This is a genomic window from Kaistia geumhonensis, from assembly GCF_030815145.1.
In the GTDB taxonomy this organism is placed as follows: Bacteria; Pseudomonadota; Alphaproteobacteria; order Rhizobiales; family Kaistiaceae; genus Kaistia; species Kaistia geumhonensis.
In genome coordinates this window covers 3,997,434-4,108,219 of the sequence record NZ_JAUSWJ010000001.1, presented here as the reverse complement: position 1 = coordinate 4,108,219, position 110,786 = coordinate 3,997,434, and the positions used below count along the sequence as shown (strand labels likewise).

The following is a 110,786-nucleotide window of genomic DNA, read 5'->3' as shown; positions in this document are numbered from 1 at the left end:
GACGGCGCGCTTTCCTGCGATCACCGCGCCGCACAAGGAAGACATCTGCTACGCGACGACCAACCGCCAGGAAGCGGTGAAGCGGATCGCGGCCTCGGTCGATGCGATGATCGTGGTCGGCGCGCCGAATTCGTCCAACTCGCAGCGTCTGCGCGAGGTCGCCGAGCGCGAAGGCTGCCCCGTCTCCGTGCTCATCCAGCGCGCCGCCGAGATCGACTGGACCGTGCTCGGCACCCTCCGGCGCGTCGGCGTGACGGCCGGCGCCTCGGCGCCGGAAGTGCTGGTCGAGGAGGTGATCGACGCCTTCGCCGCCCGCTATGCCGTGATCGTCGAGGTCGTGCAGACGGCCGAGGAGACGATCGCCTTCAACCTGCCGCGCGAACTGCGCCCCGCCGCCGCTGCCTGACCGGAATCATGGCCGTCTACACAGAGATCTCCGACGACGAGATCGACCGCTTCGTCGCGAGCTACGACATCGGCACGGTGGTGTCGCTGAAGGGCATCGCCGAGGGCGTCGAGAACTCGAACTTCCTCCTCGTGACCGAGAAGGGTCCGCATATCCTCACGCTCTACGAAAAGCGGGTGGATCCGAACGACCTCCCCTTCTTCATCGGACTGATGGAGCATCTCGCGCGGCGCGGCCTCACCTGCCCGCAGCCGGTGCGCAACCGCGCCGGCGAGGCGCTCGGCGAGGTCTCGGGCCGTCCTGCCGCGATCGTCACCTTCCTGGACGGCATGTGGATCCGCCGGCCGCGCGTCGAGCATTGCGCAGCCGTCGGCGCCGCCCTGGCCGATCTCCACATCGCGGGCGAGGGCTTTTCGCTCACCCGCCGCAATGCGCTGTCGGTGCCGGGCTGGCGGCCGCTCTTCGAGCGGTCGAGAGAGCGGGCCGAGACCGTGACGCCCGGCCTCGTCGCGCTCATCGCCGACGAACTCGACATCCTCGAGAAGAGCTGGCCGACCGACCTGCCCGCCGGCGTCATCCATGCCGACCTCTTCCCGGACAATGTCTTCTTCCTGCGCGGGAAGCTCTCGGGCCTGATCGACTTCTATTTCGCCTGCAACGACTTCTTCGCCTATGACGTGGCGATCTGCCTCAACGCCTGGTGCTTCGAGGCGGACGGCGCGCTGAACGTCACCAAGGCACGCGCCCTTCTCGGCGCCTATGAGAAGACACGCCCCTTCTCCACGGCCGAACGCGCGGCGCTGCCGCTGCTCGCCCGCGGCTCGGCGCTGCGCTTCCTGCTGACGCGGCTCTATGACTGGCTCAACGTCCCGCCCGGCGCGCTCGTCGCGCCGAAGGATCCGCTCGAATATCTGAAGAAGCTCCGCTTCCACCAGTCGGTCGCCGATGTCCGCGCCTATGGGATCGAACCATGACCGACGAACAACGTGTCCAGATCTGGACGGACGGCGCCTGTTCCGGCAATCCCGGACCCGGCGGCTGGGGCGCAGTGCTGCTCTACAACGGCACGGAGAAGGAACTCTCCGGCGGCGCCGCCGAAACGACGAACAACCGCATGGAGCTGACGGCCGCCATCGAGGCACTGAACGCGTTGAAACGCCCCTGCGCCATCGATCTCCACACCGATTCCCAATATGTGAAGGGCGGCATCACCGGCTGGATCTTCGGCTGGAAGAAGAACGGCTGGAAGACGGCCGACAGGAAGCCGGTCAAGAATGTCGACCTCTGGCAGCAGCTCGACGCCGCGCTGCAGCGTCACGACGTGAAGTGGCACTGGGTGCGCGGCCATGCCGGCAACGAGGCGAACGAGAAGGCCGACCTCCTCGCCCGCCAGGGCATGGCACCCTACAAGCCGCAGCGCCGCAGCGCTGCCGCCCCCTGACGCTCAGAGCAGCCCGAGGATCGCCGCGGCGCCCGAGACGCTGACGCCCGGCGCCTCCTCGATATTCAGCGCCTTCACGACACCGTCCTCGACGATCATCGCATAGCGCTTCGAGCGGACGCCGAGGCCGGCGGCGCCGAGATCGATGTCGAGCCCGACCGCCTTGGTGAACAGTCCCGCGCCATCGGCAAGGAAGAGGATCTTGCCGTCCGCGCCGGTCGCCTTCTCCCAGGCGCCCATCACATGGTGGTCGTTGACGGCGACGACCGCGATCTCGTCGACGCCCTTGTCGCGGATGGCGTCCGCCTGCTCCAGATAGCCCGGAAGGTGATTGGCGTGGCAGGTCGGCGTGAAGGCGCCGGGGACGGCGAAGAGCACGACCTTGCGGCCCGCGAAGATGTCGGCCGTCGATTTCTCGACGACGCCGTCGGCGGTCTTGATGCGGAAAACGGCGTCGGGAAGGCGCTCGCCAACCGAGATCGTCATGCTTGGCTCCTGGTTTGGGAATCTCTCGTGCTGAGACCGGCGAGCCTAGAGACTTTCAGGGCTGGCCGGAAGGTGGCGGCTCATTCGGCGAGCGGCGTTGCGGTGCCGTCTGCGCCGAGCCTGAAGGCGCGCGTCGCTGCCTCTCCCGCCGAGGTCATGGTGAGCCGAAGCACGGCGCCGTCGAGCGGCGTCGTCGCCGTCTTGCGGTCGACCGCGATCCTGTAGCGCGCCGGGCCGGCGCTGGCCGTCTCGGCCTCGGGCGGCGCCGGATACCAGTCCGGCGGCATCTCGACAAAGAGGGCGGTGGCGGCCGGATCCGGCGTCGCGACCTCGACCTCGAACTCCGGCGCCTTGTCGCTGCCGCCGACCCGCCGGAGCGTCGTCACCTCGAAGGCGCCGGCTCGTCCCGGCCCCGGCAGCGCCGCGTGCGCTGCGGTGATCGCCGCCATCGCGCCATCATCGGGCGCGCCGGGCGCAACATCGAGGGTGGCGGCGAGATCGATCGGCACGCAGACATCGGCGCAAATGCCGAGATTGGCCGTGAGCTCGAGCCGCACCGGCTTCGACGGATCGCTGTCGGCGAAGCTGACCGGCAGCACGACGCGGTCGTGATAGACATTCGAGACCGAGAAGCCGTCGTCGCTGCGCTCCGGAGCCGGAAAGGCGACAGACGCCCCTCCGGCATTCCTAGATCCCGAGAAGTCGAAGCGGGGCGGGATGCCGGCGTCGCCCGGCGTCCGCCAATAGGTCTTCCAGCCGGGATCGAGCACGATCTCGATCGCCGCCTGCAGCGGCGCGCCGGGCGCGGGCTGCGCCGCCAGGAGGCGGATGGCGACGTGATCGGTCGATGCCCAGTCGCCGCTCGCCGCATGTCCGGCGACGGGCTGGAGGACCAGGATCGAGCAGGCGATGATGGAACGGAGCGGCGTCACGGCGATTTCGAAGTGCGGGACGGAGACTGCGCTGCTCTAGCCCTCCGCGCACCGCCGCGCCAGCCGTCGGTCATCACGTCTTGGTGCGCCGCTGCGAACTGGCGAGAGGGTGGCGCGCTTTCAATTTGACCTCGGGGTGCTAGAGTCGAACCATGGTGAGGAACAACCGCATGGATGATCGCGAGCAGGGCTATCTCGACGGACAATTCCTCGTCGCCATGCCCGGCATGCTCGACGAGCGCTTCGCCCGGTCGGTGATCTATCTCTGCGCTCACTCGGAAGAAGGCGCGATGGGGATCGTCGTCAATCAGGCGGTTCCGCAGATCCGCTTCTCCGAACTGCTGGTCCAGCTTGATATCATCCCCGAAGGGCCCGAGATCCGCCTGCCGCGAGCGGCGAGCCGGATGATCGTCCAGCGCGGCGGGCCGGTCGAGACCGGGCGCGGCTTCGTCCTGCACAGCGCCGACTATTTCGCCGACAACTCGACCCTCCCCATCGACGAGAACATCTGCCTGACGGCGACGCTCGACGTGTTGAAGGCCATCGCCTCGGGCTCGGGACCGGAAAGCGCCATGCTGGCGCTCGGCTATGCCGGCTGGGGAGCGGGCCAGCTCGAGGAAGAGATCCAGGCGAATGGCTGGCTGTCGCTGAAGGGCGATGCCGACCTCATCTTCGACACCGATCTCGACGGCAAATATGCCCGCGCGCTGGCGTTGATCGGCGTCGATCCGGCAATGCTCTCCGGCGAAGCCGGTCACGCCTGAGGCGGGCCGCGGCGCAACACGCCGCGGGCATAGACGAAGAAAACCGCGAGCAGTGCCAGCGCCAGCCCGTACCACGTGCCGACATATTGCAGGTGGTTGTTGGGGAAATTGACCAGCGTCTCCCCGCCTTGCGGCAGGCCGCCGGGATTGGGCGTCGCGTCGGCATCGATCGAATAGGGCGCGACCTCGGCGGCCGGCAATCCGGCGGCCCGCGCAAAGAGCGCCGGCTCGCGCGCGAACCACTGGTTGTCGGCGCTCATCCCGTCGGAGAAGACGTGCCACGGACGCTCGGGACGGCGCAGCAGGCCGGTGACCGTCACGTGGCCGGCGGGCTGGCCTTCCATGCGTGTGGCGGCATCGCGGCGATCATCCGGCACGAAGCCGCGATTGACATAGACGATCCAGCCGGGATCGGTGCGCAGCGGCGTGAAGACCTGCCAGCCGACGCCGCCGATCGGCCCCTTGGGCGACATTAGCGTCATGTAGAGCAGCGCTTCGCGATCGTTCAGGAACGTCCCCGAGACGGTGACCGGCGTGTAGTCGGCCTCGGCGAGATCGAGCGTCGGCCAGGCCTCCGGGCCTGGCGCGGATACGGGAGGCGCCTTGAGGCGGCTCTCGACATGCGCGATGAGCGCCTCTTTCCAGTAAAGCCGCTGCAACTGCCAGGTACCGAGCGCAACGAGCACTGCGAAGACGACGAGGGTCGCGATCCCCGGAGCGATCAGGCTCTTGATCGGCAAAGCTGCGCGAGCGGGTCTCGAATCGGTCATGACTCGGTCATCGGCCTTTCCGCCGGCCGCCGCGGCGCGGCGCGGCTACTGGAGCCGACCCTGCTCCGCCTTGGTGCGATACTGGATCGCGATCATCAGCCCCTTCAGCGGCCTGAGCATGCCGAAGGACAGGATGAGGATGAGCGGCACCCAGAGCAGGATGTGCACCCAGAATGGCGGCTGGAACGAGAATTCGACGTAGAGCGCCAGGAAGGCGACGATGAAGCCGACGATCAGGATGACGAAGACGGCGGGACCATCGCCCGAATCGATGAAGGTGTAGTCGAGGCCGCAATTGCTGCAGGAGGGCTGGAGCGCGAGGAAGCCCTTGAAGAGCCTTCCTTCGCCGCAGCGCGGGCATCGGCCGCGCAGGCCCGTCTGGCTCGGGGAAAGCGGCGGATAGAGGGCCCGATCGACATATCCGGTCGGCGCCTCGGTGGCGGGCTCGCTCATGGGAGGCTCCGGAAAGGGATGCGCCGCGAAGCTCGGGGCCCGCGGCGCATCGACAACTGCATCAGGCCGCGTGGATCGGCGCGCCCCAGCCACCCCAGATATAGATGGCGAAGAAGAGGAACAGCCAGACCACGTCGACGAAGTGCCAGTACCAGGCGGCCGCCTCGAAGCCGAAATGCTCCTTCGGCGTGAACTGGCCGGCAAGCGCACGCAGCAGGCAGACGATCAGGAAGATCGTGCCGATGAGGACGTGGAAGCCGTGGAAGCCCGTCGCCATGAAGAAGGTGGCGCCGTAGATGTTGCCGCCGAACGAGAAGGCCGCGTGCGAATACTCGATCGCCTGCACGCAGGAGAAGATGATGCCGAGCACCACCGTGCAGACGAGGCCCCATTTCAGGCCCTCGCGGTCGTTCTCGAGCAGGGCGTGATGCGCCCAGGTGATCGTGGTGCCCGAGGTGAGCAGGATCAGCGTGTTGAGCAGCGGCAGGTGCCAGGGATCGAAGACCTCGATGCCCTTCGGCGGCCAGTGACCGCCGGTGAACTCGACGCGGGCCACCTGCTGCGCCTCGTTGGCAAAGAGGCTGGCATCGAAGAAGGCCCAGAACCAGGCGACGAAGAACATCACCTCGGAGGCGATGAACAGGATCATGCCGTAGCGCAGATGCAGCTGCACGACGCGGGTGTGATGACCCTCCTGACCCTCGCGGATCACGTCGACCCACCACGACGCCATCGTGTAGATGACGACGAGCAGGCCCGGCACGATCCACCACAGCGAAGCGCCATGCATGTAGGAAATGCCGCCGATCGCCATGATCAGGGCACCGACAGAGCCGAGGAAGGGCCAGGGGCTCGGATTGACGAGATGATAGTCGTGATGCTTGGCGTGGGCTTCAGCCATCGAGGTGCTCCCCGGTCCTTATCGCAGCTTGGTTTCCGCCGCGTCAGGCCCGATCGATGCGACTGGCGCAGCCGCGGGCTCCACGCTCGGATAGAAGGTATAGGATAGAGTGATGGTGTCGGTGTAGCGGGACTCGCTGTCGCGGTCCATGGCCGGATCGACGAAGAAGGTCACCGGCATCTCGACCTTCTCGCCGGGCTTCAGCGTCTGCGCGTTGAAGCAGAAACAGGCGATCTTGTTGAAATACTGGCCCGAACGGTCGGGCGCGACATTGAAGCTCGCCGTGCCCGTCGAGGTGACGTCCGTGCGGTTCTCGGCGAGAAAGCTGACATGGGCCACCTCGCCGAGGCGGACCTTCATCTCGCGCTGCAGCGGGCGGAACGCCCAGCCGATGCCGTTGGCGACATTCGCATCGAACCGGACCGTCACGACGCGGTCGAGCACGTCGCCCGGCGCGCTTTCGGCGCGCTGCGTCGTGCCGCCATAGCCGGTCACCTGGCAGAACAGGCGGTACAGCGGCACCGAGGCGAAGGCGGCGCCGAGCATGGCCGCGCCGAACACGACGCAGGCCGCAGCCGTCACGCCGAGCGAACGCTGACGCTTCGCAGCCTTGGTCTCCGCCGTGGCCGCCTTGGTATCGTCGAGGGGAGTCTGGTCGGTCATCGCTAGAGCGTCCTGTCCGCGACATGGCCGCCGAGCTTCACGATCGTCACCGCCCAGAACAGGATGACCAGCGCGCCGAGCGCGAGGCCGATCGCGATCGAGCGCGCGCGGCGGCGGCGGATCTGCTCCGGCGTCAGGCGGACGCCGTCCTCCGCCCCCGGCGAAGGGCCGCTGCGTTCGAGATCGGCTACCATGCCAGCCCCGCGAGCATGGCGAGGCGCTCCACGAGCAGCATCGCGAACAGCATGAAGAGATAGAAGATCGAGAAGGCGAAGAGGCGTTTGGCCGGCACCATGGCGGTGTCGGCGTCGCTCATGCGGAAGACACGGACCGCCATGCCGACGAAGACGAGGCCGAGCATCCCTGCGGCGACGCCATAGGCGAGCGAGGCGAAGCCGAGCACCGCCGGCAGCACGCCGATCGGCGCCAGCAGCACGGAATAGATCAGGATCTGGCGCCGCGTCTCGGCGAGGCCCGAGACGACCGGCAGCATGGGAACGCCGGCCCGCGCATAGTCGTCGGACTTGAACAGCGCCAGCGCCCAGAAATGCGGCGGCGTCCACATGAAGATGATGAGGAAGAGAACGATGCTCTCGAGGCTGACACCGCCCGTGACCGACGCCCAGGCGACGACGGGCGGGAAAGCACCGGCGGCGCCCCCGATGACGATGTTCTGCGGCGTCCAGCGCTTCAGCCACATCGTGTAGATGACGACATAGAAGAAGATCGTGAAGGCGAGCAGTCCGCCGGCGACGGGATTGACCAGCACGCTGAGCACGCCGACCGAGAAGGCCGCGAGCGTCAGACCGAAGGCGAGCGCCTCGCCTTCCGTGACGCGCCCTGCCGGGATCGGCCGGCCGCTCGTGCGGCGCATGACGCGGTCGATATCGGCGTCGTACCACATGTTGAGCGCGCCGGACGCGCCGGCCCCGACGGCGATGCAGATGAGCGCCGCGAGACCGATCACCGGATGGATTCCGCCCGGCGCCAGCACGAGGCCGGTCAGGGCGGTGAACACGACGAGCGACATCACCCGCGGCTTCAGGAGCGCAATATAGTCGCCCGGCCCTGCAAGGCTGAGGGCGGCTTCATCGACCCGGTCGAGTTGAACGTCGGACATCAAACCATGTTCATTGAAAGCAGGAGCCGGGCGGACCCGGCTCCATCGCCTCGTGGATGCGCTCAGTGCTTCACGTCACCGATGCGCGGCAGGACTTCCCACTGGTGGAAGGGCGGCGGCGAGGAAAGCTGCCACTCGAGCGTCGTCGCGCCGGGACCCCAGGGATTGTTGGGCGCCGGGACCTTGCGGCGGAACGCGTCGTACACGCCGTAGAGGAACACGAGCACCGCGAAGGCCGAGATGTAGGAGCCGATCGAGGAGACGAAGTTCCAGCCCCAGAAGGCGTTCGGATAGTCCGCATAGCGGCGCGGCATGCCGTCGAGCCCGAGGAAGTGCTGCGGGAAGAAGACGAGGTTCACGCCGATGAAAGTGATCCAGAAGTGCAGCTTGGCGATCTTCTCGTTGTAGAGATAGCCGAACATCTTCGGGAACCAGTAGTACCAGCCGGCGAAGATCGCAAACACGGCGCCCAGCGACAGCACGTAGTGGAAATGAGCCACCACGAAATAGGTGTCCTGGAAGACGCGGTCGAGACCGGCATTGGCGAGCATGACGCCCGTGACGCCGCCGACGGTGAACAGGAAGATGAAGCCGATCGCCCACAGCATGGGCGCGCGAAACTCGATCGAGCCGCCCCACATCGTGGCGATCCAGGAGAAGATCTTGATGCCCGTCGGTACCGCGATGACCATCGTGGCGGCGACGAAATAGGCCTGCGTCTCGAAGGAGAGGCCGGTCGTGTACATGTGGTGCGCCCACACGACGAAGCCGACGACGCCGATGGCGACCATGGCATAGGCCATGCCGATATAGCCGAAGATCGGCTTCTTCGAGAAGGTCGAGATCACATGGCTGATGATGCCGAAGCCCGGCAGGATCAGGATGTACACCTCGGGATGGCCGAAGAACCAGAACAGGTGCTGGAAGAGGATCGGGTCACCGCCGCCATCGGGCTTGAAGAATGTGGTGCCGAAATTGCGGTCCGTCAGCAGCATGGTGATCGCGCCGGCGAGGACGGGCAGCGACAGCAGCAGCAGGAACGCGGTCACGAGCACCGACCAGGCGAAGAGCGGCATCTTGTGCAGCGTCATGCCCGGGGCGCGCATGTTGAAGATGGTGGTGATGAAGTTGATCGCGCCGAGGATCGACGAGGCGCCCGAGATGTGCAGGGCGAGGATCGCGAAATCCATCGCCGGGCCGGGCTGGCCCTCGGGCCCCGAGCCCGAGAAGGGCGGGTAGATCGTCCAGCCGCCGCCGACGCCGTGCTGTCCGGCCGCGCTCGGCATGAACAGCGAGATGACGAGGAGCAGGATCGAGGGCGGCAGCAGCCAGAACGAGATGTTGTTCATGCGCGGGAACGCCATGTCGGGCGCTCCGATCATGATCGGCACGAACCAGTTGCCGAAGCCGCCGATCATCGCCGGCATGACCATGAAGAAGATCATGATCAGGCCGTGGGCGGTCGTAAAGGTGTTGAAGACATAGGGATTGCCGAAGATCTGCAGGCCGGGATTCTGCAGCTCCATGCGGATGCCGACCGACAGCGCGCCACCGATGATGCCCGACATGATCGCGAAGATCAGGTACATCGTGCCGATGTCTTTGTGGTTGGTCGAATAGACCCAGCGACGCCATCCGGTCGGATGGTGGTCATGCGCAGCCTCGGCGGCATGAGTGGCCATGGCCCTGTCCCTTCCTTGCAAGTCCTCGGCTCCCGGCCTTCCGAAGAGGCTGGAGCATTGTTCGTTTCAGCGACGCCGCTCGATCAGCGCGTCGCGACTTCCACGCTCGATCCGGCGGCGGCCACCTTGGCGGCCTCGGCCTTGATGCTCTCGTCGAGCGCCTTGTAGGCACCCGGCAGGTCGGTCTTGGCGGCGGTGACCCAGGCCTGGAACTGTTCGGGCTTCACGACGCGGATGGCGATCGGCATGAAGGCATGGTTGATGCCGCAGAGTTCGGAGCACTGGCCGTAATAGACGCCCTCGCGCTCGGCCAGGAACCAGGTCTCGTTGAGACGGCCGGGAATGGCGTCGATCTTGATGCCGAAGGCCGGCAGGGCGAAGGAGTGGATGACGTCCTGCCCGATGACCTGCATGCGGACCACGGTTCCGACCGGCACCACCATGTCGTTGTCGACGGCGAGCAGGCGCGGCTGCGTGGCCGGATCGGTGATCTGGTCGTCCGAGAGCATGGTCGAATCGAACGCGACGCCCTCGTTGTCCGGATATTCGTAGTTCCAGTACCACTGGATGCCGGTCGCCTTGACGGTCAGCACCTTGGCCGGATCGTAGTCCTTGATGATGCGGCCGGGATCCTGCTGCGCGAAGAGCAGCGAGAAGGACGGCACGGCGATGCCGATGAGGATCAGGATCGGCGCGACCGTCCAGACGACCTCGATCATGGTGTGGTGCGAGGTGCGCGACGCGGTCGGATTGGCCTTCGCGTTGAAGCGGACCATCACATAGATGAGCAGCGCCAGCACCAGCAGCACGACGAGCACCATCGCGATGACGATGCCGATGTTGAATGCGTTGATCCGCTCCATGATCGGCGAAGCCGGCTCCTGAAGCCACATCGCCCAAGGCGTCGGCTGGGCGGCTTGCGCCGGACCCGACATGGCGCCGATGGCCGCCGCGATCGACCCGCCGAGCCCGAGGCCCGATCCGAGACGCGTCATCGCCTTCGTCACGTCGTCACTCCCTCTTCATTCCATCGCAGCCCCGGAGCGAGCGCAGATTCGGCCTCCGTTGCGCCATTTTCAATGACAGTATAGGCCGAAGGCAGCATGCTTCCACGGGCGAATGCGGATTTGCCGTGCATCGCCCGAGACAAACCACATGGACCTTTGCCTCGCAACGGTGGATCGTGAGAAATGATGCGGCAAATCGCGCCCGCGGCCACCTCCCGAAGCGGCTGCGGCGAAGGGCGCGCGCCATGACCGGCGCGGCTCGCAAATGGCTGGATTCCAGGAGATCGACCCCTTGACCATCACCCTTTCCAACAGCCGCGCCAGGGGCAACCGCGCGAAGGAATCCGGTTCCCGCGCGAAGGGCTCGGCCGCGCGCCTCGCGGGCCTCGCCGCCGTGCTCGGGCTCGCGCTCGCGCCGCTCGCGGTCCCGGCCCCGGCACTCGCGCAGGGCGTGTCCAAGGGCATGCATGGCGACTGGGAGACCCGCTGCGACCGGCCGCCGGGCGCCCAGGAGGACATCTGCTCGATGATGCAGTTCGTGACCGCCGAGGACCGCGACAATGTCGGCCTCTCGGTCATCGTCCTGAAGACGGCCGACAAGAAGGCCAAGGTGATGCGCATCCTGGCGCCGCTCGGCGTTCTGCTGCCGTCCGGTCTCGGCCTCAAGATCGACAACAACGAGATGGGCCGCGCAGGCTTCGTCCGCTGCCTTCCGGACGGCTGTCTCGCCGAGGTGATTCTCGACGACAACCTCATCCAGAAGCTCCGGAACGGGAAGATGGCGACCTTCGTGATCTTCCAGACGCCGGAAGAGGGCATCGGCATCCCGATCTCGCTGAACGGCTTCGGCCCCGGCTTCGACGCGCTGCCCTGACGGAGGCCGGCGATGGCGGCGATCACCTCGGCCGATTCCCTGCGGGCGCTCTACGGCGCGCCCTCCCCGCGCTCGCTCGCCAAGCAGCTCGACCATGTCGACGCGCATTGCCGCGCCTTCATCGCGCTGTCGCCTTTCCTCGTCCTGTCGACCCAGGGGCCGGACGGGCTCGGCGACGCGACGCCGCGCGGCGACCATCCGGGATTCGTCGCCGTCGCCGATGAGAAGACGCTGGTCATTCCCGACCGGCCCGGCAATGGCCGCGTCGATTCGCTCTCGAACCTCGTCGAGCGGCCGGGCATCGGTCTTCTCTTCCTGATCCCCGGCTTCGACGAGACGCTGCGCGTCAACGGCACGGCGGTGATCGAGGACGACATGGCGCTCCGGACGGCGCATGCGATCAATGGCCGCCCGCCGCTCACGGTTCTCGTCGTCACGGTGCGCGAAGCCTATCTCCAGTGCGGCAAGGCGTTGATGCGCTCGAAGCTGTGGGCCGAAGAAAGCCGTGTCGAGCGCAGCCGCCTGCCGACCATGGGCGAGATGATCAGGGACCAGACCCGATCCCTCGATCCGCCCGAGACGCAGGACGTCATGCTCGCCCGCTATCGTCAGGCGCTCTACTGAGCTGCCCGCCGCCGGGGATGCGAAAGCCCCTCGCCTTCCCTATCTGACCGGTCTGACCTTTCGCGGCCCCGCCGATTGCGCGCGCCGCCCGACCTCCTGGAGTTTCCCATGGCCGACGAACATCTCTCCATCCTCGCGCGCGCCGGTCTTGATCGGGCGGAAGCCGAGAGTGTCGTGGGCGAGGCGCTCGCCGGTGCCGACGACGGCGAGCTCTATCTCGAATATGCCGAGAGCGAGGGCCTGCTCTTCGACAACGGCCGCCTGTCCAGCGCCAGCTACGATTCGCGGCAGGGCTTCGGCCTTCGGGCCGTCGCCGGCGAGGCGGTCGGCTATGCGCATTCCGGCGAGGTGTCCATCGACGCCATCCGCCGCGCCGGCGAGGCTGTCGCATCGGTGAAGGCTGGCCGGTCCGGCACGCTGGCGGAAGCGCCGGCCGGCACCAACCGCCGCCTCTATACAGACGAGAACCCGCTCGGCAGCCCGAGCTTCGCCGAGAAGGTGCGCCTGCTCGAGGAGATCGATGCCTATGCGCGGGCGAAGGATCCGCGCGTGCGGCAGGTCAGCGCCTCGCTGGCGGGCTCCTGGCAGGTCGTGGAGATCCTGCGGCCGGACGGCACCTTCCGCCGCGACATCCGCCCGCTCGTGCGCATCAACGTCTCGATCGTCGCCGGCGACGGTGACCGGCAGGAGCAGGGCTCCTACGGCATGGGCGGCCGCGAGGCGTTCGGCGCCTTCGTGGCGACCGGATCGTGGCAGCATGCGGCCGACGAGGCCCTGCGCCAGGCGCTGGTCAATCTCGAGGCCATCCCCGCCCCTGCCGGAACCTTCGACGTCGTGCTCGGTCCCGGCTGGCCGGGCGTCATGCTGCACGAGGCGGTCGGCCACGGTCTCGAAGGCGATTTCAACCGCCGCGGCGAAAGCGCCTTTGCCGGGCTGATGGGCCAGCAGGTGGCGGCGAAGGGCGTGACGGTCGTCGACGACGGCACGATCCTCGACCGCCGCGGTTCCCTCTCCTTCGACGACGAGGGCACGCCCACCCAGGCGACGACGCTGATCGAGGACGGCATCCTGGTCGGCTACATGCAGGACCGCCAGAACGCCCGGCTGATGGGCGTCGCGCCGACCGGCAACGGCCGCCGCCAGTCCTACGCCCATGTGCCGATGCCGCGCATGACCAACACGATCATGCTCGGCGGCGCCCATGATCCAGCCGAAATCCTCGGTTCGGTGAAGAACGGCCTCTACATGGTCTCGTTCGGCGGCGGCCAGGTCGACATCACGAGCGGCAAGTTCGTGTTCTCCTCGACCGAGGCGTATATGATCGAGAACGGCCGCATCGGCGCGCCGGTGAAGGGCGCCATGCTGATCGGCAACGGACCGGAGGCGATGCGCCGCGTCTCGATGGTCGGCAACGACATGCAGCTCGATCTCGGCATCGGCACCTGCGGCAAGCGCGGCCAGGGCGTCCCGGTCGGCGTCGGCCAGCCGACGCTCCGGATCGACCAGATCACCGTCGGCGGCACGGCGACCTGACGGAACACGAGATCGGCGGGGCTCCCCCTTGCCGGCGGCGGAACGTCGCACATCTTTCTCAAGCGGAAGCCGAGCCGCGCGCGCGGCTCGCAGAGATGTTCGACGCCGATTGCCCGGAGGCCCCCGATGTTCCGCACCATCGCCCCTTCCCTCTTCAGCTCCGCCCTCGCTGCCCTCCCCTTGGCGCTTCTGGCGCCCATCGCAACTGAAGCCGCGACGCCGATCACCGGCGTCTGGGCGCGCGGCGACGGCAACGCCCATGTCCGCATCGAACCCTGCGGCGCGAATGTCTGTGCGACCAATATCTGGGTGAAGCCGGGCCGGAAGGACGAAGCGGTCGGCGACACGCTCGTCATGATGGTGAAGCCGGAGAGCGAGAAGCGCTATGCCGGCAAGGCCTATGACAAGCGCCGCAAGCTGACCTATTCGATGGAGATCGACGTCAAGCCGAACCTGCTCAGCAGCCGCGGCTGCCTGCTCGCGGGGCTCGCGTGCAAGTCGATCAGCTGGCGGCGGCTCCAGTAGCAGGCCGCCGGCCTTCGCGAACCGGAGGGTCGAACCTCAGGGGTAGAGCCGCTGGCTCTGCCACCCTTCGGCGTCGGTCGACGATCGCGTGAACAACACGCGGTCATGCAGGCGGAAGGCGCCGTCCTTCCAGAACTCGATCTGCTGCGGGCGGATGCGGAAGCCCGACCAGTGCGGCGGGCGCGGAACCTCGCCGATCGGATAGCGCGCCGCGACGAGCGCGACGGCCTTTTCGAGCGCGAAGCGCGATTCGAGCGGGCGCGACTGCTGCGAGGCCCAGGCGCCGAGCCGGCTGTGGCGGGGCCGAGTCGCGAAATAGGCGTCGGCCTCGGCCGCGGTCACCTGTTCGACCGGTCCGCGCACACGCACCTGACGGCGCAGCGACTTCCAGTGGAAGAGCAGCGCCGCCTTGGGCTGTGCGATGAGTTCGCGGCCCTTGGCGCTCTCGCAATTCGTGTAGAAGACGAACCCGTCTCCGTCGAAATCCTTCAGGAGCACCATGCGCACATCGGGAAGACCGTCCTCGTCGACGGTCGCCAGCGCCATGGCGTTAGGGTCATTCGGCTCGCTCTTCTCCGCCTCGAGAAGCCAGGCGGCGAACAGACCGAAGGGATCGCCCGCTTCCGTGAAGTCACTCATTCTTAACCCCGATCCGTCGATGCTTGCGCCACTCCCGCGAGGTGCGTGCGTGCCGCGACTGACGACAGATATAGCGGGTGCCAGCCCGATCGCCAGCCGAACCCTGATCGGGTTCATCGGCCTGCCTAGCGGTGGTCACCTTTGAAGCGGCTCGGATGCGCATTCCTGTGCCTCGCGCTTTCAGGCTGCGGCCTGACGCCGTTCGGCAGCGATGCGCTGGATACGACCACCACCGGCTCGATCGCTCCGGTGCCAGCCACGACGACGGCGACGAGCCCCGTCCCGCCGAGCGCAGCGCCCTCCCCCGTCGTCGCCTCGCTCGACCCGTCCGATTGGGAAGCCATTCGCGCCGTCTCGGCGGAGCGTCTCGCCACGGCCGGCGCCGGTTCGGAGATCGACTGGACCAACCCTGATACCGGCAACAGCGGCACCATCGCCCCGCTCGCCGCGATGCGGCCGCAGGACGGGCTTTCCTGCCGGCCCTTCGTTCTCACCGTCAGCGACGTGCGCGGCGTCCGCCGCTACCAGGCGAGCGCCTGCCGCGGCGAGGGCGGCTGGCAGCTTCACGACGTGACGGCCGACGACAAGGCGCTGCTCTGACGCTGCCGAAAAGCACGGCCGAAACACGCCGCTCGACTGGAATCAATTCCTACGGCTTCTTATATGAAACACCGATCCCGGGTCTTTGGAACGGGACCGAATTCTGCCCGTCAGGGGGTTTTCAATGAGAGATCCATATCAGGTCCTCGGCGTCGCGAAGACGGCGAGCGAGGCCGAAATCAAGAAGGCGTTCCGGAAGCTCGCCAAGGCGTCGCATCCGGACAGCAACCAGGACGACCCGAAGGCCCAGGAGCGCTTCGCCGAGATCAACGCCGCCTATGAGATCGTGGGCGACAAGGAAAAGCGCGGCAAGTTCGATCGCGGCGAGATCGACGCCGAGGGCAAGCCGCGCTTCCAGGGTGGTTTCGAGGATTTCCAGGGCTTCTCGTCGCGGGGTCCGCGCCCCGGTCCGGGCGCGCAGAGCTTCCGCTGGACGAGCCAGGGCGGCGCGGGACAGGGCGCCGGCGACGACGACATCCTCTCGGAGATCCTGTCCGGCTTTTCCAACCGGGCCGGTTTCGGCGCTCGCCGCGGCGGTCCGCGGCCGCAGGCGCCGCGCACGGCCGGCGAGGACGTGCAGGCGACCGTCGCCGTGACGCTTGAGCAGCTGATGCTCGGCGAAAAGGTGCAGGTCGAGCTGCCGACGGGCCGCACGCTGGAAGTCTCGATTCCCGCCGGCACGCGGTCCGGCAAGCAGATTCGCCTGCGCGGTCAGGGCTGGGCATCACCCGACGGCGGCCCGACCGGCGACGCGATGGTGACCGTCGAGTTCGTTCCGCATCCGCTCTTCAAGGTCGAGGGCGACAATCTTCGGATCGAGCTGCCGGTCTCGCTCGACGAGGCGGTTCTCGGCGCCAAGGTGCGCGTGCCGACGCTGGGCGGCCCCGTCACCATGACCGTCCCGGCCGGCTCCAATGGCGGCCGGCTGATGCGGCTGAAGGGCAAGGGACTTCCGACGGCGCTCGGCGGTCACGGTGACCTTCTGGTCGCGCTGAAGCTGATGCTGCCCGACGAGATCGATCCCGATTTCGAGGCGCTGATGCGACGCTGGCGCGAAGCCGGCCACGCATCGGTGCGCGGACCCGAATACGGCGCCTGATTCTCAGGGACGCGGGGCGGCGGCGCGGGCGAGACGATCTCGGATCGCCTCGCCGAGGCCTTCGTGCGGGATCGGCGCGACAGCGATCGTTTCCGAGAGCCCGTCGAGCTCGCGCAGCGCGGCGAAGAGGCGCGCCGCGGCTTCGACGACATCGCCCCGCGCGCTGAGATTGACAACTGCCACCGCGCCGTCGGCACCCCGCGGGAGGTCCGGGCCGAAGGCGATCAGCGCCTCGCCCGGCTCGACGCGGTCGACATCGAGGCGCACGGCGGCGGTGGGAGCATAATGGGAGGCGAGCATGCCGGGCGCGACTGGCGCGGCCTCGGCATGGGTCCGCGCGAGGAGCGGACGCCCCGTCACCGCCTCGATCGCGGACCGGGCGAGGCCGCCGGCCCGAAGCAGCACCACGCGGTCGGCTTCGACCTTCAGGATCGTCGATTCGACGCCGACACGCGTCGGGCCGGCGTCGAGGATGATTCCGACGCGCTCACCGAGGTCCGCCGCGACATGCGCGGCGCTGGTCGGGCTAACATGGCCCGACCGGTTGGCGCTCGGCGCCGCCAGCGGGCCGCCGAATGCTTCGAGCAGCGCATGCGCGACGGGATGGGCCGGCACGCGGATCGCGACGGTGTCGAGACCGGCTGTCGCGAGATCGGAGAGCGGCGCATCCGCGCGCTTCGGCAGAACGAGCGTCAGCGGGCCGGGCCAGAACGCCTCGGCGAGACGGCGCGACAGCGGATCGAACAGCGCGAGCGGATCGGCGGCCGCAAGATCGGCGACATGCGCGATGAGCGGGTTGAATCGCGGCCTGCCCTTGGCGGCATAGATGCGGGCGACGGCCTCGCCGTTTCCGGCATCGGCCGCGAGCCCGTAGACGGTCTCGGTCGGCATGCCGACGAGCCCGCCGGCGACGAGCACCGCGACCGCCTCCGCGATCGCCCCCGGATCGGATGCTGACCTGATCATGCCGTGCGATGCCTCGGTGCCCATCGGCCGCTTGAAGCGGCCGCGGCGGCCGGCGTCAAGGCCGGCGGGGCGACCGGATGCCGCAAAGGGGCGCAAAAGCCGCATTCCGCACCCCGTCCGGATCGTTCGGCCCTCGCTGTGCGTTGGCCGGGCTGGTAGAACCAAGCGGCCGGCGCGGAGCGCTCTCCCCGGCGAGCGCCGAAAGACGAGACGGGAGTCCATGGCGACGCTGCTCATCCATCATCCGATCTTCGCCAGGCACCTCGTCCCCTTCGGCCATCCCGAGCGACCCGAGCGTATCGCTGCTGTCGAGGCGGCGCTGGCGCTGCCCGCCTTCGATGCGCTGCGCCGCGAGGAGGCCGCGATGGCGGACGAGGCGATGATCCTCTCCTGTCACACCCGCGCCCATCTCGACGCCATCCGCCATGCGAGCCCGAGCGAGGGCATGGGCCGGCTCGATGCCGATACCGTCATGTCGCCCAAGACATTCGAGGCGGCCCTCACCGCCGTCGGCGGCGCCTGCCAGGCGGTCGACGCGGTCATGACGGGCGCTGTGGCCAACGCCTTCTGCGCGATGCGCCCGCCCGGCCACCATGCCGAGCCGGAGCGGGCCATGGGCTTCTGCTTCTTCAATCAGGCCGCCATCGCCGCCCGCCACGCGCAGGCGCATCACGGCGCGGGCCGCGTCGCGATCGTCGACTGGGACGTGCATCACGGCAACGGCACGCAGGCGATCTTTTGGGACGACCCTTCGGTGCTCTATTGCTCGACGCACCAGATGCCGCTCTATCCAGGCACCGGCGCGGCGTCGGAGACGGGCGCGCACGGCACCATCGTCAACGCCCCGCTGCCGCCCGGCGCCGATGGTGCCCTGTTCAGGAACGCCTTCGAAACGCGCATCCTCCCCGCCATCGACGCCTTCCGGGCCGATCTCGTCATCATTTCGGCCGGCTTCGACGCTCACCGGCGCGATCCGCTCGGCGGGCTGGAGCTCGACGAGGAGGACTTCGCCTGGGCGACCGACGCGCTGATGGCACGGGCCGACCGCGACTGCGGCGGCCGTATCGTCAGCATCATGGAAGGCGGCTACGACCTCAAAGGCCTCGCCGGATCGGCCGCAGCCCATGTGACGCGGCTGATGACCAGCACCTAGCCGAGCCAGGCCGGGAAGAGCTTTCCGAGCGAGCCGACGATCATTTCCATGGCGATAGCCGCCAGCACGAGCCCCATCAGCCGTCGCGTCAGCGACAGTGTCATCGGCGACATCCAATGGCTGATCAAGGGTGCGGCGAGCATGGCGATGCCGAAGAAGACGAGATAGAGGGCGAGCGTGATCGCATAAACGCCCATGGCGCCCGCCTCGGCAGAGGTTTGCGCGAAGACGATGACCGTTGCCATCGTCCCCGGTCCAAACGCGATCGGAATGCCGAGCGGGTAGACGCCGATGCTGGAGGCCGAGGAGAACTTGGCCTGCTCGTCTGGCGTCCCGGCATGGGAGGGGTGATCCTCGCCATTCAGCATCGTGAGGGCGATCAGCAGGACGATCAGCCCGCCCGCCAGACGGAAATGCGGGATATCGATGCCGAAGACATTGAGCAGCAACCGGCCCACCAGGGCGCAGATCACGCTGCCTATGGTCACGGTCGCGATCATGACGAGCGCCGTTCGCCGGCTGGCGGCGGGAGGCTGGCCTCCCGTCATGGCAAGGAAGACGGGCAGCGTGGTCAGCGGATTCATGATGGCGAACATCGCCGCGAAGAACTTGAAGCCTACAGTCCAGTCCATCGGTCACCGTCTCTCGATTGCACCACGGCGCGAGCATAGCCCCAGGGGAAGCCGCGCATCCACCCGCGCCATGCTTGCCTCCCGCCCGCCAATGATCGAAAAGAGGCGCGTCAGTTGCGGAGAGCCCTCATGACCGAAACGGCCGCCCCGATCGCCAGCCTCACCTTCGAGAAGGCGCTGGCCGAGCTCGAATCGATCGTCGGCCATCTCGAGCGCGGCGATGTTCCGCTCGAGGAGTCGATCCGTATCTACGAGCGCGGCGAGGCTCTGAAGAAGCATTGCGAATCGCTGCTCGCCCAGGCCGAGGCGAAGGTCGAGAAGATCCGCATCGGCGCGTCCGGCCAGGCGGTCGGCACCGAGCCGCTCGACGTCGGCGACTGACGATCCACTGAACGATCCGTCGCCGAACGCGCTTCTTCCCGCAGCGCCCGTCAGCGTCCATCTTCAGCGGACGACGCTGCAACGAAGGATGCCGGAGGCGACATGAGCAATCTGACCGACAAGGACCCGATCTTCGGGGACGCCGCCTCCAGCGACGCCGTCGAGCTCGTCGTCGTGCCGCGAACGGCCGATATCGGCGGCTTCACGGTGCGTCGGGCGCTGCCCACCGCCAAGCGCCGCCTGGTCGGCCCCTTCATCTTCCTCGACCAGATGGGTCCCGGCGAATTCGATCGCGGCAAGGGTCTCGACGTGCGGCCGCATCCGCATATCGGACTGGCGACGGTCACCTATCTCTTCGATGGCGAGATCGTCCACCGCGATTCGACCGGCGTCGAGGCGACCATCCTGCCGGGCGCCGTGAACTGGATGACGGCCGGCCGCGGCATCGCGCACAGCGAGCGGTCGAGCGGCGAGTTCCGCACGCGGCCCGATCATCGCGGCCTCGCCGGGCTTCAGACCTGGGTGGCGCTGCCGAAGACGCATGAGGAGACGGCGCCGGCCTTCCATCACCATGACGCCGCAACGCTCCCGGAAGTGGTCGCCGGCGGCGCGCGGGCGCGGCTGATCCTCGGCGAGGGTTGGGGTGCCGAGTCACCTGTCGCGACCTTCACCGACACGATCTATGCCGAGATCACGCTCGAGGCCGGCAGCAGCATCCCGATCGACGCGATCCATGTCGAGCGCGCGCTCTATCTCTACGAGGGCGAGATCGAAATCGCCGGCGACAGCTTCGAGGCCGGACGGCTTCTCGTGCTGAAGCCGGGCGACCCGATCACGGTACGCGCGCGCACTTCGGCGCGATTCGTCCTCGTCGGCGGCGAGCCGATGGATGGGCCGCGCTATATCTGGTGGAACTTCGTCTCCTCATCGAAGGAGCGCATCGAGAGCGCCAAGGCCGACTGGAAGATGGGCCGCTTCGACAAGGTGTTCGGCGACGAGCAGGAATTCATCCCCCTTCCCGAATGAACGCCGTCTCTAGACGAGCGCGGCGCCCAGCCGGCTTCGCCACGCCGAAAGCCGGTCCTTGAGGATGGCGCGGAGCAGATAGGGCGTCTCGGGCGGCTCGATCCGTTCCAGAACCTCGAAGGCGAGATCGATTTCGCCATTCTTGTCGAAGGCCGCCTGCAGCGCCGCACCGGGGTGGCTGCCGAACCGCAAGCTGAAGAAGATGCGGTTGGCGATCGCCTCGACGTCCGGCGTCTGTCCGACGAAGACGGCGCCGCTCGACCGGCTGCGGATCGCATAGATGCCGGGCGCATCCTTGCGCTTGCGATAGGCGTCGACCGCCGCCTTGCGCCGTTCCCGATCCATGATGAAGCTCCGCCGTCGTCCGATGACCACGGCGGTATATTACCCGGACTTTATCCTGTCAATTTGATCCGGATAAAATCAGGTCTGTTCGGGCGTCGGGGGAGCGGCGGTGACCTGGCCGCCGGTCATCAGAGCGAGCTTCGCCTCGAGCGCGGCGACGCGAGCCGCGAGCGCATCGTTCTCGGCGCGGGCCTTGGCGGCCATCTCGCGCACCACATCGAAATCCTCGCGCTTCACGAAGTCCATCTCGGACATGAAGCGCTCGGCCTGGTGGCGCATGGCGGTCTCGGCCTCGCGGCGCACGCCCTGCGCCATGCCGGCGGCGTCCGTCATCAGCTTGGCGAAATCGTCGAAGAGACGGTTGGGGCGCTCGTCCATGGCAATCCTCCGGATGCGAACCTGTCGCTGTGAAGAGACTATGGGTGGCCGCCCGACCGGTCACAAGAGCCTGAACCGCCATCGCGGCTGCGGCTCTTGACCGCTTCGGGCGGATCAGCGCACCAATGCCGCGGCAGCAAAGGCGAGCGATGCTCTACGTCATCCCCTACCCCACCATCGATCCGGTGCTCATCGCGATCGGTCCCTTCGCGATCCGCTGGTACGCGCTCGCCTATATCGTCGGCATCCTGTTCGGCTGGTGGTATGCGAAGCGGCTGGTTTCCAACGCCCGCCTCTGGGGCAAGGACGGATCGCCGATCACCCCCGTCGATCTCGACGATTTCGTGCTCTGGGCGACGGTGGGCATCATCGTCGGCGGCCGCATCGGCTATGTGCTCTTCTATGATCCCGGCGCTTTCCTCGCCGCGCCGCTGACGATCTTCGAGGTCTGGCATGGCGGCATGTCGTTCCATGGCGGCTTCCTCGGCACGACCATCGCCATGGCGCTGTTCTGCTGGAAGCGCGGCATCCCGTTCCTGTCGCTCATCGACGTCATCGGCCCCAGCGTCACCGTCGGGCTCTGCCTCGGCCGGCTGGCGAACTTCATCAACGGCGAACTCTGGGGCCGTCCCGCCGACGTGCCCTGGGCGATGGTTTTCCCCAATGCGGACGGCCAGCCCCGCCATCCGAGCCAGCTCTACGAGGCGGCGCTGGAAGGCATCGTCCTCTTCCTCGTGCTGCGCATCCTGACGCACAAGCAGCTTCGCCTGCGCCAGCCGGGCTATGTCGCCGCCGTCTTCGCCATGGGCTACGGACTCGCGCGCATCATCTCCGAGTTCTTCCGCGAGCCCGACATCCAGATCGGCTATTTCTCCGGCGGGCTCACCATGGGTATGCTGCTCTCCGTCCCGATGGTGCTCGCCGGCCTCGGCCTTCTCATCTATGTCCGCCGTCGCGACCGTGTCTGAACCGGCGACGCCGCTCGCCCTGCGGCTCGCCGCGCGCATCCGCGCCGATGGCCCGATCACCGTCGCCGATTATATGGCCGCCTGCCTCGGCGATCCGGAGCATGGCTACTACATGCGCCGCGATCCCTTCGGCGCGGCCGGCGACTTCGTCACCGCCCCCGAGATCAGCCAGATGTTCGGCGAACTCGTCGGCCTCTGGGCGGTGGAGACCTGGCGGCGGATGGGCAGCCCGGCGCGGGTCGTGCTCACCGAATTCGGCCCGGGCCGCGGCACGCTGATGGCCGACGCGCTGCGCGCCGCCCGTGTCGCACCCGACTTTCGCGCCGCGGCGACGCTCGTGCTCGTCGAGACCAGCCCGCATCTGCGAACGATCCAGCAGGAGGCCCTCGCGTCGCACGCTCCCGTCTTCGCGAGCGGTTTGGAGGAACTGCCGGACGGCCCGCTCATCGTCATCGCCAACGAGTTCTTCGACGCGCTGCCGATCCGCCAGTATGTGCGGACGGAGCAAGGCTTCGCCGAGCGCATGGTCGGCCTCGTCGATGGTGCCCTCGCTTTCGGCCTGCGTCCGGCTGCCCGTCCGCCTGTCGTCCCGCACGGTCTCCCCATCGGCGCCATCATCGAGACGAGCAGCCCGTCGGTCGCCGTCGTCACGAGCCTCGCCGATCGATTCGCCCATGCGCCCGGTGCGCTGCTCGCCATCGACTACGGCCATGACGGCGGTGTCGGGGATACGCTCCAGGCGTTGCGGCACCACCGCTTCGTCTCGCCGCTCGAAACCCCGGGCGAGGCCGACATCACCGCCCATGTCGATTTCGCCGCGCTCGCCGCCGCCGCGCGCCGGGCCGGCGCCGTAACGTTTCCGCTGACGGATCAGGGCGATTTCCTGCTTCGCCTCGGCCTCCTGGAACGCGCCGGCGCGCTGGGCGCCGGCAAGGATGCGGCGACGCAGGACGCGATCCGCGCCGCGGTTGACCGGCTTGCCGGTCCCGACGCCATGGGAACGCTGTTCAAGGTGCTGGTCGCGGCATCGCCCGGCCTCGTGCCGCCCCCTTTCGACTGAAGGACCGACCCGATGAAGATCACCGCCGACGCGCTGGACCTCCCCGGAATCCGCCACGGCTTCTACACCCGGCAGGGCGGCGTCTCCGACGGCATCTATGCGAGCCTCAACTGCGGCGTCGGCTCGTCCGACGAGCGGACGCGGATCCTCGAGAACCGGGCGCGCGTCGCCCGCGACCTCGGCGTCGCCCCCGACCGCCTCGCGACGCCCTATCAGGTGCATAGCCCGGATGTCGTCGTGGTCGACGAGGTCTGGCCCGCCGGCGAAGGCCCCAGGGCGGATGCGGTCGTGACGGCCCGGCCCGGCCTCGCCGTTGGCGTCGGTACGGCGGACTGCGGTCCGCTGCTCTTCGCCGATGCCGAGGCGCGCGTCGTCGGCGCGGCCCATGCCGGCTGGCGCGGCGCCTTCACCGGCGTTCTGGAAGCAACGCTCGCCGCGATGGAGGGGCTCGGCGCCGATCGCGGGCGCATCACGGTCGTGCTCGGTCCGACCATCTCCGCCGCCTCCTACGAGGTGGGGCCGGAATTCGTCGCCCGCTTCCTGGAGGCCGACACCACCAATCAGCGCTTCTTCGCGCCGTCGGAGCGCGAGAGGCATCGGCAGTTCGATCTTCCGGCCTATCTCGGCCATCGCGCCGCCGCCGCCGGCGCCGGCCGCTTCGTCGATCTCGGCCTCTGCACCTATGCCGATCCGGCCCGCTTTTATTCCTATCGCCGCATGACCCATCAGGGCGAAGCGGACTATGGGCGGCTGCTTCACGCCATCGCACTCGCCGATGAGGAAACGTGATCGGGACAAGTGAGCGGATTTGATCGGATGACCGGCCGAATTCTGGACCGGTCCGGCATTTGCCGCTAGGAAGGGTCCGGGGGCTCCGGTTGCGGACCGGCGGGACGATGGAATGACGGTGAAGGCATATCGGCCGGTCTGGGCCCTCCTTGCCATGGCTGCGCTGGGGCTTTCCGCCTGTGGCAGCGGCGAAGGCATCAGCGGCGCGGCCCAGTCCATGGCCAATGCGGCCATCCCGCCGATCTCCGCGACCCCGCCTTCCGTACCGCTGTCGCAGGCGAAGTTCGCCTTCGCGCCGGTGACGGGCGCCCCCGCGACGGTTCTGACCAACATTTCGGCCGAGCTCGGCAAGGAGGCCTTCGCCCAGCAGGTGAGCCTCGTCCCGGTCGACGATCCGGCGGCGACCTATATCGTGAAGGGCTATCTCTCGGCGGTCGGCGACGCCTCGGGCACCATCGTCGTCTATGTCTGGGACGTTTTCGACCGCAGCGGCAAGCGCGTGCATCGCATTTCCGGCCAGGAAACGGCGCCCGGCGCCGGCGTCGACCCGTGGCGCGGCGTCGACCGGTCGACGGCTATGGATGTCGCGCGGCAGACGATCAGCGCCATCGTCGCCTGGGGACGGAGCGGCCCGGCGAATGCAGGGGCGGTCGCCAGCGCGCCGATCGCGCCCGCCCCGGCGGCCGTCACGGCAACGCCCGTGAGCGCCACCGAGACCCAGACACTGCCGGCCACGACGGCTCTGCCGCCGCTGCCGTCATCCACCATACCGGCGAACTGAACCGCGCCGCGACGCAATCGCGTTTGCAGTGCGGAAGTGGACTTGCTACAACGCCGCCGCTCCGCCCAACGATGCCGCCCCGGAATCGATCGCAACTCGCGAAGCAGGACCAACGGGACCCCACACCTTGAAGCTGGTTGCCGGAAACTCCAACCGGGTGCTCGCCGAGGCGATCGCCACCTATCTCGAGATCCCGCTGGCCAAGTGTCTCGTCAAGCGGTTTGCTGACCAGGAGATCTTCGTTGAGATCCAGGAAAATGTCCGCGGCGAGGACGTGTTCGTCATCCAGTCGACGAGCTATCCGGCCAACGACCACTTGATGGAGCTCCTGATCATCATCGATGCGCTGCGCCGCTCCTCGGCGCGCCGCATCACGGCGGTCCTCCCCTATTTCGGCTATGCGAGGCAGGACCGGAAGGCCGGCCCGCGCACGCCGATCTCGGCCAAGCTCGTCGCCAATCTCATCACCCATGCCGGTGCCGACCGCGTTCTGACGCTCGACCTGCATGCCGGGCAGATCCAAGGTTTCTTCGATATCCCGACCGACAACCTCTTCTCGGTGCCGGTGATCACCCGCGATATCCGCGAGCACTACGAACTGCAGAACATCATGGTCGTGTCGCCGGACGTTGGCGGCGTGGTGCGCGCCCGTGCGCTCGCCAAGCGCATCGACGCTCCGCTGGCCATCGTCGACAAGCGGCGCGAGCGGCCCGGCGAATCCGAGGTCATGAACATCATCGGCAATGTCGAGGGACGCGACTGCATCCTCTTCGACGACATCGTCGATTCGGGCGGCACGCTGTGCAACGCCGCCGAGGCGCTGCTCGCCAAGGGCGCGAAGTCGGTCGTCGCCTACATCACCCATGGCGTTCTCTCGGGCGGCGCCGTCGCGCGCATCGCCTCGTCGATGCTCAAGGAACTGGTGATCACCGATTCGATCCAGCCGACCGAGGCCGTGCAGGGCGCGCCCAATATCCGCGTCACCTCGATCGCGACGCTGATCGGCGAGGCGATCAACCGCACCGCCAGCGAGAAGTCGGTGTCGAGCCTCTTCATCTGAGGCGGACCTTCTTTCCTTGTCCTTCGCCGGCGCCTCGTCTATAAGGCGCGCGGCCGCGCCGACACCCCTGGAGGCACCGCGGCCTTTTTCGTTTGGACAAGGAGAATTCCGATGAGCACTTCCTACGAGCTCACGGCCTCCGTGCGCAACCGCGTGGGCAAGGGGGCCGCCCGGGCGTCGCGTCGCGAAGGCAAGATTCCGGCCGTCATCTATGGCGACAAGCAGCCGCCCCTCGCGATCGAGCTGTCGCACAAGGACGTGTACATGAAGCTGCATGGTGGCGGCTTCCTGACCACCGTGGCCACGATCAATGTCGACGGCCAGAAGATCCGCGTCATTCCGCGTGACTACGCGCTCCACCCCGTGAGCGACCAGCCGATCCACGTCGACTTCCTGCGCGTGACCGTCGGCGCCTCGCTGCACGTCAAGGTTCCGGTCCAGTTCGTGAACGAGGACAAGGCGCCCGGCCTCAAGAATGGCGGCGTGCTGAACATCGTCTCGCACGAACTCGACGTCACGGCGCCGGCCGATGCGATCCCCGATCACATCGTCGTCGACCTGACCGGCCTCGAGATCGGCTCGTCCGTGCATCTGTCCGGCGTCTCGCTGCCGGAAGGCGTCAAGGCGACCGCGGCGGACGACGTGACGCTGGCGACCATCGTCGCCCCGGCGGCGCTGACCTCGGAAGAGGCGGCGGAAGCTGCGGCGGCCGAGGCTCCCAAGGCCTGATCCGGCTGACCGGTTCGGGACGCGCAGCGATGCTCCTCATCGTCGGCCTCGGCAATCCCGGCGGCCAATATGCCCTGAACCGGCACAATATCGGCTTCATGGCGGCGGATGCGATCCACCGCCGCCATGGCTTCGGACCCTGGCGCAGCCGCTTCCATGCGGATGTCGCCGAGGGCACGCTTTCGGGGCGGCGCACGCTGCTCATGAAGCCGCAGACCTATATGAACGAGAGCGGCCGCGCGGTTGCCGAGGCTGCCCGCTTCCTCAAGATCCCGAACGCCGACATCGTCGTTATGCACGACGAACTCGACCTGCCGCCCGGCAAGACGCGGATGAAGGTCGGCGGCGGCCATGGCGGCCATAATGGCCTGCGTTCGATCACCGCCCATCTCGGCGACGACTACCGGCGCCTGCGCCTCGGCATCGGCCACCCCGGCGCCAGGGAACTCGTGGCGGGCTATGTGCTTCACGATTTCGCCAAGGCGGACGGCGCATGGGTGAACCCGCTGCTCGATGCGATCGCCGACAGCGCCAATCTCCTCGCCGACGGCAAGGATTCGACCTTCGCCAACCGTCTGCACCGAGCGACGGAGCCGCCGAAGCCGGCCAAGCCCGAAGCGGGGCCCGATGCCCCCCCTCCCCCGTCGGCCAAGGCCACGTCGTCGTCTGAGCCGAAGCCCGCCGACGGTCCTTTCGCGGCGGGGCTCAAGCGGCTGTTCGGCAAGGGCGACTGATGCTCGCATCGGCAGCGCGCGCCGGCTGCGGCCTTTTCTTCTCGGAGGATCTCGCCCGCGGGCGGGTCGTCGACGACATGAGGATCCTCGAACTGTTCCGAAGCGATACCAATCTCGACACTCTCCTGAACTGAAAGAACACCATGGGCTTCAAATGCGGGATCGTCGGCCTGCCGAATGTCGGCAAGTCGACCTTGTTCAACGCTCTGACCAAGACGGCAGCGGCGCAGGCGGCCAACTATCCCTTCTGCACCATCGAGCCGAACACCGGCGAGGTGGCGGTGCCGGACCCGCGGCTCGACACGCTGGCGCGGGTTGGCAAGTCGCACGAGATCGTGCCGACGCGCCTTACCTTCGTCGACATCGCCGGCCTCGTGCGCGGCGCCTCGAAGGGCGAGGGTCTCGGCAACCAGTTCCTCGCCAATATCCGTGAGGTCGACGCGATCGCGCATGTGCTGCGCTGCTTCGAGGACGGCGACATCACCCATGTCGAGAACCGCATCGACCCGGTCGCCGATGCCGAGACGGTCGAGACGGAGCTGATGCTCGCCGATCTCGACAGCCTCGAGCGGCGCGTCGTCCCGCTCAGGAAGCGGGCGGCCAACGACAAGGAAGCCAAGCATCAGGCCGACCTGATGGACGCCGCCCTCGCTCTGCTCCGCGAGGGCAAGCCGGCCCGCCAGCTCAAGGTCTCCGCCGAGGATCGCGCCGCCTTCGATGCCCTGAATCTCCTGACCTCGAAGCCCGTGCTGTATGTATGCAATGTCGAGGAAGCCTCGGCCGCGACCGGCAATGCCTATTCGAAGCGCGTCGAGGAAATGGCCAAGGCCGAGGGCGCGGGCTGCGTCGTCATCTCGGCGGCGATCGAATCCGAGATCGCCCAGCTCGATGCCGCCGAGCAGAAGGACTTCCTCGAGACGCTCGGCCTCGAAGAGCCGGGCCTCGACCGGCTGATCCGCGCCGGCTACGCCCTGCTCGGTCTCATCACCTATTTCACCGTCGGCCCCAAGGAAGCCCGCGCCTGGACCATTCCGGTCGGAACCCGCGCACCGCAGGCCGCCGGCGTGATCCATACCGATTTCGAGCGCGGCTTCATCCGCGCCCAGACGATCGGCTTCGAGGATTACGTGCGCTACAACGGCGAAGCCGGCGCCAAGGAAGCGGGACGCGCCCGCGACGAAGGCAAGGACTATGTCGTAGCCGATGGCGACGTCATGCTGTTCCGCTTCAACACCTGAGTTCGGCCGTCAGGCCTCGTCGCGATCGCGGCGGGGCCGGCGGCGCTTCAGGGGAGCCTGCCCCCCCTTCGGCTTCTGCGATCGCGAGGCCTCGTCGCGCCGCGGCTCCGGCTGACGTTCCGGAGCAGTCTCGCGAGCGGCAACCTGAACGGTCTTTTCCCGCACCATGCGCGGCGCCGCCTTCGGCTCGGCCGAAGACTCGCGGCTGGCCGCGTCCTGGCGCGACAGCACCGGCGGCAGGTCGATCGGCGCCTCGGGCTCGACGCGATTCGCCAGGAAGGCCGGCAGAGGTGTAGCCTCCTCGTCGGCAACGGGTCTGCGACGCGGCGCGGCAGGCTTCTGCTGACCGGCCCGCGCGCCGTCCTGCGGCACGGCCTCGGGCGTTGCGCCCCCGGGCCGGCGCGTCTCACGGCGGACCGGATCGGGCGCCGCGGAACTGATGAAGTCGCCGTCCTCGATGCGCGCGGCCGGCATGCGCCGCTCTCGCGACGGCGGCGGGTCGGAGGGAGGGTTGGCGGATGCGGGCTGCGAAAGCCGCTTCAGCGCATGCTCGATCGCCGGCTCGTCCGACGCCGCGCGCCGGCGCGAGGCTTCGCGCTTCTCGCGTTCCTGCTGTGCGGGCGTCTCATGCTCCACGACGGCCGGCGGGGAACGCTCGGCGCGGGTCTCGCCGCGAACCTCGTTCGCGGATCCCGCCGACCTCGAGGGCGGAACCCTCGTCTCGGCCGCCCGCGCCTCCGGCTCGCGCCGGTCGGGCTCACGACGATCAGATCTTGCCTCTGCGGCACGCTCGACCCTCGCCCGTGCCTCCGGAGGCGTTGACCGGTCTCTCGCGGAGGCCGGCGTCACGTCCCGCATGCGCTGATGCGGCTCCGACGCCGCGACGTCGGTCGAAGCCGACTTCGGCTGGACCGGCTTGACGTCCCAGGCCCTCGGCTCGACGCGACCCTGATCCGGAGCGAACGGATCGGCCGCATCGTCCTCCTCTTCCTCCTCGGCATCGAAGACGGGCGGGAGGTCCTCGATGATCGTGGCGCTTCGCTCGGGCTGCCTCCGGGCCGGCAGGGGCTCTTCCCGGGGCTCGGGGGCCCGGTGCTCGAGGCGGACAGCGGCGCTTTCCACGATCGGCGCCGGCATGGCCGTGAAGCCGCGCTCGGCGATATCCATGAGGTTCTCGTTGACGCGGAACAGGATGACCACGGCCTCGCAGGCGATGCGCGCCGCGACGATGCCGGCCAGCGTCCCGATGATCGAGACCGAGATCAGCACGAGCCCCGGCACGGGCGCCGTCTCGACCATGGCGATGCCCGAGGACAGGCCCCAGACGCCGAAGAGGACGGCGATCGCCGAAACGAGCCAGAACAGCAGCTCCATCGCGGACGGGGCGACGAAGCGGTCCCATTTGAAGACATCGAAGAACGAATTCATACCGTCATCCCGGCAGGCGCCGCGTCTACCCCACCCCGAGGCTGGGCCGATGCGTCTCGGCGGTCAAGGCGGCAAGTCGCCCGGCCGCCGTCACATTTCCTTCAGGGCCGCCGCTTCCCAAGCCGTGAACCCCGGATCGGCCAGCAGCGTCGCGACATAGTCGGCGGCCGGCGCGCTGAGTTCGGGGCGATAGGTTCGGAAACGGCTCGCCACCGGCGCATACATGGCATCGGCGATCGTAAATGTCCCGAAGAGATAGGGCCCGCCCGCACCGAATCGATTCCGGCAATCGCTGAAGATCGCGTCGATGCGGCGAATATCGGCTTCGACCCCGTCGGCGTCGAGGCCCTCGCCGGGGTGCTCGGCGAAGAGGTCCATCGGCATCGCCATCCGCATCGGACGGAAGCCGGAATGCATTTCCGCCGAAACCGATCGCGCGACGGCACGCGCGGCGGCATCGGCCGGCCAGAGGTGGGGCCAGCTCTCAGCGAGATATTCGCAGATCGCCAGCGAATCCCAGACGGTGACGTCACGGCCGTCGCGGTGGTCGACGAGAACGGGAACCAGCCCTGAGGGGCTGAAGCCGCCGATCGCGGCCCGCGTACCCGGCGCGCGCAGGGCCGTCACCACGGTTTCGAATGAGGCGCCGGTGGCGGCGAGCGCCATGAAGGGGCGCAACGACCAGCTCGACCAGATCCGTGTCCCGACATGGAGCGTGAAATCGGCCATCCTCGCCACCCCTTGCCCGTTCAGTGGCCGTCGAAGGCGATCAGCGTGCGAACCGGCACGTCGAGCGCGCGCAGCTTGTCGGCGCCGCCCAGCGCCGGCAGGTCGACGATGAAGCAGGCTGCCTCGACGACGGCGCCGGTCTGCCGCAGCAGCTTGATCGCCGCCTCGGCCGTGCCGCCGGTGGCGATCAGGTCGTCGACGAGAATCACGCGCTCGCCCTTGGCCACTGCGTCGACATGGATCTCGATCCGGTCGTGCCCGTATTCGAGCGCATAGTCCTCGCCGATGGTTTCCCAGGGCAGCTTGCCCTTCTTGCGGATCGGGACGAAGCCGGCCGAGAGCTGGTGCGCCACCGCCCCGCCGATGATGAAGCCGCGCGCCTCGATGCCGGCCACCTTGTCCACCTTGGAGCCGGCCCAGGGCTGCACGAGGTCGTCGATCGTGCGGCGGAAAGCGCGCGGATTGCCGAGCAGCGTGGTGATGTCGCGGAACATCACGCCCTTGGCGGGATAGTCCGGGATGGTGCGGATGGCGGCGGCGTAGTCGAAAGGTTCTGATGTCATCTCGGCACGTCGAATCGTTCGGGCGCGGCGTGGCCGCGGGCGGTTGAGCCACAGCCTTGCCCGAGCAGCAGCCCGGCGTAAAGCCGCGGCATGTGATCAGCGGGCGAGCACGCGACCGGCGACGGCGTCGAGCCGTGCGAGAAGCGCGGGGTCGCGCGCATCCGGCGCCGTGATGAGGGCGTGATCGAGCGCGCGGTCCGATCCGATCGGGCACGGCTCGTGCTCGGCCGGGAAATCCCGGGCGAGCCGCGCGACCAGCCGCTGCGCCTTGTCGCGGTTCTCGCCGAGCACGCGGATCACCTCGTCGACCGTGACCGCCGCATGGTTCGGATGCCAGCAGTCATAGTCGGTAACCATGGCGATCGTGGCATAGGAGAGCTCCGCCTCGCGGGCGAGCTTCGCCTCGGGCATGTTGGTCATGCCGATGACGTCCGCGTTCCACGACCGGTAGAGATGCGATTCCGCGACGGACGAGAACTGCGGCCCCTCCATCGCCACATAGGTTCCGCCGATATGGTGGGGAATGTCCTCGGCCGCGGCGGCGAGGCGGATGCGCTCGACGAGGCGGGGCGCCACCGGATGTGCCATCGAGACATGCGCGACACAGCCATTGCCGAAGAAGGTGGAGACGCGGCCGACGGTGCGGTCGATGAACTGGTCGACGATGACGAAATCGCCGGGGAAGAGTTCCTGCTTCAGCGAACCGACCGCCGAGACCGAGACGAGGTCGGTCACGCCCGCGCGCTTCAGGGCATCGATATTGGCGCGGTAGTCGATGCCGGAGGGCGCGAGGCGATGTCCGCGTCCATGCCGCGGCAGGAAGACGATCGGCGTCGCGCCGATCCGGCCGAAACTCAGCTGGTCGGAGGGCGTGCCCCAGGGGCTTTCCACCGTCCGCCACTCCGCGTCCTCAAGGCCGGGAAGGTCGTAGAGGCCCGAGCCCCCGATGATGCCGAGCACTGCCTTCGTCATGTCGTGCGTTCCCGCGTCCTGTCCGTCATGGCCATTTCACCTCGGGCGGCATCGAGGAAAGAATGGAATCGACATTGCCGCCGGTCCTCAGCCCGAAGATCGTGCCGCGGTCATAGAGGAGGTTGAACTCGACATAGCGGCCGCGGCGCACGAGCTGCTCCTCGCGGTCCGCCTCCGTCCAGGGCGCGGCGAGATTGGCGCGGACGATCCTCGGATAGATGTCGAGGAAGCTTGCGCCGACATCCCGCGTGAAGGCGAAATCCGCCTCCCAGTCGCCGGAGTGCAACCCGTCATAGAAGATGCCGCCGATGCCGCGCGGCTCGCCCCGGTGCTTCAGGAAGAAATAGGTGTCGCACCACTCCTTGTAGCGGCCGTAATCGGCGACGGCGTGACGCTCGCAGGCCCCGCGCATCGCGGCGTGGAAGGCGATGCTGTCGGCGTCGTCCTGCGTGCGGCGGCGATCGAGCACCGGCGTCAGGTCGGCGCCGCCGCCGAACCACTGCCGCGTCGTGACCACCATGCGCGTGTTCATGTGCACGGCCGGCACGTTGGGGCTCCTCGGATGCACGATCAGCGAGATGCCGCCGGCCCAGAAACGGGGATCCTCGTCGGCGCCTGGGATGTCCTTGGCGAATTCCGGGGCGAAGCTGCCATGCACCGCCGAGACATGCACGCCCGCCTTCTCGAACAGCCGGCCCCGCAGCATCGCCATGGTACCGCCGCCGCCGTCAGTGCCGGTATGGTCGGTTCGCTTCCAGGGCTTGCGCTCGAAACGGCCCGGCGCGCCGGGATAACGATCGTCCGCAGCCTCGCGCTCCAGCGCCTCGAAGGCGGCGGTGATGCGCGTCTGGAGCTCGAGGAACCAGTGGGCGGCGCGGGCCTTCTTCTCGTCGAGCCCGTCGGGCAGGGTCATCGGCTCATCCTCCCTGGTCTTCCATCGTCGCGACGACAGGCGGGCCGCCGAGCTGCCGCAGCACCTCCCCGGCCACCATCGCCACGGTCATGGCGAGATTGATCGACCGCAGCCCGGGGCGCATCGGCACCACGAGGCGCTCGTCGGCGATCGCATGCACCGCGTCCGGGACGCCGGCGCTCTCGCGCCCGAACATCAGGAGATCGCCGGCGGCATAGTCGAAATCGAGATAGGAGCGCTCGGCCCTGGTCGTCAGCAGCAGAAGCCGCCCGCCTCGTTGGCGGCGAATGTCGTCGAATGCCGCGAATGAAGGGTGGCGCGTGAGGGTCGCGCGCTCCAGATAGTCCATGCCGGCCCGCTTCAGCCCGCGATCGGAGAGATCGAAGCCCGCCGGCTCGACGATCTCCACCGGCAGCCCGACACAGGCGGCGAATCGCAGGATCGCGCCGGTATTGTGCGGAATATCGGGCTGGTAGAGGACGATGCTCGGCAAGGAAGGGCCGTTCGGAACGGAAATGGGAGCGCTCGGACGTTGAAGACATCCGGACGCTCAGGACAAGGAAGGCGGCCGGCGCTCCGGACATAACCATGCTGCGCTACTTTGAAAAGCTGATCGACCCCTTCGCCGTCGAGGATGGGACGCCGCCGACCGGCCTCCTCGCCTTCTACCGCTATTTCCTGGCGCCGGTCTGGCCCTATGTGCTGGCGCTGATGGCGGCGGGACTGGCGGTCTCCCTGGCCGAGGTCGCGATCTACGCCTATGTCGGGACCCTCGTCGACATGATGTCGCGCGGCACGCCGGCGACCTTCTTCGCCGAGCATGGCTGGCACCTGGCGCTGATGGCGCTCGTCGTGCTCGTCGTCCGCCCGCTGGTGAACGCGGTGCAGACCGTGCTTTCCAACCAGACGCTGCCGCCCGCCCTCACCGCCCGCATCCGCTGGCTCAACCATCTCCATGTGGTCGGTCAGTCCTATTCGTTCTTCCAGAACGACTTCTCCGGCCGCATCGTCACCAAGATCGTTCAGACCGGCTCCTCGCTGACGCAGAGCATGACGCAGGTCATCGACGCGCTCTGGGTGATCTCCGTCTTCGTCATCAGCGCCTTCGCGATCTTCGCCGATGTCGGCATCGTCATGGCCGTGCCGCTCGTGCTCTGGGTGGCCGCCCTCGTCACGCTCGCCCTCACTTTCGTGCCGCGCGTGCGCAAGCGCGCCGCCGCCGCGTCCGAGGCGCGGTCGCTCCTGACCGGCAAGCTCGCCGACATCTACGGCAACATCCAGACGGTGAAGCTCTTCGCCCGCGACGGGCGCGAGCGCGACACGGCGCGAAGCGCCATCGCCGAGCAGACGGGACGCCTGCTCGACCAGAACCGCCTGCTGACGCGGCTCTCGCTGCTGCTGCAGCTCGCCAATGCCTTCCTGATCGGCGCGACGGGCGCTGCCAGCGTCTGGCTCTGGACGCGCGGCGCGATCAGCCCCGGCGAGACGGCGGTGGCGCTCGGCCTCGTGATGCGGCTCTCGGTGATGTCCGGCCGCGTGATGATGACGCTGACGGGGCTCTTCGACAATGTCGGCACCGTCGAGGACGGCATGCGCACCATCGCGCGGCCGCACGGCCTCGCCGACCGGCCCGACGCCGCCGACCTCGTCGTCTCCAAGGGCGAGATTGTCTTCGAAGACGTGCGCTTCTCCTATGGCGGCGGAACGCCGGTGCTGCGCGGCGTCGACCTCGTGGTGAAGCCCGGCGAGCGCATCGGTCTTGTCGGCCGCTCCGGCGCCGGCAAGACGACCATGGTCAGCCTGCTCTTGCGCCTCTACGACCTCGAGAGCGGCGCGATCCGCATCGACGGGCAGGACATCGCCTCGGTCACGCAGGGCTCGCTGCGCGCCGCCATCGGCGTCGTGACCCAGGATACCGCGCTGCTCAACCGCTCGATCCGCGACAATATCCGCTATGGCCGGCCCGACGCGGACGACGACGCCGTGCGCCAGGCGGCGGCCCGCGCCTCCGCCGACGGCTTCATCGCCCATCTCTCCGATCCGCGCGGCCGCAAGGGCTACGACGCGCATGTCGGCGAACGGGGCGTGAAGCTCTCCGGCGGCCAGCGCCAGCGCATCGCCATCGCCCGCGTGCTGCTCAAGGACGCGCCGATCCTCGTTTTGGACGAGGCGACCTCGGCGCTCGATTCGGAGATCGAGGCAGTGATCCAGGAGCAGCTCGAGGGCCTGATGGCGGGCAAGACCGTGATCGCCATCGCCCACCGCCTCTCCACCATCGCGGCGATGGACCGCCTCGTCGTCATGGACGAAGGCCGGATCGTCGAAACCGGAACCCACCGGGAACTGCTCGAGCGCCAGGGGCTCTATGCCCAGCTCTGGGCCCGCCAGTCCGGCGGCTTCCTCGGCGATCGCGCCGCGCACGAGATCGCGGCGGAGTAGCCGGCGACCGCAGCCGAAGGTAGCGCTGTCTCCCGCCTGCAACAGATCGAACAAATGATCGGCGCCCCCTTGCGCCGCGCTGCGCCTGCGACAAGAGTGCGGTCCTCAGGAGGGCACGCCGATCATGGCGTCGCCCACGCAACCGCTGACGAGGAGGGCTGCATGGAGCATATGCTTTCGCACATTCGGCCCCAGATGCGTCCCGGTGCGGGCTTCCGGGCCCTCTGACTCCATCTTTGGCCGAACCTGACGACCCCCGCCGCGCCTGACGCGGCCGCGTCGTCGTCGCCCGATCCCCACGCCTTTCTCTGCCGTCGACGGCGCCCGTGCGCCCCGACTGCGCTCCCCTTCCTTCTCGCCGCAGACGCACGCCATGTTCCGCAAATTCGAAACGCTCATCGACCCCTTTCGCCCGCATGACGACAGCATGCCGCCGCCGACGCTCATCGCCTTCTATTGGCGCTATTGCCGTCAGGTCTGGCCGTGGCTGGTCGCGCTGATGGTCGTCGGTCTCGTTGTGTCGCTCATCGAGGTCTCGATGATGCGCTACATCGGCTCGATCGTTGACCTCCTGAAGACGACCTCGCCCGAGCAGGTCTTCGTCGACTACGGGCCCACCTTCCTCTGGATGGGCTTCGTCATCGCCGTCGCGGCGCCGATCTCCCATATTCTGCACGATCTCCTGAACCAGCAGGCGATCGCGCCGTCGCTGACCAATCTCGTCCGCTGGCAGACGCATCGCTACGTGCTGCGCCAGTCGGTCACCTTCTTCGCCAACGACTTCGCCGGCCGCATCGCCTCGAAGATCGTCCAGACGGGACCGGCGCTGCGCGAATCGGTGACGCAGCTCATCGACGCGATCTGGTTTGTCGCCATCTTCGCGATCTCGGCGCTGGTCATCTTCGCCGAGGCGGACTGGCGGCTGACGGTGCCGCTGTCGATCTGGATCGTCTGCTACGTGGTGACGCTCGCCTGGTTCGTGCCCCGCATCCGCGACCGGGCGACGGCGATGTCGGAGGTGCGCTCGGCGCTGACCGGCCGCATCGTCGACAGCTACACCAACATCCAGACGGTGAAGCTCTTCGCCCATGCCGACCGCGAGGACGACTACGCGCAGGAGATCCTGAAGGAGCATACCGAGACGTTCCGCAGCGAGACGCGGCTCATCACGGCGATGAACGCGACGGTCTCGTGCCTCAACGGCATCCTGATCGTCTCCACCGGCGCGCTGGCGATCTGGCTCTGGTCGGTGTCGTCGATCTCGCTCGGCGCCATCGCGGTCGCCTCGGGTCTCTCGATCCGCATCTCCAACATGTCCGGCTGGATCATGTGGGTGGCGATCGGGATCTTCGAGCAGATGGGCACGGTGCAGGAAGGTCTCGAGACGATCGCGCGGCCTTATTCGCTGCTCGACAAACCGGCGGCGCCGGTGCTCGCCGTCCCGCGCGGCGAGATCCGCTTCGAGGACGTCACCTTCCACTATGGCAAGAAGGGCGGCATCATCGAGAACCTGTCGATGACCATCGCGCCGGGCGAGAAGGTCGGTCTGGTCGGCCGCTCCGGCGCCGGCAAGTCAACGCTCGTCAACCTCCTGCTGCGCTTCTACGATGTGGAGAAGGGCACGATCCGCATCGACGGGCAGGATATCGCCGGCGCGAAGCAGGAGACGCTTCGCCAGCAGATCGGGCTGGTGACGCAGGACACCTCGCTGCTGCACCGTTCGGTCATCGACAACATCCGCTACGGCAAGCCGGAAGCGACGATGGAGGATGTCGTCGAGGCGGCGCGCAAGGCGCATGCGCTCGACTTCATCGCCCATCTCAGCGATCCGCGTGGCCGCACGGGGTTCGAGGCGCATGTCGGCGAGCGCGGCGTGAAGCTCTCGGGCGGCCAGCGGCAGCGCATCGCCATCGCGCGCGTGCTCCTCAAGGACGCGCCGATCCTCATCCTCGACGAGGCCACCTCGGCGCTCGATTCGGAGGTCGAGGCGGCGATCCAGGAGAGCTTCTTCGAGCTGATGGCCGGCAAGACGGTGATCGCGATCGCGCACCGACTCTCCACCATCGCGGCGATGGACCGGCTAATCGTGCTCGACAAGGGCGCGATCGTGGAGACCGGCAGCCACGAGGAACTGCTCCGCCATGGCGGCCTCTATGCCAGCCTGTGGCGCCGCCAATCCGGCGGCTTCCTCGACGCGGCGTGACGAGAAGACGGGCGGGGCATGTCCCCGCCCGTCCCGCATCAGAGCGTGAAGGCGCGGAATGTCGCGATCTCGGCGGCGATGCCGCGCTGGACGACGAAGCTCTGCCGATCGAATCCGGTCGCCGCATGCATGTCGGCCACCGCCTTCGAGGCGGCTTCGATCGCCGCCGCGTTTTCCCAGGCCGCCAGCGTCGCGATGTTGAAACGCCCCGGCCCGCCGATCCGCTCGAAACCCTGCTCGCCCACCAGCCCGCCCTGACGGCGCAGCACCGCCTGCGTTGCTTCCGCCCGCTCCGCGAAGGCCGCTCGCGCCGCATCGGGCACGCAGAACAGGTCGATGCGATAGATGGCCCCCTCGGGCCAGACGATTCTGGAATTCATGATGGACATCCCTTCCTGAGCACCACACGGCCAGCATGACCCATAAATATGCGTGCGTCACGCATTTAATTGTAAATCGCACTCATTTCGCCCGATGCGAGGCGGCCGTCCGGCGTGCTAAGTGGCTGGCATGGAACGCTCCGAGGACAGGGACGACGGATTGCCGGCTGATCGCGACGGCGCGGTCGCGCGGATCGATGTCGCGCTCGGCCGACTGCGCCGCAGCATGATCCGTCGCGGCCTCGGTCGCCGCGTGCTCGACGAGCTCGGGCTGGCCATCGAGCCCGCCCTTGTCGAGGTGGTCGACGTCATCGACGAAGCGGGTCGCGGCGAGGCGGACGGCGTCTCGGTGGCGACCGTCGCCGAGCGGCTCGTCGTCGACCCCTCGCAGGCCAGCCGCCTGGTCGCCGAGGCCGTCCGGGCCGGGTTCGTCGAGCGGCTCGCCTCTCAGGCGGACGGGCGGCGCAGCCTGCTCGAGCTCACTGATTCCGGGCGCGAGCTGATTGCGGCGACGCGGAAGGCGAAGCGCCGCCTCCTTCGCGGGCAGATGGACGACTGGTCCGATGCCGATGTCGCCGCTTTCGCCGATCTCCTCGCGCGGTTTTCCGCCATCGCGCGGGGTTGAGGCCGGCGGGCACATTCCTGCCTCACGGCTGCCGCGACAATGTGCGCATAGGCCCTGCCGTCTCTGGACATCGGCGGGCGGCGATGGCTAAACAGCTTCAAACGAAATGGGCGTAGCCTACGCCTTGGCTTCGGCTGTCCGGTCGCGCGATTGGACATTTCGCCCTGGGGACCCGGCAGGGATCCGGCAGGGCGGAACGGCCGGGGCGGAGGATTGAGAGGGGAATGATCTTGGCACACAGCGCTGCGACAGAGCCGACCCGACGCGACTTTCTCTTCATCGCGACAGGCGCGGTCGGCGCGGTCGGCGTCGCGGCGACCGTCTGGCCCTTCATCAACCAGATGAATCCCGACGCCTCGGCGCTCGCCCTCGCCTCGTCCGAGGTCGACATCTCGTCGATCAAGGAAGGCGAGTCGGTGACCGTGAAGTGGCGCGGCAAGCCGGTGGTCGTGCGCAACCGCACCGCCAAGGAAGTGGAAGAGGCAAAGGCCGCTGCCCTTTCCGACCTCAAGGACCCGATCGCCCGCAACGCCAATCTTCCGGCCGACGCACCCGCCACCGATGCCAACCGCGCCGCGGAAGGCAAGGAGAACTGGTTCGTCATGGTCAATGTCTGCACCCATCTCGGCTGCATCCCGCTCGGCCAGGAAGGGTCTTTCGGCGGCTGGTTCTGCCCCTGCCACGGCTCGGTCTACGATACCGCGGGCCGCATCCGTCAGGGACCGGCGCCGGAGAACATGGCCATTCCGGTCTATTCATTCATGACCGACACCAAGATCAAGATCGGCTGACGGGAGAAAGACGCAACCATGTCCGGACCTTCGACCTATCAGCCCCAGCATCCTGCGCTGAAGTGGCTCGAGACGCGCCTGCCGATCATCGGCCTGGTGCACTCGTCCTTCATCGTGTTCCCCAACCCGCGGAACCTGAACTACTTCTGGACCTTCGGCGGCATCCTCGCCTTCATGCTGGTCGCGCAGATCGCGACCGGCGTGGTGCTCGCGATGCACTACACGCCGCATGTCACGCTCGCCTTCAACTCGGTCGAAGGCATCATGCGCGACGTGAACTCCGGCTGGATGCTCCGCTACCTGCATGCCAACGGCGCGTCGATGTTCTTCATCGCCGTCTACATCCACATCTTCCGCGGCCTCTATTACGGGTCCTACAAGGCCCCGCGCGAGGTCCTGTGGATCCTCGGCATGATCATCTTCCTGCTCATGATGGCGACCGGCTTCATGGGCTATGTGCTGCCCTGGGGCCAGATGTCCTTCTGGGGCGCTACCGTGATCACCAACCTGTTCGGCGCCATCCCGCTCGTCGGCCAGACGATCGTGACCTGGCTGTGGGGCGGCTTCTCGGTCGACAACCCGACGCTGAACCGCTTCTTCGCCCTGCATTACCTGCTGCCCTTCATCATCGCGGGCGTCGTGGTTCTGCATATCTGGGCGCTGCACATTCCCGGCTCCAACAACCCGACCGGCGTCTCGGTGAAGGACAAGCAGGACACCCTGCCCTTCCATCCCTATTTCACCGTCAAGGATGCGCTCGGCCTCGTCGTCTTCCTGATTTTCTACTGCTACTTCGTCTTCTACGTGCCGAACTATCTCGGCCACGCCGACAACTACATCGAGGCGAATCCGCTGGTGACGCCTGCGCATATCGTGCCGGAATGGTACTTCCTGCCCTTCTACGCGATCCTGCGCTCGATCCCGGACAAGCTGCTCGGCGTCATCGCCATGTTCGGCGCCATCGCGGTGCTGTTCGTGGTGCCGTGGCTCGATACGTCGAAGGTCCGCTCCGCGAATTTCCGCCCGCTCTATCGCCAGTTCTTCTGGATCTGGGCGGTCGCCGCGGTCGGCCTCGGCTATATCGGCGCCATGCCGCCCGAGGGTGGCTACCTGATCGTCGGCCGCATCCTGACGGTCTACTACTTCGCCCACTTCCTGATCATCCTGCCGCTGCTCGGCCTGTTCGAGAAGCCGAGGCCGCTCCCGGCCTCGATCACGGAGGCAGTGCTCGGCGGTGGTGCGCCCGTCACGGCGGGTGCTCCGTCCGGACCGCAGACCAAGTGAGCCGTGGGACAGGAAACGGATCGATGACCATGAAGAGCTTGTCCACGAAGCTTGCCGGCCTCGGCCTCGGCGTGATGCTCGGCATCGGCGCGATCGGCGCCGGCGCGGCGCTCGCCGCCGAGGGTGGCGGCGAGGAAGCCCAGCCGACGCATTTCCCGATCATCAAGCCGACGCTGGAGCCCTGGTCCTTCGCCGGCCTGTTCGGCCGCTTCGACACGGCGCAGCTGCAGCGCGGCTATCAGGTGTACAAGGAGGTCTGCGCCTCCTGTCATTCGATGAGCCTGATGTCGTTCCGCAACCTGGCGCAGGAAGGCGGGCCGCATTTCACCGAGGCACAGGCGCGCAGCGTCGCGGCCAGCTACCAGGTGCAGGACGGCCCGAACGACGCCGGCGACATGTTCGAGCGTCCCGGCCGCCTCTCCGACCGCTTCCCCTCGCCCTTCCCGAACCCGGAGGCGGCCGCCGCCGCCAACAATGGCAAGGCGCCCCCGGACCTGTCGCTGATGGCCAAGGCCCGCGCCGTGGAGCGCGGCTTCCCCTGGTTCATCCTCGACCTGTTCACGCAGTATGAGGAAGGCGGCCCGGACTACATCCACGGCCTCCTGACGGGCTACAAGGAAGCGCCGGCCGGCATGCAGATCCCCCCGGGACTGCACTACAACCCGCATTTCGTCAGCGGCCCGGCCATCGCCATGCCGCCGCCGCTCTCGGACGGTCAGGTCACCTATACCGACGGCACGCCGCAGACGGTCGACCAGTATTCGCGCGACGTGTCGGCCTTCCTGATGTGGACCGCCGAGCCGCATCTCGACGCGCGCAAGCGCGCCGGCTTCCAGGTGATCATCTTCCTGATCGTCTTCGCCGGCCTGCTCTATGTGACCAAGAAGAAGATCTGGTCCAAGGTCGCGCACTAGGTTCGCGCACCGAGGTCGCGCACGGGCGCGCCACACGGACGTTTGACATGCGAAATGGCCGGGCTCGTCCCGGCCATTTTCGTTTCTGGACTGCGCTACTGCTGAGCGGCGACGATCTCCTGCAGGCGCCGGCGGAGCATCGCCGCATCGGGCCTGAAGTCCTCGCGCAGCCACCAGTCCTCGAGATGGCGCAGGATCACGCCGACGGCCGGCCCGCGTCCGATTCCCGCCTCCACCACGTCACGTCCCGAGAGCGGGAAGACCGCCGGCTGGAAAGCCTCGATCGCCGATCGCCGCGCCGCGGCCTCGGCGGCGGGCAGCCGGCCCTCGGCGGCGAGCAGCGCCAGCGCGCCCGTCACCGCCTCGCGCCCGCGCCGGTAGAGCGCCACGCGGTCCGAGGCGGGGCCGCCGCCCATCAGCGCCGGTCGCGCGGCGAGCGCCTCGGTCATGCGGTCGCGCTCGCGATTGGCGAGGCGGAAGCGGCGCACGATGCGGTCGATATCCTCCTGCACGAAGCCGAACAGCGCCGCGAAGCGCAGGGCCGGATCATCCGGCGCGCCCGCGTCCGCGGCGAGCCGCTGAAAGACGCCGACCCGCCCGACGCCGGCGGCGATGAGCGGCAGGATGCCGCTGTCCTGCATCACGGCGAGCGTCGCGGCAGCGCCCGGCGCGATTACCAGACGCCGCATCTCCTGACCGATCCGCTCGGCCGAGAGATCGCCCAGCGCATGGCGGGCGCGGATGGCTGCCGCGAGGCCCTCGGCATCGGGCGCGCCATGACCATAGCGCGCATGGAAGCGGAAGAAGCGGAGCACCCGCAGCCGATCCTCGGCGATGCGCTGGTCGGCCGAGCCGATGAAGCGGACACGCCGCGCGGCGAGATCGTCGAGCCCGCCGACGAGATCGAAGATACGGCCCTGCGCATCGGCGAAGAGCGCGTTCATGGTGAAGTCGCGACGCGCGGCGTCGGCCGCCCAGTCGGTGCCGAACCGTACCACGGCGTGGCGGCCATTCGTCTCGACATCCTCGCGCAGCGTCGTCACCTCGACGACCCGGTGGCGACCGATCACCGTCACGGTGCCGTGCTCGATGCCCGTCGGCACCGATTGAAGCCCCGCCGCGGCCGCGCGCGCCATGACCTCGTCGGGCAGAAGCGTCGTCGCAATGTCGATATCGCCGGAGGCGGGAAGCCCCATCAGCGCGTTGCGCACAGCGCCGCCGACGACGCGCGCCGCGCCGCCCTCGGCCGAGAGGATGCGGAGCACGTCGACGACAAGCGGGTCGGCGAGGAAGTCCGCGCCGGCGAGCCTCGCGTCCGTCATTCGAACCGGCCCGGCACGATCTTCCCGTTCTCCATATGCGCGGGCCGGTAGATGCCGCCCGCTTCATCGGCGGGATAGGCGAGGATGACCAGGAGCGAGGCGAGCATTGCAACGATTCCGACAACGGCGAGCCGCAACCACACGATCATCGGCCAGCGCTCCTCGCCCGGCCTGACGCCGGCCTTGAAGAAGCGCCACGCCGCGTAGAGCGCGAAGGGAAGCAGGAAGAAGAGAAACGTGAAGGCGAGGAACCGAACCATGGTCAGGCAAAGAGCCGTTCATAGAGGCCGCGGATGATCCCGGCCGTGATCCCCCAGATATAGTGCTCGTCATACGGCATTTCGTAAAAGAAATGCCGGGTGCCGTCCCATTCGCGGCTGCCCTGCCGGTGGTTCTCAGGGGTCATGAGGAACGAGAGCGGCACCTCGAAGGCCGACTCGACCTCATCCGGGTTGAGGAGGAGCCGGAACGAGGGCTCGACGCGCGCCACGACCGGCGTGATGTGATAGCCCGTGCCGGCGATATAGGGGCCGAGCCGGCCGAGCGGCTGCACGAGGCGCGGATCGAGGCCGATCTCCTCTTCGGCTTCGCGAAGGGCGGCGGCGGCCGCATCGGCATCCCCGGGGTCGACGGCGCCGCCGGGAAAGGCGATCTGCCCGGCATGCTGGCGCAGCCGCGCCGTGCGCCGCGTCATCAGGACCGTCGGGTGATCGCGGGCGACGATCGGGATCAGCACCGCCGCCGGCCGCGCCCGGAAGCCTCGCGGCGGCTTGAAGTCGGCATTGATGACCGGCTCGCTCGCGCCCCCCTCCGCCTCCGAGACGGGCAGCAGCCGCCGCTTCGCCACGGCAAAGACCCGGTCGGGCAGGAATCGATCGTCGTCGGCCAGGATCGTCATGGCAGCGGTCCGATGACGAAGAATTGACCGGCCGATTCGACGACGAGCCGATCGCCCTTCGCGACCGCATGGCCGGCGAGATCCTCGGCGACCGCGCGCGTCAGCCGCGCCTCGAGGCCGGGCCGAACGGTCACATAGGGCATGAAGGCGCCCTTGTCCGCGTCGTCGATCCTGAGCGGATGCTCGCTGTCGAGCGGCACCTCCTCGCCGAGATTGGTGACGAAGACCAGCACCGGGGGATCGGCAGCCGCACGGAGGTCGACGGCCAGAAACGGCACGTCCACGACCTCGATCACGTATTTTTCCACCGGCGTGACCAGCACATAGCTGCCATCGGCCTCGCGCCGCAGAACGCTGGCGAAGAGCCGGACGAGCCCTTCGCGCAGGATCGGCTCGCCCTCGTGATGCCAGCGGCCCTCGCGGTCGATGCGGATATCGATGGAGCCCGACAGGGGTGGATTCCACAGCGCGACCGGCGCCGGGCGGAAGGGCGGCAGCGAGCCTGCGATCCGTTCGGCGAGGTCCTGCGGCGGACCGCCTTTCGTCGCGGCCTTCGTTTCGCCTTGCTTTGACCTTGCCATGCCTGAGGAAATCCGTGGCCCGGCGACTGGCGCCGCCGGTCCGATCTGCCAAGATGAAGGAGCGGCGCGGCTGAAACATCTCGCCGATCCGTCCCCTGAAACTATATGGGCCGACATGAGCGCGTTCAATCAGACATCCCTCGCCGCGGCCGACCCGCAATCGCTGGTCGCCGAGGCCGATGCCGCGGTGGTGACGATCGGCTCGGCTCGCGCCGCCATCGGCCAGCTCATCTATGGCCAGGAACAGGTGATCGAGCGCGTGCTCGTGACGCTGCTGTCCGGCGGCCACGGCCTCCTCGTCGGCGTGCCCGGCCTTGCCAAGACCAAGCTTGTCGAGACCCTCGGCACCGTGCTCGGGCTCGACGAACGCCGCGTGCAGTTCACGCCGGACCTGATGCCCTCCGACATCCTCGGCTCCGAGGTGATGGACCAGGACGCGGAAGGTCGCCGCGCGTTCCGATTCGTGAAGGGACCGATCTTCGCGCAGCTCCTGATGGCGGACGAGATCAACCGCGCCAGCCCGCGCACGCAGTCCGCGCTGCTGCAGGCGATGCAGGAGTATCACGTCACCATCGCCGGCCAGCGCTACGACCTGCCGGCGCCGTTCCATGTCCTCGCCACGCAGAATCCGCTGGAGCAGGAAGGCACCTACCCGCTCCCCGAGGCGCAGCTCGACCGCTTCATGCTGCAGATCGACGTGCTCTATCCCGACATCGAGGCCGAGCGGCGCATGCTGTTCGAGACGACGGGTTCCGGCGATGCCACCGCGACGCGGGTCATGGATGCCGCCGGGCTTCGCGCGCTCCAGCAGCTGGTGCGCCGCCTTCCGGTGGGCGAGAGCGTCGTCGAGGCGATCCTCGAACTCGTGCGCTCGGCCCGCCCCGGCGCGGCCGGCGATCGCAAGCTGGCCGAAGCCATCGCCTGGGGCCCCGGCCCGCGCGCCAGCCAGGCCCTGATGCTCGCGGTGCGCGCCCGGGCGCTCATCGACGGGCGCTATGCGCCGTCGATCGACGACGTGCTGGCGCTGGCGGAGCCGGTGCTTCAGCATCGCATGAGCCTTTCCTTCGCCGCGCGCGCCGATGGCGAAACGGTGCGGGGGGTGATCGGACGCCTCAAGGCACGGATCGGTTGACGGCGTGACGGAAGCGGCCTCTCCCGCCCCCTCCCCTCCCGGCGCGGATCGCCCCCTCGCCGAGGCGAAGACGCTCGCGGACAGCCTCCCCGGCCTACTGGTCGAGGCACGGCGCATCGCGACCACCGTCCTCGCGGGATGGCACGGACGGCGGCGCGCGGGCCCCGGTGAGACCTTCTGGCAGTTCCGGCCCTTCCTCGCCGGCGAGGCGCCCGGCCGGATCGACTGGCGGCGCTCGGCGCGCGACGATCATCTCTATGTCCGAGAGCGGGAGTGGGAAGCCGCCCATACGATCTGGCTCGCCGCCGATCTGTCGCGCTCCATGGAGTTCCGCTCGCCTCTCGCCACCGCCTCGAAGCGCGACCGCGCCGTGGTTCTGCTGCTGGCGGTCGCCGAGCTTCTGGCCGGCGCCGGCGAGCGCATCGGCCTCATCGGCCTCTCCGACCCGGTGCTGGCGCGAAACGCAGCCGAACGGCTCGCCGAGACGCTGCTGCATCGCGGTCGCGATTCCGTCGGACTGCCCGACACCCGCCGCCTCACGCGCTTCGCCGATCTCGTGATGATCGGCGATCTTCTCGATCCGCTCGGCGAGATCGACGCCAAGCTCGCCGACTGCGCCCGCGCCGGCGCGACCGTGCATCTGATCGAGATCCGCGACCCGGTCGAGGAGACCTTCCCCTATGCCGGCCGGGCCGAGTTCCGCGATCCGGAAAGCGGAACGGTCTATGTCGCCGGCCGCGCCGAGCAGATCGCGGATGATTATCGCCGCCATCTCGCGGCCCGGCGCGATCATCTCGCCTCCACCTGCCGACGCCTCGGCTGGAGCTATCTCGTCCACCGCACCGACCGTCCGGCGACCGAACCTCTGCTGGCCCTCCATGCCCGGCTCTCCGATCGCAGCCTCGCCGGAGGCGCGATCTGATGGGCGGCCTTCCCCTCGCCTTCGCGACACCCCTCGTCCTTTCGGCGCTCGTCCTGCTGCCGGCCATCTGGTGGCTGTTGAAGCTGACGCCGCCGCGCCCGCGCATCGAAACCTTCCCGCCGACGCGCATCCTCGCCGAGATCGTGCCGAAGGACGAGCAGCCGGCGCGCAGCCCCTGGTGGCTCACCGCGCTCCGCCTCCTGCTCGCGGCGCTGATCATCCTGGCGCTGGCGGGACCGGTCTGGCGGCCGGCCGGCGAGACCGCGCCGGGCGACGGCCCGCTGCTCGTCGTGCTCGACAATGACTGGGCGGCGGCGCGCAACTGGCCAGCCCGCGTCGAGACGGCCAAGCGCATCGTCGCACTCGCCGAGCGGAGCGGTCGTCCCGTGACGCTCGTCGCCACGGCTGAGGCGCCGGCGCAGGAATACGCCCCGTCGGATGCCGCCACCGCCATCGCCCGGATCGATGCGCTGCAGCCGCGCCCCTATCCCGCAGATCGCACCGCGATCGCCGCCGCCATGGCTCCCGCCGTCGCCGCGCGGCCGTTCGGCGGCGTCGCCTGGCTCGCGAGCGGGCTCGGCGGCGACGATGCCGAGGCCTTCGCGCGGTTCCTCAACGAGAGCGTGAAGGCGCCGGTCGGCCTCTATGACGGCGACGGGACCACGCTGGAAGGCCTGCTGCCGCCTGCCGCCGGCTCGGACGCGCTGACCCTCTCGGTCGTCCGCAGCGACGGCCGGCTCGTCGACGCCGGCCTGATCGAGGCCCGCGATCTGAAGGGCCGTTCGGTCGGCGTCGCGCCCTTCGCCTTCAAGGCGGGCGAGACCAAGGCCGAGGCGGTCTTCGACCTTCCGACCGAACTGCGCAACGAGATCGTGCGCGTCGAGATCGCCGGCAGCGCCAATGCCGGCGCGGTGCAGCTTCTGGACGACCGCTTCAAGCGCCGCCGCATCGGCATCGTGTCGGGCGGCTCGAACGACAGCAACGCCCAGCCGCTGCTCTCGCCGCGCTACTACCTGACCCGCGCCGTGCAGCCCTTCGCCGACGTCATCAATGCCGGCGACGCCAATGCCGCGACCGCGATCCCGCAGCTCATCGACGGTGGCGCGGCGGTGATCGTGCTGGCCGATATCGGCACGCTGACGCCCGAGATCGAGGAGCGGCTTTCGAAATGGGTCGAGGACGGCGGCACGCTGCTGCGCTTCGCCGGCCCGCGCCTCGCCGCCGCGACGGCGGGCGAGAACACGCTCGTTCCCGTGCGCCTTCGCGAAGGCGGGCGAACCCTTGGCGGAAGCCTGTCCTGGTCGAGCCCGCAGCCGCTGGCCTCCTTTGCGCCGGGCGGCCCCTTCGCCGGCATGGCGGTTCCGGGCGACGTGACGGTCAGCCGGCAGGTGCTCGCCGAGCCCGACGCGAACCTCCAGGCCCGCACCTGGGCGGCGCTCGCCGACGGCACGCCGCTCGTCACCGGCGCCCGGCTCGGCAAGGGTTGGCTGGTGCTCTTCCACGTCACCGCCGATACGAGCTGGTCCAACCTGCCGCTTTCGGGGAGCTTCGTCGACATGCTGCGCCGGATCGCGGCCTTCTCCGCCGTTCCCGCCACCGCGGCGAAGGCCGGCGCCGTCGAGGGCACGGCCGGCGGCGTCATGCTGCCGCCCTGGCGTCTGCTGGACGGTTTCGGCCGCACCGTGACCGCCGATCCGCTGGCGCGCCCGCTGCCGGCCGCGGCCGAGGGCGTCGCGCCGACCCGCGAGCATCCGCCGGGGCTCTACGGCAATGACGACGCCTTCCGCGCCGTGAACCTCCTCGGCGCCGATGCGACGCTGCCGCCCTTCGACGCGAAGCTCGTGAACGGCGCCAGCGTCGCCGCCTATCCGACGACGGCGCCGACCGATCTCTCGCCCTGGCTGCTCGTCGTCGCGCTCGCCTGTCTCGTCGCCGATGCGCTCGCCGTGCTCTGGCTGAATGGCGGCCTGCGCCTTCGCCGCGCGGCACCCGTGGCCGTCCTCGCGCTGGCGCTGATCGCGGCGCTGGCGCCGCGGCCCGCCCATGCCGATGCGGCGTCGGACCAGTTCGCGATGGACGCCGTCAACGCGACGCGGCTCGCCTATGTCGTCACCGGCAACGCGTCGATCGACGAGGTGAGCCGCGAGGGCCTCGCCGGTCTCTCGCGCGAGCTCGCCAATCGCACGGCGCTGGAGCCGAGCGATCCGATCGGCGTCGATGTCGCCAAGGACGATCTTTCCTTTTTCCCGCTGCTCTACTGGCCGATCGATGCGTCCTCGCCGATGCCGAGCTCCGAGACGCTTGCCCGCATCGACGCCTATATGAAGCAGGGCGGCACGATCCTCTTCGACACCCGCGACGAGCTCGACCGGCCGCCCGGCAGCGACGGCTTCGCCGGGACGCCGGAGGCGGAGCGGCTGCGGGCGATGCTCACCGGCCTCGACATCCCGCCGCTCGAGCCGGTGCCGAGCAACCATGTGCTGACCAAGGCCTTCTACCTGCTCGCCGATTATCCCGGCCGCTATTCCGGCAGCCCGCTCTGGGTCGAGACCTCGGCCGTCGATGACGAGGCGGCCGGCGACAGGCCGGTTCGGCCGGGCGACGGCGTTTCCTCGATCCTGATCACCGCCAACGATCTCGCCGGAGCCTGGGCGACCGATCCCGACGGGCGCTTTCTCTATCCCACCGTCCCGCCCGATCCGCGCCAGCGCGAGATGGCCTACCGGACCGGCATCAACATCGTGATGTACACGCTGACGGGCAACTACAAGGCCGACCAGGTGCATGTCCCGGCGCTGCTCGAGAGGCTCGGTCAGTGAACTGGTCGCTCACCTTCGCGCCGCTGCTGCCGCTCTGGCTGATCGCCACGCTCGGCATCCTCGGTCTCGCCGCCATCGCGCCGCTCGTGCTGCGCCGGACGCGCGGCGCCCTTCTGCGGCTTGCCGCGCTGGCCGCGCTCGTCTTCGCCCTTCTCGGCCCGGTGCTCCTCGACGAACAGCGCCAGGCGCTGCCAACAGTGGTCGCGATGGTGGTCGACAAGAGCGCCAGCCAGTCCTTTTCGGACCGCGCGGCCGCGACCGAGCGCATGCGGGAGGCTCTGGCCAGGCGCTTCGGTGATCTGCGCGACATCGAATTGCGCACCGTCGAGGTCGGCCCGACCGCCAACGGCGCGCCGGTCGACGGCACCGAGCTGTTCAAGGCCGTCTCGGCCGAACTCGCCGATGTCGCGCCCGAGCGGATCGGCGCCGTCGTCATGCTCACCGACGGCGAGGTGCACGATGTGCCGGCCAATCCGTCGGAAGTGCTCGGCAGCGCGCCGCTTCACGCGCTCGTCTCGGGGCGCGACGACGAGATCGACCGCCGCCTCGTCATCCGCCAGGCGCCGCGCTTCGGCATCGTCGGCGAGAAGCAGACGATCACCTACAGCGTCGACGACAGCGGACCGGCGCAGTCGGGTCCGGTGAAGGTCACCATCTCGCGCGACGGCGACCCGATCGCCACCGAGATCGTGACGCCCGGCGTCGACAACCGCTTCGAGATCGAGATCGCCCATGCCGGGCAGAACATCTACGAGTTCGAGGCCGAGCCGCTGGCGGACGAGCTGACGACCGTCAACAACCGCGCCGCGGTCGTGATCGACGGCATCCGCGAGAATCTCCGCGTCCTGCTCGTCTCGGGCGAGCCGCATGCCGGCGAGCGCATCTGGCGCAACCTCCTCAAATCCGACGCCTCGGTCGATCTCGTCCATTTCACCATCCTGCGCCCGCCGGAGAAGCAGGACGGCACGCCGATCGACGAATTGTCGCTGATCGCCTTCCCGACGCGCGAGCTGTTCTCGGTCAAGATCAACCAGTTCGACCTGATCATCTTCGATCGCTATGCGCAGCAGGGCGTGCTGCCGATCCTCTACTTCGACAACATCGCGCAATATGTGCGCAATGGCGGCGCGCTGCTCGTCGCCTCGGGGCCGGACTATGCCTCCGAGGCCAGCCTCTACACGACGCCGCTCGCCGATGTCCTGCCCGCCGCACCGACCGGCCGGGTGATCGAGAAGCCCTTCTTCCCCGAGGTCACCGATCTCGGCAAGCGCCACCCCGTGACGCGCGGCCTCGAAGGGGGCGACAGCAGCCCGCCGCACTGGAGCCGCTGGTTCCGCCAGATCGAGACCGACCAGCCGGGCGGCGAGGTCGTGATGAAGGGCGCCGATGGCGAGCCACTGCTCGTGCTGGAGCGCGAGGACAAGGGGCGCGTCGCGCTGCTGCTCTCGGACCAGGTCTGGCTCTGGGCGCGCAATTTCGAGGGTGGCGGCCCGCATGTCGACCTGCTGCGCCGCCTCGCCCACTGGCTGATGAAGGAGCCCGACCTCGAGGAGGAGGCGCTGCGGGCCAGCGCCAAGGGCGCGACGGTCACCATCGAGCGCCAGACCATGCGCGACGCCATCGATCCGGTGACGGTGATCGCGCCGTCGGGCGCCCGCAGCACTGCGACGCTCGCCCCCGACGGGCCGGGTCGTTTCCGCGCCGAGATCCCGGCGAACGAGATCGGCCTCTGGCGGGTCGAGGATGGCGAGCGGCGCGCCTTCGCGCTGGTCGGTCCCGCAAATCCGCGCGAGTTCCAGGATGTGCGCTCGACCTTCGGAAAGCTTCAGCCGGTCATCGACGCCTCGGGCGGCCGCATCGCGCGCATGGAGACGACCGCCGGGACGCCCGACGTGCCGCGCATCGTGCCCGTCCATTCCGGCCGCACCGTTTCCGGCCGCGACTGGATCGGCGTGCGCATGACGGAAGCTTCGCTGCTCACCGGCGTCGAGCGCCTGCCGCTCTTCTCGGGCTTCCTCGGCCTTGCGATCCTTCTCGGCCTCGCAGCCGCCACCTGGTATCGCGAGGGCCGCTGATCAGGCGGCCCGCCGTGCCGCGCCGCCGAGCCCGTCCAGCGCACCGTCCGCGAGCGGACAGACGAGGACGCGGGCCGGATCGGCGGGAGCCGGCAACGTGATCCGGTAGGGCTCCAGCCGCACGAAGCCGAACGGGCCATAATAGGGCTCGTCGCCGACCAGCAGCACGACGGAATGGCCGGCCTCCGCGGCGGCAGCGAGCGCGGTGCGCATCAGCGATTTTCCGGCGCCGCGCCCCTTCCAGCCCTCGACCACCGCCAGCGGTCCGAGCAGGATCGCGGGGCGATCGCCGATGACGATCGGCGTCAGCCGCACCGAGCCGATGAGCTGGAGCCCCGCCGTCGCGACGAAGGAGAGAGCCGGATCGTGGGGAACGCCCTCGCGCAGCAGCGAGGCGGCGCGGGCGAAGCGGCCGGGGCCGAACGAGGCCTCGTGCAGGGCCTCGATGGCATCCGCATGCTCAGGCCGCTCGGCCTGGACGGTGAAACTGTCGATCATCATGGAAGGCTGGCTCACGTCGGAAGGGTGATCGTCCGACGGATGGCCACGCTTCAGGCTTGCGCGGACCGGCGGACGAGAGGACGAGCGGCATCGCGCGACGAGGGGTCGCGGCCGTCGGTTCGTCGTCGCAGGGAGAGCCGCGCGGGCATCGCTCTATCCGTGTTCCAGCCAGATCGGCGCATATCATGCGTTCCGGTCGGGCGTAAAGCGGCAATCACCAGATTGGTTCCCTGGGGACGCCGTCCACGATCTCCGCGAGGCGCCGCCGCGTCGCGGGCGAGATGTCGTCGGGCAGCGCATCGGGCGCGAACAGCCCGACCTCGGCGATCTCGCGGTTCGGATAGGCCGGCGGGTTCGGACGCTCGAAGGCGCGGCTGACATAGACGAGGACATGATCGCGCATGCGGCGGCGATTGTGATAGACGCCGAACAGCGCCGGCTCGTCGCGGAGCACGATCCCGCCCTCCTCCGCGACCTCGCGGACGAGGGCGTCATGAACGGTCTCGCCCCGCTCCACGCCGCCGCCGGGGAGATACCAGCCCGGCATGTAGCTGTGACGCACGAGGAACACCCGATTTCCGCGGTCGAAGCAGGCGCAGCGCACACCGAGCGTCATGCCGCGTGTCAGCGGCGCGATCGAACCGGCGAGCCATGAAATGATGGATGGTATCGGCACCGTCCCGAATCCTCGGTTGTCAGCCGGCATTCGGGGCCAGAATCGCGGCGGCAGCAAGGTGCCGAGTCGCGCAGGGCGCCTTTCGCCCGGGGGCAAAAACCCCTATTGGCTGAGGCGATGTTCGTCCTCGCCCATCTCTCCGATCCCCATCTCGGCCCCTTGCCGCGCGCGCGGGTGCGCGAACTCGCCTCCAAGCGAATGATCGGCTTCGTGAACTGGCGCCGCGGCCGCATGCATGCGCTGGCGGGGCCGGTGCTTTCCGGCCTGCTCGACGATCTGGCGCTGCGGAAGCCGGACCATGTCGCGGTGACGGGCGATCTCGTCAATATCGGCCTGCCGGGCGAGATCATCGCGGCGCGCGACTGGCTGGAGGCTTTCGGCCCGCCGCATGACATCTCGGTCGTGCCCGGCAATCACGATGCCTACGTGCCCGGCGTGCTCGCGAAGGCGCTCGCCGCCTGGCATCCCTATGTGGTCGGGGACGGCACCGCCCATCCCGGCGCGGCGCGCTTTCCCTATGTGCGGCGGCGCGGGCCGGTCGCGCTCATCGGCATGTCGAGCGCACGCGCCTCGGCGCCTTTCATGGCGACCGGCCATGTCGACACCGCGACGCTGCCGGCGCTGCATGACGAACTCGACCGCGCGCGGCGTCAGGGACTGTTCCGCGTCGTCATGATCCACCACCCGCCCTCGCCGAATGCGACGCTCTGGCACAAGCGGCTGGTCGGCTCGGGCCGTGTCCGCGCCGTCATCCGCGATGCGGGCGCCGAACTCGTCATCCATGGCCACACCCATGTCGACAGCCATGTCGAGATCGAGGGGCGCGACGGGCCGGTGCCGGTCATCGGCGTGCCGAGCGCGTCGAATGCTCCCGGCGGCGAGAAGCCGGCCGGGCGCTACAATCTCTTCTCGATCGAGGGGGAGGCAGGCGCCTGGCGCTGCCACATGACCGAGCGCGGCTATGCGGGGCCCGGCGCGGCGATCGGCGTCATCCGCGAGCGTCGCCTGCGCTGACCGTCAGCCGATCTTGAACCAGGCATAGGCGAGGAGCGCCGCGATGCCGACGAGCAGGCCGCCGAGGAACGACACCGCGGCCATGGTCGCGCTGCTGCGCGGCTGGCCGGCCGGCTGGACGCTTCCGTCCCTGACCTTCCGCAGCATCGCCGCCCGGCGCTCGCTCGCCGGCTTCTCGGCCTTCTGCGGCTCGTCGGCGCGCAGGATGCGCTCGGCCAGCCAGTCCGCCTCCAGCGCGCGCTCGCGCTCGATGATGCGCTCGGCCACATATTGCGTCACGCAATCGGCCATGTCGTCGAGATCGGCCGTCTCGAGGATGACGGTGCGCCCGAAGCGGGTATCCTTCACGAACCGATAGGTGCGCCGGTCGCGCGCCATCATGACCAGCGAGGTCATGTCGATCCACAGCCGCGGCTGCGTCCCGCCGGAGATCTGGAAGATGAACTGCTCGTCGCCGTCCGGCACCTCGGCGAAGACGTTGCGCAGTTCGTCGGCCAGCATGTCCAGCCGCGCCCGCTCCGCCTCGCGCAGCTCGACGACGACATCGGTGCGCTCCGATTCCGCGACGCGAGCCTTGCGGATCGCATCGGTGAGGCTGCGCACGTTGGACGTGCCGCTCCGACCGTTGGTTTCGCTCATCAAGCTGCTCCGAATTAAGGCGAAGTCTTTAGACTCCGTTTAGCAAATCTGGTCACATCACGCATCATCCATCCACCGCCCGGCGGCAGAGGAGGTTCATTTCCGACGATGACCGAGTTCACAGGACCCGCCTCGCGCGTTCGCGATGCCGCCGAATCCTTCGGCTTATCCGTGATTCCGAGGATTATGCCCGAGAAGACCCGCACTGCGGAAGAGGCTGCGGCGGCCTGCGGCTGTTCTGTGGGCGAAATCGTCAAGTCGCTCGTCTTTCGCGGCAAGGAGACCGGTGACGGGATCCTCCTGCTCGTCTCCGGCTCGAACCGCGTCGACGAGGCGAAGGTCGGCGCACTCGTCGGGCAGGAGATCGAACGCCCGGACGCGGCCTTTGTTCGCGCGCTGACGGGATTCGCCATCGGCGGCATTCCCCCGCTCGGCCATGCGACGCCGCTGCCGACCTATATCGACCGCGATCTCCTCGTCCATGACACCGTATGGGCGGCAGCCGGCACGCCGAACGCCGTGTTCGCCGTCGATCCGAAGCGCCTCGCCGCGGCAATCGGCGCGACGACCATCGCCATGGGCTGAGGAGCCTTGTCGCCTGGGGCTGAGGAGGCTTGGCCCCCTCTCGTCCAGCGTGACGGCTGTCATATCTCCCGCCCGCCTCTATTGTCATTTCTGAGGCGCTTCTTCCTCGCCACCCGGGTCCATTCCAACATGCATTCCTTCCTGTCGCGCGGTGTGCTCGCCCTGACCCTGGCTTCGATCGCGGCTCTCGTTCAGCCGGCGGCGGGCGAGGCGGCGACGATGCTGCGGCGAGGCCTCGTCGGCCCTGTCGAGACGCTGGACCCGCAAAAGGCGGCGACGGTAGCCGAGACGATGCTGGCGCTCGATCTCTTCGAGGGGCTGGTCCGCCGCGACGGTGAGGGACGCCTCGTTCCGGGCGCGGCAAGCGGCTGGGAGATATCGCCGGACGGGCTCCTCTACAGCTTCACGCTGCGGGAGGGCGCCCGCTGGTCGAATGGCGAGGCGGTGAAGGCGGGCGACTTCGTCGCGTCCTTCCGTCGCCTGTTCGATCCGGCGACGGACGCGACCGAAGACGGGCCGCTGCAGGTCATCGCCAATGCCGGCGCGATCAAGTCGGGCTTCGCCAAGAGCGACACGCTCGGCGTCTCGGCGACCGACGACCGCACGCTGGTGATCCGGCTCGACCGACCGACGCCGACCTTTCTCGACCGCCTCGCCGCTCCCGCCGCCCTGCCGGTCAATGTCTCGGCGAGCCGCAAGCTCGGCAGCGACTTCAGGACCGGCGCCAAGCTGGTGACCAATGGCGCCTATGGCCTGTCGAATAGCGGCAAGGGCGTCTACACCCTCGCCCGCGACGCCAGGCGCAGCGGCGATGCCGCGGCCTCGATCGATACCGTCACCTATCGGCGCTTCGAAACGGCGGCCGACTGCCTCGCCGCCTTCCGCAGCGGCGAAGTCGACATCTGCCCGGATGCCCCCACCGAGGCGCTCGCGGACCTCAAGGCCGAGCTCGGGCCGGCTCTGCGCATCGAGCCCTATGCCGGCACCTATTTCTACGCGATCAACACGACGCGCGCGCCCTTCGATGATGCGCGGGTCCGCCGCGCGCTGTCGCTGGCGATCGATCGCGAGGCGCTCGCGGCTGCGGTCTGGTCGGGCGGCATGCTGCCGGCATCAAGCCTCGTCCCGGCCTCCCTCCTGACGCAGCCGCCCGCATCCGAGGAGCCGATCGAAGCGCGGCGCGAGGAAGCCCGTTCGCTCCTCTCCGCCGCCGGCTTTGGAGCGAAAAAGCCGCTCACGGTGGCGATCCGGACCGGCAGCGGCATCGCCAACGAGGCAACGGCGGCCAAGGTGATCGCCGACTGGAAGGCGGTGGGGGTCGAGGGCCGACTCGACACGAGCCATCCCGACCGCCATTTCGCGGCGCTGCGCGACAAGGCCGATTTCGATGTCGCGAGGGCGGGCTGGATCGCGGACGAGCCCAACGCACTCGACTTTCTGGAGATCCTGCGCAGCGGGGGGCGCTTCAACTATGCCCGCTACGCCAACCCGGCCTTCGACGCGCTGATCGCGGCGGCGGAGAGCGGGACCGACGCCGCCAAACGAGCGACGGACATCGAGAAGGCGCGGCAGATGCTGGAGACGGATGCGGTCGTCATCCCCCTCCTCTCCTATGCCTCGCTGTCGATCGTCTCCCCCAAGGTCGGAGGGTGGGATGCGAACCCGCTCGACCAGCATCCGAGCCGGACGTTGACGATTGTTGACTGAACAAGAAGAAAGCCCCGGCGAACCGGGGCTTTCGTTGAATTTTGTCAGTGACTGCGCCGATCAGCGGCAGGGCACGTAGTTGCGCCGGCCATAGGCGTCGACCCAGTAGCAGCGCTTGCTCGCCGCATCGGCGATGACCGCGCCGCCGATGGCGCCGACACCGGCACCGATCGCCGCGCTCTGGACATTGCCGCCGGCGATGCCGCCAACAGCGGCGCCCGCGAGGCCTCCGACCACGGCGCCGTCACCAGCCGCCGAGCCAGTCGAGCAACCGGCCATCGCCGCACCGGCGAGCGAAACCGCCACGATCAAAAAGGATGCCTTCATCTCGCTACCTCCTGTCGGCCCGGCCCAATGCCGGCGCGTCATTTGTCGGAGGTGAAATGCCGAAGCGGCCGTTCCGTTCCCGAGAGCGTCGGTAGGCCGGGCGTCTGATGCCCGCATCGACGACCAGACGACGGGAATGCTGCGAAAAGCAAGACGGCCCGCAAAGCAAGACGGCCGGGCAAGCCCGGCCGTCCTCATGCTGTCTGGACGTCTGCGCGCGATCAGCGGCAGGACGTGTAGTGCTTCTGGCCGTTCTTATCGACCCAGTAGCACTTGCCGGTGGCATCGGCGATGATCGCGCCGCCGATCGCACCGACGCCGGCGCCGATCGCCGCACCGCCCCAGGTGCCGGTCGCCAGACCGCCAACGGCGGCGCCGGCGAGACCGCCCACCACCGCGCCGTCGCCGGCGCGCGAGCCGGTGGTCGGGGTCGAGCAACCGGCTGCCAGCGCGCCGAGCAGCGCGACGGAAACGAGGATCGTGGCCTTCTTCATTTCGAACTCTCCTTGTGACGCGAGCCGGCATGGCCGGCTCCGGGCCTTCTGGCCGCATCGGAACGCCCAGGCACGGAACGAGCAAACGCAGCGTTCCGCACCGTCCCCCCGCGGGGTCCGGGCTCGAGCGTGAGCCTAGCCGTTCCCTCGCCTGTCGCAAAGAGGCAGGCTGAGCCTCTCCCGCCGGTTGTGACAGGCATCACAGAGGGAATCAGACGATGCCGCTCGAGCTGCCCCCCGTCGCCGGCCGCTCGGCCGTGACGCGGGCGCGGTAGGCCGACGCGCGATAGGCGGCGATCGGATCGATCGCGCCGCCCTTGGCGAGCCGCGCTTTGGCGATGATGGGCGAGACATCGGTGTTGAAGGCGCGCTTCAGCGTCTCGCGCGCCATCAGCACGTCGTTGGCCTCCTGGAATGCCTCGAGCACCGGCCGGTCGACGAGGAGCGCCTGCGCATAGGCGCGCTGGATCTCGATCGCGCTCGCCATCAGGCTCTCGATCGGATCGGTGACGTTGTGCGACTGGTCGATCATGTAGGCCGGATCGAAGGCCTCCGCCTTGCGATACTCGGCGTCCACCAGCTCGTTGAAGACGAGGAACAGCTGGAACGGGTTGATCGAGCCGGCGTCGAGGTCGTCGTCGCCATATTTGGAATCGTTGAAGTGGAATCCCGCGAGCTTCCTGAACTGGATGAGCCGCGCGACGATCATCTCGATATTGACGTTCGGCGCATGATGGCCGAGGTCGACGAGGCAGAAGGCCTTGGGACCGAGTTCCTGAGCGATGAGGTAATTGGTGCCCCAGTCCTGCACGATGGTCGAGTAGAAGGCCGGCTCGTAGAGCTTGTGCTCGGTGAAGACCCGCCAGTCGTCCGGCAGCGCCGCATAGACCGCCTTCATGGCATCGAGATAGCGCTCGAAGGCGCGCGTGAAATTGGACTGGCCGGGGAAGTTCGAGCCGTCGCCGATCCACACGGTCAGCGCCTTCGAGCCCAGCACGCGGCCGATCTCGATCGTCTCGATATTGTGCTCGATCGCCTGCTGGCGGACGGCCTTGTCGGTGTGCGACAGCGAGCCGAACTTATAGCTGAGAGCCTGGTCCTTCGCGTCCGAGAAGGTGTTGGAGTTCATCGCGTCGAAGCCGAGGCCGAGCGCGTCGCCCTTCGCCTTGATCGCCACCGGATCCGCCTTGTCCCACGGGATATGCAGCGAGACGGTCGGCGTTGCGCGAGTCAGCTGCTGGATGACGGCGCAGTCGTCCAGCTTGTCGAAGATGCCGCGCGGCTCGCCCGGGCCGGCAAAGCGTGCGAAACGCGTGCCGCCCGTTCCGACGCCCCAGGAGGGAATGGCGACGCCGAACGACGCAACCTTGCGCGTCACGGCGTCGATGTCGATACCGCGCCGGTCGAGCTGCTCGCCAAGCGCCGAATAGTCGTTGGCGAGCGCCGCCTCGGCGGCCTTGTTGTTCTCGGCGACGATCGCCTCCGAGATCGGTAGATCGGTCATGATGCGGGTCCCCCCGGATATCGGTCGTCCATCGGCGCGCGCCGCGGACCTAGCGGGTGAAGCTGATGGCGTTGCCGGCGTCGACATTGATGATGTTGCCGGTCGATTTCGCTGAGAGATCGGCGGCGAGGAAGAAGGCGGCCTCCGCGATATCCTCCGGGAACACCGAGCGCTTCAGGAGCGAACGGTTGCGGTAGAATTCCTCGAGATCGTCCTCGGTGATCTTGTTCGATTCCGCGCGCTGCTGGCGCCATTCTCCCTGCCAGATCTTGGAGCCGCGCAGCACCGCGTCCGGATTGATCGTGTTGACTCGGATACCGAACGGTGCGCCCTCGAGCGCGAGGCAGCGGGCAAGATGAATCTCCGCCGCCTTGGCCGCGCAATAGGCCGAGGCGCCGGCCGAGGCCGCCAGCCCGTTCTTCGACGCGATGAACACCATCGAGCCGCCGAGCTTCTGCTTCTTCATGATCCGGTAGGCCTCGCGCGAGACGAGGAAATAGCCGGTGGCGAGGATCGAGATGTTGCGATCCCAGACGGCAAGCGTCGTATCCTCGAAGGGCGAGGCCGACGAGATGCCAGCATTCGAGACGAGGATGTCGAGCCCGCCATATTCGACCAGCGAATCGTGGAAGGCCTTCTCGACCGCGCCCTCATCGGTGACATTGGCGAGAACGCCGCGGACATTGTCCTTGCCGAACCGCTTGCCGAAGCCCGCGACCGCCTCGTCGAGCGAGGCCTGATCGATATCGGCGAGAACCACGACGGCGCCCTCTGTCAGATAGCGCGTGGCGATGGCCGAGCCGATACCACCGGCCCCGCCGGTAATGAAGGCTATGCGCCCGGCAAGCGCCTTCGGCTTCGGCATGCGCTGGAGCTTCGCCTCCTCGAGCAGCCAGTACTCGATGTCGAAGGCTTCCTGCTCGGAGAGGCCGACATAGGTCGAAACCGTCGAGGCACCGCGCATCACATTGATCGCGTTGACATAAAACTCACCCGAGATGCGCGCTGTCGCCTTGTCGCGGGCAAAGGTGATCATGCCGACGCCAGGGATCAGATAGACGACAGCGTTCGGATCGCGCATCGCCGGGCTGTCGGGATGCTTGCAGCGCTCGTAATAGGCGGCGTAATCGGCGCGGTAGGCCTCGATCGCGGCGTCGAGGCCCTCGACGACTTCGTCGAGACTGTCGCGGGCCGGGTCATAGTCGAGCACCAGCGGGCGGATCTTGGTCCTGAGGAAATGGTCCGGGCAGGAAGTTCCGAGCGCGGCGAGCGGCTTCAGCTGAGCGGAATTGACGAAGTCGAGCACCGCCTGCTGGTCGTCGAAATGGCCGACCTTCGATTCCGTCTTGCCGATGCGGCCACGGATCTCGGGCATCAGCCGCGCGGCCACCGCCCGCCGCTTGTCGGCGTCGAGCGAGGCGGCGACGGCGCCACCGAAAATCGCCTTGCCCTTCGTCTTCTCGTCGAACCAGCCGATCGCCTTGTTGATGATTTCGAGCGTCAGCTCGTAGCAGGCCTTGGCGTCGTCGGCCCAGGTGAAGAGGCCGTGGCTCTCCAGCACGACGCCCTTCGCATTCGGGTTCTCGGCGGCGAATTTCGACAGCCAGAGCCCGAGCTCGAAGCCCGGCCGCTTCCAGGGCAGCCAGCCGATCTCGTCGCCATAGATCTCCTTCGTCAGCTCCTTCGAGTTCTGCGAGGCGGCGATGGCGATGATCGCGTCGGGATGCATGTGATCGACATGCCGGTAAGGCACATAGGCATGCAGCGGCGTGTCGATCGAGGCGGCGCGAGGATTGAGGTTGAAGGTGCAGTGCGGCAGGTAGCCGACCATCTCGTCCTCGAAGGCGAGGCCGCGATAGATACCCTTCAGCGCCTCGAGCTTGGACTGGTAGAGAGTCGCGAAGCCGTCGAGCTTGATCGAGCCGACATCGCCGCCCGAACCCTTCACCCAGAGAACCGTGACGTCCTCTCCTGTGAGCGGATCCTTCTCCGTCACCTTGGCGGAGGTGTTCCCGCCGCCGAAATTGGTGATGCGCTTGTCGGAACCGAGCAGGTTCGAGCGATAGAGCAGCAGCTCCGGCTCGCTCATCCCGCCGGCCTTGGCGTCGTCCCAGCGGTTGTCGAGGAAGAGAGAAGCGCCTGTCATGATCGGATTTGTCCGCTTTTTGAGAGCTGGACCGTCCGGCGGCGGGCCGGCCGGCACGGTAAGGCACGCCACGACGAAGGCCGGGCGACGGGTCGGCCAAGCTTTCCCAGCGCCCGGCGGCTTTGTCAATCATCCACCGTCATAAATGATCATATCGCGATGCAATATCGAGCAAGATCGTCAGATTGCGCTGCAAAACCGCGCTGTTGCGACGCAATATAACGCATTTTGATCGAAAATGATTGACATGGCGCGTTTCGCCGGCAAGATCGGCAACGTCTGGGAGGAGACATGCACGAAATCGAGCGCCAGAGGATCATCCTCAGCGAGATCGCCGACCGTCCGGTCGTGACGGTCGCGCAGCTGGTTGAGCTGACCGGCGCCTCCGAGGCGACGATCCGGCGCGACATCAACGCGCTGCATCAGGACGGCAAGCTCAACAAGGTGCGCGGCGGCGCCGAGGCGCTGCATCCACCCCAGCTCGTGGGCATCGGCGGACGCCACTTCGCGGCCAGCGAGCAGATGAACCTCGCCGAGAAGCGGGCCATCGCGCGGGCCGCGGTCGATCTCTGCGCCGACGGCGACTCCATCATCATCAATGGCGGCACCACCACCTACCAGATGGTCGATCATCTGGCGCGGCGGCGGATGCAGATCCTGACGAACTCCTTCGCCATCGCCGAGACGCTGGTCCGCACCTCGAAGAACACGATCGTGCTGCCGGGCGGCGCCGTCTATCGCGAACAGAGCCTCGTTCTCTCGCCCTTCGAGAACGACGTGACGCGCAATTTCTATGCGCGGCGGATGTTCATGAGCGCCAAGGGGATCAGCCCGAGCGGCGTCATGGAGGGCGATCCGCTGCTGATCCAGGCGGAGCAAAAGCTGATCAATCAGGCGGACGAGCTGATCCTCCTCGCCGATTCCTCGAAATTCGAGCGCCGCTCGCCGCTGATCCTCTGCCCGCTCGACCGCGTGACCATGATCATCACCGACAGCGGCCTCTCGCCCGCCCATGCCAAAATGATCGACGAGGCCGGCATTCGCCTCCTCGTCGTCGAGCCCGACTCCCAGGACAGCACGGAGGCCGTGGGGACGCCGTGACCGCCACCGGAAGGACTGCCAAACCCATGACAGCGACGACCGCGACCTCGACCGACGCGGCGACGCCGCTCGTCGAGCTCAAGAACACCTCCAAGACCTTCGGCGGCATCAAGGTGCTGAAGAATGTCGGCTTCGACGTGCGGCCGGGCGAGGTCCACGCGCTTCTCGGCGAGAACGGCGCCGGCAAGTCGACGCTGATCAAGATCCTCTCCGGGTTCCACACGCCGGACGAGGGCGGCGAGATCCTCGTCAACGGACGCCCGGTCTCGTTCTCCTCGCCCCGCGACGCCCGCAAGGCCGGCATCTCGACGGTGTATCAGGAACTGCTGCTCTTCCCCGACATGACGGTCGCGGAGAACATCTTCATCGGCCACGCGCCGCGCGCCGGCATGGGCGCGCTCGACTGGAACGAGATGCGCCGCCGCGCCCGGGAACTCCTCGACGATCTCGACAGCCACGATCTCGATGTGGATTCGCGGGTCGGAGGCCTCTCGGTCGCCAATCGCCAGCGCGTCGAGATCGCCAAGGCCCTGTCGCAGGACGCGCGCCTCCTGATCATGGACGAGCCGACGGCCTCGCTGGCCGACGCCGATGTCCGCCGCCTGCTCGACGTCGTCCGCCGCCTCCGCGAACGCGGCGTCGCCATCATCTATATCAGCCATCGCATGCCCGAGATCTTCGCCCTCGCCGATCGTGTCACGGTCCTGCGCGATGGCTCGCTGATCGGCACCAAGGATATCGAAGAGGTCGACGACGCCTCGCTCGTTTCAATGATGGTGGGCCGGTCGATCGACCAGCTGTTCCCGAAGGTGGTCGTGCCGATCGGGGAGCCGGTGCTCGAATTGCGGAACGTCTCCTTCAAGGACGAGGTCCAGGACATCTCCCTGACGCTGCGCGCCGGCGAGATCCTCGGCATCGCCGGGTTGGTCGGCTCGGGCCGTACCGAACTCGCGCTGACGATCTTCGGCATCACGCCGGCAACCTCAGGCGAGATCCTGCTGAACGGCCGGCCGGTCACGATTCGCAGCCCGCAGCAGGCGCGCGACCTCGGCATCGCCTATGTGCCGGAGGACCGCGGCCTGCAGGGCCTCGTGAAGCCGCAGACCATTCGCGAGAACGTGTCGATGGCGTTGCTCGACCGCATCTCGAAGGGCTCGATCGTCGACCGCGTGAAGGAGTCGGCGCTCGCTCGCGACGCCATCGCACGCTTCGGCATCCGCGCCCGCGGCCCCGAGCAGCGCGCCGGACAGCTTTCCGGCGGCAACCAGCAGAAGGTCGTGCTGGCCAAGTGGGTCTTTACCAACCCCAAGGTCCTCATCATGGACGAGCCGACGCGCGGTATCGACGTCGGCGCCAAATCGGAGATTCACGCGCTGATGTGCAAGCTCGCCGGCGAGGGACTCGCCGTGATCATGATCTCGAGCGAACTCCCCGAAGTGCTCGGCATGAGCGACCGGATCATGGTGATGAACGGCGGCCGCATGGTGCGCACCTTCGATCGCAGCGAGGCGACGCCAGACGTGGTCGGCGCGGCCATGACCCATGCCGGCGCCAGCAACGCGGGAGGCGCGGCATGAGCCTCGAAACCGCCACCATCCGCCGCTCGGCGACGACGGGCTTCGCAGCACGCACCTTCGCGACCTACGGCCAGGAGTTCATCATCCTCGCCTGCATCGTCGTGCTGTTCGTCGCCGTTGGCCTGATCGCGCCGCGCTTCGTCAGCCCGACCAACCTCACAACCATCTTCGTCGGCAACGCCTATATCGCGGTCGCCGCGATCGGCATGTCGATGGTCATCATCTCCGGCCATATCGACGTTTCGGTCGGCTCGCTGATCGGCGTGCTCGCCACGATTTCCGGCACTCTGGCCGTCTCGGGCTATCCGGTCTGGTTCGCCTGGCTGGCGCCGGTCGTGGTCGGCATGGTGGTCACGTCCTTCATCGGCGTGCTTGTCGCCTATGTCCGCATCCCCTCCATCGTCGTCACGCTCGGCATGCTCTCGATCCTGAAGGGCGGCCTCATCTCGGTGACGGGCGGCGCATGGATCACCAACCTGCCGCCAGACTATCTGATCGCGCAGTTCCGCCTGTTCGGCATCCCCTCGCCGGTCTGGTTCATGATCATCCTCACGGGCCTCGCGGCGATGTTCATGCGCTACACCGCCTTTGGCCGTTCGATCTACGCGATCGGCGGCAATGGCGAGGCGGCGCGCGTTGCCGGCATCCCGGTGGAGCGGACCACCGTCATGATCTTCGCGATCCACGGCCTCTTCGCCGGCATTGCCGCCGTACTCTTCGCAACGCAGCTGCAGGTCATCCAGTCGACCGTGCCACCCAATCTGGAGCTCACCGTCATCACCGCCTCCGTGGTGGGCGGCGTCTCCATCCTCGGCGGCACCGGAACGGTCGTCGGCTCGACCCTCGCCGCGATCCTCTTCGCCGCGATCGGCTCCTCGCTGATCTTCCTCAACGTCTCGGCCTACTGGCTGCGCGCCGTGCAGGGTCTCCTGATCCTCGCCACCGTGCTCGCCGACATGGCCCGCCGCCACCGGATCGGATGACCGACATGACGCTCTCGCTCCGATCCTTCATGCGTCACGAAGCCGTGCTCGGCATCCTGCTCGTGCTCGTGCTCTTCATCTTGGCGCAGCAGTCCGACAAGTTCTTCACGACGGCCAACATCCTGAACCAGGGCCGCCTGATGACGGAGATCGGCCTGATCGCGCTGCCGATGACCTTCGTCATCATCACCGGCGGCATCGATCTCTCGGTCGGCTCGATCCTCGGCCTCTGCGCCATCCTGCTCGGCGTCTTCTGGCAGAATCTCGGCCTGCCGCTGCCGGCCGCGATGGCGCTCGCCGTCTGCGTCGGCGCTCTCGCCGGGCTGGTGAACGGCCTCATCATCACCCGCTTCAAGGTGCCGCCGCTGATCGCGACGCTGGCGACGCTCGCGCTCTATCGCGGCCTCGCCGAAGGCATCAGCCAGGCGCGTTCGGTGCGGGGCTATCCGGAGTGGTTCTTCGTGCTCGGCCAGGGCGAGGTGCTCGGCGTTCCGACGCAGCTCTGGATCCTGATCGTATTCGCGATCGGCGCAGCAGCGATCCTCGGCCTCACCACCTTCGGCCGCGCGACCTATGCGGTCGGTGCCAACGAGACGGCCGCGCGCTTCTCGGGCATCAATGTCGACCGCACCAAGCTGCTGATCTACACGGCGTCCGGCCTCGTCTCTGGTATCGCGGCGGTGATCTTCGTCTCGCGCGTCTCGACGACGCGCTCCGACATGGGCACCGGCGTCGAACTCGACGTGATCACGGCGGTGGTGCTCGGCGGAACGTCGATCTTCGGCGGCCGCGGCACCATCATCGGCACCGTCGTGGGCCTCATCCTGGTGCAGGCCCTCAAGAACGGCCTCGCGCTCTCGGGCGTGAAGGGCGACGGCACGATCGTCGTCATCGGCGTCGTGCTCATCTTCGCCATCCTGGCGAGCAACCTCTTCAGCCGCAGCGGCGACGGCTGAGACGATAGAAGAAGAACTGCGGACGCTATCGCCGAAAACGGCGCCCGCGCGAACATGTTCGAGGAGGAGAAGGACATGAAGACCAAGACCATCCTGATGGCGGCCGGCCTGGTGCTGGCGAGCTCGGCGGCCTATGCGGCCAGCTGGACCGGCGGCGACGACCTGCCGACGAACCCGCTCGCCTGCGACGGCACCGCCGGTGAAGTCGCGGCGAAGCCCTATGACGGCGGCGTTCCGACCAATGCGCCCGACCGCAACGGCAAGAAGATCACCGTCGTCGACGTGCCGAAGCTGATCGGCGTCGGTTACTTCAGCGCCACGACCAAGGGTCAGGCCGAAGCCGCCAAGGAACTGGGCAATGTCGACGTCAAGACCGACGGCCCGACCAAGGCGAATATCGACGAGCAGATTACCTTCATCGACAACTACGTCACCTCCGGCGTTGATGGCATCCTGTTTGCCGCCAACGATCCGGTCGCCATCGCCCCGGTACTGAAGAAGGCGCTCGCCGCCGGAATCAACGTCGTCGGCTATGACGCCAACTCGACGCCGGACGCTCGCCAGTGGTTCGTGAACCAGGCCGAGTTCAACGGCGTGGCAAAGTCGCTCGTCGACAATCTCGCCAAGGAAATCGGCGAGGATTCCGCGTTCGCGATCGTCACCTCGACCTTCACCACGCCGAACCAGGCGCGCTGGATCGCCGAAATGGCCGCCTACGCCGCGAAGTGCCATCCGAAGCTCGAATTCCTCGAGACCGTTGAAGCGCAGGAGGACAACGTCCTGTCGTTCAACCAGGCGACGACCCTGATTAACAAGCATGGCGACAAGCTCAAGGGCATCGTCGGCATGACCTCGGTCGCGACCCCCGCGGCCGCCGAAGCGGTGACCCAGTCGGGTCTCTGCGGCAAGGTCGCTGTCGTCGGCCTCGCCACGCCGAACGCGATGAAGCCCTATGTCGAGAAGGACTGCGTGAAGTCGGTCGTCCTGTGGAACCCCGTGGATCTCGGCTATGCCGCGATGTACGTGCTCCGCGCCGCCGCCGACGGCACGCTGAAGCCGGGCGACACCTCGGTCAAGGCCGGCAAGCTCGGCGACCTCAAGGTCGTTAACGGCTCCGAGATCCTGCTCGGCGCGCCCTTCGTCTTCGACAAGAGCAATATCGGCCAGTTCGACTTCTGATCCGGCCCATCATCGGCGCGAGGCATGGGCGACCATGCCTCGCGTTTTCGTTTCCACATTTCGCGCGATGGCATCATGGCCGTATCACAGGCGCTCTCGGCACTCGCCGCCCTCTCGGCCCACATCGGGCGCGATCCGCTGGTTACCCAAGCGGCCGGCGGCAACACGTCGGTGAAGGAGGGCGGCCGGCTCTGGATCAAGGCCTCCGGCACCTGGCTCGCCGAAGCCGATCGCCGCGACATCTTTCTGCCCGTTGCGCTCGACCCGCTGCGCGCCGCGATCGCGGCCGGCGACGAACGCGCCGCCAAGGCGACCGATTTCGTCATCGCCGAGGCTAATCCCCACGGACTGAGGCCGTCGGTCGAGACCTCGGTTCATGCCGTCTTTCCGCAGGCGGTGGTCCTGCATGTCCATTGCATCGAGACGGTCGCGCTCGCCGCCCGAAGCGATGCCGCTGCCGCGATCGACACCTGCCTCGCCGGCCTCGATGGCGTCGTCCATTGCCATATTCCCTATCTGAAGCCCGGCCTGCCACTCGCCCGCGCCATCTCGGCCGAAGCCAAATCGGGCACCAATGTCGTGACGCTCGGCAATCACGGCCTCATCGTCGCAGCCGAAACGGTGGACGAGGCGGGGGCGCTGCTGCGCCGTGTCTCGGCCGCACTCGCGACGCCCGCCCGTCCGGCGCCGCCGGCCGATATCGGAGCGTTGGAACGCCTCGCCGAAGGTTCGGACTGGCGCCTTCCAGCAGATCCGGTCGCCCATGACACGGCGACCGATCCGGAGCGCCTCGCCGTCGCCCGGCGCGGCACGCTCTATCCCGATCATGTCGTGTTCCTGGGCAGCGCCGTGGCCGTCCTTCCCGACGGAGAGATGCCGGCGACCTTCGAATCCGACGCGACGGTGCCGCAGATGCTGCTCGCGTTGCCCGGCCTCGGCGTGCTCGTCCATCGCGCCGCGCTGAACGGTGCCGATGCGCTGGCGCGGGCGATCGCCGACGTCACCGGCCGCATCGATCCAGCCGCCGACCTCCGCCTTCTCACGGCTTCGGAAGAAAGCGAGCTCGTCAACTGGGACGCCGAGATCTATCGCCGCGCCTTGGCCAAAGCCGCCCGCTCCTGACGACACCCCATGACGAGCCAGCCATGACGACACGCCCCGCCGCCGTCGCCGTTCTCGATATAGGCAAGTCGAACACCAAGCTCGCCGTGATCGACCGCGCCAGCCGCGCCGTCATCGCGATGCGCAGCATGCGCAGCGCCGTTCTTCCCGCCCCGCCCTATCCGCATTTCGACGTCGAGGCGATCTGGGCCTGGTTCCTCGCCGGTCTCGCAGAAGCGGCGCCGCGCGCGCGAATCGAGGTCATCGCGGTGACGACGCATGGCGCGGCGATCACGCTGATCGACGAGGGCGGCCTCGTCCTGCCGGTGCTCGACTACGAGCACCCCGGGCCGGACGAACTTGCCGATGACTATCGCCGCGCTCGCGGCGCCTTCGGGGAGATCCTGTCGCCGGACCTGCCGGGCGGGCTCAATGCCGGCCGCCAGCTGTTCTGGTTGGCGCGGCGCTTCCCGCACGATTTCGCTCGGGCGTCGGCCATCCTGCCTTATCCGCAATACTGGGTCTGGCGGCTCACGGGAACGCGCGTCGCCGAGCCGACCGCCTTCGGGGCGCACACCGACCTCTGGAACGCCGGCGCCGGCGATTATTCGGCCCTTGCCCACCGCGAAGGATGGGCCTCGCTCTTTCCGCCCCGAATAGCGCCCTGGGGCATCGCGGGGGCCATCTTGCCGGAGCTCGCCGCCGCGGCCGGCCTGCCGGAGGATTGCCGCGTCGTCGCCGGCATCCACGACTCGAATGCCAGCCTGCTGCCGCATATCCTGAACCGGCCGCTTCCCTTCGCCGTCATCTCGACCGGTACCTGGATGATCACCTTCGCCGCTGGCGGCAGCCTCGACCGGCTCGATCCCGCGCGCGGCGGCCTCGCCTATGTCGACGCCTTCGGTCGGCCGGTCTCCTCGACCATGTCCATGACCGGCCGCGAGTTCGAGATCCTGACCGAAGGCGCCGCGGTCGAGCCGACCGATGCCGACATCGCCACCGTCATCGAGCGACGCATCATGGCGCTGCCGGGCTTCGTTCCGGGTTCCGGGCCGTTCGGCAGCCGAAAAGGCTCCTGGTCGCACGACGCCGCCAAGCTCACGCCGGGCGAGCGGACGGCCGCCGCGACGCTCTATGCCGCGCTCGTCGCAGAGGTGTCGCTGACGCTCGCCGGAGCGGAGGGTCCGGTGCTGATCGAGGGGCCGCTCGCGCGCAATCGCCTGTTTCTCTCTGCCCTGGCGGCGCTGGTGCCGCGGCCGGTCATCGGCCGCCCTGATGCGACCGGCACCACCGAAGGCGCCGCCCTTCTCGCCGATGGACCGGACGGCGCCCTCGCCCTCGCCGACCCGCCGCCCGCACCCTCGCTCGGCGCCGGCTTCGCCGACTATGCCGCCGACTGGCGGTCCGCGACCGGCGCATAACGCGGAGCGCGACCGCGGCGGCGGGTTCGGCTATTGTCCGGCCACCGCAAGGAGCCGCGACCCCAAGGAGCCGGATCGTCCATGTCGCTTCCCGCCTGCACCGTCGTGCTCGATATCGGAAAGACAAACGCCAAGCTGGCGCTGGTCGACGCCGGATCGCGCGCGATCGTCGAGATCCGCACGACGGCCAACGAGGTCCTGCGCGAGGGTCTCTATCCGCATTTCGACACCGACCGCCTGTGGAGCTGGATCGTCGCCGGCCTCAAGGACTATGCCGCGAAGGGCAGCATCGGCTGCATCTCGACGACGACCCATGGCGCGGCCGTCGCCATTCTCGGCCCCGACGGCCTCGTCCTCCCGATCCTCGACTATGAATACACCGGACCCGACTCCGTCGCCGAGGCCTACCGGCCGCTACGCGGCGCCTTCTGGGAGACCCTGTCGCCCGACCTTCCGGCCGGTCTCAACGCCGGCCGGCAGATCTACTGGCTCGAGGAGACGTTCCCCTCCGCCTTCGGCCGGGCGACGGCGATCCTCATGTATCCGCAATACTGGGTCTGGCGGCTCACCGGCGCGCTCGCGGCCGAGCCGACCTCGCTCGGCTGCCACAGCGATCTCTGGAACCCCGAGGCCGGCACCTTCTCGCGCCTCGCAGAGGATCGCGGCTGGGCGAAGCTCATCCCGCCCGTGACGCAGCCATGGGAGACCGCCGGCACGATCCGACCTGCGCTCGCGGCGAAGACCGGCCTTCCCGAGGACTGCCGCGTCGTCGCCGGCATCCACGATTCGAATGCCAGCCTGCTGCCGCATATCCTGCGGCGGAAGTCGCCTTTCACGGTGCTTTCGACGGGCACATGGCTGATCACATTCGCCATCGGCGGCTCGATGTCCAATCTCGACCCGGCCCGCGACTGCCTCGCCAATGTCGATGCCTTCGGACGCCCCGTTCCCTCGGCCCGCTTCATGGCCGGCCGCGAGTTCGAGCGGCTCACGGAAGGCACCAAGGCCGAGCCGACCGACGCCGACATCCTCTCGGTCGTGGAGAAGGGCATCATGGCGATGCCCTCGTTTGCGCCGGGCACCGGCCCCTACGCCTTCCTCGACGGCCACTGGACGGTCGATCCCGAGACGCTCACCGCGGGCCAGCGCGTCGCTGCCGCCAGTCTCTACTGCGCGCTCGTCGCGACCACCTGCATGCAGCTGACGAGTTCGGCCGGCCCGATCATCGTCGAGGGGCCGTTGTCGCGGAACACGCTGTTCCTCGGCGCGCTCGCGGCGATTGCCGGCCGCCCGGTGACCGCCCGCGCAGATGCGACGGGCACGACCGAGGGCGCCGCGCTGCTCGCGGACGGGCCGAAGGGCGCGGGCCCCGGCGCTCCCGACGCGGCGCCGTCTGCCCCTCTGCCGATCGATCTCTCCACCTATACGGCGGCCTGGCGCGCTGCGCTCGACTGACGCACGGACCATGATAGGCTCACGCTCGATCTGACGACGATCCGGTGGGGGGAATGATGATGAAGCGTGTCGGTCTGCTGGCCACCGCCGCTTTCGGCGTGGCTCTGGCGAATGCGGGCGCGGCCGAAGCCGCCAACGTGACCCGCGCCGAGGTCGAGGCCGTACTCCCGACCTTCGAGGCCATGGTCGCCAAGGCGATCGCCGACGGCGAGGTGCCGGGGCTCTCCGTCGCGATCGTGGCCGGCGACGAGGTCGTCTATCTCAAGGGCTTCGGCTCCCGCGAGGCCGGCAAGGACGCGCCCGTCGGCCCCGATACTGTGTTCCAGCTCGCATCCTTCTCGAAGCCGATCTCGGCAACCGTGGTCGCGGCCGTCGTCGGCGACAATCAGCACGGCATCGGCTGGGATTCGCTCATCTCCGATCTCGACCCGTCCTTCCATCTGAAGGAAGCGTGGCCGACGGCGAACCTCACCGTCACCGACCTCTTCGCCCATCGCAGCGGCCTGCCCGGCAATGCCGGCAACGAACTCGAGGATCTCGGCTTCGACCGCGCGACGATCATGCAGCGTCTCGCCGAGGTGCCGCTCGCGCCCTTCCGCGCCACCTACTCCTATTCGAACTTCGGCATCACCGAAGGCGCCGACGCCGTGGCCAAGGGCGAAGGGAAGGACTGGGCCGACCTCGCGGAGGAGCGGCTCTTCAAGCCGCTCGGCATGACACAGACCAGCGCCCGCTACGCCGATTTCCTGTCGCGTCCCGACCGCGCCGTCCTTCATATCGGCGGCACCGGAGCCTGGAAGCCCGGTCCGCTCAGGAAGCCCGACGCGCAGGCTCCGGCCGGCGGCGTTTCCTCAAGCGCCCGCGACCTCGCGACCTGGCTGCGGCTCGAGCTCGGCAATGGCAGCCTCGGCGGAAAGCCGATGATCGATCCAGCGGCACTCGCCGCGACCCATGTCCCCCTGATGGAGCGCGGCAGCAATCCGGTTACCGGCGGCGCCTCCTTTTATGGGCGCGGCTGGAATGTGGAATTCGGCCGCTACGGCGTGCAATGGGGCCATGCCGGCGCGTTCTCAAACGGCGCGCGGACGCTGGTCAGCATCCTGCCGGAGCGGGGCATCGGCATAGTCGTGCTGACCAACGCCTTCCCAACGGGCCTGCCCGAAGGTCTCGCCGATTCGCTCTTCGACCTCGTCTTCACGGGCAAGGTCGGCAAGGACTGGATCGGCGCCTGGGACAACGCCTATGCCGGCCTGTTCGGACCGGCCGTCGAGGCCGCGAAAGCGCGCTTCGCCAATCCTCCCGCCGAGCCTCGCCCGGCGCTGGCGAATGCCGCCTATCTCGGCCGCTATGCCAACGACTATCTCGGCAACGCTTTGATTTCTGAAGAGAACGGCTCGCTGGTCCTCCGTCTCGGACCGAAGGGCGAACGCCGTTTTCCGCTCGTCCATTACGACCGCGATCTCTTCGTCATGCATCCGGCCGAGGAAATGCCGGAGATGCCGAGCGCCGTCACCTTCACCATCGGTCTCGGCGGCAAGGCGGAGCAGGTGACGATCGAAAGCCTGGACGACCTCGGCTTCGGCACGCTGAAGCGGGCCGAATGATCGTCTGATTTCGCCCGGCCGAGATCACGAAATCGGTTGCCGGGCCGCCTCGCGGCCGGTCGCCCCCCGAGGTCAGACCCGGCCATCCGGTTCTGATCGAGCGATGGCGAGGCCATACATTTTCGCATGGCCGAGCAAGAACTCTAGACAATTCCTTTGAAAGGCATCCGCCGCCAGATTGATGTTCGTCAACAAAATTCGCGAGAAATCGACATCATGCGGCAAAATTCAACGTCCGGGGCCGGCACCACCTCCCCTGTCACCGGCATGCCTCTCCTGCTGCTCCGGATCGAGGGAGCAGTGATGCTGGCGGCTGCGCTCTATGCCTGGCATCTGACGGGCGGCAGCTGGCTGGTCTTCGGCCTCTTCTTCTTGACGCCCGATCTGGCGATGCTCGGGTATCTCGCCGGCCCACGCGCCGGGGCGATCGCCTACAATCTCGTGCACACCTACGCAGCCGCAGCGCTGATCGGCGCGATCGGCCTCCTCGCCAGCGCGCCGATGGCTGTGGCGGCGGCCGTGATCCTCGCCGGTCATATCGGCTTCGACCGCATGCTGGGCTACGGCCTCAAATACCCCGACGCATTCGGACACACCCATCTCGGCCGGCAGGGAAAGCGCTGAGCCCCTTCAGGCTCCGATCACGCCGGAGGGTGTTTGCGCGCCCACGCCCATGAGCGCGCGGAGCCACGCAAAGGCTTCGATGGCCAGCGCTTCGGCATGACCCGCGGCGACGTGCCAGACGAGAAGGCTGAGGACGATATTGGCCACGGCGATGACGATGGTCGTCTGCCAGACCTCGCGGCCGACCGAACCGGGGCGGGTGCTCTTCATCCGTCGAAAGCTGATCAGCAAGGCGGCAACGGGAGGCCCGAGCAGGATCGGGATGAGCGAGAGAAGACGGGCGATCCGCTCCCAGTTGAGTTCGGCGTGGTGGAGGCCCGGGCGTCGCATCGCCACGAGGCACGCGGGGCAATAGTCCGACCTCGGCGCAGCCGGCGAACCGCAGCGAAAGCAGACGCGGGGCAGGCTGACGTCCCGAGCCATGGTGGACCTCAGATGACGGCCCCGGCCGCGAGGAGGCGGTAATAGCGTTCGTTCATGGCCTTGGCAGTGCGGTAGGCGTCGATCCACGACCAGATATTGATGATCCAGCCCAGGAAGACGAACCAGAGCAGCACGCAAAGGACCAGCATCCCGATGCCCTTGCCGATCTGGCCATTGTACATCTGGCCGGCACCGCAGATGAGGATCGACAGCAGCAAGGCGGTTCCCGCGGATTTGGGCTTCGCCTCCCCCATGCCCACGAGGATCGGCCGCGGCGCTTCCGACGTGATGGTGTTGGTGACCTGAACGACGGTCGCTCCCGGCGCGGCGGATACCGGACCTGAGACGGCCACTGGCTCGCGCGCCGGGATCGCCGGTGCGGATCGGGGGAACAGCCTCCCGATCACCGGGTCGTCCCCGGCCAGCGACCAGGTCTCGGACCCCACCTTCACGATATCGGTGGATCGGGTGATGCGCCCTTCCCCGATGAACGCGCGCAGCTGATGCCCGGTGAACGGGCCGAGCACCTCGCCGTCGCTGTGCACCCACCATTCCGCGTCCAGCGGGTGCGGCGGACGAAGCCGGGCGTTCTCGACGCCTCTCGTCGGCGCAATCCCGCGCGCGGGATCAACTCCCCCCTGATCGACCATGCCTGCCCCCACACGCAATGGTAGCAAGCTAGAACCACGCCGAATGCACGTCAAGCGCGAGAATCGCCGCTCACTCGCGCTCCCTGCGGATGGCTTCGAGGGCCTCGAGGCGCTGGCGGCCCTGGTCGCCGCGGTCGGTGGCGACGGCGGCAAGCAGCGCCTCGACGATGGCGATGAGGCCGACGCCGGAATCCCAGACCGACGGCGCCGCGACATGGGCCGGCAGCACATGCCGCGCGACCCGCGAGATCGGCGACAGCCACTGGTCCGTGACGAGCACCACCGTCGCGCCGCGCCCGTTCGCGCGTTCGGCGAAATCGGCGAGATCGGCCGAATAGCGGCGGATATCGAACAGCAGCAGCACCGATCGGCGGTCGATGTCGAGCAACTGGTCGAGCCAGGCGGCGGGCTGGCCGGTGATGCGCCGGCAATTGGGCCGCAGAACGCGCAGATGCGCGGCCATATAGTCGGCGATGGCGTCCGTGAAGCGGCCGCCGAGAAGGAACGCGGTGCGCGCCGGATCGGCCAGCAGCCTGACCACCGCGTTGAATTCGTCGCGCGGCACGTTGGCAGCGGTGGCGCGGAGATTGTCGATCGCCGCGAGGGCGAAGGCGGCGAGCGGGTCATCGGCCGCTCCGCGCAGCCCCTTGGTCAGCGGCGTCGCCCGCCGCGCCGCCAGCTCGGCCTTGAGATCGTCCTGGAAGCTGCCATAGCTCGCATAGCCGATCTTGGCGATCATCCTCAGCACGGTCGGCGCGCTGACGCCGGCCGACTCGCCGAGCCGGGCGGCGCTGTCGAGCCCCGCCATCGGATAATCGGCCAGGAGCCGCTGCGCCGCGCGCTTCTCGTTGGGTGTCAGGCGGCCGAGATCGCGCCTGAGCCTCTCGCCGACCGACGCGTCGCCATCCGCCATGCCCGCCCCGCTCCCTTCTTCGCCTGGACTGCCTCTTTGCCGCAATCGCAGGCAGTTGACGCCATCATTTCAGAATTGACGCTTTCATACGCTGCTGTAACGTATCGTTCAGAGCGCCGCGAAGTCCAGCGCTCGGGCGCCGGGGGCGGCACGGCATGGCGAGATCGGCGATCGGTCAAACGCATCGGAAGGGGGCGGAGGGAACTCCGGCGCCGCTTCTGGCAACGGACGAGCCTCTTCCGGTCGAACATATCGCCGCGCGGCGGGACCCGTTCGTCTTCGTCTGCGAGCATGCCTCGAACCGCATGCCGCGCGCGCTCGGCGATCTCGGCCTGCCGCGCGAGGCCTTCCGGCGCCATATCGCCTACGATCCCGGCGCCGAGGCGCTGACCCGCGGCCTTGCGGCCCGCTTCGGCGGCGCGGCGGTGCTGCAGGCCTATTCGCGCCTCGTGATCGACTGCAACCGCGAACCGACCCTTCCCGACGCGATCACCCCCTTCTCGGAGGATACCGAGATCCCCGGCAATGCCGGGCTCGACGGTCCTGCCCGCGAGGCGCGGATCGCCGCGGTCTGGACGCCTTTCCACGCCGCGCTCGACGCGCTGTTCGGAGCACGCCTCGCCGAAGGCCGGCCGACGGCGCTGGTCACCATCCACTCCTACACGCCCGTCTGGCGCGGCATCGCCCGCCCCTGGCATGTCGGCATCATCCAGACCGGCGACCGCCGGATGGCCGATCCGATGCTGGCGGCGCTCGGACGGGAAGCCGGTCTCGTCGTCGGCGACGACCAGCCTTATTCGGCCAAGGACAATGTCGACTACACGATCCGCCGGCACGGACGGGCGCGCGGCATTCCGCATGTGATGATCGAGGTGCGCAACGACCTCCTCGCCGACACCGCCGCGGTGGCTGGCTGGACGGACCGTCTGGCGGCTGCGCTGGCGGAGACGGCGGCGCGCATCGGGTTGCCGGCGGCGAAGGACTAGGGAGAGCGGCGCGAAACGGCGCTCGCCAGCATGCAGGGCCGACATGGCGCAAGACCACGGGCCCCGAAAGGATACGGCGGATCAACCGCCGCGGGAACAGTGACGGGGCATCGCCCGATCGGGTGGTCCGGCGAGGGCCGACCGCCCCGGGTCAGCGACGGGAGCATGGCATGAGCGTGCGCGATTCCTATTCGGAGGCCGACAAGAAGGCGGACATCCATGTCCTCCATTCCATGGGCTACGCCCAGGAACTGGAACGGCGGATGAGCCGCTTCTCGAACTTCGCGATCTCCTTCTCGATCATCTGCATCCTTTCGGGCGGCATCAATTCGCTCGCACAGGCGACATCGGGCGCGGGCGGCGCCGCGATCGGCATCGGCTGGCCGCTCGGCTGCCTCATCTCGGGCGTGTTCGCGCTCGCGATGGCGCAGATCTCCTCGGCCTATCCGACTGCCGGCGGCCTCTATCACTGGGGCTCGATCCTCGGGAACCGCTTCACCGGCTGGGTGACGGCCTGGTTCAACCTGCTCGGCCTCGTGACCGTGCTCGGCGCCATCAATGTCGGCACCTACTACTTCTTCGTCGGCGCGTTCGGGCCGCTGCTCGGCTGGGAAGACACGATCACCAGCCGCGTGCTCTTCCTCGCGGTGCTCACGGGCCTGCAGGCGCTGATCAACCACATGGGCATCGGCCTCACCGCCAGGCTCACCGACTTCTCGGGCTATCTCATCTTCGCAACGGCGGTGGTGCTGGCGCTCGTCTGCCTCGCCTCGGCGCCCTCCTACGACTTCGCGCGGCTCTTCACCTTCGCCAACTATTCCGGCGAGGCCGGCGGCAATGTCTGGCCGCAGGTGTCGGAATGGTGGGTGTTCCTGCTCGGCCTCCTGCTGCCGATCTACACGATCACCGGCTACGACGCCTCGGCGCACACCTCCGAGGAGACGGTGAAGGCGGCCCATTCCGTGCCGCGCGGCATGGTCATGTCGGTCGTCTGGTCGGCGGTGTTCGGCTACATCATGCTGTGCTCGTTCGTGCTCATGATCCCGAACATGGACGATGCGGCGAAGCAGGGCTGGAACGTCTTCTTCTGGGCCATGGACGCCCAGGTGAACCCGACGGTCAAATATGTGCTCTATCTTGCGATCTTCGTGTCGCAGTTCCTCTGCGGCCTCGCGACGGTGACTTCGGTCTCGCGCATGATCTTCGCCTTCTCGCGCGACGGCGGCCTGCCGGCCTCCGGCGCATTGTCGAGCGTCAGCCGGAAATTCCGCACCCCGGTCGCCGCGATCTGGACCGGCGCCATCCTGGCGGTCCTCTTCGTCTGGGGCTCCTCGCTCGTCTCGATCGGCGATACGCCGGTCTATACGATCGTCGTGTCCTGCACCGTCATCTTCCTGTTCTTCTCCTTCGTCATTCCGATCGTGCTCGGGCTCTTCGCCTACGGCACCGCGAAATGGCCGAAAATGGGACCCTGGAACATGGGCCGCGGGCTGTTCACGCTGTTCGCGGTGCTGTCGGTGGTGTCGATGATCCTGATTTTCGTGATCGGCATCCAGCCGCCGAACCAGTGGGCCCTTTACATCACGGTCGGCTTCGTGGTGGTGACGGCGGTCATCTGGGTCGCGTTCGAGAATCGCCGCTTCCAGGGCCCGCCGATCGGCGACATGATCGCGCGGCGCAAGGCGGCCATCGAGGCCGCCGAAAAGGCCGTCGGCGAGGCCTGACCATCGTCGGGGACGGAAGAACCGCTCCCCCAGCCAAGGCGCGGCCCCCCGGGGCCGCCCCGATTGCCGCCCCGGCCGTTCCCACACCGGCCGGGGCGGCATGAACCCACCTCCCGCGATACCCGAAGGAACGACCATGACCGGCACGATGACGCTGAAGGAACTCGAGGCGGCGATCGACGCCGGCACGATCGACACGGTGATCGTGGCCTTCCCCGATATGCAGGGACGCCTCGTCGGCAAGCGCTTCACTGGCGCCTTCTTCCTCGACAGCGCCATCCACGAGACGCATGCCTGCAACTACCTGCTCACCGTCGACATCGACATGGAGCCGGTGCCCGGCTACCAGGCGGCGAGCTGGGAGAAGGGCTATGGCGACTTCGTCCTGAAGCCGGACATCACGACGCTGAGGCGCATCCCCTGGCTCGAAGGCACGGCGCTGATGCTCGCCGATGTCTGCGACCATCACGGCGAGGACCTGCCGCACAGCCCGCGCGCGATGCTGAAGGCGCAACTGAAGCGCCTCGCCGATCGGGGCATGTCGGCCTTCTTCGCCTCCGAGCTCGAATTCTACGTCTTCGACGAGACCTTCGAGAGCGCCTCGGGCAAGCGCTGGCGCGACCTGAAGACGATGGGGAACTACATCGAGGACTATCACATCCTCCAGACGACCAAGAACGAGCCGCTGCTGCGCGCGATCCGCAACGGGCTGATGGGCGCCGGCATTCCGATCGAGAACTCCAAGGGCGAATGGGGGCCGGGACAGGAAGAGGTGAACATCCGCTATGCCGAGGCGCTGACGATGGCCGACTGGCACGTCGTCATGAAGAACGGCATCAAGGAGATCGCCCATCTCCAGAACCGCTCGGTCACCTTCATGGCCAAGTGGCGCTACGACCTCGCCGGCTCGTCGTCGCACATCCATTCCTCGCTCTGGGACCACAAGGCGAAGAAGCCGCTGTTCATGGACGAGAAGGACCCGCTCGGCATGTCGGCGACGATGAAGTCCTGGCTCGCCGGCCATCTGACGCTGGCGCCCGACTTCACCTATTTCCTCGCGCCCTACATCAACTCCTACAAGCGCTTCCAGGTCGGCACCTTCGCGCCGACCAAGGCCGTCTGGTCGGTCGACAACCGCACCGCCGGCTTCCGCGTCGTCGGCGAGGGCAAGTCGGTGCGCACCGAATGCCGCATCGGCGGCGCCGATCTCAATCCCTACCTCGCCTTCTCCGCCCTGATCGCCGCCGGCCTGCACGGCATGGACGAGAAGCTCGCGCTGGAGGCGGCCTTCTCCGGCGACGCCTATGGCGCGTCCGGCGTCCGCGAAGTGCCGAAGACGCTGCGCGACGCGATCGTGGCGCTCGACGGCTCGGCCGTCATGCGCGCCGCCCTCGGCGACGGCGTCGTCGATCACTATCTGCACACCGGACGCTGGGAGCAGTTCGAATACGACCGCCGCGTCACGGACTGGGAGTTGCAGAGAGGGTTCGAGAGGTATTGATTGCCGGCATCGCGCCCGGCCCGCTCGGACGCCCGCACGGATCGAGAACCAACATCATGAACGCACCCGTCTTTAAGATCGTCACGCCCGTCGACGGCTCCGTCTATGCCGAGCGGCCGCTTGCCAGCGAAAGCGAGGTGCTCGCCGTGCTGGAGCGGGCCCGCACGGCGCAGCGCGCATGGCGCACCTCGAGCATGGCCGAGCGGCAGGCGATCGCCACCGGGTTCACGGACGCCATGGTGGCCGAGAAGGACCGCGTCGCCGAGCTGCTCGCCTGGCAGATGGGCCGGCCGATCCGCTACGGCCATGGCGAGATGCGCGGCTTCGAGGAGCGCGCGCGCTACATGATCGAGATCGCGCCCTCCGCCCTCGCCGACATCGATGTCGGGCCGAAGGAGAACTTCAAGCGCTATATCCGCCGCGAGCCGTTCGGCGTCTGCCTCAACCTGCCGGCCTGGAACTATCCCTACATGACGGCGCTCAACGCCGTGCTGCCGGCGATCCTCTCCGGCAACACCGTCGTCATGAAGCATTCGAGCCAGACGGCGCTGGTCGCGGAGCATTTCGCGGCCGCCTTCGCCAAGGCCGGGCTCTGGCAGGACGTGTTCCAGTTCGTGAACATGTCGCATGAGGTGACCGACCGCGTCATCCGCTCCGGCCTCGTCGACCAGGTCGGCTTCACCGGCTCGACGGCCGGCGGCCGCCACATCATGGCCTCGGTCGCCGGCGCGCCGAACTTCCCGGCGACGACGCTGGAGCTCGGCGGCAAGGATCCGGCCTATGTGCGCGCCGACGCGAACCTCCCCTTCGCGATCGAGAACATCGTCGATGGCGGCTTCTTCAATTCCGGCCAGTCCTGCTGCGCCATGGAGCGCGTCTATGTCCACGAAAGCGTCTACGACGCCTTCGTCGAGGGCGCGGTGGCGACGGTGAACGCCTACAAGCTCGGCAGCCCGACCGACCCGGCGACGACGCTCGGCCCGGTCGTCCGCGCCTCGGCGGCGAAGTTCATCAGGGATCAGGTCGACGAGGCCGTCCATGCCGGCGCGAAGCCGCTGATCGATCCCTCGCGCTTCCCGGAAGCCGCCGAGGGCACCGCCTATCTGGCGCCGCAGGTGCTCGTCGATGTCGACCATTCGATGCGCTTCATGATGGAGGAGACCTTCGGACCGGCCTTCGGCATCATGAAGGTGTCGAGCGACGAGGAGGCGATCGCGCTCATGAACGATTCGCCCTTCGGCCTCACCGCCGCGATCTGGACCGAGGACCTCGAAGCGGCCGAGAGCATCGGCGACCGCATCGAGACCGGCACCGTCTACATGAACCGCTGCGACTTCCTCGATCCCGCTTTGCCCTGGGTCGGCGTCAAGCAGACCGGCCGCGGCGCGACGCTCTCGCGCGTCGGCTACGAGCATCTGACCCGGCCGAAGGCCTTCCATCTGCGTCTCAGCGCCAAGTAAGACCGTTTCGATCCCGGAGACACCCATGCTCGACAGCTACGCCTCGCTCACCGCCAACTGGTCCTATCCGACCGCGATCCGCTTCGGGGCCGGTCGCATCGGCGAGCTGGCCGAAGCGGTCAACGCGGCGGGGATCACGCGGCCGCTCTTCGTGACCGATCCGGGCATCGCGGGCCTGCCGATCGTCGCGAAGGCGCTGGCGGTGCTCGACGGCGCCGGCGTGCCCTACACGGTCTTCTCCAAGGTCGACGGCAACCCGACCCTCGCCAATCTCGACGACGGCCTCGCCGCCTATCGCGCCGGCAATCACGATGGCGTCGTCGCCTTCGGCGGCGGATCGGCGATGGATATCGGCAAGACGATCGCCTTCATCGCCGGCCAGACGCGCCCGGTCTGGGACTTCGAGGATCGCGAGGACTGGTGGACGCGGGCCGACGCCAACGGCATCGCGCCGATCGTCGCCGTGCCGACCACCGCCGGCACGGGGTCGGAGGTCGGCCGCGCCGCTGTCATCACCGATCCGGCCGACCATACCAAGAAGATCATCTTCCATCCGAAGATGCAGCCGAGGCTCGTCATCGAGGATCCCGAGCTCACGGTCGGCCTGCCGCCGAAGATCACCGCCTGGACGGGCATGGACGCGCTCAGCCATTCGCTGGAGGCGTGGTCGAGCCCGTTCTTCCACCCGATGTCGCAGGGCATCGCGCTGGAAGGCATGCGGCTCGTCAAGGAATGGCTGCCGGTCGCCGTGACGGACGGCAGCCGGATCGAGGCCCGCGCCTACATGCTCATCGCCTCGTCGATGGGCGCCGTCGCCTTCCAGAAGGGGCTCGGCGCGATGCATGCCATGAGCCATCCCTGCTCCAGTCTGCGCGGCACGCATCACGGGCTCACCAATGCGGTCGTCATGCCCTATGTGCTGGCCTTCAACGCGCCGGCCATTTCGGAGAAGCTCGCTGCGCTCGCCCGCTATCTGGACCTTCCCGGCCACTCGGCCTCGAGCGTCATCGACTGGGTGCTGGCGCTCCGCGCCGAACTCGGCATCCCGCATACGCTGAAGGAGATCGGCGTCGACGACAGCGTGCTCCCGGAAGCGGCGAAGATGGCCGAGCACGATCCCTCGACCGGCGGCAATCCGGTGAAGGTCGGCGTCGCCGAATACGAGACGCTGTTCCGCCGCGCCATCGAGGGGACGGTGTAGAGCAGCGGAATCGATAGCCGAGGAAAGTCGCGGAAGCCCCTGATCCGACTCGCCGATCCGGCCCCACTTCACGCAGTGGCTGAAGACGCATCCCGGCGGATGAAATCGATGAAGGCCCTGAGCGGCGCGGGCACGAGACGGCGGCCGGGATAATAGAGGAACGGTCCGGAAAAGGACTGCCACCACTCTTCGAGGATGGGCACCAGCGCGCCGCTCTCGAAATGCGGACGCAGCCAGTCCTCGAAGATCATCACGACGCCGAGCCCGCGCGCGGCGGACTCGATCGCGAGATCGAAGGCCGCGCCGGGCTGGATGACCAGGGGGCCACTGACCCGCACCAGCTCGATCCGGCCCTCGCGCTCGAACTCCCAGTCATGCATGGCGCCGCTGGCGAGCCGCGCCGTGATGCAGCGATGGGCGACGAGGTCGCGCGGATGCTCGGGACGCCCGAACTCCGCCAGATAGGCCGGCGCGGCGGCGCAGGCGAAACGCTGGCGGCGCGGGCCGATCGGCACCGCGATCATGTCCTGCGGCAATCGCTCGTCATAGCGGATGCCGGCATCGCACCCGACGGCGACGAGATCGACATAGGCGTCCTCCGCGACGATATCGAGCCGGATCTCCGGATAGGCGGCCAGGAACGGCGCCACGATCGAGGGCAGCACCAGCCGCGCGGCGCTGAACGGCACGTTGAGCCTCAGCGGGCCAGCCGGCCGGTCGCGGAGGCTGTTCACGGCATCGAGCGCCGCCTCGACCTCCCCGAGCGCGGGCTGCAGCCGCTCAAGCAGCCGCCGTCCGGCCTCGGTCGGAACGACACTGCGCGTCGTGCGGTTGAACAGCCGCAGCCCGAGCCCTTCCTCGAGGCGGCGCACGGCCTCGCTGACGCCCGAGGGACTGGCACCGAGCGTCTTGGCGGCGCCGCGAAAGCCGCCGGCGCGCGCCACGGCGAGAAACGCCGAAAGATCACCGAGGTCCGGCTTCATTGTTCGCTACTCCGCACAGCCCGTTCCGATAATGGCAGATTATTGAGCAGCCGTTGAGGTCCTAGCTATCGCCTGTCCTCGAAGGAGATCACCGATGGCTTCGACATCCACCCAGTCACCCCTCGCCTCCCCGACGTTCACGCTCGGAGATCGCACCGTGAAGCGCGTCGGCTATGGCGCGATGCAGCTCGCCGGCCCCGGCGTCTTCGGCCCGCCGCGCGATCATCAGGCAGCGCTCGCCGTGCTGCGCGCCGCCGTGGAGCGCGGCGTCGACCATATCGACACCGCCGACATCTACGGCCCGCACATCACCAATCGCCTCATCAAGGAGGCGCTGCACCCCTATCCGGACAACCTCACCATCGTCACGAAGGTCGGTGCGCGTCGTGGAGCCGACGGATCGTGGAACCGCGCCGCCTCGCCGGCCGAACTCGCCATCCAGGTCGACGAGAACCGCGCCAATCTCGGGCTCGACCGGCTCGAGGTCGTCAATCTTCGCCTGATGTTCGATACGCTGGGACCGGCCGAAGGGCCGGTCGAGGAGGCCGTCGAGGCGCTCGCCGACATCAAGCGGCGGGGCGTGATCGGCCATATCGGCATCAGCAACGCGACGCCGGCGCAGGTCGCGGCGGCCCGCGCGATCACCGACATCGTCTGCGTGCAGAACCTCTACAACATCGCCCATCGCGCTGACGACGCACTGATCGACGCGCTCGCGAAGGACGGCATCGCCTATGTGCCCTTCTTCCCGCTCGGCGGCTTCTCGCCGCTTCAATCGGCGGCGCTGAACGGCGTCGCGGCGCGCCTCGGCGCGACCCCGATGCAGGTGGCGCTCGCCTGGCTGCTGCGGCGCTCGCCGAACATCCTGCTCATCCCCGGCACCTCGTCGGTCACCCATCTCGAGCAGAATCTCGCGGCCGGCGCGCTGGCGCTTCCCGAGGATGCGCTCGCCGAGCTCGACGCGATCGGGAACACACCGGCAGGCTGACGCAAGGCGAAGGGCGGGCAATTCCGGTCTTCGCGCCTCGGGCAAATTGCTCTATCCCTTTGCGGCGACGCGCCTTCCCGGCGCGCCGCCGCATCGCTGTCCGCTCTGGGAGGAGCCGCGTTGAGCCCCGACATCATTTGCATCGGCGAGCCGATGTTCGAGTTGAACCAGCCCGAGGGCGAAACGGACTTTCATCCGGGCCATGGCGGTGATGCCTCCAACGCGGCGATCGCCGCGGCGCGCCAGGATGCTTCGGTCGGCATGCTGACCGCGATCGGCACCGACGCCTTCGGCGACTCGTTCCTCGAACTCTGGCGGTCGGAAGGCGTGGATACGAGCGCCGTGAAGCGCGACCCGAACGCACCCACCGGCCTCTATTTCGTGACGCATGGCCCGGAGGGGCACCAGTTCTCCTATCGCCGCGCCGGATCGGCGGCGAGCCTTCTCGGCCCTGGCGAAATCCCGCTCGACTATGTGCGCGGCGCGCGCATCCTGCACGCTTCCGGCATCAGCCAGGCCATCTCCGCGGCGGCGGCGGACGCCGTCTTCCTCGCCATGCACACGGTGCGGGCGGCGGGCGGCCTCGTCTCGTATGATACGAACCTGCGGGCGCGGCTCTGGCCGATCGACCGGGCGCGGGCGATCATCCACGCCTCGGCGGGTCTCGCGCATATCCTGAAGACGAGCATCGAGGATGCGACGGCGCTGACCGGCCTCACCGATCCGCTCAGGATCGCGAACTTCTACCTGCATCTCGGCGCGCGGATCGCCATCGTGACGCAGGGCGGCGCCGGCACGCTGGTCGCGACGCACGAGAAGCACCGCCAGATCGACGCCATCAAGGTGAAGCCCGTCGACGCGACCGGCGCCGGCGACACCTTCGACGGCGCGTTCCTCGCCGAATATCTGAAGCACGGGGACCCGTTCGCCGCCGCGCTCTATGCGAACGCGGCGGCCGGGCTCGCGACCGAAGGCTATGGCGCCGTGGCGCCGATGCCGCGTCGCGCCGCCGTCGAGGCGGCGCTCGCGCGGCTCTAGGGTCAGCTGCCGCCGATCGCGGCGAGCAGCTGGCTCTCGTTGTTCTTGAACATCTTGATATAGGTCGGCGCCGGACCGTCGGGCTGGGAGAGCGCGTCCGAGAACAGCTCGCCGCCGACCTTCACGCCCGTCTCGCGCGAGATCTGCTCGATGAGGCGCGGGTCGCTGATGTTCTCGACGAACATCGCCTGGATCTTCTCGTCCTTGATCTGCCGGACGATCTTGGCGACGTCGGCGGCCGAGACGTCAGCCTCGGTCGAGATGCCCTCCGGCGCGATGAACTGGATGTCGTAGGCGGCGCCGAGATAGCCGAACGCGTCATGGCTGGTGACGATGCGGCGGTGGCTGGCCGGAACCTTGGCGAAGGCCGCCTTGAGATTGGCGTCGATCGCGACGAGTTCGTCCTCGAGCTTCTTGCCGTTCGCCTCGTAGTCGGCCTTGTTCGCCGGATCGGCGGCGACGAAGCCGGCGACGATGTTCTTCACATAGAGGACACCGTTCTTCGGGTCCTGCCAGGCATGCGGATCGAGCGCATGGCCATGGTCGTCATGCGAGAGCTCGTGCGCCTCCTCGGCATCGCCCTCCCACTCCCGCGGCTTCACGCCCTTGGAGGCGACGACCGTCTCGCCCTTGAAGCCCGAGGCGGCGACGAGGCGTTCCATCCAGTTCTCGAGGCCGAGGCCGTTCTCGACCAGCACCTTCGCCTCGGACAGCGCCTTGGCGTCGGTCGGAGAGGGCTCGAAGGTGTGGGCGTCGCCATTCGGGCCGACGAGGGTCGTGACCTTGACGTGGTCGCCGCCCACTTCCGCGGCGAGATCGCCGAGGATGGAGAAGCTCGCCACCACCTTGAGCGGCTCGGCCGCAAAGGCAGGACTGGAGAGCACCGTCGCGAGGGCGGCGGTGATCAGGAAACGGTTTATCCGCATGGAAGTCTCCGTCGGTTGAGGAAGGATCAGCCCCTCAGATGCTGCGCACGCAGCGCCTGACTCAGGATGCTGCCGTTCGGTCCGGCAAGGATCGAGACGGCATGGATGGCGCCGGCCGTGAGGATGATGGCAGGCGAGGTGGGCAGGCCGAAATGGTAGGAGACGACGAGCCCGACCACCGACGAGACGATGCCGATGATCGAAGCCGCGACGATCTGCAGGCCGATGCCCTCGCCCCAGAAGCGGCTCGAGGCCGCGGGCAGCACGATCAGTCCCACCACCATCAGCGTGCCGAGCGCGTTGAAGCCGCCGACGAGGTTGAGCACGACCAGGACGAGAAAGACGAAATGCACCGCCCCGCCCGCGCCGCCGATCGTGCGCAGGAAGCCGGGATCGAAGCACTCGGCGACGAGAAGCCGGTAGATCACCGCGAAAGCGAGGAAGGTCGCCGTCGCGATCGAGGCGATCAGGATCAGCGCGGCATCGTCCAGCGCGAGCACATTGCCGAACAGCACGTGCAGCAGGTCGATGTTGGAGCCCTTGAGCGAGACGATCAGGACGCCGAGCCCGAGCGAGACGAGATAGAAGGAGGCGAAGCTCGCATCCTCCTTGAGCGCGGTCGCCCGGGAGATCGCGCCGGCGGCGAGCGCCACCGTCAGCCCGGCCACGACACCGCCGAAGGTCATCGCGAAGAGCGAGAAGCCCGACAGCAGGAAGCCGACGGCCGCGCCGGGCAGGATGGCATGCGCCATCACGTCGCCCATCAGGCTCATCCGCCGCAGCACGAGGAACACGCCGATCGGCGCGCCCGAAAGCGAGAGGGCGACGCAGCCGATCAGGGCGCGCCTCATGAAGCCGAACTCGATGAACGGCCCCGCCACGAAATCGAGAAGGGTCATGCTGCCGGCCGCTCGCAGGCTTCGGCGCCATCGTCGAAGGCTTCGGTGAGGCGGCGCGAGCGGTCGATATTCGCCTCCGTCAGCACATCCGCTGTCGGACCCCAGGCGATCGGATCGCGGGCGATGAGCAGCGTCTCCGGAATGGCCCGGCGGACGGCGTCCATGTCGTGCAGCACGGCGATGATCGTCCGCCCCTCGGCATGCCAGCGGCCGACCAGCGCCAGCAGCGCCTCGGCCGTGCGGGCATCGATGGCGGCGAAGGGCTCGTCGAGCAGGATGAGCCGCGAATCCTGCAGGAGCAGGCGCGCGAACAGGGCGCGCTGGAACTGGCCGCCGGAAAGGCTGCCGACCGTGCGGTTCTCGAAGCCGGACAGGCCGACCGCGTCGAGCGCCGCCTCGGCCCGCGCCAGCATCGCGCCGCTGATGCGGCCGAAGGCGCCGGTCCGGCGCCAGAGCCCCATCGCGGCAAGATCGAGCACCCGCATCGGGAAGCCGCGGTCAAGCGCGCTCTGCTGCGGCAGATAGCCGATTTCGGTGCGCTGGATGCCGCTGATCTCGATCGTGCCGCTGTCGGGCCGGATCAGCCCGACGATGCCCTTCAGCAGCGTCGACTTGCCGGCGCCGTTCGGGCCGACGACGGCGGTGAAGGAGCCCGGCGCGAAGCGGCCGGAGAGATGATGCACGGCCGGATGGCGCCGATAGGACAGCGTCAGATCGCGGCAGAGGATGGAGGGTGCGACGGCCATGATTCAGGCGAGCGCCCAGACGACGCCGATCCACACGAGACCGGAGAAGACGACCGCGATCGCCAGCCGGTCCAGCGCCGAGGCGAGAAACGGAGAAAAGCCGCCCGGCGACACGCGCGCGTCATCCGCATCGTGATCATGGGCGTCGGGGAGATGGGCGGTGGCGCGATGGGCGGTGGCGTCATGCCGATGTCCGTGATGCCCCGCGGACGGCGCAGGAAGGGCGCCGGCTTCGCTGTCGATGGTCAAGGGGTTCACTCCGGATCGCGACTGTCCGGGACGTTATGTTATATCATTTCACAAAGCGCAAGCGGGTTCGCGCGCAAAGGCGACGACAAGTCTGGAATTGGAACAATTTCAAAGAGTTGGATATTCTTGACTTCCTCGCCCCGGAGGTTGAAACGTGCGCGAAACCGCGGGTGCGGTCGATCGAAGGAGACGGGACTGATGATCGGAAAGCTCTTCCTCGCCGCCACCGCGGCTGTGGCCATCATGGCTGCCATGCCGGCCCGGGCGGCAGACGGCCCGACGGCCGAGGCGGTCCTCAAGACCTATGCCGACATCGCCGCCGCGAAATATGCCGATGCCGTCACGGGCGCCAAGGCGCTGGACGCCGCCATCGACGCGCTGATCGCCAATCCCACGGCCGAGACGCTCGCCGCCGCCCGCACGGCGTGGAAGGCGGCGCGCCCGGCCTATATGGAGACCGAGGGCTACCGCTTCGGCAATTCGATCGTCGACGACTGGGAGGGCAAGGTGAATGCCTGGCCGCTCGACGAGGGCCTGATCGACTATGTCGACACCAAGACCTATGGCGACGCCTCGGATTCGAACCCGCTCTACACGGCCAACGTGATCGCCAACAAGGAAATCCAGATCGGCCCCGACAAGGTCGACGCGACGGTGATCAATGCCGATCTCCTGCGCAAGCTGCAGGAGGCGGGCGACGTCGAGACCAATGTCGCCACCGGCTATCACGCGATCGAATTCCTGCTGTGGGGGCAGGACCTGAACGGCACCGGCCCCGGCGCGGGCAACCGTCCGGCCAGCGACTACGACACCAAGAACTGCACCAACGGCAATTGCGACCGCCGCGCCGCCTATCTCAAGGCCGCGACCGAGCTGCTGATCTCCGATCTCACCGAGATGGCCGACGACTGGAAGGACGGCGGCGAGGCGCGCAAGGAGCTGGACGCCAAGGGTCCCGACGGCGGCCTCGTGACGATCCTGACCGGCCTCGGCTCGCTCTCCTATGGCGAGCTCGCCGGCGAGCGCATGAAGCTCGGCCTGCTGCTGCACGATCCGGAGGAGGAGCATGACTGCTTCTCGGACGACACCGCCGACAGCCACTACTACGACCAGGCCGGCATGGTCTCGATCTGGCAGGCGAAGTATACCCGCGCCGACGGCACGGTGATCGAGGGCGCCAGCATCCGCGACTACGCCGCCGCCCGCGACGCGGAAGCCGCGAAGCGCGTCGACGACGCGCTCGCCGCGACCACCGCGAAGATGCAGGTCATGAAGGACACGTCGGATGGCGGCGAGGCCTATGACCAGATGATCGGCGCGGGCAACGACAAGGGCAACAAGATCGTGCAGGACGCGATCGACGGCCTCGTCGGCCAGACCCGCGCCATCGAGGGCGTCGTCGCGGCGCTCGGCCTCAAGATCGAGGTCGAGGGCTCCGACAGCCTCGACAATCCCGACGCCGTGACGGCGCAGTAAGAGGGCGAGACGCCGCATCGACCGCCCCGCGGCCGACACCTAGATAAGACCCGGCCGCGCCGCTCGGCCGGGTCTTTAGGACTTCAGTCCATCATGCTCAGCCGCCGTTCCTTCCTCGCCGGCACGGCCGCGCTCACCGGCGCGGCGCTGTTCGGCCGCCCTTCCTCGGCGCCGGCCGATGCGCGTGCCCTGCCGCCGCCATTGCCGCCGGGGCCGGGGGGAGTAGTGCGGCTCGATCTCACCGCCGCCGAACGCTCGCTCGCCCTTCCCTGCTCCAACGGCAACGCGCTGCCGCTCTGGACCTTCACCGACAGCGCACTGCCGCCGGTCGTGCGCGTGAAGCTCGGCGAGCGGCTGGACACGCATCTCGTCAACGGCCTGACGCAACCGGGCGAGCATGTCTCGGTCCACTGGCACGGCATCCGCCTGCCGAATGCCGAGGACGGCGTGCCCTATCTCGTGCAGAAGCCGGTCGAGCCGGGCGAGAGCTTCGACTACTCCTTCGTCCCGCCCGATCCCGGCACCTTCTTCTTCCACACCCACTGCAACACGGTCGAGCAGCTCGGCCGCGGCCTCATGGGCGTCCTGATCGTCGAGGGCGACGAGGTCGAGCCCTATGACGCGGAGCGGATCCTCGCCATCCGCGACTGGCGGCTCAACGAGGCCCGTGACGGCTTCCTGCCCTTCCTGACGCTGGAGGGCGCCGGCCGCGCCGGCACCTTCGGCACGGTGCGCAGCGTCAACGGCGCCGAGATGCCGGCGATCGACGTGCCGGCCTCGGCCGATGTGCGGCTGCGCATCCTCAATGTCGATCCGACACGGATCATGGAATTCGGCATCGAGGGTGCCGACGCGGTCGTCGTCGCGATCGACGGCCTCGCCTGCCCGCCCTTCCCGCTCCGCTCGTGGAAGATGGGACCGGCGATGCGCATCGATGTCATCGTGCGGACGCCGGCCGATGGCGGCAGCGCGACGGTGCTCGACTATTTCGCGGCGAAACCGGTGCCGCTCGCCCGTCTCGTCGCGCACGGCCCGGCCCTGCGCAGCGGACCGTTCGCGCCGGCCCCGCTCGCGGCCGCGCGGATCGCGGCGCCCGATCTTTCCGCCGCCGAGCCGCAGCTCTTCACCTTCTCCGCGACAGCGACCGCCGCGGCGGTGCAGGCGGCTGCGGGCGACGACGGCGGCTTTCTCGGGCCGCTCTGCCTCTCGGCGGCGAGCCTCTGGTCGATCAACAAGCAGTCCTGGCCGGGCAGCGGCATGGACCGCCTTCCGCCGCCGATCGCCCGCTTCGAGCGCGGCCGCAGCTATCGGCTGACGCTCAAGAACGTGACCCCGCGCATGCACCCGATCCATGTGCACGGCCACAGCTTCACGGTGCTGGAGTCGAACAAGCGCGACCTGCCGCCGCATCTCGCCGACACGGTTCTGCTGCTGCCCAACGAGGTGATCGACGTCGCCTTCGTCGCCGACAATCCGGGCCGCTGGATGATGCATTGCCATGTCATCGAGCATCAGGAGACCGGCATGATGGCGTGGTTCGAGGTGGCGTGAGCATGCGCGTGAGCATGCGCCGCCTTGCCCTGGTGCTGGCGGCTGCCGCTGCCCTGCCGGCGCTCGCCCTTGCCGACGGACTCGAGCGGGCGGCGGGCAAGGCGCTGTTCGACCGGCTGTGGGTCGCCGCGCCGTCGTCGACGCTCGCCAATGACGGTCTCGGCCCGCTCTTCAACGAAAAGAGCTGCGCGAGCTGCCATATGGGCAAGGCCTTCGCCGCGCGCATGAGCGTTGCCGAGGACGGCACCGTGACGGCGCGCGGTCTCGCCACCCGCCTCGGCGATGCGGCGGGCAACGGCGATCCCGTCTATGGCAGGCAGATCCAGCCCCGCGCGGTGCATGGCCTCGAAAGCGAAGGTACCGTCGCCTACAGCGTGACGCCCGGCGGACCGACGGTGGCCGACTTCCTGCCGGCCTTCGGCGCGCCGGCGCCGGCAACGAAGCTCGGACCGCGCCTCGCCCCGCCGCTTGCCGGCATCGGCCGGATCGGGCTGGTCGACGAGGCCGCGATCCTCGCCGGCGCCGATCCGGACGATCGCGACGGCGACGGCGTGCGCGGCCGCGCCCGCATCCTCGCGGGCGGCCATGTCGGGCGCTATGGCTGGAAGGCGTCGGCCGCGACGCTCGACCAGCAGATCGCCGATGCCTTCATGCTGGATATCGGCCTTTCCAGCCCGCTCGCGCCCCATCCCGCCGGCGATTGCACGACGGCGGAGGCGGCATGCCTCGCCGCGCCGGACGGGCGCGACGCCAGCTTCGACGGCGAGGAAATCTCGCGCCAGATGGTGGGGCTCATCACGGCCTATCTCGACGGACTGCCGGCGCCGAACCTCCCGGCCGCGAGCGAGCCGGGCGCCGCGATCTTCGCGAGCACCGGCTGCGCGGCCTGCCATGTGCCCGCGATGCCGAAGCGCGGCGGCGGGGCGGTGACGCTCTACAGCGATCTCCTGCTGCACGACATGGGCGCCGGGCTCGACGACGGCGTCGGAGAGAGAAATGTCGCCTCGGGGGAATGGCGCACGCCGCCCCTGATCGCGCTCTCCCTTCGCCAAGGGCGAGAGACGCGCTATCTCCATGACGGGCGGGCAGCGACACTCGACGACGCGGTGCGCGCGCATGGCGGCGAAGCGTCACGCGCCCGTGCCAATTATGACGCATTGTCGGATGCCGATCGGGCGAAGCTCATCGAATTTCTGGGACGGTTATGATCGAGATCACGAAGAGGCTCCTCCTGCTCTCGCCGCTGGCGCTCCTCGTGCGCAAGGCGTTCGCGTCGGGCGACGACGTCGAGGCGCCGCCGGTCGCCGTGGCGCCGACGCCGATCACGCCCGAGAAACTCGACGCGGTGACCGACCGGGCCATCGAGGGCTATCTCCTTCCGGCCTATCGCAGCCTGGTCGAGGCGAGCGCGGCCTTGCGGGCCGCGACGGTCGCCGCTGCACCTGACGCGCCTGCCGAGCCGCCCGCGGCGGTGCGCGAGGCTTTCGCCGCGACGGTCGCCGCCTTCGCCCGCGTCGACTTCCTCCGCTTCGGCCCGATGGCCGAGAAGGGAAGGATCGAGCGCTTTTCCTACTATCCCGACCGTCACGGAACCGGGGCGCGCCAGCTTCGCCGCATGCTCGCCGAGACCGACACCGCCCTGCTGGAGCCCGGCGCCATCGCCAGGCTCTCGGCCGCCGTCCAGGGCATGCCGGCCTATGAGAGCCTCGTCTTCGGCGCATCGCGCGACGCCGAGACGCGCGCCTATCGCTGGAAGCTGGCCGCCGCCATCGCCGGCAATCTCGAGACCATCGCGACCGAAACCCTGGACGGCTGGACCCGGGAAGGCGGCTGGGCGACGCTGATGCGCACGCCCGGCGGCAGCAACATCGTCTATCGCGACGCCGAGGAACCGGTGATCGAGATCATGAAGGCGATCACGACCGGCCTCCTGCAGGTGCGAGACCAGCGGATGCTGCCGGCAATCGGCACCGATTTCGCCTCGGCCAAGCCCGCGCGCGCCGCCTTCGTCCCCTCGGGCAACGCGCTCGCCTATCTCGCGGCGTCCGGCCGGAGCATCGAGGATCTCGCCGGCAAGGCCGACCTCTTCTCGCTGGTGCCGTCCGAGGCGCCGCGCCTCGGCGCCGCGAGCATCAAGGGCTTTTCGGCCTACCAGGCGGGGCTCGCCGCCAATGCCAGCTGGCAGGACGCCTTCGCAAGCGAGGCGGCCTATGCGCATCTGCGCGCCGCCTTCGACGCGCTGAAGGGGCTCGAAGACCTCTATGGCTACCGCTTTCCCACCGATGCCGGCATCTCGCCCGGTTTCAACGCGCTGGACGGCGACTGATGGCGGGCGCGCTTCGCCGGTTCCAGGACGGCATGGCGGGGCTGCTCCGCATCCGCACGGCCGAGGAAGGCCTCGTCGATCGGCCGGCCTATGTCAGTTCCGTCCGCGTCGGACCACGGCTTCACGCGCTGCTGGTGATCGGCGAGGACGGAAGCGAGATCGGGCGACTGCCGCTCGCGGGACGCGGCCATGACATCGCCGTCGACCGGGAGCGGCGGCGCGTCGCCGCCTTCGCGCGCCGGCCGGGCTATTTCGCGGTCATCGTCGATCTCGACCGTCTCGCACCCCTCGCCACCATCAATCCGCCCGAGGGACATCACTTCTTCGGCCATGGCATCTTCTCGGCCGATGGCAGGCTGCTCTACGCGACGGAGAATGCCTTTCTCGGCGAGCGGCCGCGCGGCGTGGTCGGCGTCTACGACGTCGCGGACGGCGGGCGGCGCATCGGCGCATTCGAGACGCATGGCATGGATTCGCACGAGATCCTGCTCGCGCCCGACGGCAAGACGCTCGTGGTCGCCAATGGCGGCATCGAGACCCATCCCGAATTCGGCCGCCAGAAGATCGACCTTTCCGAGATGCGTCCATCCATCGTGCGCATCGACAGCGGCACCGGCGATCGCATCGGCGAGACGCGGCTCGACGCGAGCCTCAACCGCCTCTCGACCCGGCACATGGCCTTCGACGGCGCCGGTGCGCTGTGGTTCGGCTGCCAGTGGGAAGGCGAGCGCACCCGCCGCCCGCCGCTCGTCGGGCGGATCGGCCCGGGCGGAGAGGACAAGGCGGACCTGATCGCCTTCCCCGACGATATTGCGCCGCTCGCCCGCAACTATATCGGCTCGGTGACGGCGAGCCGCGACGGCACAGCCGTCGCCGTCACCTCGCCGATCGGCGGCACCGTCTTCGTCTTCGATGCCGAGCGGCATTCCCTCGCGAAGGTCCATGCGCTGCGCGACGGCTGCGGCATCGCCGGCGCGGTCGGGCACGAATTCGTCGCCAGCGCCGGTGACGGCCGCCTCGTCGGCGTCGACGATCCGGGGCTGACGCCGATCGTGCGCGCCGCCGGCGTCGAGTTCGACAATCACATGCGCCGCGTCGGCTGAGTTCAGGGCCGTTTGAAGCCGATCCGGCCCTTCACGGCATCGAAGGCGATCTGCATGTGGCGGAAGACGAGGCCGCCGGAATTGAAGCCCTTCACGCTGCCATGCGGCGGCGCGAAGCGGTAGCGGTTGGTCCAGTGCGCCGAGCCGGCGACGATCGAAAGCGTCATGCCCGCTTCCGGCACGCGGGTCGTCACGAGACTGCCGGGCCGGACGGTCCGTCCCACCGGATGGTCGGGTACCTCGAAGCTGCCATTGCCCGCTCCGGTATCGAAGACCGTGCCGTGGCAGCGCTCGGGCCCCCGGTCGACGGAGAAGCAGGTCATCACGCTCTTCGTGTTCCACGCCCTGAGGCCGTCCGGCTGGCTGCCGCCCGTCCAGGCATCGAAGGGCGCGAAGGAGAAGCCGGCGAGATCGGCCTCGTCCGGTCCGACGATGACATGCGGCGCGATGCCCGGCCGCGCCAGATCGTCGGCGACCACGACGAAACCGTCCGCGAGACGGCCTTCGAGCTGCGCGAGCGGATTGAAGATGGGCGTCGGATTATAGGCGGCGCCGAGCACGCCGGCCTGGCTCTTCGGCCAGCCGGGACAGCGCGGCTTGTCGGCCTTGCACGTGACGGATTGCACCACCTGGATCGCGATCTCGCGCGGCGTCGCGACCGCCGGCCGGGCGCCCGGAAACGCGACCCGTGCATAGCCCAGCACGCCCCTGAGCACATTGCCGCTGGTGTAGGAATAGGTGATCGGGATGTCGGTCAGCCGGACCTCCGGACCGACCGCCTCGGCGCGGATGCGCAGCCCGTTCGAGCCGGTGTCGAAGAGTACGTCATGCGGCGCGCCACCACCGACCGCGACCGTCATGATGTTCGCGAAACCGCTCGGCCCCGGCCGCGCATGCAGCGGGATCACCGCCCGCTCCTCCGCCGCCCCGGCTCCGGCAGCGAGAAGCAGGATGCCGGCGAGACCGGCGAGGACGGGCAGGAGCCGCATTGGTCCGACCGCCTTCAGCCGAGCTCGAAGCTGGTGATGCCATAGATCGAGGCCAGCGGCAGCTCGGGCGCGGCGCCGCGATACATGCGCGCGGTCTCGAAGGCGGGCGCGAGGCCATGGCGGTCCGCGAGCGCCAGCGCGGCGGCGTTCGGCTCGGGCGGATCGATGAAGACCGGCTCGCCGCCGGCCCGCGCCGCGAGCGCGCGGAACATCAGCTCGGCGGCCTCTTCATGCGGCGCGAAGAGCGGGCCGATCTTGAAGCCGGTGACGGCCGGGCGGATGACGCCATAGCCGGTCACGCGGCCGCCCTCGACGAAGGCGACGGCGAAACGGCCGCCCTCCCCGTTCAGCCACAGATGCAGGAACGCGCCGCGCGGGCCCGGAAAGAAGGCCGCGTCGCAGGCGGCCACCGCGGCCGTCAAAGCCGGTGTCACGGGCACGAGGCGGGGATCGTCCGGTGCCTCCACGGCGACCCGCCCGCCGAACCTTATGTTGCGATGCGCCAGCATGAAGCCGGATTCGCGATAATTGTCCTGTTGCGCCACGACGCCGTCGAGGCCGATCGTCCGCGTCCCGAGCCGGTCGATGCCGGCATGCCAGGTCTGGATGCCGTAGCCGAGGCCGCGGAAGCCGGGGTGGCAGATATAGAAGCCGAGAAAGCCGAAATGGGCGCCATAGGCGACGACCGAGATCGCCGTCACCGGCTCGTCGCCGATGAACCCCATCAGGAAACCGTCGGGATCGGCCGCCCGATAGGGCAGCGCGTCGCCGAGGCCGGGATTCCAGCCCTCCTCGGCGGCCCAGCCGATGGCAATGTCGAGCTCGGCCGGCGTCATCACCCGAATCGACAGCATCGCTCTCCTCCCTTTCGCGCCCGGCGAGCTTACGCGCGATGAGCCGCGATGCCCAAGCGGCGCATCGGCCCCCTCGACGACCGCCAACGGCCTTGCCTCGCGCCCGCCCCGGCCGGTAGAGCGTTGGTCGCAAGAGGGAGAGAGCCATGACCATCGATACCCGCCCGGCCGGCCGAACGGCGGCACGCCTCACCACGCTCGGCCTCGGCACCGCGACGCTCGGCGGCAATGTGCGCCCGCCCATCAGCAATGCCGACGCCGCCGCGATCGTCGACCGCGCCTATGAGCGCGGCATCCGCTTCTTCGACACCGCGCCCTATTACGGCTATGGCCGCTCCGAACGGCTCGTCGGCGACACGCTGCGCGGCCGCTCCGGCTGGGTGCTGTCCACGAAAGCCGGCCGGCTGCTGAGGCCGCGCACGACGCCGCAGGATGCCGGCGACCAGTGGATCGATCCGCTCCCCTTCGAGCATGTCTACGATTATTCCTATGACGGCGTGATGCGCTCCTTCGAGGACAGCCTGCAGCGGCTCGGCCTCGACCATATCGACCTCCTGCTGCTGCACGACATCGGCAGCGACACGCACGGCACCGAGAAGAACGCCGAGCTGTTCCCCGTCGCGATGCAGGGTGGCTACAAGGCGCTCGACGCGCTGCGCGCCTCCGGCGCCGTGAAGGCGATCGGCATCGGCGTCAACGAATGGCAGGTGCTCGTCGAGGCGATGAAGCATGGCGACTGGGACGCGTTCCTGCTCGCCGGCCGCTACACGCTGCTGGAGCAGGAGCCTCTTACGACGCTGCTGCCGCTCTGCGAGCGGGCCGGCACCTCGATCATCGTCGGCGGCCCGTTCAATTCCGGCATCCTCGCCGGACGCGATACCTGGAACTATTCCCGCGCGCCGCAGCCGATCATCGACCGGGTGAGACGGATTGCCGCCGTCTGCGACGCGCACGGCGTCGCGCTTCCCGCCGCCGCCCTCGCCTTCCCGCTCGGCCATCCCTCTGTCGCCAGCGTCATTCCCGGCCCGCGTTCGGCCGCGGAAGTGGACCAGATCGTCGACTGGTTCGAAGCGGAAATTCCGGCCTCGCTGTGGAGCGACCTCAAGACGGAAGGCCTCATCGACCCCGCCGCGCCGGTTCCTGCCTGAGTGCGGCGTAACAGCGTTTCGCTGGACAATGGCCGATTTCAGCCCCAGATAGGGCTCACACCCCGCCGCATGATCCTTCCGAGGTCTGATTGTTGATGGATTTCGTCAGTGCCGAACTGATCGCGCTCGCGACCGTCGTCCTCATCGACCTGGTACTGGCCGGTGACAATGCCATCGTCGTCGGCATGGCGGCGGCGGGCCTGCCGCCCGACATGCGCCGCAAGGCGATCATCATCGGCATCGGCGCGGCGGCGGCGCTGCGCATCATGTTCGCCTTCTTCGCGACCAAGCTGCTCGGCATCATCGGCCTGACGCTGGCGGGCGGCATCCTTCTGCTCTGGGTCTGCTGGAAGCTGTGGCGCGAGATCCGCAGCGGCCACCATCTCGAGTCCGAGGAGGCGCATGCCGCGCTCGAGGACACACCGGCCACGACCGGCACCAAGACCCTCGGCCAGGCGCTCAGCCAGATCGTGATCGCCGACGTCTCGATGTCGCTCGACAACGTGCTGGCCGTCGCCGGCACGGCGCGCGACCACACCTGGGTGCTCATCGTCGGGCTCGTGCTCTCGGTCGCCCTCATGGGCGTCGCGGCGAACTTCGTTGCCCGCATCATGAAGCGCGCGCCGTGGATCGCCTATGTCGGCCTGCTCGTCATCGCCTGGGTGGCGGCGCGCATGATCTTCGACGGCGGCCTCGAGATGTTCCACTTCGCCGACAAGGCCGGCGTCATCTGATCGCTCCCGATCGCCGCATCAGTTCGAGGCATGCCCGCGCCTGGTGATAGGGCTCCTTCCACGGCTCGACCTTGGGCTTCCTGTGATCGGGCCGCCCCGTGGCATCGACGCGCCAGTGCCATTCGCCCAGACGGCGGTCGCGCATCACCCGTTCCGCATAGTCCCAGATGACTTCGGCGCGGGCGAGCATCGCCTCGTCGCCGGTACGCTGAAAAGCGTTGACGAAGCCGACCACCGCTTCCGCCTGCACCCACCAGACGCGCCAGGGATCGACCGTTCCGTCCGGCCCGCGCTCCGTGAGGAACCCCCGCGCGCCGCAATAGCCGAACTCGCTGGCGCTTCGGATCAGCGCATCCGATGCGGTGCGCGTCCGCCCGGAGAGCGCGGCGTCGCCGATCACATCGGCCGCCGCGTCGATCAGCCAGGCGGTCTCGATGTCATGGCCCATCGAGATCGGTCCCGCGAGCGGCGACAGCTTGTCGTCCAGCATCGAGAAGGCATGGCTCCCGCCGGGCGCGAGGAAGCGGCGGAGGATGAGATCGAGAAGATCGGCGAGCGCCGACCGGTGCGTCTCCTCCCCCGTCAGCGCGGCCAGCGCGGTATAGGCCTCCAGGAGATGGAGGTGCGAATTCATCGTCCGCGCGGCGCCGGCGTGGCCAGGCGCCAGCCGCCCGTTGTCGATCGGCCTCCAGAGCCGGTCGAAGGCCTCGCGATAGCCGCTGCGCGCCGTCCGGGCGCGATCCTCGATCAGCCCGAAAGTCTCGACGGCCGCGTCATGCGCCTCGGCGCTTCCCGTCGCGGCGGCGAAGGCGGAGAGCCCGTAGATCGCGAAGGCATGCGCATAGAGATGCTTGTCGGCCTCCTGCGGCCGGCCGTCATGCGTCACCGACCAGAAGAAACCGCCCGTTTCCCGGTCGGCCAGACGGTCGAGCAGGAAGCGGGCGGCATGGCGGGCCTGTTCGATCGACGACGCCGAGCCGAGCGAACGGCCGGCCTCCGACATCGTCCACAGGATGCGCGCGACGAAGACGGTCGATTTCGGACCCTTGCGGTCGACGACGCCGTCATGGCTCATCGCGGCGAAATGGCCGCCATGCGCCCTGTCTTCCATCCGGTGCCAGAACGGCAGCAGGTCATCCTCGAGCGCGTTCCTCGCCGCCTTCCCGAGCGCGGCGAGACGCAACAAGCCGTCCGACATCGATCGCGCCCCCACGCCGCGAGATGGTCATGCGCGCAGCATGCCGTCGATCGCATGCGTGTCAATCTCGGCCCGCTCCTCGGCGCTGAACTCGACATTCGCGAGCGCGCCGACGGCGTCCTCGATCTGCGCCACCTTGCTGGCACCGATGAGCGCCGAGGTCATGCGCCGGTCACGCAGCACCCAGGCGAGCGCCATCTGCGCCAGCGTCTGGCCGCGCCGCCGGGCGATGGCGTCGAGCGCGGCGATGCGGGCGAGATTCTGCTCGGAGAGCGACTTTTCCTGCAGGAAATGCGAGTGGCGCACGCGGCTGTCGTCGGGGATGCCCTTGAGATAGCGGTTGGACAGCACGCCCTGCTCGAGCGGCGAGAACACGATGCAGCCCATGCCCTCCTCCTCGAGCGTGTCGAGCAGGTTGTCGCGCTCCGTCCAGCGGTCGAGCATCGAATAGCGCGGCTGATGGATCACCAGCGGCGTGCCGAGCCGGCGGGCGATCGACTGCGCCTCGCGAGTCTGCGCCGAGGAATAGGACGAGATGCCGACATAGAGCGCCTTGCCCTGGCGGACGATCGCGTCCAGCGCGCCGATCGTCTCCTCCAGCGGGGTGTCGGGGTCGAAGCGGTGCGAATAGAAGATGTCGACATAGTCCATCTTCATGCGGCGAAGGCTCTGGTCGAGGCTCGCGACCAGGTATTTCCGGCTGCCCCATTCGCCATAGGGTCCCGGCCACATGTAATAGCCGGCCTTGGTGGAGACGATCAGCTCGTCGCGATAGGGCTTGAAGTCGCCATTGATGATGGTCGCGAAGAATTCCTCGGCCGATCCGGGCGGCGGGCCGTAATTGTTCGCGAGATCGAAATGCGTGATGCCGAGATCGAAGGCGCGATGACACATCGCACGCATCGTCTCGACGCGGCCGTCATAGCCGAAATTGTGCCAGAGCCCGAGCGAGATCGCCGGCAGCTTCAGGCCGCTGCGGCCGACGCGGTTATAGGTCATCGTGTCGTAGCGGTTCGGCGCGGCGACATGGGGCATGGCGGGCTCCTTGCGAGGATGAATCGATTTAAGGTCGAGCATGTGCGCGCTGGCCGTGCCAGCGTCAAGCGGCTATCAGGATAGCGGCGCCGGCAGGCGCGCCTCGGAGGAGCAAGCATGGCGACAAGACTATTCGACCTGACCGGACGCGTGGCCCTGGTGACCGGTTCGAGCCGCGGCATCGGGCTCGCCATCGCCCGCGGCCTCGGCGAGGCCGGCGCGACCGTCATCCTCAACAGCCGCAGCGCCGAGGCCCTGCACGATGCCGCAGGCACGCTTCGGGAAGCCGGCGTCGAGCGGATCGAGACGGCCGTCTTCGACGTCACCGATCAGGGCGCGGTCACCGAGGCCGTCGCGACGATCGAGGCCGAGATCGGGCCGATCGACATCCTCGTCAACAATGCCGGCCTGCAGAAGCGCCTGCCGCTCGAGGAGTTTCCGCTCGAGGATTTCCGCCGCGTGCTGGAAACGAATGTCGATGCGCCGTTCATCGTCGGCCAGGCGGTGGCCCGCCACATGATCCCGCGCCGCAAAGGCCGGATCATCAATATCTGCTCGGTGACGAGCGAGCTCGGCCGCGCGACGATCACGCCCTATGTGACCTCGAAGGGCGCCATCAAGATGATGACCAAGGGCATGTGCGCCGAATGGGCCCGCTACGGCATCAATGTGAACGGCATCGGACCGGGCTGGTTCAAGACCGAACTCAACCGCGCCCTCGTCGAGAGCGAGAGCTTCCACGCCTGGCTCGCCCAGCGCGCGCCGATGGGCCGCTGGGGCGAACTCGAGGAACTCGCGGGCGCCGCGATCTTCCTCGCCTCCGACGCGTCGAGCTATGTCAACGGCCACATCCTCTATGTCGACGGTGGCGTGACGGCGGTGGTGTAGCCGCGCGGCACACTGGCCGCGGCGCCACACCCGCGGCACTGTGTCATTTTTGTCAAGCCTGCAGAATGTGGCGAGCGCTGCAAGCGCAGGCGCTTGCCGCAATGCTTTCGTACACTCTAGTCTCCCAGAACAGTATTTCTACTGTCGATTCATCATAACGACCGGCTTCGCGAGCCGTTATGTATGAAAGTGAACACTTCTATACTGTCCTCGCCGGTGCGTATTTCGCCGGAGGCGGTGCGTTCTCCGACCCGCATTCACGAAAGGCACCGGAATGACGAGACCCGTGCGCGCGGCGCCGTTCGCACTACCGGCTGGCAAGGGGCTCATGTCGTGCGCGCGGGACGGCGCCGGCGTCGCGCTTGCCCTGACAGCGTTGCTCGCCGCCACACCTGCCCTTGCCCAAACGGCCGATTTCGGCTCGGTCGAGGTTTGCGTCAGCAGCACCTGCGCCAGCGTTCAGCAGGCCGGACAGATCGACGCCGTCTCCACATTCGGCAATCTCCTGTCGACGCAAGAGGGACGCGCGCTGCTCGACGCCAACATGGCGGCCATCGAGCAGATCTACGCGACATCGACGCCCGAGCAGAAATCGATCGCCGTGCCGAACTCCGAGGACATCTTCGTCCCGCCGGTGATCTCGGAGCATATCTGGAACATGGTGCCGACCGAGACCGGGGCGGCGATGGCCGGGCTCTCCGGCGCCCAACTGCTGCCGGGAAGCGTGGTCGATCTCCTGAACGCGCCGCTCAACGGCACGCTGCAGATCAGCGCCATCAAGGATGCCTACGCCACCGGCAACACCTATGGCCTCGCCTATGGCCTGCTGCCCGGACATCCAGGCGCTGCCCTCGATCCGCGGCCCTATCTCACCTCGTCGGCGATCGCCGATACGCCGTGGTCCAAGATCGAGGGTGTCCCGCACGACCTCGCAGAGAATCAGAAGGAACAGTGGAAGGACAACGAGGGCCAGGCCGCCTTCCAGAGCGGGCATACGACGGCGGGCTACACCACAGCCCTGCTCTATGCCGTGCTGCTTCCGGAGCAGTATCAGCCGCTGATGACGGCGGCGCAGGAGTTCGGGCTCAGCCGCAACGTTCTCGGCCTTCACTATCCCACCGACGTGATCGGCGGCCGCATCGTCGCGACCTACGACATGGTGCAGCTGCTCTCGAACAATCCGAGCTATTCCTCCAATTTCGGCACCCTGATCGACGCGGCCTCGGCCGAGCTGCATGCGATGCTCGGATCGACGGTCTCGACTCCCTACGCGTCCTGCGCAGGCGGCGTTTCGAACGCCGTCGGCTGCGTCGCCGGCGGAGCCTTCCCCGATCCCGTCGATCTGGCCGCGGCCAACGCCGCGCATATCGCCTCGATCACCTATGGCTTGCCCTCGGTCGGCTCCACGACCGACGAGCCCATCGTGCCGGCGAACGCCGAAACGCTGATCGCCACGCGCTTTCCCTATCTCTCCGCGGAGCAGCGCCGCGCGGTGCTCGCCTCGACCGAGCTGCCGTCTGGCGTGCCGCTCGACGACCATGCGACCGGATGGGCGCGCCTGAACCTCTATGCCGCCGCCGGCGGCTATGGCAGCTTCGAGAACGACGTTGTCGTGACGATGGACGCCACTCGCGGCGGCTTCAATGCCATCGACTTCTGGAGCAACGATATCGACGGCCCCGGCGGCCTGACCAAGGCCGGTTCCGGCACGCTGGTGCTTGGCGGCACCAACAGCTATCTGGGCGGGACGACCGTCACCGGCGGCATACTCGCTCTATCGGGCACGCTCGGCGGCGACTTCGCCATCGGCGAAGCCGGGGCCTTCATCAGTGGCGGCGGCTATCAGGTCGCCCCCGCGGCAAGCATGATCAATCAGGGGACCTTCGTCTCCGTGAACGGCCCAGTGGTCAATCTCGGCACGCTGGTCAATGGCGGCATGCTGGCAGGCGGCGTGCTCAATGCCGGATCCATGATCAACGCGTCCGGCGGTTCGGTCATCGGCGACGTCGTATCTTCCGGCCTTCTCGACAATGACGGACTCATCGACGGATCGGTCACGAACAGCGGCCGCCTGCAGGGCACCGGCACGATGGCCTCGCTCGCGAATGCGGGCGTCGTCGCCCCGGGCCAGGCGGGTGGCCTTGGCAATCTCACGGTCTCGGGCGCCGCCACCTTCTCGGCCGGCTCAACCTACGAGGCAGGAATCGGCGCCTCGGGCCAGAGCGACCGGATCTACGTCGGCGGATCCGCGGCGCTCGGGGGCGCGCTCGACCTTATCGCAGCGCCGGGAACGCTCGACATGCCATCGAGCTACACGGTTCTCGTCGCCGGCGGCGGCATCACGGGCTCCTTCACATCCGTCAACGACCCCTTCGGATCCGCCTATCCCTTCCTCGATATCGCGGTGACAACGACGCCAACGAGCGTGATCGCCTCGTCGGTTCCCGATCTTGCCGCGATCACGTCAGGATGGGGCACGGAAAACCAGAATGCCGTCGCCGCGGCGCTCGCCGCGCATCCGGAATCGGATCGCCTGCTCGCCGCCGCATCGGTACTCAATCTGCAGACTGCCGGTCTCGCCTTCGACCAGCTGTCCGGGCAGATCTATCCAGCGACGCTCACCGTGATGCAGGAGCAATCGGCGACGCTGCGAGACGCGGTCGGCGCCCGTCTGCGGCAGGCGGATGAAGACAGCAGCAACGGCGCCGGTCCCGCCACGGCGGCTCTGGCGCCCGGCCTCGAATCCTCCGTCTGGATGCAGGGCTACGGCTACTGGGGCGAAACGGATGCATCGGGCAATACCGCGGAACTGTCTCGGGACAGCGGCGGCTTTGTCGCCGGCGCCGATGCCAAGGTGACCGACGGTTTGCGTCTCGGCATCGCGGGCGGATATGGCTCGACCAGCTATGCGCAATCGGCGCTCGGCTCGTCCGCCTCGATGACGAGTTGGGACCTCGCGTTCTATGGAGGCGCGGCGCTCGGGCCGGTCGCGTTGCGCTTCGGCGGGGCGTATGAATGGCAGGACATGGCAACGTCGCGGACAGTGACGATGGCGACGTTCTCCGATTCTCTCGCCGCAGATGTCGATGGCGGGACCGGACAGTTTTTCGCCGAGGTTTCGCATCATGTCGCGCTCGGCGTCGCCCGGATCGAGCCCTATGCCGGGCTCGCCTATGTGCACGCCAATCTCGACGACGCGGAGGAGATCGGCGGCGCAGCTGCGCTGGCGATCGAGCCGGGCAGCCTGTCGAACACGTATTCGACGCTCGGCCTGCGCGTCGAGGCACCGCTGCCGATCGTCTCCGACGCACTCTCGCTCAGCGGCAATCTCGGCTGGCGCTATGCCTTCGGCGACGTCACTCCCGTTTCGACCCTCGCCTTCGCTGCCGGCGATGACCCCTTCGCGGTCGTCGGACCGGCGATCGGACGCAACGCGGCGATCGTCGACCTCGGTGCCAGCTACCGGTTCGGCCAGGCTGTCGCGGCCGACATCCGCTACAGCGGCGCCTTCGCCGACAACGGCCAGTCCAACGGGCTGAACGGCCTTCTGTCCGTCCGCTTCTGAGCAAGGCCTCGCCAGCCCATCGCCGGAAGCGGACCCGCTCTGTCGGAACGCCCCCTCTCCGTTCGTCCTTGCCGCAGACGCAGGCGGAGGACGACATGCTGGGAGGAAAAGTGGCCGTCATCTATGGCGGCGGCGGCGCGGTCGGCAGCGCGGTCGCCGAGGCATTCGCGCGGCACGGCGCCCATGTCGTGCTGGCGGGCAGGACGGCGGCGACGCTGGAGCGCGTGGCCTGCCGGATCTGGGACAAGGGCGGCCATGCCGCGGCGATGGCGGTCGATGCGCTGGATGCCGACGCCGTCGAACGCCATATGGCGGCGATCATCGAGCGCTTCGGCCGCGTCGACATATCGTTCAACCTGATCGATGTCGCCGACATCCAGGGCACGGCGCTCGCCGCGATGCCGGCCGCGCATTTCATGCAGCCGATCGAGCGCGCGATGCGGACGCAGTTCCTCACGGCGACGGCGGCGGCACGGCGGATGTCGGTGCAGCGAAGCGGCGTGATCCTGGCACTGACGGCCCAATGCGCCCGCAACCCGTCGCCGACGACCGGCGGCTTCGGCGTCGCCTGCGCGGCGATCGAGGCGCTCTGCCGTCAGCTCGCGGCCGAGCTCGGGCCGCACAATGTCCGCGTCGCCTGCATCCGCTCGGCCGGATCGCCCGATGCGCCGGGCCTCTCCGACCTCTTCGACGAACAGGCGGCCAGGGAGGGCATCCCCCGCGCCGAACTCGACGCCCGCTACGGCGCCTCGACCATGCTCGGCCGACTGCCGCCGCTCGCCGATGTCGGCAGCGCCGCGGTGCTGCTCGCCTCCGACTACGCCGCCTCGGTGACGGCGGAGATCTTCAACCTGACCGCCGGCCAACTGGCGGACTGAGGGCGGCGCGCGGCCGCCCTCAGCGCGCGTCAGCGCCAGTTATAGGCGGGCTTGTAGCCGAGCACCTTCTTGGCCTTGTCGATCGAGAGCAGCGTCTCGTGCGGGCCGAAGGCACGCTTGCGCGTCACGCCCGGGAAGACGGTGTCGAGCAACTCGTCGTTCGGCCGGCTCATGACGCCGTCCTCGTTGGCGATGATGAACACCTCGGCGCCGGTCAGCTTCGATTCGAGCGCGAGGCGAACGGCCTGCGCGGCGTCGCGCGCGTCGATATAGGCCCAGAGGTTCCATTTGCGCGCGTTCACGTCCTTGTCGAAATCCGGGAACTCGGAATAGCGGTAGGGCGCCATGATGTTGGAGAAGCGCAGGCCGAAGATCTTGAACGACGGGTCCCAGCGGCAGAACTCCTTCGCCATCTCCTCGGAGAGGAACTTCGACAGCGAATAGGCCGTCTCGGGCCGGCCGCGATACTCCTCGTCGACCGGCACATAAGGCGGCGGCGTCGTGAAGGGCAGGCCGAGCACCGTCTCGCTCGACGCCCAGACGACATTGCGGATGCCGAGCACGCGCGCCGCCTCGAAGATGTTGTAGGTCGAGATCATGTTGGTCTCGAAGATCACATGGTTCGGCGCGAGGCCGGGCGCCGGGATCGCCGCGAGATGCACGATGCCGGTCACGTTCGAGACGCGCTCGTCGATCGCCGAGAGCGCGGCCATGGTCTCGCCGAAATCGGTCAGGTCGGCGCGCGAGAACTTCACGCCCTGCCCCGCCGGCTGCGGCGCGCTGTCGATCGACGTCACGTCGTAACCATGCGAAACGAGATCCTCGATCACGGCCCGCCCGGCGAGCCCGCTGCCACCCGTCACGACGATCATGCTGGTCCTCCTGAATCGATTTTAGGGATCGTGACGCAACTTAGGGCGGGAGCTACGGTCGCGCCAGCACCAAGCAGGGATATCCGCGCCATGGACCGCATCCTCCTCTTCGCAGCCGGCCTCGCCGGCGCCGCCGGTGTCGCCCTCGCGGCGGCCGGCGCCCATATCGCCGGCGCCGAACGTCTCGCGACCGCCGGGCAGATCGCGATGGCGCAGGCGCCGGCCCTGCTCGCGCTCGGCCTTCATGGACGGGCGGCCAGCCGGCCGATGCTGCTGGCGGGCTTCGTCATCGCCGCCGGCCTCCTCGTCTTTGCCGGCGCGCTCGCCTTTCACGATCTCTCCGGCAGCGCGGCCCTCGCCTTCGCGGCCCCCTGGGGCGGCACGGCGATGATCTTCGGCTGGCTCGCCCTCGGGCTGGCCGCCATCATCCGGAAGCGCTGAGGACTGGCCTTTCGCGGCGCGGTCGTCTAACCATGCCGGCCAAAGCCAACATTGCCCGACAACGAGCCCATGGACGCATCCGCAGGACCCGTCGACCGCCGTCGCACCTTCGCCATCATCTCGCACCCCGATGCGGGCAAGACGACGCTGACCGAAAAGCTGCTGTTGATGGGCGGCGCGATCCAGCTCGCCGGCGAGGTGAAGGGCAAGCGCGACCGCCGCCAGACCCGCTCGGACTGGATGAACATCGAGCGCGAGCGCGGCATCTCGGTCGTCACCTCGGTGATGACGTTCGAATATGGCGGCGCGATCTTCAACCTGCTCGACACGCCCGGCCACGAGGACTTCTCGGAAGACACCTACCGCACGCTGACCGCCGTCGACTCGGCCGTCATGGTGATCGACGCGGCGAAGGGCATCGAGGACCGCACCCGCAAGCTGTTCGAGGTCTGCCGCCTGCGCGACATTCCGATCGTCACCTTCGTCAACAAGCTCGACCGCGAAAGCCGCGATCCCTTCGACCTGCTCGACGAGATCGAGAAGACGCTGGCGCTCGACACCGCGCCGATGACCTGGCCGATCGGCCGCGGCCGCGACTTCGCCGGAACCTACGACATCGTCGGGCGTCGCGTGCGCCGCATCGACACCGATGCCGAGCCGCATGTCGTGAGCGGGCCGAACGATCCCTATATCGACGGGCTCACGACGCCCGAGGCGGTCGCGACCTTCCGCGAGGAAATGGAGCTCATCGAGGGCGCCGCGAACGGCTTCGACATGGAGGCCTTCCGCGAAGGCCATCTGACGCCGGTCTATTTCGGCTCGGCACTGAGGAATTTCGGCGTGCGCGACCTCATCGACGCGCTGGCCGCCTTCGCGCCGCCGCCCCGTCCGCAGCAGGCCGAGAGCCGGCTGGTCGAGCCGACCGAGAAGGAGATGTCCGGCTTCGTGTTCAAGATCCAGGCAAACATGGATCCGAACCACCGCGACCGCATCGCCTTCCTGCGCGTCTGCTCGGGCCGGCTGCAGCGCGGCATGAAGGCGCGCCTCGTGCGCACCGGCAAGCCGATCCCGCTCTCGGCGCCGCAGTTCTTCTTCGCGCAGGACCGCCTGCTCGCCGACGAAGCCTTCGCCGGCGACGTGGTCGGCATTCCCAATCACGGCACGCTCCGCATCGGCGACACGCTGACCGAGGGCGAGAACCTCGTCTTCCGCGGCGTGCCCAGCTTCGCGCCGGAAATCCTGCGCCGCATCCGCCTGCAGGACCCGATGAAGGCGAAAAAGCTGAAGGAAGCGCTGCAGCAGATGGCCGAAGAGGGCGTCGTGCAGGTCTTCGTGCCGCATGACGGCTCGCCGGCGATCGTCGGCGTGGTCGGCGCGCTGCAGCTCGACGTGCTCAAGGAGCGGATGCAGGCCGAATACGGCCTGCCGATCGATTTCGAATCCTCGCGCTTCTCGGTGTGCCGGTGGATCTCCTCCGACGACCGCGACAAGCTCGAGACCTTCATCGAGCGCCATCGCGGCTCGATGGCCTCCGATCTCGACGGCGCGCCGGTCTTCATGGCCCCCTCGGCCTTCGAGCTGCGCTACGAACTCGACCGCTCGCCCGATATCGTCGCCACCGAGATCAAGGACTACCAGCGCCGCCAGGCGGCGTGAGCGGGTCGAAGCGATAATCGAACCAGACGATGCCGGCGGCGAGCGGCGCCGCGCCGGCAAGGCGCAGGCTGCGCGCGAAACCGTTCGGCGGGAAGGTCGGATGGCCGCCGCCGACGATCTCCGGCACGACGAAGAGTTCCAGCCGGTCGAGCGCGCCCCGCTCGATGAAGGCCTGCTGCAGCCGTCCGCCGCCGACGATCCAGACATCGCCATCTGCGAAGTCCCGACACTCCGCGACCAGCGCGTCGATGTCGCCGCCCCGGAGCTCCAGGGCGCCGATCGGATCGGCGAGCGGCCGGCTGGTCACGACCAGGGCGCGCTGCGCGCCATAGGGCCAGCCGATCCCGAGCGTGGTGATCGCATCGTAGGTCGCCCGTCCCATGACGACGGTTCCGATGTCGCGAATGAAATGGTCATAGGCCCGCTCGCCGAGATCGACGGCGTCGTATTTCCGCAGCCAGTCGATGCCCCCGTCTGCGGCCGCGATATAGCCATCGAGGCTCACGCCCATATAGCCTCGGATGGTTGCCATCGTCGCCTCCAGCGCTCATGATTTATAAACGAATATTCATTCACTAATGGATGGTCAAGTGGCCCGCCCCCGCTCCGTCTCGGATACCGATCTTCTGGATGCCGCCCTGTCGCTGATGATCCATGGCGGGCCAGAGGCCGTGACATTCGCCGCCGTGAGCGCGGCGACGCAGCTGGCCCCCGCGACGCTCGTCCAGCGGTTCGGCAGCAAGGCGGCCCTCCTCAAGGTGGCACTCGTCAGGGCCTGGGACTTGCTCGACGCGGAAACGGAGGCGGCCGCGGCGGCGACGCCGCCGACGCCCGAGGGCGCGGTGGCGATGCTGGTGCGCCTTTCCGCCGACTATCCCGAGGGCGACGCCTTTGCCGACCAGCTGCTGCTGCTGCGGGAGGATCTTCGCGACCCCGAGCTTCGCCTGCGCGGCGCCGAATGGCGCGCGCGCCTCACCGCCCTTCTGGCGCCAAGGCTTGCGGACGCGGTTGGCCCGCGCGAAGACCGCGCCCGCGAGATGTCGGCCCTCTGGCAGGGCGCCTTGATCTGGTGGGCCTTCGAGGGCGACGGCACCGCCGCTGCCTCCATCGAAGCCACGCTGCGAGACTGGTGCGCCCGCCTCGGCTAGGGAGCGTTCGACCATGGCCGCGACCGCCGATATCGGGTCGCCGGGCCGGAACCGCGTTGATTGTGCCCGGGGAATCCACTAAAGGGCCGCCATAGCATCAGCAGGACATGTCCATGCGCGAGATTGCGGTTTTCGGCGGCCAGGCCAACCCCGAACTCGCGCAGGAGATCTGCGCGCATCTCCATGTCCCCTTGCTGCCGACGCGGCTGAAGCGCTTCTCGAACGACTGTCTCGAAGTGCAGCTTCAGGCCAATTGCCGCGACCAGGACGTCTTCCTCATCCAGCCGCTGAATGCGCCGGTCCAGGAAAACCTGTTCGAGCTCATGCTGATGCTCAACGCGGCGCGCGGCGCCTCCGCGGCGCGGATCACGGCCGTCATCCCTTACTTCTCCTATGCCCGCTCGGACAAGAAGGACGCGCCGCGCATCTCGCTCGGCGGCCGTCTCGTCGCAGACCTGCTGTCGACGGCCGGCGCGGATCGCGTGCTGACGATGACGCTGCATTCGCCGCAGGTGCACGGCTTCTTCAGCGTGCCCGTCGACCAGCTTCACGCGCTCGACGAACTGGCGGCGCATTTCCAGGGCTATGACCTCAGCCGCGTCGTGGTCGTCTCACCCGATCTCGGCAACGCGAAGAACGCGGCCGCCTTCGCGAAGCGGCTGAATGCGCCAGTCGCGGCCGGCGCGAAGGAACGCATCAGCGACACCAAGGTGCGCATCTCGGCGATCATCGGCGATGTGCGCGACCGCGACGTGATCGTTCTCGACGACGAGATCGCGAGCGGCGGATCGGTGCTGGAACTCCTGCAGCATCTGCGGGCAGGCGGGGCGCGTTCGGTGCGCGTCGCGACGACCCATGGCATCTTCGCTGGCGAGAGCATCGGCCGCCTCGCGG

At 68.3% G+C, this 110,786-nt stretch carries 113 protein-coding genes (2 of these 113 cut by a window edge); 66 read left to right on the top strand and 47 right to left on the bottom strand.

Annotation, left to right across the window (positions count from 1 at the left end; translation table 11 throughout):
* The 3 genes in view from ispH to rnhA are tightly spaced (at most 8 nt apart) and all read left to right on the top strand, a layout consistent with a single transcriptional unit that may run on beyond the window.
* Window positions 1-406 carry the 3' portion of a 4-hydroxy-3-methylbut-2-enyl diphosphate reductase gene (ispH, locus tag QO015_RS19510; RefSeq protein WP_266283703.1) on the top strand. It extends 563 nt beyond the left edge of the window, so 406 of the gene's 969 nt are visible here — the last part of the coding sequence; the start codon falls outside the window, past its left edge; the stop codon is at window positions 404-406.
* 8 nt (window positions 407-414) lie between these two features.
* A complete protein-coding gene (locus tag QO015_RS19505; protein ID WP_266283702.1) occupies window positions 415-1,380 on the top strand; it encodes a homoserine kinase in 966 nt (321 codons plus the stop codon).
* Window positions 1,377-1,847, top strand: a complete 471-nt coding sequence (rnhA, locus tag QO015_RS19500) for a ribonuclease HI (RefSeq protein WP_266283701.1) — start codon at window positions 1,377-1,379, stop codon at window positions 1,845-1,847. Before QO015_RS19505 ends, rnhA begins: the two co-directional genes overlap by 4 nt.
* A 3-nt stretch (window positions 1,848-1,850) precedes the next feature.
* On the opposite strand, the gene QO015_RS19495 is transcribed toward rnhA, so the two are convergent.
* Entirely contained in the window at window positions 1,851-2,333 is a 483-nt protein-coding gene (locus QO015_RS19495) for a peroxiredoxin (protein WP_266283700.1), read from the bottom strand.
* An 80-nt stretch (window positions 2,334-2,413) separates the two neighbouring features.
* Window positions 2,414-3,265, bottom strand: a complete 852-nt coding sequence (locus tag QO015_RS19490; protein ID WP_266283699.1) for a protein-disulfide reductase DsbD domain-containing protein — start codon at window positions 3,263-3,265, stop codon at window positions 2,414-2,416.
* Between the two features lie 170 nt (window positions 3,266-3,435).
* Here QO015_RS19490 and QO015_RS19485 point away from each other — a divergent pair, with 170 nt between their 5' ends.
* Window positions 3,436-4,029, top strand: coding sequence for a YqgE/AlgH family protein (locus tag QO015_RS19485; RefSeq protein ID WP_266283697.1), 594 nt, complete (start codon window positions 3,436-3,438; stop codon window positions 4,027-4,029).
* On the opposite strand, the gene QO015_RS19480 is transcribed toward QO015_RS19485, so the two are convergent.
* The 8 genes from QO015_RS19480 to coxB all read right to left on the bottom strand — a co-directional run bounded on the left by QO015_RS19480 (window position 4,020) and on the right by coxB (window position 10,613).
* Window positions 4,020-4,799: an SURF1 family protein gene (locus QO015_RS19480; protein WP_266283695.1), complete on the bottom strand. Its 780-nt coding sequence runs from the start codon at window positions 4,797-4,799 to the stop codon at window positions 4,020-4,022. The two genes, QO015_RS19485 and QO015_RS19480, sit on opposite strands and share 10 nt — an antisense overlap.
* A gap of 45 nt (window positions 4,800-4,844) precedes the next feature.
* Complete coding sequence (locus QO015_RS19475) at window positions 4,845-5,252, bottom strand: DUF983 domain-containing protein (RefSeq protein ID WP_266283693.1); 408 nt, start codon at window positions 5,250-5,252, stop codon at window positions 4,845-4,847.
* Between the two features lie 61 nt (window positions 5,253-5,313).
* Complete coding sequence (locus QO015_RS19470) at window positions 5,314-6,153, bottom strand: cytochrome c oxidase subunit 3 (protein WP_266283692.1); 840 nt, start codon at window positions 6,151-6,153, stop codon at window positions 5,314-5,316.
* A gap of 18 nt (window positions 6,154-6,171) precedes the next feature.
* Window positions 6,172-6,816: a cytochrome c oxidase assembly protein gene (locus QO015_RS19465; RefSeq protein ID WP_266283691.1), complete on the bottom strand. Its 645-nt coding sequence runs from the start codon at window positions 6,814-6,816 to the stop codon at window positions 6,172-6,174.
* Window positions 6,817-6,818: 2 nt separating this feature from the next.
* Window positions 6,819-7,010: a cytochrome c oxidase system small membrane protein gene (locus QO015_RS19460; protein ID WP_266283690.1), complete on the bottom strand. Its 192-nt coding sequence runs from the start codon at window positions 7,008-7,010 to the stop codon at window positions 6,819-6,821.
* Window positions 7,004-7,936 (bottom strand): heme o synthase, encoded by a 933-nt coding sequence (locus QO015_RS19455; protein ID WP_266283688.1) that lies wholly within the window; start codon window positions 7,934-7,936, stop codon window positions 7,004-7,006. Before QO015_RS19455 ends, QO015_RS19460 begins: the two co-directional genes overlap by 7 nt.
* Window positions 7,937-7,998: 62 nt before the next feature.
* Window positions 7,999-9,618, bottom strand: coding sequence for a cytochrome c oxidase subunit I (ctaD, locus tag QO015_RS19450; protein ID WP_266283687.1), 1,620 nt, complete (start codon window positions 9,616-9,618; stop codon window positions 7,999-8,001).
* Between the two features lie 83 nt (window positions 9,619-9,701).
* Complete coding sequence (gene coxB, locus QO015_RS19445; protein ID WP_370877473.1) at window positions 9,702-10,613, bottom strand: cytochrome c oxidase subunit II; 912 nt, start codon at window positions 10,611-10,613, stop codon at window positions 9,702-9,704.
* Between the two features lie 304 nt (window positions 10,614-10,917).
* Between coxB and QO015_RS19440 the strand changes: the two genes are divergently transcribed.
* The 4 genes from QO015_RS19440 (at window position 10,918) to QO015_RS19425 (ending at window position 14,181) form a co-directional block, all read left to right on the top strand.
* Window positions 10,918-11,499, top strand: coding sequence for an invasion associated locus B family protein (locus QO015_RS19440; protein ID WP_370877439.1), 582 nt, complete (start codon window positions 10,918-10,920; stop codon window positions 11,497-11,499).
* Window positions 11,500-11,511: 12 nt separating this feature from the next.
* Window positions 11,512-12,123 carry a pyridoxamine 5'-phosphate oxidase family protein gene (locus QO015_RS19435; protein WP_266283686.1) on the top strand — a complete coding sequence of 204 codons (612 nt, stop codon included), beginning with the start codon at window positions 11,512-11,514 and terminating at the stop codon, window positions 12,121-12,123.
* 108 nt (window positions 12,124-12,231) lie between these two features.
* A complete protein-coding gene (gene tldD / locus QO015_RS19430; protein ID WP_266283685.1) occupies window positions 12,232-13,656 on the top strand; it encodes a metalloprotease TldD in 1,425 nt (474 codons plus the stop codon).
* Between the two features lie 126 nt (window positions 13,657-13,782).
* A complete protein-coding gene (locus QO015_RS19425; protein WP_266283684.1) occupies window positions 13,783-14,181 on the top strand; it encodes a DUF2147 domain-containing protein in 399 nt (132 codons plus the stop codon).
* Window positions 14,182-14,217: 36 nt separating this feature from the next.
* Here the strand turns inward: QO015_RS19425 and pdxH are convergent, their stop codons facing one another.
* Complete coding sequence (gene pdxH / locus QO015_RS19420; protein ID WP_266283683.1) at window positions 14,218-14,820, bottom strand: pyridoxamine 5'-phosphate oxidase; 603 nt, start codon at window positions 14,818-14,820, stop codon at window positions 14,218-14,220.
* 141 nt (window positions 14,821-14,961) lie between these two features.
* On the opposite strand from pdxH, the gene QO015_RS19415 reads away from it, so the two are divergent.
* A complete protein-coding gene (locus tag QO015_RS19415; protein WP_266283682.1) occupies window positions 14,962-15,420 on the top strand; it encodes an RT0821/Lpp0805 family surface protein in 459 nt (152 codons plus the stop codon).
* Window positions 15,421-15,544: 124 nt separating this feature from the next.
* Window positions 15,545-16,519, top strand: coding sequence for a DnaJ C-terminal domain-containing protein (locus tag QO015_RS19410; protein ID WP_266283681.1), 975 nt, complete (start codon window positions 15,545-15,547; stop codon window positions 16,517-16,519).
* Between the two features lie 3 nt (window positions 16,520-16,522).
* On the opposite strand, the gene QO015_RS19405 is transcribed toward QO015_RS19410, so the two are convergent.
* A complete protein-coding gene (locus QO015_RS19405; protein WP_266283679.1) occupies window positions 16,523-17,485 on the bottom strand; it encodes an L-threonylcarbamoyladenylate synthase in 963 nt (320 codons plus the stop codon).
* A 220-nt stretch (window positions 17,486-17,705) separates the two neighbouring features.
* Here QO015_RS19405 and QO015_RS19400 point away from each other — a divergent pair, with 220 nt between their 5' ends.
* Window positions 17,706-18,638, top strand: a complete 933-nt coding sequence (locus QO015_RS19400; RefSeq protein ID WP_266283678.1) for a histone deacetylase family protein — start codon at window positions 17,706-17,708, stop codon at window positions 18,636-18,638.
* Here the strand turns inward: QO015_RS19400 and QO015_RS19395 are convergent.
* On the bottom strand, window positions 18,635-19,270 hold the full coding sequence (locus QO015_RS19395) for a MarC family protein (RefSeq protein ID WP_266283677.1): 636 nt from the start codon (window positions 19,268-19,270) through the stop codon (window positions 18,635-18,637). The two genes, QO015_RS19400 and QO015_RS19395, sit on opposite strands and share 4 nt — an antisense overlap.
* A 129-nt stretch (window positions 19,271-19,399) precedes the next feature.
* Between QO015_RS19395 and QO015_RS19390 the strand changes: the two genes are divergently transcribed.
* Window positions 19,400-19,651, top strand: a complete 252-nt coding sequence (locus QO015_RS19390) for an exodeoxyribonuclease VII small subunit (protein ID WP_266283676.1) — start codon at window positions 19,400-19,402, stop codon at window positions 19,649-19,651.
* A gap of 102 nt (window positions 19,652-19,753) precedes the next feature.
* Window positions 19,754-20,677, top strand: a complete 924-nt coding sequence (locus QO015_RS19385) for a pirin family protein (protein WP_266283675.1) — start codon at window positions 19,754-19,756, stop codon at window positions 20,675-20,677.
* Window positions 20,678-20,686: 9 nt separating this feature from the next.
* On the opposite strand, the gene QO015_RS19380 is transcribed toward QO015_RS19385, so the two are convergent.
* Together QO015_RS19380 and QO015_RS19375 are read right to left on the bottom strand one after the other, a co-directional pair.
* Window positions 20,687-21,022 carry a GIY-YIG nuclease family protein gene (locus tag QO015_RS19380; protein ID WP_266283674.1) on the bottom strand — a complete coding sequence of 112 codons (336 nt, stop codon included), beginning with the start codon at window positions 21,020-21,022 and terminating at the stop codon, window positions 20,687-20,689.
* A gap of 78 nt (window positions 21,023-21,100) precedes the next feature.
* Window positions 21,101-21,400, bottom strand: a complete 300-nt coding sequence (locus QO015_RS19375; RefSeq protein ID WP_266283673.1) for an accessory factor UbiK family protein — start codon at window positions 21,398-21,400, stop codon at window positions 21,101-21,103.
* A 149-nt stretch (window positions 21,401-21,549) separates the two neighbouring features.
* Between QO015_RS19375 and lgt the strand changes: the two genes are divergently transcribed.
* The 9 genes from lgt (at window position 21,550) to ychF (ending at window position 28,759) form a co-directional block, all read left to right on the top strand.
* Window positions 21,550-22,368 carry a prolipoprotein diacylglyceryl transferase gene (gene lgt, locus QO015_RS19370; RefSeq protein WP_266283671.1) on the top strand — a complete coding sequence of 273 codons (819 nt, stop codon included), beginning with the start codon at window positions 21,550-21,552 and terminating at the stop codon, window positions 22,366-22,368.
* Window positions 22,361-23,428: a class I SAM-dependent methyltransferase gene (locus tag QO015_RS19365; RefSeq protein WP_266283669.1), complete on the top strand. Its 1,068-nt coding sequence runs from the start codon at window positions 22,361-22,363 to the stop codon at window positions 23,426-23,428. Before lgt ends, QO015_RS19365 begins: the two co-directional genes overlap by 8 nt.
* Before the next feature lie 12 nt (window positions 23,429-23,440).
* Window positions 23,441-24,217: a peptidoglycan editing factor PgeF gene (pgeF, locus tag QO015_RS19360; RefSeq protein ID WP_266283668.1), complete on the top strand. Its 777-nt coding sequence runs from the start codon at window positions 23,441-23,443 to the stop codon at window positions 24,215-24,217.
* A gap of 112 nt (window positions 24,218-24,329) precedes the next feature.
* Window positions 24,330-24,998, top strand: a complete 669-nt coding sequence (locus QO015_RS19355) for a hypothetical protein (RefSeq protein ID WP_266283667.1) — start codon at window positions 24,330-24,332, stop codon at window positions 24,996-24,998.
* Window positions 24,999-25,125: 127 nt separating this feature from the next.
* Complete coding sequence (locus tag QO015_RS19350; protein ID WP_266283666.1) at window positions 25,126-26,058, top strand: ribose-phosphate pyrophosphokinase; 933 nt, start codon at window positions 25,126-25,128, stop codon at window positions 26,056-26,058.
* Between the two features lie 111 nt (window positions 26,059-26,169).
* Window positions 26,170-26,787 (top strand): 50S ribosomal protein L25/general stress protein Ctc, encoded by a 618-nt coding sequence (locus tag QO015_RS19345; protein ID WP_266283664.1) that lies wholly within the window; start codon window positions 26,170-26,172, stop codon window positions 26,785-26,787.
* Between the two features lie 29 nt (window positions 26,788-26,816).
* On the top strand, window positions 26,817-27,521 hold the full coding sequence (gene pth, locus QO015_RS19340) for an aminoacyl-tRNA hydrolase (RefSeq protein ID WP_266283662.1): 705 nt from the start codon (window positions 26,817-26,819) through the stop codon (window positions 27,519-27,521).
* A complete protein-coding gene (locus QO015_RS19335) occupies window positions 27,521-27,655 on the top strand; it encodes a PIN domain-containing protein (protein ID WP_266283660.1) in 135 nt (44 codons plus the stop codon). Before pth ends, QO015_RS19335 begins: the two co-directional genes overlap by 1 nt.
* Window positions 27,656-27,664: 9 nt before the next feature.
* Window positions 27,665-28,759 (top strand): redox-regulated ATPase YchF, encoded by a 1,095-nt coding sequence (gene ychF, locus QO015_RS19330; protein ID WP_266283658.1) that lies wholly within the window; start codon window positions 27,665-27,667, stop codon window positions 28,757-28,759.
* A gap of 9 nt (window positions 28,760-28,768) precedes the next feature.
* Here the strand turns inward: ychF and QO015_RS19325 are convergent, their stop codons facing one another.
* From QO015_RS19325 to QO015_RS19300, 6 genes are all read right to left on the bottom strand, one after another.
* Window positions 28,769-30,187, bottom strand: coding sequence for a DUF4282 domain-containing protein (locus tag QO015_RS19325; protein WP_266283657.1), 1,419 nt, complete (start codon window positions 30,185-30,187; stop codon window positions 28,769-28,771).
* A 90-nt stretch (window positions 30,188-30,277) separates the two neighbouring features.
* The gene (locus tag QO015_RS19320) at window positions 30,278-30,916 is read right to left on the bottom strand and encodes a glutathione S-transferase family protein (RefSeq protein ID WP_266283655.1); all 639 of its coding nucleotides are present in this window, start codon (window positions 30,914-30,916) and stop codon (window positions 30,278-30,280) included.
* Between the two features lie 20 nt (window positions 30,917-30,936).
* Entirely contained in the window at window positions 30,937-31,479 is a 543-nt protein-coding gene (locus QO015_RS19315; RefSeq protein ID WP_266283653.1) for an adenine phosphoribosyltransferase, read from the bottom strand.
* Window positions 31,480-31,575: 96 nt separating this feature from the next.
* The gene (locus tag QO015_RS19310; protein WP_266283651.1) at window positions 31,576-32,451 is read right to left on the bottom strand and encodes an S-methyl-5'-thioadenosine phosphorylase; all 876 of its coding nucleotides are present in this window, start codon (window positions 32,449-32,451) and stop codon (window positions 31,576-31,578) included.
* Window positions 32,452-32,476: 25 nt separating this feature from the next.
* Complete coding sequence (hemF, locus tag QO015_RS19305; RefSeq protein ID WP_266283649.1) at window positions 32,477-33,364, bottom strand: oxygen-dependent coproporphyrinogen oxidase; 888 nt, start codon at window positions 33,362-33,364, stop codon at window positions 32,477-32,479.
* A gap of 4 nt (window positions 33,365-33,368) precedes the next feature.
* On the bottom strand, window positions 33,369-33,857 hold the full coding sequence (locus QO015_RS19300; RefSeq protein ID WP_266283647.1) for a tRNA (cytidine(34)-2'-O)-methyltransferase: 489 nt from the start codon (window positions 33,855-33,857) through the stop codon (window positions 33,369-33,371).
* A gap of 95 nt (window positions 33,858-33,952) precedes the next feature.
* Between QO015_RS19300 and QO015_RS19295 the strand changes: the two genes are divergently transcribed.
* Together QO015_RS19295 and QO015_RS19290 are read left to right on the top strand one after the other, a co-directional pair.
* The gene (locus tag QO015_RS19295; RefSeq protein ID WP_266283646.1) at window positions 33,953-35,803 is read left to right on the top strand and encodes an ABC transporter ATP-binding protein; all 1,851 of its coding nucleotides are present in this window, start codon (window positions 33,953-33,955) and stop codon (window positions 35,801-35,803) included.
* Window positions 35,804-36,176: 373 nt separating this feature from the next.
* A complete protein-coding gene (locus QO015_RS19290; RefSeq protein WP_266283645.1) occupies window positions 36,177-38,006 on the top strand; it encodes an ABC transporter ATP-binding protein in 1,830 nt (609 codons plus the stop codon).
* 38 nt (window positions 38,007-38,044) lie between these two features.
* Here QO015_RS19290 and QO015_RS19285 read toward each other — a convergent pair whose 3' ends face one another.
* Window positions 38,045-38,386, bottom strand: a complete 342-nt coding sequence (locus tag QO015_RS19285) for an antibiotic biosynthesis monooxygenase (RefSeq protein WP_266283643.1) — start codon at window positions 38,384-38,386, stop codon at window positions 38,045-38,047.
* Between the two features lie 130 nt (window positions 38,387-38,516).
* On the opposite strand from QO015_RS19285, the gene QO015_RS19280 reads away from it, so the two are divergent.
* The 4 genes from QO015_RS19280 (at window position 38,517) to QO015_RS19265 (ending at window position 42,000) form a co-directional block, all read left to right on the top strand.
* The gene (locus QO015_RS19280; protein ID WP_266283641.1) at window positions 38,517-39,011 is read left to right on the top strand and encodes a MarR family winged helix-turn-helix transcriptional regulator; all 495 of its coding nucleotides are present in this window, start codon (window positions 38,517-38,519) and stop codon (window positions 39,009-39,011) included.
* A gap of 227 nt (window positions 39,012-39,238) precedes the next feature.
* Window positions 39,239-39,802 carry a ubiquinol-cytochrome c reductase iron-sulfur subunit gene (petA, locus tag QO015_RS19275; protein ID WP_266283874.1) on the top strand — a complete coding sequence of 188 codons (564 nt, stop codon included), beginning with the start codon at window positions 39,239-39,241 and terminating at the stop codon, window positions 39,800-39,802.
* 18 nt (window positions 39,803-39,820) lie between these two features.
* Window positions 39,821-41,086: a cytochrome b gene (locus QO015_RS19270; protein ID WP_266283639.1), complete on the top strand. Its 1,266-nt coding sequence runs from the start codon at window positions 39,821-39,823 to the stop codon at window positions 41,084-41,086.
* Window positions 41,087-41,115: 29 nt separating this feature from the next.
* Window positions 41,116-42,000 carry a cytochrome c1 gene (locus tag QO015_RS19265; RefSeq protein ID WP_266283637.1) on the top strand — a complete coding sequence of 295 codons (885 nt, stop codon included), beginning with the start codon at window positions 41,116-41,118 and terminating at the stop codon, window positions 41,998-42,000.
* A gap of 95 nt (window positions 42,001-42,095) precedes the next feature.
* On the opposite strand, the gene QO015_RS19260 is transcribed toward QO015_RS19265, so the two are convergent.
* The 4 genes from QO015_RS19260 to QO015_RS19245 are packed head-to-tail and all read right to left on the bottom strand — an operon-like array spanning window position 42,096 to window position 44,801.
* The gene (locus QO015_RS19260) at window positions 42,096-43,322 is read right to left on the bottom strand and encodes a CCA tRNA nucleotidyltransferase (protein ID WP_266283635.1); all 1,227 of its coding nucleotides are present in this window, start codon (window positions 43,320-43,322) and stop codon (window positions 42,096-42,098) included.
* On the bottom strand, window positions 43,319-43,582 hold the full coding sequence (locus QO015_RS19255; protein ID WP_266283633.1) for a DUF6111 family protein: 264 nt from the start codon (window positions 43,580-43,582) through the stop codon (window positions 43,319-43,321). The genes QO015_RS19260 and QO015_RS19255 overlap by 4 nt, the downstream gene beginning before the upstream one ends.
* A gap of 2 nt (window positions 43,583-43,584) precedes the next feature.
* Window positions 43,585-44,220, bottom strand: coding sequence for a CoA pyrophosphatase (locus tag QO015_RS19250; protein WP_266283631.1), 636 nt, complete (start codon window positions 44,218-44,220; stop codon window positions 43,585-43,587).
* Window positions 44,217-44,801 carry a DUF1285 domain-containing protein gene (locus QO015_RS19245; RefSeq protein WP_266283630.1) on the bottom strand — a complete coding sequence of 195 codons (585 nt, stop codon included), beginning with the start codon at window positions 44,799-44,801 and terminating at the stop codon, window positions 44,217-44,219. The genes QO015_RS19250 and QO015_RS19245 overlap by 4 nt, the downstream gene beginning before the upstream one ends.
* Window positions 44,802-44,916: 115 nt before the next feature.
* Here QO015_RS19245 and QO015_RS19240 point away from each other — a divergent pair, with 115 nt between their 5' ends.
* Genes QO015_RS19240 through QO015_RS19225 form a run of 4 tightly spaced genes read left to right on the top strand, consistent with a single transcriptional unit; the run spans window position 44,917 to window position 51,749 of the window.
* A complete protein-coding gene (locus QO015_RS19240; RefSeq protein WP_266283628.1) occupies window positions 44,917-45,933 on the top strand; it encodes an AAA family ATPase in 1,017 nt (338 codons plus the stop codon).
* Window positions 45,934-45,937: 4 nt separating this feature from the next.
* On the top strand, window positions 45,938-46,855 hold the full coding sequence (locus QO015_RS19235; protein ID WP_266283627.1) for a DUF58 domain-containing protein: 918 nt from the start codon (window positions 45,938-45,940) through the stop codon (window positions 46,853-46,855).
* A complete protein-coding gene (locus QO015_RS19230) occupies window positions 46,855-49,674 on the top strand; it encodes a DUF4159 domain-containing protein (RefSeq protein ID WP_266283626.1) in 2,820 nt (939 codons plus the stop codon). Before QO015_RS19235 ends, QO015_RS19230 begins: the two co-directional genes overlap by 1 nt.
* A complete protein-coding gene (locus QO015_RS19225; protein ID WP_266283625.1) occupies window positions 49,671-51,749 on the top strand; it encodes a hypothetical protein in 2,079 nt (692 codons plus the stop codon). Before QO015_RS19230 ends, QO015_RS19225 begins: the two co-directional genes overlap by 4 nt.
* Here the strand turns inward: QO015_RS19225 and QO015_RS19220 are convergent, their stop codons facing one another.
* Window positions 51,750-52,250: a GNAT family N-acetyltransferase gene (locus QO015_RS19220; protein ID WP_266283873.1), complete on the bottom strand. Its 501-nt coding sequence runs from the start codon at window positions 52,248-52,250 to the stop codon at window positions 51,750-51,752.
* Window positions 52,251-52,464: 214 nt separating this feature from the next.
* On the bottom strand, window positions 52,465-52,926 hold the full coding sequence (locus QO015_RS19215; protein ID WP_266283624.1) for an NUDIX domain-containing protein: 462 nt from the start codon (window positions 52,924-52,926) through the stop codon (window positions 52,465-52,467).
* Window positions 52,927-53,043: 117 nt separating this feature from the next.
* Between QO015_RS19215 and QO015_RS19210 the strand changes: the two genes are divergently transcribed.
* Window positions 53,044-53,940 carry a metallophosphoesterase family protein gene (locus QO015_RS19210; RefSeq protein ID WP_370877472.1) on the top strand — a complete coding sequence of 299 codons (897 nt, stop codon included), beginning with the start codon at window positions 53,044-53,046 and terminating at the stop codon, window positions 53,938-53,940.
* A 3-nt stretch (window positions 53,941-53,943) separates the two neighbouring features.
* On the opposite strand, the gene QO015_RS19205 is transcribed toward QO015_RS19210, so the two are convergent.
* Window positions 53,944-54,579 (bottom strand): hypothetical protein, encoded by a 636-nt coding sequence (locus tag QO015_RS19205; RefSeq protein WP_266283622.1) that lies wholly within the window; start codon window positions 54,577-54,579, stop codon window positions 53,944-53,946.
* A 186-nt stretch (window positions 54,580-54,765) separates the two neighbouring features.
* Here QO015_RS19205 and QO015_RS19200 point away from each other — a divergent pair, with 186 nt between their 5' ends.
* Together QO015_RS19200 and QO015_RS19195 are read left to right on the top strand one after the other, a co-directional pair.
* Window positions 54,766-55,164 carry a YbaK/EbsC family protein gene (locus QO015_RS19200; RefSeq protein WP_307290950.1) on the top strand — a complete coding sequence of 133 codons (399 nt, stop codon included), beginning with the start codon at window positions 54,766-54,768 and terminating at the stop codon, window positions 55,162-55,164.
* Between the two features lie 81 nt (window positions 55,165-55,245).
* Complete coding sequence (locus QO015_RS19195) at window positions 55,246-56,871, top strand: peptide ABC transporter substrate-binding protein (protein WP_266283620.1); 1,626 nt, start codon at window positions 55,246-55,248, stop codon at window positions 56,869-56,871.
* Between the two features lie 60 nt (window positions 56,872-56,931).
* Here the strand turns inward: QO015_RS19195 and QO015_RS19190 are convergent, their stop codons facing one another.
* The 4 genes from QO015_RS19190 to QO015_RS19175 all read right to left on the bottom strand — a co-directional run bounded on the left by QO015_RS19190 (window position 56,932) and on the right by QO015_RS19175 (window position 61,342).
* The gene (locus tag QO015_RS19190) at window positions 56,932-57,198 is read right to left on the bottom strand and encodes a YMGG-like glycine zipper-containing protein (protein ID WP_266283619.1); all 267 of its coding nucleotides are present in this window, start codon (window positions 57,196-57,198) and stop codon (window positions 56,932-56,934) included.
* Window positions 57,199-57,419: 221 nt separating this feature from the next.
* Window positions 57,420-57,692 (bottom strand): YMGG-like glycine zipper-containing protein, encoded by a 273-nt coding sequence (locus tag QO015_RS19185; RefSeq protein WP_266283618.1) that lies wholly within the window; start codon window positions 57,690-57,692, stop codon window positions 57,420-57,422.
* Window positions 57,693-57,903: 211 nt separating this feature from the next.
* A complete protein-coding gene (rhaI, locus tag QO015_RS19180) occupies window positions 57,904-59,196 on the bottom strand; it encodes an L-rhamnose catabolism isomerase (RefSeq protein WP_266283616.1) in 1,293 nt (430 codons plus the stop codon).
* 49 nt (window positions 59,197-59,245) lie between these two features.
* A complete protein-coding gene (locus QO015_RS19175; protein ID WP_266283615.1) occupies window positions 59,246-61,342 on the bottom strand; it encodes a bifunctional rhamnulose-1-phosphate aldolase/short-chain dehydrogenase in 2,097 nt (698 codons plus the stop codon).
* Window positions 61,343-61,633: 291 nt separating this feature from the next.
* Between QO015_RS19175 and QO015_RS19170 the strand changes: the two genes are divergently transcribed.
* The 10 genes from QO015_RS19170 to QO015_RS19125 all read left to right on the top strand — a co-directional run bounded on the left by QO015_RS19170 (window position 61,634) and on the right by QO015_RS19125 (window position 73,343).
* Window positions 61,634-62,443, top strand: a complete 810-nt coding sequence (locus QO015_RS19170) for a DeoR/GlpR family DNA-binding transcription regulator (RefSeq protein ID WP_266283613.1) — start codon at window positions 61,634-61,636, stop codon at window positions 62,441-62,443.
* Window positions 62,444-62,469: 26 nt separating this feature from the next.
* Entirely contained in the window at window positions 62,470-64,020 is a 1,551-nt protein-coding gene (locus tag QO015_RS19165) for a sugar ABC transporter ATP-binding protein (protein WP_266283612.1), read from the top strand.
* Window positions 64,017-65,003, top strand: a complete 987-nt coding sequence (locus tag QO015_RS19160; RefSeq protein WP_266283611.1) for an ABC transporter permease — start codon at window positions 64,017-64,019, stop codon at window positions 65,001-65,003. The genes QO015_RS19165 and QO015_RS19160 overlap by 4 nt, the downstream gene beginning before the upstream one ends.
* Before the next feature lie 5 nt (window positions 65,004-65,008).
* Window positions 65,009-65,959 carry an ABC transporter permease gene (locus QO015_RS19155; protein WP_266283610.1) on the top strand — a complete coding sequence of 317 codons (951 nt, stop codon included), beginning with the start codon at window positions 65,009-65,011 and terminating at the stop codon, window positions 65,957-65,959.
* A gap of 75 nt (window positions 65,960-66,034) precedes the next feature.
* Complete coding sequence (locus QO015_RS19150) at window positions 66,035-67,138, top strand: autoinducer 2 ABC transporter substrate-binding protein (protein ID WP_266283609.1); 1,104 nt, start codon at window positions 66,035-66,037, stop codon at window positions 67,136-67,138.
* 75 nt (window positions 67,139-67,213) lie between these two features.
* On the top strand, window positions 67,214-68,260 hold the full coding sequence (locus QO015_RS19145; protein ID WP_266283608.1) for a class II aldolase/adducin family protein: 1,047 nt from the start codon (window positions 67,214-67,216) through the stop codon (window positions 68,258-68,260).
* A 23-nt stretch (window positions 68,261-68,283) separates the two neighbouring features.
* Window positions 68,284-69,660: an FGGY-family carbohydrate kinase gene (locus tag QO015_RS19140; protein WP_266283607.1), complete on the top strand. Its 1,377-nt coding sequence runs from the start codon at window positions 68,284-68,286 to the stop codon at window positions 69,658-69,660.
* Window positions 69,661-69,741: 81 nt separating this feature from the next.
* Window positions 69,742-71,115, top strand: coding sequence for an FGGY-family carbohydrate kinase (locus QO015_RS19135; RefSeq protein WP_266283606.1), 1,374 nt, complete (start codon window positions 69,742-69,744; stop codon window positions 71,113-71,115).
* 53 nt (window positions 71,116-71,168) lie between these two features.
* Complete coding sequence (locus tag QO015_RS19130) at window positions 71,169-72,719, top strand: serine hydrolase (protein WP_266283605.1); 1,551 nt, start codon at window positions 71,169-71,171, stop codon at window positions 72,717-72,719.
* A 216-nt stretch (window positions 72,720-72,935) separates the two neighbouring features.
* On the top strand, window positions 72,936-73,343 hold the full coding sequence (locus QO015_RS19125; RefSeq protein WP_266283604.1) for a DUF4260 domain-containing protein: 408 nt from the start codon (window positions 72,936-72,938) through the stop codon (window positions 73,341-73,343).
* A gap of 6 nt (window positions 73,344-73,349) precedes the next feature.
* On the opposite strand, the gene QO015_RS19120 is transcribed toward QO015_RS19125, so the two are convergent.
* The 3 genes from QO015_RS19120 to QO015_RS19110 all read right to left on the bottom strand — a co-directional run bounded on the left by QO015_RS19120 (window position 73,350) and on the right by QO015_RS19110 (window position 75,329).
* A complete protein-coding gene (locus QO015_RS19120; protein ID WP_266283603.1) occupies window positions 73,350-73,679 on the bottom strand; it encodes a hypothetical protein in 330 nt (109 codons plus the stop codon).
* 95 nt (window positions 73,680-73,774) lie between these two features.
* Window positions 73,775-74,416 carry a DUF4339 domain-containing protein gene (locus QO015_RS19115; RefSeq protein WP_266283601.1) on the bottom strand — a complete coding sequence of 214 codons (642 nt, stop codon included), beginning with the start codon at window positions 74,414-74,416 and terminating at the stop codon, window positions 73,775-73,777.
* Window positions 74,417-74,486: 70 nt separating this feature from the next.
* The gene (locus tag QO015_RS19110; RefSeq protein ID WP_266283600.1) at window positions 74,487-75,329 is read right to left on the bottom strand and encodes a MurR/RpiR family transcriptional regulator; all 843 of its coding nucleotides are present in this window, start codon (window positions 75,327-75,329) and stop codon (window positions 74,487-74,489) included.
* A 155-nt stretch (window positions 75,330-75,484) separates the two neighbouring features.
* On the opposite strand from QO015_RS19110, the gene QO015_RS19105 reads away from it, so the two are divergent.
* The 5 genes from QO015_RS19105 to QO015_RS19085 all read left to right on the top strand — a co-directional run bounded on the left by QO015_RS19105 (window position 75,485) and on the right by QO015_RS19085 (window position 82,201).
* A complete protein-coding gene (locus QO015_RS19105) occupies window positions 75,485-76,315 on the top strand; it encodes an N-formylglutamate amidohydrolase (RefSeq protein WP_266283599.1) in 831 nt (276 codons plus the stop codon).
* A gap of 170 nt (window positions 76,316-76,485) precedes the next feature.
* Window positions 76,486-78,039 carry an amino acid permease gene (locus tag QO015_RS19100; RefSeq protein WP_266283597.1) on the top strand — a complete coding sequence of 518 codons (1,554 nt, stop codon included), beginning with the start codon at window positions 76,486-76,488 and terminating at the stop codon, window positions 78,037-78,039.
* Between the two features lie 136 nt (window positions 78,040-78,175).
* Window positions 78,176-79,540, top strand: a complete 1,365-nt coding sequence (locus QO015_RS19095) for a glutamine synthetase family protein (RefSeq protein ID WP_266283596.1) — start codon at window positions 78,176-78,178, stop codon at window positions 79,538-79,540.
* A gap of 56 nt (window positions 79,541-79,596) precedes the next feature.
* A complete protein-coding gene (locus QO015_RS19090) occupies window positions 79,597-81,000 on the top strand; it encodes an aldehyde dehydrogenase family protein (RefSeq protein ID WP_266283595.1) in 1,404 nt (467 codons plus the stop codon).
* 25 nt (window positions 81,001-81,025) lie between these two features.
* Window positions 81,026-82,201 carry an iron-containing alcohol dehydrogenase gene (locus QO015_RS19085; protein ID WP_266283593.1) on the top strand — a complete coding sequence of 392 codons (1,176 nt, stop codon included), beginning with the start codon at window positions 81,026-81,028 and terminating at the stop codon, window positions 82,199-82,201.
* 68 nt (window positions 82,202-82,269) lie between these two features.
* On the opposite strand, the gene QO015_RS19080 is transcribed toward QO015_RS19085, so the two are convergent.
* The gene (locus QO015_RS19080) at window positions 82,270-83,184 is read right to left on the bottom strand and encodes a LysR family transcriptional regulator (RefSeq protein ID WP_266283591.1); all 915 of its coding nucleotides are present in this window, start codon (window positions 83,182-83,184) and stop codon (window positions 82,270-82,272) included.
* Between the two features lie 94 nt (window positions 83,185-83,278).
* On the opposite strand from QO015_RS19080, the gene QO015_RS19075 reads away from it, so the two are divergent.
* Window positions 83,279-84,172: an oxidoreductase gene (locus QO015_RS19075; RefSeq protein WP_266283589.1), complete on the top strand. Its 894-nt coding sequence runs from the start codon at window positions 83,279-83,281 to the stop codon at window positions 84,170-84,172.
* Between the two features lie 120 nt (window positions 84,173-84,292).
* Window positions 84,293-85,210 (top strand): sugar kinase, encoded by a 918-nt coding sequence (locus QO015_RS19070; RefSeq protein WP_266283587.1) that lies wholly within the window; start codon window positions 84,293-84,295, stop codon window positions 85,208-85,210.
* Window positions 85,211-85,212: 2 nt separating this feature from the next.
* Here QO015_RS19070 and QO015_RS19065 read toward each other — a convergent pair whose 3' ends face one another.
* Genes QO015_RS19065 through QO015_RS19050 form a run of 4 tightly spaced genes read right to left on the bottom strand, consistent with a single transcriptional unit; the run spans window position 85,213 to window position 88,030 of the window.
* Entirely contained in the window at window positions 85,213-86,136 is a 924-nt protein-coding gene (locus QO015_RS19065) for a metal ABC transporter substrate-binding protein (protein WP_266283585.1), read from the bottom strand.
* Between the two features lie 26 nt (window positions 86,137-86,162).
* Window positions 86,163-87,035, bottom strand: a complete 873-nt coding sequence (locus tag QO015_RS19060; RefSeq protein WP_266283584.1) for a metal ABC transporter permease — start codon at window positions 87,033-87,035, stop codon at window positions 86,163-86,165.
* Window positions 87,032-87,781: a metal ABC transporter ATP-binding protein gene (locus tag QO015_RS19055; protein ID WP_266283582.1), complete on the bottom strand. Its 750-nt coding sequence runs from the start codon at window positions 87,779-87,781 to the stop codon at window positions 87,032-87,034. Before QO015_RS19055 ends, QO015_RS19060 begins: the two co-directional genes overlap by 4 nt.
* Window positions 87,782-87,784: 3 nt before the next feature.
* On the bottom strand, window positions 87,785-88,030 hold the full coding sequence (locus tag QO015_RS19050) for a hypothetical protein (RefSeq protein WP_266283580.1): 246 nt from the start codon (window positions 88,028-88,030) through the stop codon (window positions 87,785-87,787).
* A 198-nt stretch (window positions 88,031-88,228) separates the two neighbouring features.
* Between QO015_RS19050 and QO015_RS19045 the strand changes: the two genes are divergently transcribed.
* From QO015_RS19045 to QO015_RS19025, 5 genes are all read left to right on the top strand, one after another.
* Window positions 88,229-89,506, top strand: coding sequence for an imelysin family protein (locus tag QO015_RS19045; RefSeq protein ID WP_370877438.1), 1,278 nt, complete (start codon window positions 88,229-88,231; stop codon window positions 89,504-89,506).
* 93 nt (window positions 89,507-89,599) lie between these two features.
* On the top strand, window positions 89,600-91,057 hold the full coding sequence (locus QO015_RS19040) for a multicopper oxidase family protein (protein WP_266283578.1): 1,458 nt from the start codon (window positions 89,600-89,602) through the stop codon (window positions 91,055-91,057).
* Window positions 91,058-91,059: 2 nt separating this feature from the next.
* Complete coding sequence (locus tag QO015_RS19035; protein ID WP_266283577.1) at window positions 91,060-92,265, top strand: di-heme oxidoredictase family protein; 1,206 nt, start codon at window positions 91,060-91,062, stop codon at window positions 92,263-92,265.
* Complete coding sequence (locus QO015_RS19030) at window positions 92,262-93,383, top strand: imelysin family protein (RefSeq protein WP_266283576.1); 1,122 nt, start codon at window positions 92,262-92,264, stop codon at window positions 93,381-93,383. Before QO015_RS19035 ends, QO015_RS19030 begins: the two co-directional genes overlap by 4 nt.
* Entirely contained in the window at window positions 93,383-94,486 is a 1,104-nt protein-coding gene (locus tag QO015_RS19025) for a DUF1513 domain-containing protein (RefSeq protein ID WP_266283575.1), read from the top strand. The genes QO015_RS19030 and QO015_RS19025 overlap by 1 nt, the downstream gene beginning before the upstream one ends.
* Window positions 94,487-94,488: 2 nt before the next feature.
* On the opposite strand, the gene QO015_RS19020 is transcribed toward QO015_RS19025, so the two are convergent.
* Window positions 94,489-95,475 carry a hypothetical protein gene (locus QO015_RS19020; RefSeq protein ID WP_266283573.1) on the bottom strand — a complete coding sequence of 329 codons (987 nt, stop codon included), beginning with the start codon at window positions 95,473-95,475 and terminating at the stop codon, window positions 94,489-94,491.
* 14 nt (window positions 95,476-95,489) lie between these two features.
* The gene (locus QO015_RS19015; RefSeq protein WP_266283571.1) at window positions 95,490-96,329 is read right to left on the bottom strand and encodes a GNAT family N-acetyltransferase; all 840 of its coding nucleotides are present in this window, start codon (window positions 96,327-96,329) and stop codon (window positions 95,490-95,492) included.
* Window positions 96,330-96,475: 146 nt separating this feature from the next.
* Between QO015_RS19015 and QO015_RS19010 the strand changes: the two genes are divergently transcribed.
* Window positions 96,476-97,477 (top strand): aldo/keto reductase, encoded by a 1,002-nt coding sequence (locus QO015_RS19010; RefSeq protein WP_266283569.1) that lies wholly within the window; start codon window positions 96,476-96,478, stop codon window positions 97,475-97,477.
* A gap of 95 nt (window positions 97,478-97,572) precedes the next feature.
* Window positions 97,573-98,211 (top strand): TerC family protein, encoded by a 639-nt coding sequence (locus QO015_RS19005; protein ID WP_370877437.1) that lies wholly within the window; start codon window positions 97,573-97,575, stop codon window positions 98,209-98,211.
* Here the strand turns inward: QO015_RS19005 and QO015_RS19000 are convergent.
* Entirely contained in the window at window positions 98,204-99,409 is a 1,206-nt protein-coding gene (locus QO015_RS19000; protein ID WP_266283566.1) for an AGE family epimerase/isomerase, read from the bottom strand. The two genes, QO015_RS19005 and QO015_RS19000, sit on opposite strands and share 8 nt — an antisense overlap.
* 27 nt (window positions 99,410-99,436) lie before the next feature.
* Complete coding sequence (mgrA, locus tag QO015_RS18995; protein WP_266283565.1) at window positions 99,437-100,444, bottom strand: L-glyceraldehyde 3-phosphate reductase; 1,008 nt, start codon at window positions 100,442-100,444, stop codon at window positions 99,437-99,439.
* Between the two features lie 117 nt (window positions 100,445-100,561).
* Between mgrA and QO015_RS18990 the strand changes: the two genes are divergently transcribed.
* The 3 genes from QO015_RS18990 (at window position 100,562) to QO015_RS18980 (ending at window position 105,775) form a co-directional block, all read left to right on the top strand.
* Entirely contained in the window at window positions 100,562-101,332 is a 771-nt protein-coding gene (locus QO015_RS18990; protein WP_266283564.1) for a glucose 1-dehydrogenase, read from the top strand.
* A gap of 274 nt (window positions 101,333-101,606) precedes the next feature.
* Window positions 101,607-104,897 carry an autotransporter domain-containing protein gene (locus tag QO015_RS18985; RefSeq protein WP_266283563.1) on the top strand — a complete coding sequence of 1,097 codons (3,291 nt, stop codon included), beginning with the start codon at window positions 101,607-101,609 and terminating at the stop codon, window positions 104,895-104,897.
* 95 nt (window positions 104,898-104,992) lie between these two features.
* Window positions 104,993-105,775, top strand: coding sequence for an SDR family NAD(P)-dependent oxidoreductase (locus QO015_RS18980; protein ID WP_266283562.1), 783 nt, complete (start codon window positions 104,993-104,995; stop codon window positions 105,773-105,775).
* 29 nt (window positions 105,776-105,804) lie between these two features.
* Here the strand turns inward: QO015_RS18980 and QO015_RS18975 are convergent, their stop codons facing one another.
* Complete coding sequence (locus QO015_RS18975; protein WP_266283561.1) at window positions 105,805-106,647, bottom strand: NAD-dependent epimerase/dehydratase family protein; 843 nt, start codon at window positions 106,645-106,647, stop codon at window positions 105,805-105,807.
* Between the two features lie 90 nt (window positions 106,648-106,737).
* Between QO015_RS18975 and QO015_RS18970 the strand changes: the two genes are divergently transcribed.
* Together QO015_RS18970 and QO015_RS18965 are read left to right on the top strand one after the other, a co-directional pair.
* Entirely contained in the window at window positions 106,738-107,088 is a 351-nt protein-coding gene (locus QO015_RS18970; protein ID WP_266283560.1) for a DUF423 domain-containing protein, read from the top strand.
* A gap of 69 nt (window positions 107,089-107,157) precedes the next feature.
* Window positions 107,158-108,744: a peptide chain release factor 3 gene (locus QO015_RS18965; RefSeq protein ID WP_266283559.1), complete on the top strand. Its 1,587-nt coding sequence runs from the start codon at window positions 107,158-107,160 to the stop codon at window positions 108,742-108,744.
* On the opposite strand, the gene QO015_RS18960 is transcribed toward QO015_RS18965, so the two are convergent.
* Window positions 108,713-109,276 carry a dihydrofolate reductase family protein gene (locus QO015_RS18960; RefSeq protein WP_266283558.1) on the bottom strand — a complete coding sequence of 188 codons (564 nt, stop codon included), beginning with the start codon at window positions 109,274-109,276 and terminating at the stop codon, window positions 108,713-108,715. The two genes, QO015_RS18965 and QO015_RS18960, sit on opposite strands and share 32 nt — an antisense overlap.
* A gap of 58 nt (window positions 109,277-109,334) precedes the next feature.
* On the opposite strand from QO015_RS18960, the gene QO015_RS18955 reads away from it, so the two are divergent.
* Together QO015_RS18955 and QO015_RS18950 are read left to right on the top strand one after the other, a co-directional pair.
* Complete coding sequence (locus QO015_RS18955) at window positions 109,335-109,892, top strand: TetR family transcriptional regulator (RefSeq protein WP_266283557.1); 558 nt, start codon at window positions 109,335-109,337, stop codon at window positions 109,890-109,892.
* 113 nt (window positions 109,893-110,005) lie between these two features.
* A protein-coding gene (locus QO015_RS18950) for a ribose-phosphate diphosphokinase (RefSeq protein WP_266283556.1) crosses the window boundary here: on the top strand, window positions 110,006-110,786 show its 5' portion. It continues 191 nt past the right edge of the window; the window shows 781 of its 972 coding nt (coding positions 1-781); its start codon is at window positions 110,006-110,008; the stop codon falls past the right edge of the window.

What these genes read in the sequence shown, in the direction of transcription:
- QO015_RS19015 (WP_266283571.1), bottom strand. Translation starts at nt 96,329, where the DNA reads ATGCTGTCGATTCGGGTGATGACGCCGGCCGAGCTCGACATTGCCATC.
- QO015_RS19310 (WP_266283651.1), bottom strand. Translation starts at nt 32,451, where the DNA reads ATGACGAAGGCAGTGCTCGGCATCATCGGGGGCTCGGGCCTCTACGAC.
- QO015_RS18960 (WP_266283558.1), bottom strand. Translation starts at nt 109,276, where the DNA reads ATGGCAACCATCCGAGGCTATATGGGCGTGAGCCTCGATGGCTATATC.
- QO015_RS19260 (WP_266283635.1), bottom strand. Translation starts at nt 43,322, where the DNA reads ATGACGGACGCGAGGCTCGCCGGCGCGGACTTCCTCGCCGACCCGCTT.
- QO015_RS18975 (WP_266283561.1), bottom strand. Translation starts at nt 106,647, where the DNA reads ATGATCGTCGTGACGGGTGGCAGCGGGCTCGCCGGGCGGGCCGTGATC.
- QO015_RS18985 (WP_266283563.1), top strand. Translation starts at nt 101,607, where the DNA reads ATGACGAGACCCGTGCGCGCGGCGCCGTTCGCACTACCGGCTGGCAAG.
- QO015_RS19110 (WP_266283600.1), bottom strand. Translation starts at nt 75,329, where the DNA reads ATGGCGGATGGCGACGCGTCGGTCGGCGAGAGGCTCAGGCGCGATCTC.
- QO015_RS19460 (WP_266283690.1), bottom strand. Translation starts at nt 7,010, where the DNA reads ATGGTAGCCGATCTCGAACGCAGCGGCCCTTCGCCGGGGGCGGAGGAC.
- QO015_RS19485 (WP_266283697.1), top strand. Translation starts at nt 3,436, where the DNA reads ATGGATGATCGCGAGCAGGGCTATCTCGACGGACAATTCCTCGTCGCC.
- QO015_RS19405 (WP_266283679.1), bottom strand. Translation starts at nt 17,485, where the DNA reads ATGATCAGGTCAGCATCCGATCCGGGGGCGATCGCGGAGGCGGTCGCG.
- pdxH (WP_266283683.1), bottom strand. Translation starts at nt 14,820, where the DNA reads ATGAGTGACTTCACGGAAGCGGGCGATCCCTTCGGTCTGTTCGCCGCC.
- QO015_RS19060 (WP_266283584.1), bottom strand. Translation starts at nt 87,035, where the DNA reads ATGACCCTTCTCGATTTCGTGGCGGGGCCGTTCATCGAGTTCGGCTTC.
- QO015_RS19435 (WP_266283686.1), top strand. Translation starts at nt 11,512, where the DNA reads ATGGCGGCGATCACCTCGGCCGATTCCCTGCGGGCGCTCTACGGCGCG.
- QO015_RS19160 (WP_266283611.1), top strand. Translation starts at nt 64,017, where the DNA reads ATGAGCCTCGAAACCGCCACCATCCGCCGCTCGGCGACGACGGGCTTC.
- ctaD (WP_266283687.1), bottom strand. Translation starts at nt 9,618, where the DNA reads ATGGCCACTCATGCCGCCGAGGCTGCGCATGACCACCATCCGACCGGA.
- QO015_RS19170 (WP_266283613.1), top strand. Translation starts at nt 61,634, where the DNA reads ATGCACGAAATCGAGCGCCAGAGGATCATCCTCAGCGAGATCGCCGAC.
- tldD (WP_266283685.1), top strand. Translation starts at nt 12,232, where the DNA reads ATGGCCGACGAACATCTCTCCATCCTCGCGCGCGCCGGTCTTGATCGG.
- QO015_RS19085 (WP_266283593.1), top strand. Translation starts at nt 81,026, where the DNA reads ATGCTCGACAGCTACGCCTCGCTCACCGCCAACTGGTCCTATCCGACC.
- QO015_RS19245 (WP_266283630.1), bottom strand. Translation starts at nt 44,801, where the DNA reads ATGGCAAGGTCAAAGCAAGGCGAAACGAAGGCCGCGACGAAAGGCGGT.
- ychF (WP_266283658.1), top strand. Translation starts at nt 27,665, where the DNA reads ATGGGCTTCAAATGCGGGATCGTCGGCCTGCCGAATGTCGGCAAGTCG.
- QO015_RS19185 (WP_266283618.1), bottom strand. Translation starts at nt 57,692, where the DNA reads ATGAAGAAGGCCACGATCCTCGTTTCCGTCGCGCTGCTCGGCGCGCTG.
- QO015_RS19455 (WP_266283688.1), bottom strand. Translation starts at nt 7,936, where the DNA reads ATGTCCGACGTTCAACTCGACCGGGTCGATGAAGCCGCCCTCAGCCTT.
- QO015_RS19145 (WP_266283608.1), top strand. Translation starts at nt 67,214, where the DNA reads ATGGCCGTATCACAGGCGCTCTCGGCACTCGCCGCCCTCTCGGCCCAC.
- QO015_RS19335 (WP_266283660.1), top strand. Translation starts at nt 27,521, where the DNA reads ATGCTCGCATCGGCAGCGCGCGCCGGCTGCGGCCTTTTCTTCTCGGAG.
- QO015_RS19200 (WP_307290950.1), top strand. Translation starts at nt 54,766, where the DNA reads ATGCCCGAGAAGACCCGCACTGCGGAAGAGGCTGCGGCGGCCTGCGGC.
- QO015_RS19090 (WP_266283595.1), top strand. Translation starts at nt 79,597, where the DNA reads ATGAACGCACCCGTCTTTAAGATCGTCACGCCCGTCGACGGCTCCGTC.
- QO015_RS19320 (WP_266283655.1), bottom strand. Translation starts at nt 30,916, where the DNA reads ATGGCCGATTTCACGCTCCATGTCGGGACACGGATCTGGTCGAGCTGG.
- QO015_RS19125 (WP_266283604.1), top strand. Translation starts at nt 72,936, where the DNA reads ATGCGGCAAAATTCAACGTCCGGGGCCGGCACCACCTCCCCTGTCACC.
- rhaI (WP_266283616.1), bottom strand. Translation starts at nt 59,196, where the DNA reads ATGACCGATCTACCGATCTCGGAGGCGATCGTCGCCGAGAACAACAAG.
- pgeF (WP_266283668.1), top strand. Translation starts at nt 23,441, where the DNA reads ATGAAGATCACCGCCGACGCGCTGGACCTCCCCGGAATCCGCCACGGC.
- QO015_RS19400 (WP_266283678.1), top strand. Translation starts at nt 17,706, where the DNA reads ATGGCGACGCTGCTCATCCATCATCCGATCTTCGCCAGGCACCTCGTC.
- QO015_RS19465 (WP_266283691.1), bottom strand. Translation starts at nt 6,816, where the DNA reads ATGACCGACCAGACTCCCCTCGACGATACCAAGGCGGCCACGGCGGAG.
- QO015_RS19250 (WP_266283631.1), bottom strand. Translation starts at nt 44,220, where the DNA reads ATGACGATCCTGGCCGACGACGATCGATTCCTGCCCGACCGGGTCTTT.
- QO015_RS19135 (WP_266283606.1), top strand. Translation starts at nt 69,742, where the DNA reads ATGTCGCTTCCCGCCTGCACCGTCGTGCTCGATATCGGAAAGACAAAC.
- QO015_RS19210 (WP_370877472.1), top strand. Translation starts at nt 53,044, where the DNA reads ATGTTCGTCCTCGCCCATCTCTCCGATCCCCATCTCGGCCCCTTGCCG.
- QO015_RS19395 (WP_266283677.1), bottom strand. Translation starts at nt 19,270, where the DNA reads ATGGACTGGACTGTAGGCTTCAAGTTCTTCGCGGCGATGTTCGCCATC.
- QO015_RS19045 (WP_370877438.1), top strand. Translation starts at nt 88,229, where the DNA reads ATGATCGGAAAGCTCTTCCTCGCCGCCACCGCGGCTGTGGCCATCATG.
- QO015_RS19470 (WP_266283692.1), bottom strand. Translation starts at nt 6,153, where the DNA reads ATGGCTGAAGCCCACGCCAAGCATCACGACTATCATCTCGTCAATCCG.
- QO015_RS19190 (WP_266283619.1), bottom strand. Translation starts at nt 57,198, where the DNA reads ATGAAGGCATCCTTTTTGATCGTGGCGGTTTCGCTCGCCGGTGCGGCG.
- QO015_RS19410 (WP_266283681.1), top strand. Translation starts at nt 15,545, where the DNA reads ATGAGAGATCCATATCAGGTCCTCGGCGTCGCGAAGACGGCGAGCGAG.
- QO015_RS19475 (WP_266283693.1), bottom strand. Translation starts at nt 5,252, where the DNA reads ATGAGCGAGCCCGCCACCGAGGCGCCGACCGGATATGTCGATCGGGCC.
- QO015_RS19425 (WP_266283684.1), top strand. Translation starts at nt 13,783, where the DNA reads ATGTTCCGCACCATCGCCCCTTCCCTCTTCAGCTCCGCCCTCGCTGCC.
- QO015_RS19385 (WP_266283675.1), top strand. Translation starts at nt 19,754, where the DNA reads ATGAGCAATCTGACCGACAAGGACCCGATCTTCGGGGACGCCGCCTCC.
- QO015_RS19280 (WP_266283641.1), top strand. Translation starts at nt 38,517, where the DNA reads ATGGAACGCTCCGAGGACAGGGACGACGGATTGCCGGCTGATCGCGAC.
- QO015_RS19055 (WP_266283582.1), bottom strand. Translation starts at nt 87,781, where the DNA reads ATGGCCGTCGCACCCTCCATCCTCTGCCGCGATCTGACGCTGTCCTAT.
- QO015_RS18965 (WP_266283559.1), top strand. Translation starts at nt 107,158, where the DNA reads ATGGACGCATCCGCAGGACCCGTCGACCGCCGTCGCACCTTCGCCATC.
- hemF (WP_266283649.1), bottom strand. Translation starts at nt 33,364, where the DNA reads ATGACCCTGCCCGACGGGCTCGACGAGAAGAAGGCCCGCGCCGCCCAC.
- QO015_RS19240 (WP_266283628.1), top strand. Translation starts at nt 44,917, where the DNA reads ATGAGCGCGTTCAATCAGACATCCCTCGCCGCGGCCGACCCGCAATCG.
- mgrA (WP_266283565.1), bottom strand. Translation starts at nt 100,444, where the DNA reads ATGCCCCATGTCGCCGCGCCGAACCGCTACGACACGATGACCTATAAC.
- QO015_RS19380 (WP_266283674.1), bottom strand. Translation starts at nt 21,022, where the DNA reads ATGGATCGGGAACGGCGCAAGGCGGCGGTCGACGCCTATCGCAAGCGC.
- lgt (WP_266283671.1), top strand. Translation starts at nt 21,550, where the DNA reads ATGCTCTACGTCATCCCCTACCCCACCATCGATCCGGTGCTCATCGCG.
- QO015_RS19155 (WP_266283610.1), top strand. Translation starts at nt 65,009, where the DNA reads ATGACGCTCTCGCTCCGATCCTTCATGCGTCACGAAGCCGTGCTCGGC.
- QO015_RS18990 (WP_266283564.1), top strand. Translation starts at nt 100,562, where the DNA reads ATGGCGACAAGACTATTCGACCTGACCGGACGCGTGGCCCTGGTGACC.
- QO015_RS19040 (WP_266283578.1), top strand. Translation starts at nt 89,600, where the DNA reads ATGCTCAGCCGCCGTTCCTTCCTCGCCGGCACGGCCGCGCTCACCGGC.
- QO015_RS19285 (WP_266283643.1), bottom strand. Translation starts at nt 38,386, where the DNA reads ATGAATTCCAGAATCGTCTGGCCCGAGGGGGCCATCTATCGCATCGAC.
- QO015_RS19115 (WP_266283601.1), bottom strand. Translation starts at nt 74,416, where the DNA reads ATGGTCGATCAGGGGGGAGTTGATCCCGCGCGCGGGATTGCGCCGACG.
- coxB (WP_370877473.1), bottom strand. Translation starts at nt 10,613, where the DNA reads ATGACGCGTCTCGGATCGGGCCTCGGGCTCGGCGGGTCGATCGCGGCG.
- QO015_RS19165 (WP_266283612.1), top strand. Translation starts at nt 62,470, where the DNA reads ATGACAGCGACGACCGCGACCTCGACCGACGCGGCGACGCCGCTCGTC.
- QO015_RS19065 (WP_266283585.1), bottom strand. Translation starts at nt 86,136, where the DNA reads ATGCGGATAAACCGTTTCCTGATCACCGCCGCCCTCGCGACGGTGCTC.
- QO015_RS19020 (WP_266283573.1), bottom strand. Translation starts at nt 95,475, where the DNA reads ATGCGGCTCCTGCCCGTCCTCGCCGGTCTCGCCGGCATCCTGCTTCTC.
- QO015_RS19325 (WP_266283657.1), bottom strand. Translation starts at nt 30,187, where the DNA reads ATGAATTCGTTCTTCGATGTCTTCAAATGGGACCGCTTCGTCGCCCCG.
- QO015_RS19100 (WP_266283597.1), top strand. Translation starts at nt 76,486, where the DNA reads ATGAGCGTGCGCGATTCCTATTCGGAGGCCGACAAGAAGGCGGACATC.
- QO015_RS19290 (WP_266283645.1), top strand. Translation starts at nt 36,177, where the DNA reads ATGTTCCGCAAATTCGAAACGCTCATCGACCCCTTTCGCCCGCATGAC.
- QO015_RS19265 (WP_266283637.1), top strand. Translation starts at nt 41,116, where the DNA reads ATGAAGAGCTTGTCCACGAAGCTTGCCGGCCTCGGCCTCGGCGTGATG.
- QO015_RS19080 (WP_266283591.1), bottom strand. Translation starts at nt 83,184, where the DNA reads ATGAAGCCGGACCTCGGTGATCTTTCGGCGTTTCTCGCCGTGGCGCGC.
- QO015_RS19505 (WP_266283702.1), top strand. Translation starts at nt 415, where the DNA reads ATGGCCGTCTACACAGAGATCTCCGACGACGAGATCGACCGCTTCGTC.
- QO015_RS19230 (WP_266283626.1), top strand. Translation starts at nt 46,855, where the DNA reads ATGGGCGGCCTTCCCCTCGCCTTCGCGACACCCCTCGTCCTTTCGGCG.
- QO015_RS19000 (WP_266283566.1), bottom strand. Translation starts at nt 99,409, where the DNA reads ATGTCGGACGGCTTGTTGCGTCTCGCCGCGCTCGGGAAGGCGGCGAGG.
- QO015_RS19345 (WP_266283664.1), top strand. Translation starts at nt 26,170, where the DNA reads ATGAGCACTTCCTACGAGCTCACGGCCTCCGTGCGCAACCGCGTGGGC.
- QO015_RS19075 (WP_266283589.1), top strand. Translation starts at nt 83,279, where the DNA reads ATGGCTTCGACATCCACCCAGTCACCCCTCGCCTCCCCGACGTTCACG.
- QO015_RS19255 (WP_266283633.1), bottom strand. Translation starts at nt 43,582, where the DNA reads ATGGTTCGGTTCCTCGCCTTCACGTTTCTCTTCTTCCTGCTTCCCTTC.
- QO015_RS19175 (WP_266283615.1), bottom strand. Translation starts at nt 61,342, where the DNA reads ATGACAGGCGCTTCTCTCTTCCTCGACAACCGCTGGGACGACGCCAAG.
- QO015_RS19150 (WP_266283609.1), top strand. Translation starts at nt 66,035, where the DNA reads ATGAAGACCAAGACCATCCTGATGGCGGCCGGCCTGGTGCTGGCGAGC.
- QO015_RS19480 (WP_266283695.1), bottom strand. Translation starts at nt 4,799, where the DNA reads ATGACCGATTCGAGACCCGCTCGCGCAGCTTTGCCGATCAAGAGCCTG.
- QO015_RS19140 (WP_266283607.1), top strand. Translation starts at nt 68,284, where the DNA reads ATGACGACACGCCCCGCCGCCGTCGCCGTTCTCGATATAGGCAAGTCG.
- QO015_RS19295 (WP_266283646.1), top strand. Translation starts at nt 33,953, where the DNA reads ATGCTGCGCTACTTTGAAAAGCTGATCGACCCCTTCGCCGTCGAGGAT.
- QO015_RS19270 (WP_266283639.1), top strand. Translation starts at nt 39,821, where the DNA reads ATGTCCGGACCTTCGACCTATCAGCCCCAGCATCCTGCGCTGAAGTGG.
- QO015_RS19390 (WP_266283676.1), top strand. Translation starts at nt 19,400, where the DNA reads ATGACCGAAACGGCCGCCCCGATCGCCAGCCTCACCTTCGAGAAGGCG.
- QO015_RS19035 (WP_266283577.1), top strand. Translation starts at nt 91,060, where the DNA reads ATGCGCGTGAGCATGCGCCGCCTTGCCCTGGTGCTGGCGGCTGCCGCT.
- QO015_RS19220 (WP_266283873.1), bottom strand. Translation starts at nt 52,250, where the DNA reads ATGATGATCGACAGTTTCACCGTCCAGGCCGAGCGGCCTGAGCATGCG.
- QO015_RS19010 (WP_266283569.1), top strand. Translation starts at nt 96,476, where the DNA reads ATGACCATCGATACCCGCCCGGCCGGCCGAACGGCGGCACGCCTCACC.
- QO015_RS19030 (WP_266283576.1), top strand. Translation starts at nt 92,262, where the DNA reads ATGATCGAGATCACGAAGAGGCTCCTCCTGCTCTCGCCGCTGGCGCTC.
- rnhA (WP_266283701.1), top strand. Translation starts at nt 1,377, where the DNA reads ATGACCGACGAACAACGTGTCCAGATCTGGACGGACGGCGCCTGTTCC.
- QO015_RS19315 (WP_266283653.1), bottom strand. Translation starts at nt 31,479, where the DNA reads ATGACATCAGAACCTTTCGACTACGCCGCCGCCATCCGCACCATCCCG.
- QO015_RS19095 (WP_266283596.1), top strand. Translation starts at nt 78,176, where the DNA reads ATGACCGGCACGATGACGCTGAAGGAACTCGAGGCGGCGATCGACGCC.
- QO015_RS18980 (WP_266283562.1), top strand. Translation starts at nt 104,993, where the DNA reads ATGCTGGGAGGAAAAGTGGCCGTCATCTATGGCGGCGGCGGCGCGGTC.
- QO015_RS19375 (WP_266283673.1), bottom strand. Translation starts at nt 21,400, where the DNA reads ATGGACGAGCGCCCCAACCGTCTCTTCGACGATTTCGCCAAGCTGATG.
- QO015_RS19025 (WP_266283575.1), top strand. Translation starts at nt 93,383, where the DNA reads ATGGCGGGCGCGCTTCGCCGGTTCCAGGACGGCATGGCGGGGCTGCTC.
- QO015_RS19130 (WP_266283605.1), top strand. Translation starts at nt 71,169, where the DNA reads ATGATGATGAAGCGTGTCGGTCTGCTGGCCACCGCCGCTTTCGGCGTG.
- QO015_RS19205 (WP_266283622.1), bottom strand. Translation starts at nt 54,579, where the DNA reads ATGAGCGAAACCAACGGTCGGAGCGGCACGTCCAACGTGCGCAGCCTC.
- QO015_RS19355 (WP_266283667.1), top strand. Translation starts at nt 24,330, where the DNA reads ATGACGGTGAAGGCATATCGGCCGGTCTGGGCCCTCCTTGCCATGGCT.
- QO015_RS19105 (WP_266283599.1), top strand. Translation starts at nt 75,485, where the DNA reads ATGGCGAGATCGGCGATCGGTCAAACGCATCGGAAGGGGGCGGAGGGA.
- QO015_RS19005 (WP_370877437.1), top strand. Translation starts at nt 97,573, where the DNA reads ATGGATTTCGTCAGTGCCGAACTGATCGCGCTCGCGACCGTCGTCCTC.
- QO015_RS18970 (WP_266283560.1), top strand. Translation starts at nt 106,738, where the DNA reads ATGGACCGCATCCTCCTCTTCGCAGCCGGCCTCGCCGGCGCCGCCGGT.
- QO015_RS19495 (WP_266283700.1), bottom strand. Translation starts at nt 2,333, where the DNA reads ATGACGATCTCGGTTGGCGAGCGCCTTCCCGACGCCGTTTTCCGCATC.
- pth (WP_266283662.1), top strand. Translation starts at nt 26,817, where the DNA reads ATGCTCCTCATCGTCGGCCTCGGCAATCCCGGCGGCCAATATGCCCTG.